111 protein-coding genes and 1 pseudogene (2 of these 112 cut by a window edge) are annotated in these 113948 nt (G+C 69.1%); 49 read left to right on the top strand and 63 right to left on the bottom strand.

Annotated elements, in window-relative coordinates:
- Together SD37_RS13760 and SD37_RS13755 are read right to left on the bottom strand one after the other, a co-directional pair.
- On the bottom strand, nt 1-82 hold the start of the coding sequence (locus SD37_RS13760) for a TIGR03364 family FAD-dependent oxidoreductase (protein ID WP_044854379.1). It extends 1031 nt beyond the left edge of the window; the window shows 82 of its 1113 coding nt (coding positions 1-82); its start codon is at nt 80-82; its stop codon lies off the left edge, out of view.
- A gap of 185 nt (nt 83-267) precedes the next feature.
- Nucleotides 268-1044, bottom strand: coding sequence for a GntR family transcriptional regulator (locus SD37_RS13755; RefSeq protein ID WP_044854378.1), 777 nt, complete (start codon nt 1042-1044; stop codon nt 268-270).
- A 72-nt stretch (nt 1045-1116) separates the two neighbouring features.
- On the opposite strand from SD37_RS13755, the gene SD37_RS13750 reads away from it, so the two are divergent.
- Both SD37_RS13750 and SD37_RS13745 read left to right on the top strand, forming a co-directional pair.
- Entirely contained in the window at nt 1117-2370 is a 1254-nt protein-coding gene (locus tag SD37_RS13750) for an APC family permease (protein WP_044854377.1), read from the top strand.
- Nucleotides 2371-2494: 124 nt separating this feature from the next.
- Nucleotides 2495-3301: a S1 family peptidase gene (locus SD37_RS13745; protein WP_044854376.1), complete on the top strand. Its 807-nt coding sequence runs from the start codon at nt 2495-2497 to the stop codon at nt 3299-3301.
- A gap of 87 nt (nt 3302-3388) precedes the next feature.
- On the opposite strand, the gene SD37_RS13740 is transcribed toward SD37_RS13745, so the two are convergent.
- Together SD37_RS13740 and SD37_RS13735 are read right to left on the bottom strand one after the other, a co-directional pair.
- The gene (locus tag SD37_RS13740) at nt 3389-4495 is read right to left on the bottom strand and encodes an NAD(P)H-dependent flavin oxidoreductase (RefSeq protein ID WP_044854375.1); all 1107 of its coding nucleotides are present in this window, start codon (nt 4493-4495) and stop codon (nt 3389-3391) included.
- Between the two features lie 9 nt (nt 4496-4504).
- Complete coding sequence (locus tag SD37_RS13735) at nt 4505-6121, bottom strand: acyl-CoA synthetase (protein WP_177342621.1); 1617 nt, start codon at nt 6119-6121, stop codon at nt 4505-4507.
- Nucleotides 6122-6200: 79 nt separating this feature from the next.
- Here SD37_RS13735 and SD37_RS13730 point away from each other — a divergent pair, with 79 nt between their 5' ends.
- Nucleotides 6201-6989: a crotonase/enoyl-CoA hydratase family protein gene (locus SD37_RS13730; RefSeq protein WP_044854447.1), complete on the top strand. Its 789-nt coding sequence runs from the start codon at nt 6201-6203 to the stop codon at nt 6987-6989.
- 90 nt (nt 6990-7079) lie between these two features.
- On the opposite strand, the gene SD37_RS13725 is transcribed toward SD37_RS13730, so the two are convergent.
- The gene (locus SD37_RS13725) at nt 7080-8639 is read right to left on the bottom strand and encodes an acyl-CoA synthetase (protein WP_044854374.1); all 1560 of its coding nucleotides are present in this window, start codon (nt 8637-8639) and stop codon (nt 7080-7082) included.
- 53 nt (nt 8640-8692) lie between these two features.
- Here SD37_RS13725 and SD37_RS13720 point away from each other — a divergent pair, with 53 nt between their 5' ends.
- From SD37_RS13720 to SD37_RS13710, 3 genes are read left to right on the top strand one after another with little or no spacing between them, the layout of a single operon-like run.
- A complete protein-coding gene (locus tag SD37_RS13720) occupies nt 8693-9721 on the top strand; it encodes a Zn-ribbon domain-containing OB-fold protein (protein ID WP_044854373.1) in 1029 nt (342 codons plus the stop codon).
- Nucleotides 9722-9729: 8 nt separating this feature from the next.
- Nucleotides 9730-10785, top strand: a complete 1056-nt coding sequence (locus SD37_RS13715) for a thiolase domain-containing protein (RefSeq protein WP_044854372.1) — start codon at nt 9730-9732, stop codon at nt 10783-10785.
- On the top strand, nt 10782-11945 hold the full coding sequence (locus SD37_RS13710) for a thiolase domain-containing protein (protein WP_044854371.1): 1164 nt from the start codon (nt 10782-10784) through the stop codon (nt 11943-11945). Before SD37_RS13715 ends, SD37_RS13710 begins: the two co-directional genes overlap by 4 nt.
- Before the next feature lie 17 nt (nt 11946-11962).
- On the opposite strand, the gene SD37_RS13705 is transcribed toward SD37_RS13710, so the two are convergent.
- From SD37_RS13705 to SD37_RS13695, 3 genes are all read right to left on the bottom strand, one after another.
- A complete protein-coding gene (locus SD37_RS13705) occupies nt 11963-12985 on the bottom strand; it encodes a YhjD/YihY/BrkB family envelope integrity protein (RefSeq protein WP_044854370.1) in 1023 nt (340 codons plus the stop codon).
- Between the two features lie 47 nt (nt 12986-13032).
- Entirely contained in the window at nt 13033-13821 is a 789-nt protein-coding gene (locus SD37_RS13700; protein ID WP_044854369.1) for a transglutaminase-like domain-containing protein, read from the bottom strand.
- 63 nt (nt 13822-13884) lie between these two features.
- Nucleotides 13885-15111, bottom strand: a complete 1227-nt coding sequence (locus SD37_RS13695; RefSeq protein ID WP_044854368.1) for a cytochrome P450 — start codon at nt 15109-15111, stop codon at nt 13885-13887.
- A gap of 242 nt (nt 15112-15353) precedes the next feature.
- On the opposite strand from SD37_RS13695, the gene SD37_RS13690 reads away from it, so the two are divergent.
- Nucleotides 15354-16517: a steroid 3-ketoacyl-CoA thiolase gene (locus SD37_RS13690; protein ID WP_044854446.1), complete on the top strand. Its 1164-nt coding sequence runs from the start codon at nt 15354-15356 to the stop codon at nt 16515-16517.
- Between the two features lie 96 nt (nt 16518-16613).
- Here SD37_RS13690 and SD37_RS13685 read toward each other — a convergent pair whose 3' ends face one another.
- Nucleotides 16614-17099 (bottom strand): pyridoxamine 5'-phosphate oxidase family protein, encoded by a 486-nt coding sequence (locus SD37_RS13685; RefSeq protein WP_044854445.1) that lies wholly within the window; start codon nt 17097-17099, stop codon nt 16614-16616.
- 40 nt (nt 17100-17139) lie between these two features.
- Complete coding sequence (locus tag SD37_RS13680; protein ID WP_044854367.1) at nt 17140-17985, bottom strand: SCO6745 family protein; 846 nt, start codon at nt 17983-17985, stop codon at nt 17140-17142.
- Between the two features lie 65 nt (nt 17986-18050).
- Here SD37_RS13680 and SD37_RS13675 point away from each other — a divergent pair, with 65 nt between their 5' ends.
- Nucleotides 18051-18926, top strand: coding sequence for a GNAT family N-acetyltransferase (locus tag SD37_RS13675; protein ID WP_236725359.1), 876 nt, complete (start codon nt 18051-18053; stop codon nt 18924-18926).
- Nucleotides 18927-18974: 48 nt separating this feature from the next.
- On the opposite strand, the gene SD37_RS13670 is transcribed toward SD37_RS13675, so the two are convergent.
- Both SD37_RS13670 and SD37_RS13665 read right to left on the bottom strand, forming a co-directional pair.
- Nucleotides 18975-19880: an SDR family oxidoreductase gene (locus SD37_RS13670; RefSeq protein WP_044854365.1), complete on the bottom strand. Its 906-nt coding sequence runs from the start codon at nt 19878-19880 to the stop codon at nt 18975-18977.
- Nucleotides 19877-20671: an SDR family oxidoreductase gene (locus tag SD37_RS13665; protein ID WP_044854364.1), complete on the bottom strand. Its 795-nt coding sequence runs from the start codon at nt 20669-20671 to the stop codon at nt 19877-19879. The genes SD37_RS13670 and SD37_RS13665 overlap by 4 nt, the downstream gene beginning before the upstream one ends.
- 92 nt (nt 20672-20763) lie before the next feature.
- Here SD37_RS13665 and SD37_RS13660 point away from each other — a divergent pair, with 92 nt between their 5' ends.
- Genes SD37_RS13660 through SD37_RS13640 form a run of 5 tightly spaced genes read left to right on the top strand, consistent with a single transcriptional unit; the run spans nt 20764 to nt 24960 of the window.
- Nucleotides 20764-21513: an enoyl-CoA hydratase family protein gene (locus SD37_RS13660; RefSeq protein WP_044854363.1), complete on the top strand. Its 750-nt coding sequence runs from the start codon at nt 20764-20766 to the stop codon at nt 21511-21513.
- On the top strand, nt 21513-22373 hold the full coding sequence (locus SD37_RS13655; protein ID WP_044854362.1) for a CoA transferase subunit A: 861 nt from the start codon (nt 21513-21515) through the stop codon (nt 22371-22373). Before SD37_RS13660 ends, SD37_RS13655 begins: the two co-directional genes overlap by 1 nt.
- Nucleotides 22370-23095, top strand: a complete 726-nt coding sequence (locus tag SD37_RS13650) for a CoA-transferase subunit beta (RefSeq protein ID WP_044854361.1) — start codon at nt 22370-22372, stop codon at nt 23093-23095. Before SD37_RS13655 ends, SD37_RS13650 begins: the two co-directional genes overlap by 4 nt.
- Nucleotides 23092-24138, top strand: a complete 1047-nt coding sequence (locus SD37_RS13645) for an NAD(P)H-dependent flavin oxidoreductase (RefSeq protein ID WP_044854360.1) — start codon at nt 23092-23094, stop codon at nt 24136-24138. Before SD37_RS13650 ends, SD37_RS13645 begins: the two co-directional genes overlap by 4 nt.
- Before the next feature lie 30 nt (nt 24139-24168).
- Complete coding sequence (locus SD37_RS13640) at nt 24169-24960, top strand: alpha/beta fold hydrolase (RefSeq protein ID WP_044854359.1); 792 nt, start codon at nt 24169-24171, stop codon at nt 24958-24960.
- Nucleotides 24961-24975: 15 nt separating this feature from the next.
- On the opposite strand, the gene SD37_RS13635 is transcribed toward SD37_RS13640, so the two are convergent.
- The gene (locus SD37_RS13635; protein WP_044854358.1) at nt 24976-25452 is read right to left on the bottom strand and encodes a DUF2000 domain-containing protein; all 477 of its coding nucleotides are present in this window, start codon (nt 25450-25452) and stop codon (nt 24976-24978) included.
- A 103-nt stretch (nt 25453-25555) separates the two neighbouring features.
- Here SD37_RS13635 and SD37_RS13630 point away from each other — a divergent pair, with 103 nt between their 5' ends.
- Nucleotides 25556-26023 carry an Lrp/AsnC family transcriptional regulator gene (locus SD37_RS13630; RefSeq protein WP_044854357.1) on the top strand — a complete coding sequence of 156 codons (468 nt, stop codon included), beginning with the start codon at nt 25556-25558 and terminating at the stop codon, nt 26021-26023.
- A gap of 3 nt (nt 26024-26026) precedes the next feature.
- Here the strand turns inward: SD37_RS13630 and SD37_RS13625 are convergent, their stop codons facing one another.
- The 4 genes from SD37_RS13625 to SD37_RS13610 form a co-directional block, all read right to left on the bottom strand.
- Nucleotides 26027-26584, bottom strand: a complete 558-nt coding sequence (locus SD37_RS13625) for a sugar O-acetyltransferase (protein WP_037303962.1) — start codon at nt 26582-26584, stop codon at nt 26027-26029.
- Between the two features lie 491 nt (nt 26585-27075).
- A complete protein-coding gene (locus SD37_RS13620) occupies nt 27076-28353 on the bottom strand; it encodes a DUF1996 domain-containing protein (RefSeq protein ID WP_044854356.1) in 1278 nt (425 codons plus the stop codon).
- A 201-nt stretch (nt 28354-28554) separates the two neighbouring features.
- Nucleotides 28555-29301, bottom strand: a complete 747-nt coding sequence (locus SD37_RS13615) for an anti-sigma factor family protein (RefSeq protein WP_044854355.1) — start codon at nt 29299-29301, stop codon at nt 28555-28557.
- Nucleotides 29298-29849, bottom strand: a complete 552-nt coding sequence (locus SD37_RS13610; protein ID WP_034317190.1) for a sigma-70 family RNA polymerase sigma factor — start codon at nt 29847-29849, stop codon at nt 29298-29300. The genes SD37_RS13615 and SD37_RS13610 overlap by 4 nt, the downstream gene beginning before the upstream one ends.
- Nucleotides 29850-30251: 402 nt before the next feature.
- Here SD37_RS13610 and SD37_RS13605 point away from each other — a divergent pair, with 402 nt between their 5' ends.
- The 5 genes from SD37_RS13605 to SD37_RS13585 are packed head-to-tail and all read left to right on the top strand — an operon-like array spanning nt 30252 to nt 33657.
- Nucleotides 30252-30668, top strand: a complete 417-nt coding sequence (locus SD37_RS13605) for a hypothetical protein (RefSeq protein ID WP_236725358.1) — start codon at nt 30252-30254, stop codon at nt 30666-30668.
- Entirely contained in the window at nt 30652-31446 is a 795-nt protein-coding gene (locus SD37_RS13600; RefSeq protein WP_044854353.1) for a DUF4142 domain-containing protein, read from the top strand. Before SD37_RS13605 ends, SD37_RS13600 begins: the two co-directional genes overlap by 17 nt.
- Nucleotides 31439-32044 carry a ferric reductase-like transmembrane domain-containing protein gene (locus SD37_RS13595; RefSeq protein WP_037303968.1) on the top strand — a complete coding sequence of 202 codons (606 nt, stop codon included), beginning with the start codon at nt 31439-31441 and terminating at the stop codon, nt 32042-32044. Before SD37_RS13600 ends, SD37_RS13595 begins: the two co-directional genes overlap by 8 nt.
- Before the next feature lie 31 nt (nt 32045-32075).
- Nucleotides 32076-32312, top strand: a complete 237-nt coding sequence (locus tag SD37_RS13590; RefSeq protein WP_005164337.1) for a ferredoxin — start codon at nt 32076-32078, stop codon at nt 32310-32312.
- Nucleotides 32305-33657: an NAD(P)/FAD-dependent oxidoreductase gene (locus tag SD37_RS13585; protein WP_044854352.1), complete on the top strand. Its 1353-nt coding sequence runs from the start codon at nt 32305-32307 to the stop codon at nt 33655-33657. Before SD37_RS13590 ends, SD37_RS13585 begins: the two co-directional genes overlap by 8 nt.
- Nucleotides 33658-34352: 695 nt before the next feature.
- Here SD37_RS13585 and SD37_RS13580 read toward each other — a convergent pair.
- Nucleotides 34353-34805 carry a winged helix-turn-helix transcriptional regulator gene (locus tag SD37_RS13580; RefSeq protein WP_044854351.1) on the bottom strand — a complete coding sequence of 151 codons (453 nt, stop codon included), beginning with the start codon at nt 34803-34805 and terminating at the stop codon, nt 34353-34355.
- 70 nt (nt 34806-34875) lie between these two features.
- On the opposite strand from SD37_RS13580, the gene SD37_RS13575 reads away from it, so the two are divergent.
- The gene (locus tag SD37_RS13575; protein WP_052675069.1) at nt 34876-36030 is read left to right on the top strand and encodes an MFS transporter; all 1155 of its coding nucleotides are present in this window, start codon (nt 34876-34878) and stop codon (nt 36028-36030) included.
- Here the strand turns inward: SD37_RS13575 and SD37_RS13570 are convergent.
- The 4 genes from SD37_RS13570 to SD37_RS13555 all read right to left on the bottom strand — a co-directional run bounded on the left by SD37_RS13570 (nt 36014) and on the right by SD37_RS13555 (nt 39830).
- On the bottom strand, nt 36014-37165 hold the full coding sequence (locus SD37_RS13570; RefSeq protein WP_044854349.1) for an acetyl-CoA C-acetyltransferase: 1152 nt from the start codon (nt 37163-37165) through the stop codon (nt 36014-36016). The genes SD37_RS13575 and SD37_RS13570 overlap by 17 nt on opposite strands.
- A complete protein-coding gene (locus SD37_RS13565) occupies nt 37158-37763 on the bottom strand; it encodes a TetR/AcrR family transcriptional regulator (protein ID WP_044854348.1) in 606 nt (201 codons plus the stop codon). Before SD37_RS13565 ends, SD37_RS13570 begins: the two co-directional genes overlap by 8 nt.
- 184 nt (nt 37764-37947) lie before the next feature.
- On the bottom strand, nt 37948-38715 hold the full coding sequence (locus SD37_RS13560) for an SDR family oxidoreductase (protein WP_044854347.1): 768 nt from the start codon (nt 38713-38715) through the stop codon (nt 37948-37950).
- Nucleotides 38712-39830 carry an acyl-CoA dehydrogenase family protein gene (locus SD37_RS13555; RefSeq protein WP_044854346.1) on the bottom strand — a complete coding sequence of 373 codons (1119 nt, stop codon included), beginning with the start codon at nt 39828-39830 and terminating at the stop codon, nt 38712-38714. Before SD37_RS13555 ends, SD37_RS13560 begins: the two co-directional genes overlap by 4 nt.
- Before the next feature lie 71 nt (nt 39831-39901).
- Between SD37_RS13555 and SD37_RS13550 the strand changes: the two genes are divergently transcribed.
- From SD37_RS13550 to SD37_RS13530, 5 genes are read left to right on the top strand one after another with little or no spacing between them, the layout of a single operon-like run.
- Complete coding sequence (locus SD37_RS13550) at nt 39902-41392, top strand: FadD3 family acyl-CoA ligase (RefSeq protein WP_044854345.1); 1491 nt, start codon at nt 39902-39904, stop codon at nt 41390-41392.
- Nucleotides 41389-42228 carry an enoyl-CoA hydratase gene (locus SD37_RS13545; RefSeq protein ID WP_044854344.1) on the top strand — a complete coding sequence of 280 codons (840 nt, stop codon included), beginning with the start codon at nt 41389-41391 and terminating at the stop codon, nt 42226-42228. Before SD37_RS13550 ends, SD37_RS13545 begins: the two co-directional genes overlap by 4 nt.
- Entirely contained in the window at nt 42228-43361 is a 1134-nt protein-coding gene (locus SD37_RS13540) for an acyl-CoA dehydrogenase family protein (protein ID WP_044854343.1), read from the top strand. Before SD37_RS13545 ends, SD37_RS13540 begins: the two co-directional genes overlap by 1 nt.
- Nucleotides 43358-44287: an acyl-CoA dehydrogenase family protein gene (locus tag SD37_RS13535; RefSeq protein WP_044854342.1), complete on the top strand. Its 930-nt coding sequence runs from the start codon at nt 43358-43360 to the stop codon at nt 44285-44287. Before SD37_RS13540 ends, SD37_RS13535 begins: the two co-directional genes overlap by 4 nt.
- Nucleotides 44284-45255 carry an acyl-CoA dehydrogenase family protein gene (locus SD37_RS13530; protein ID WP_065912826.1) on the top strand — a complete coding sequence of 324 codons (972 nt, stop codon included), beginning with the start codon at nt 44284-44286 and terminating at the stop codon, nt 45253-45255. Before SD37_RS13535 ends, SD37_RS13530 begins: the two co-directional genes overlap by 4 nt.
- Nucleotides 45256-45270: 15 nt before the next feature.
- Here the strand turns inward: SD37_RS13530 and SD37_RS13525 are convergent, their stop codons facing one another.
- The gene (locus tag SD37_RS13525) at nt 45271-46215 is read right to left on the bottom strand and encodes an RNA polymerase subunit sigma-70 (RefSeq protein WP_044854340.1); all 945 of its coding nucleotides are present in this window, start codon (nt 46213-46215) and stop codon (nt 45271-45273) included.
- Between the two features lie 94 nt (nt 46216-46309).
- Between SD37_RS13525 and SD37_RS13520 the strand changes: the two genes are divergently transcribed.
- A complete protein-coding gene (locus SD37_RS13520; RefSeq protein ID WP_044854339.1) occupies nt 46310-46678 on the top strand; it encodes a nuclear transport factor 2 family protein in 369 nt (122 codons plus the stop codon).
- 314 nt (nt 46679-46992) lie between these two features.
- On the opposite strand, the gene SD37_RS13515 is transcribed toward SD37_RS13520, so the two are convergent.
- Nucleotides 46993-48174 carry an HNH endonuclease signature motif containing protein gene (locus tag SD37_RS13515; protein ID WP_083255278.1) on the bottom strand — a complete coding sequence of 394 codons (1182 nt, stop codon included), beginning with the start codon at nt 48172-48174 and terminating at the stop codon, nt 46993-46995.
- 152 nt (nt 48175-48326) lie between these two features.
- Nucleotides 48327-48689 (bottom strand): DUF6881 domain-containing protein, encoded by a 363-nt coding sequence (locus SD37_RS13510; RefSeq protein WP_236725357.1) that lies wholly within the window; start codon nt 48687-48689, stop codon nt 48327-48329.
- 40 nt (nt 48690-48729) lie between these two features.
- On the opposite strand from SD37_RS13510, the gene SD37_RS13505 reads away from it, so the two are divergent.
- Entirely contained in the window at nt 48730-49761 is a 1032-nt protein-coding gene (locus SD37_RS13505; protein ID WP_065912825.1) for a fatty acid desaturase family protein, read from the top strand.
- Here the strand turns inward: SD37_RS13505 and hsaB are convergent.
- Genes hsaB through SD37_RS13480 form a run of 5 tightly spaced genes read right to left on the bottom strand, consistent with a single transcriptional unit; the run spans nt 49727 to nt 54860 of the window.
- A complete protein-coding gene (gene hsaB / locus SD37_RS13500; RefSeq protein ID WP_044854336.1) occupies nt 49727-50281 on the bottom strand; it encodes a 3-hydroxy-9,10-secoandrosta-1,3,5(10)-triene-9,17-dione monooxygenase reductase subunit in 555 nt (184 codons plus the stop codon). The genes SD37_RS13505 and hsaB overlap by 35 nt on opposite strands.
- Nucleotides 50278-51195 (bottom strand): iron-dependent extradiol dioxygenase HsaC, encoded by a 918-nt coding sequence (gene hsaC / locus SD37_RS13495; protein ID WP_044854335.1) that lies wholly within the window; start codon nt 51193-51195, stop codon nt 50278-50280. The genes hsaB and hsaC overlap by 4 nt, the downstream gene beginning before the upstream one ends.
- Entirely contained in the window at nt 51195-52043 is an 849-nt protein-coding gene (gene hsaD, locus SD37_RS13490) for a 4,5:9,10-diseco-3-hydroxy-5,9,17-trioxoandrosta-1(10),2-diene-4-oate hydrolase (RefSeq protein WP_044854334.1), read from the bottom strand. The genes hsaC and hsaD overlap by 1 nt, the downstream gene beginning before the upstream one ends.
- A complete protein-coding gene (hsaA, locus tag SD37_RS13485) occupies nt 52043-53218 on the bottom strand; it encodes a 3-hydroxy-9,10-secoandrosta-1,3,5(10)-triene-9,17-dione monooxygenase oxygenase subunit (RefSeq protein ID WP_044854333.1) in 1176 nt (391 codons plus the stop codon). Before hsaA ends, hsaD begins: the two co-directional genes overlap by 1 nt.
- A 43-nt stretch (nt 53219-53261) precedes the next feature.
- A complete protein-coding gene (locus SD37_RS13480; protein ID WP_044854332.1) occupies nt 53262-54860 on the bottom strand; it encodes an FAD-binding protein in 1599 nt (532 codons plus the stop codon).
- Between the two features lie 99 nt (nt 54861-54959).
- Here SD37_RS13480 and kstD point away from each other — a divergent pair, with 99 nt between their 5' ends.
- The 7 genes from kstD (at nt 54960) to SD37_RS13445 (ending at nt 61275) form a co-directional block, all read left to right on the top strand.
- Nucleotides 54960-56630, top strand: a complete 1671-nt coding sequence (gene kstD / locus SD37_RS13475; protein ID WP_044854331.1) for a 3-oxosteroid 1-dehydrogenase — start codon at nt 54960-54962, stop codon at nt 56628-56630.
- Entirely contained in the window at nt 56627-57766 is a 1140-nt protein-coding gene (locus SD37_RS13470) for a Rieske 2Fe-2S domain-containing protein (RefSeq protein WP_044854330.1), read from the top strand. Before kstD ends, SD37_RS13470 begins: the two co-directional genes overlap by 4 nt.
- Nucleotides 57763-58023 carry a hypothetical protein gene (locus SD37_RS13465; RefSeq protein WP_037304005.1) on the top strand — a complete coding sequence of 87 codons (261 nt, stop codon included), beginning with the start codon at nt 57763-57765 and terminating at the stop codon, nt 58021-58023. The genes SD37_RS13470 and SD37_RS13465 overlap by 4 nt, the downstream gene beginning before the upstream one ends.
- Nucleotides 58020-59045 carry a ferredoxin--NADP reductase gene (locus SD37_RS13460; RefSeq protein WP_044854329.1) on the top strand — a complete coding sequence of 342 codons (1026 nt, stop codon included), beginning with the start codon at nt 58020-58022 and terminating at the stop codon, nt 59043-59045. Before SD37_RS13465 ends, SD37_RS13460 begins: the two co-directional genes overlap by 4 nt.
- A gap of 8 nt (nt 59046-59053) precedes the next feature.
- On the top strand, nt 59054-59917 hold the full coding sequence (locus tag SD37_RS13455; RefSeq protein WP_044854328.1) for a MaoC/PaaZ C-terminal domain-containing protein: 864 nt from the start codon (nt 59054-59056) through the stop codon (nt 59915-59917).
- Between the two features lie 52 nt (nt 59918-59969).
- Nucleotides 59970-60719: a class I SAM-dependent methyltransferase gene (locus tag SD37_RS13450; RefSeq protein ID WP_044854327.1), complete on the top strand. Its 750-nt coding sequence runs from the start codon at nt 59970-59972 to the stop codon at nt 60717-60719.
- A 100-nt stretch (nt 60720-60819) separates the two neighbouring features.
- Nucleotides 60820-61275 (top strand): riboflavin kinase, encoded by a 456-nt coding sequence (locus SD37_RS13445; protein WP_044854326.1) that lies wholly within the window; start codon nt 60820-60822, stop codon nt 61273-61275.
- A 25-nt stretch (nt 61276-61300) separates the two neighbouring features.
- Here the strand turns inward: SD37_RS13445 and SD37_RS13440 are convergent, their stop codons facing one another.
- From SD37_RS13440 to SD37_RS41955, 6 genes and pseudogenes are all read right to left on the bottom strand, one after another.
- On the bottom strand, nt 61301-61870 hold the full coding sequence (locus SD37_RS13440; protein WP_044854325.1) for a DUF5134 domain-containing protein: 570 nt from the start codon (nt 61868-61870) through the stop codon (nt 61301-61303).
- A 77-nt stretch (nt 61871-61947) separates the two neighbouring features.
- On the bottom strand, nt 61948-63117 hold the full coding sequence (locus SD37_RS13435) for a lipid-transfer protein (protein WP_044854324.1): 1170 nt from the start codon (nt 63115-63117) through the stop codon (nt 61948-61950).
- The gene (locus SD37_RS13430) at nt 63117-63512 is read right to left on the bottom strand and encodes a MaoC family dehydratase (RefSeq protein WP_044854323.1); all 396 of its coding nucleotides are present in this window, start codon (nt 63510-63512) and stop codon (nt 63117-63119) included. The genes SD37_RS13435 and SD37_RS13430 overlap by 1 nt, the downstream gene beginning before the upstream one ends.
- The gene (locus tag SD37_RS13425) at nt 63509-64423 is read right to left on the bottom strand and encodes a bifunctional MaoC family dehydratase N-terminal/OB-fold nucleic acid binding domain-containing protein (protein ID WP_044854322.1); all 915 of its coding nucleotides are present in this window, start codon (nt 64421-64423) and stop codon (nt 63509-63511) included. Before SD37_RS13425 ends, SD37_RS13430 begins: the two co-directional genes overlap by 4 nt.
- Nucleotides 64420-65592, bottom strand: a complete 1173-nt coding sequence (locus SD37_RS13420; RefSeq protein WP_044854321.1) for an acyl-CoA dehydrogenase family protein — start codon at nt 65590-65592, stop codon at nt 64420-64422. Before SD37_RS13420 ends, SD37_RS13425 begins: the two co-directional genes overlap by 4 nt.
- 7 nt (nt 65593-65599) lie before the next feature.
- Nucleotides 65600-66661: pseudogene (locus tag SD37_RS41955) on the bottom strand (acyl-CoA dehydrogenase family protein); the annotation flags it as partial.
- Nucleotides 66662-66791: 130 nt separating this feature from the next.
- On the opposite strand from SD37_RS41955, the gene SD37_RS13405 reads away from it, so the two are divergent.
- Complete coding sequence (locus tag SD37_RS13405) at nt 66792-67061, top strand: hypothetical protein (protein WP_044854319.1); 270 nt, start codon at nt 66792-66794, stop codon at nt 67059-67061.
- A gap of 26 nt (nt 67062-67087) precedes the next feature.
- Here the strand turns inward: SD37_RS13405 and SD37_RS13400 are convergent, their stop codons facing one another.
- Complete coding sequence (locus SD37_RS13400; protein WP_044854318.1) at nt 67088-68479, bottom strand: WS/DGAT/MGAT family O-acyltransferase; 1392 nt, start codon at nt 68477-68479, stop codon at nt 67088-67090.
- Nucleotides 68480-68545: 66 nt separating this feature from the next.
- Here SD37_RS13400 and SD37_RS13395 point away from each other — a divergent pair, with 66 nt between their 5' ends.
- The gene (locus tag SD37_RS13395; RefSeq protein WP_044854317.1) at nt 68546-69793 is read left to right on the top strand and encodes an alpha/beta hydrolase; all 1248 of its coding nucleotides are present in this window, start codon (nt 68546-68548) and stop codon (nt 69791-69793) included.
- Nucleotides 69794-69839: 46 nt separating this feature from the next.
- Here the strand turns inward: SD37_RS13395 and SD37_RS13390 are convergent, their stop codons facing one another.
- From SD37_RS13390 to SD37_RS13380, 3 genes are all read right to left on the bottom strand, one after another.
- Nucleotides 69840-71021, bottom strand: coding sequence for an SWIM zinc finger family protein (locus SD37_RS13390; RefSeq protein ID WP_065912822.1), 1182 nt, complete (start codon nt 71019-71021; stop codon nt 69840-69842).
- The gene (locus tag SD37_RS13385; protein ID WP_083254959.1) at nt 71021-73795 is read right to left on the bottom strand and encodes a DEAD/DEAH box helicase; all 2775 of its coding nucleotides are present in this window, start codon (nt 73793-73795) and stop codon (nt 71021-71023) included. The genes SD37_RS13390 and SD37_RS13385 overlap by 1 nt, the downstream gene beginning before the upstream one ends.
- A gap of 115 nt (nt 73796-73910) precedes the next feature.
- The gene (locus SD37_RS13380) at nt 73911-75986 is read right to left on the bottom strand and encodes an acyl-CoA dehydrogenase (RefSeq protein ID WP_044854314.1); all 2076 of its coding nucleotides are present in this window, start codon (nt 75984-75986) and stop codon (nt 73911-73913) included.
- 169 nt (nt 75987-76155) lie between these two features.
- On the opposite strand from SD37_RS13380, the gene kstR reads away from it, so the two are divergent.
- Entirely contained in the window at nt 76156-76803 is a 648-nt protein-coding gene (kstR, locus tag SD37_RS13375; protein WP_044854443.1) for a cholesterol catabolism transcriptional regulator KstR, read from the top strand.
- A gap of 83 nt (nt 76804-76886) precedes the next feature.
- Here kstR and SD37_RS13370 read toward each other — a convergent pair whose 3' ends face one another.
- The 3 genes from SD37_RS13370 to icmF are packed head-to-tail and all read right to left on the bottom strand — an operon-like array spanning nt 76887 to nt 81997.
- Nucleotides 76887-77876: a TIGR03557 family F420-dependent LLM class oxidoreductase gene (locus SD37_RS13370; protein ID WP_037304029.1), complete on the bottom strand. Its 990-nt coding sequence runs from the start codon at nt 77874-77876 to the stop codon at nt 76887-76889.
- A gap of 2 nt (nt 77877-77878) precedes the next feature.
- Entirely contained in the window at nt 77879-78718 is an 840-nt protein-coding gene (locus tag SD37_RS13365; protein ID WP_044854313.1) for an LLM class F420-dependent oxidoreductase, read from the bottom strand.
- 42 nt (nt 78719-78760) lie between these two features.
- Nucleotides 78761-81997 (bottom strand): fused isobutyryl-CoA mutase/GTPase IcmF, encoded by a 3237-nt coding sequence (gene icmF / locus SD37_RS13360; protein WP_044854312.1) that lies wholly within the window; start codon nt 81995-81997, stop codon nt 78761-78763.
- Between the two features lie 135 nt (nt 81998-82132).
- Between icmF and SD37_RS13355 the strand changes: the two genes are divergently transcribed.
- The 3 genes from SD37_RS13355 to SD37_RS13345 all read left to right on the top strand — a co-directional run bounded on the left by SD37_RS13355 (nt 82133) and on the right by SD37_RS13345 (nt 83791).
- Nucleotides 82133-82471, top strand: a complete 339-nt coding sequence (locus SD37_RS13355; RefSeq protein ID WP_044854311.1) for an ArsR/SmtB family transcription factor — start codon at nt 82133-82135, stop codon at nt 82469-82471.
- Nucleotides 82464-83117, top strand: a complete 654-nt coding sequence (locus SD37_RS13350) for a DUF899 domain-containing protein (RefSeq protein ID WP_044854310.1) — start codon at nt 82464-82466, stop codon at nt 83115-83117. The genes SD37_RS13355 and SD37_RS13350 overlap by 8 nt, the downstream gene beginning before the upstream one ends.
- 116 nt (nt 83118-83233) lie before the next feature.
- Nucleotides 83234-83791: a dihydrofolate reductase family protein gene (locus SD37_RS13345; protein WP_044854309.1), complete on the top strand. Its 558-nt coding sequence runs from the start codon at nt 83234-83236 to the stop codon at nt 83789-83791.
- A gap of 37 nt (nt 83792-83828) precedes the next feature.
- Here SD37_RS13345 and SD37_RS13340 read toward each other — a convergent pair whose 3' ends face one another.
- The 4 genes from SD37_RS13340 to SD37_RS13325 are packed head-to-tail and all read right to left on the bottom strand — an operon-like array spanning nt 83829 to nt 89061.
- Nucleotides 83829-84392: a GTP-binding protein gene (locus SD37_RS13340; RefSeq protein ID WP_007033694.1), complete on the bottom strand. Its 564-nt coding sequence runs from the start codon at nt 84390-84392 to the stop codon at nt 83829-83831.
- A 28-nt stretch (nt 84393-84420) separates the two neighbouring features.
- Entirely contained in the window at nt 84421-85164 is a 744-nt protein-coding gene (locus SD37_RS43740) for a DUF742 domain-containing protein (RefSeq protein ID WP_236725356.1), read from the bottom strand.
- Nucleotides 85165-85171: 7 nt separating this feature from the next.
- Entirely contained in the window at nt 85172-85624 is a 453-nt protein-coding gene (locus tag SD37_RS13330; RefSeq protein ID WP_037304041.1) for a roadblock/LC7 domain-containing protein, read from the bottom strand.
- Nucleotides 85621-89061 (bottom strand): sensor histidine kinase, encoded by a 3441-nt coding sequence (locus SD37_RS13325; protein WP_065912821.1) that lies wholly within the window; start codon nt 89059-89061, stop codon nt 85621-85623. Before SD37_RS13325 ends, SD37_RS13330 begins: the two co-directional genes overlap by 4 nt.
- A gap of 969 nt (nt 89062-90030) precedes the next feature.
- Between SD37_RS13325 and SD37_RS13320 the strand changes: the two genes are divergently transcribed.
- Nucleotides 90031-90453 (top strand): DUF485 domain-containing protein, encoded by a 423-nt coding sequence (locus SD37_RS13320; RefSeq protein ID WP_044854307.1) that lies wholly within the window; start codon nt 90031-90033, stop codon nt 90451-90453.
- The gene (locus tag SD37_RS13315) at nt 90450-92024 is read left to right on the top strand and encodes a solute symporter family protein (RefSeq protein ID WP_044854306.1); all 1575 of its coding nucleotides are present in this window, start codon (nt 90450-90452) and stop codon (nt 92022-92024) included. The genes SD37_RS13320 and SD37_RS13315 overlap by 4 nt, the downstream gene beginning before the upstream one ends.
- 60 nt (nt 92025-92084) lie before the next feature.
- Here SD37_RS13315 and SD37_RS13310 read toward each other — a convergent pair whose 3' ends face one another.
- Entirely contained in the window at nt 92085-92654 is a 570-nt protein-coding gene (locus tag SD37_RS13310) for a TetR/AcrR family transcriptional regulator (RefSeq protein ID WP_044854305.1), read from the bottom strand.
- A gap of 138 nt (nt 92655-92792) precedes the next feature.
- Between SD37_RS13310 and SD37_RS13305 the strand changes: the two genes are divergently transcribed.
- Nucleotides 92793-94226: an MFS transporter gene (locus SD37_RS13305; RefSeq protein WP_236725355.1), complete on the top strand. Its 1434-nt coding sequence runs from the start codon at nt 92793-92795 to the stop codon at nt 94224-94226.
- Here SD37_RS13305 and SD37_RS13300 read toward each other — a convergent pair.
- From SD37_RS13300 to SD37_RS43095, 5 genes are all read right to left on the bottom strand, one after another.
- The gene (locus SD37_RS13300; protein ID WP_044854304.1) at nt 94223-94576 is read right to left on the bottom strand and encodes a DUF3817 domain-containing protein; all 354 of its coding nucleotides are present in this window, start codon (nt 94574-94576) and stop codon (nt 94223-94225) included. The two genes, SD37_RS13305 and SD37_RS13300, sit on opposite strands and share 4 nt — an antisense overlap.
- A 24-nt stretch (nt 94577-94600) precedes the next feature.
- Complete coding sequence (locus tag SD37_RS13295) at nt 94601-94978, bottom strand: hypothetical protein (RefSeq protein ID WP_044854303.1); 378 nt, start codon at nt 94976-94978, stop codon at nt 94601-94603.
- Between the two features lie 113 nt (nt 94979-95091).
- On the bottom strand, nt 95092-95976 hold the full coding sequence (locus SD37_RS13290; protein ID WP_044854302.1) for a lytic transglycosylase domain-containing protein: 885 nt from the start codon (nt 95974-95976) through the stop codon (nt 95092-95094).
- Between the two features lie 131 nt (nt 95977-96107).
- Nucleotides 96108-96590: a hypothetical protein gene (locus tag SD37_RS13285; RefSeq protein ID WP_037304053.1), complete on the bottom strand. Its 483-nt coding sequence runs from the start codon at nt 96588-96590 to the stop codon at nt 96108-96110.
- A gap of 353 nt (nt 96591-96943) precedes the next feature.
- Complete coding sequence (locus SD37_RS43095) at nt 96944-97099, bottom strand: hypothetical protein (RefSeq protein ID WP_162182762.1); 156 nt, start codon at nt 97097-97099, stop codon at nt 96944-96946.
- A 132-nt stretch (nt 97100-97231) separates the two neighbouring features.
- On the opposite strand from SD37_RS43095, the gene SD37_RS13280 reads away from it, so the two are divergent.
- Together SD37_RS13280 and SD37_RS13275 are read left to right on the top strand one after the other, a co-directional pair.
- Nucleotides 97232-98017 (top strand): crotonase/enoyl-CoA hydratase family protein, encoded by a 786-nt coding sequence (locus SD37_RS13280; RefSeq protein WP_044854301.1) that lies wholly within the window; start codon nt 97232-97234, stop codon nt 98015-98017.
- 10 nt (nt 98018-98027) lie between these two features.
- Nucleotides 98028-98564 (top strand): GNAT family N-acetyltransferase, encoded by a 537-nt coding sequence (locus SD37_RS13275; RefSeq protein WP_044854300.1) that lies wholly within the window; start codon nt 98028-98030, stop codon nt 98562-98564.
- Nucleotides 98565-98592: 28 nt separating this feature from the next.
- On the opposite strand, the gene SD37_RS13270 is transcribed toward SD37_RS13275, so the two are convergent.
- Together SD37_RS13270 and SD37_RS13265 are read right to left on the bottom strand one after the other, a co-directional pair.
- Nucleotides 98593-99741 (bottom strand): CaiB/BaiF CoA transferase family protein, encoded by a 1149-nt coding sequence (locus SD37_RS13270; protein ID WP_044854299.1) that lies wholly within the window; start codon nt 99739-99741, stop codon nt 98593-98595.
- 28 nt (nt 99742-99769) lie between these two features.
- Complete coding sequence (locus SD37_RS13265; protein WP_044854441.1) at nt 99770-100921, bottom strand: acyl-CoA dehydrogenase family protein; 1152 nt, start codon at nt 100919-100921, stop codon at nt 99770-99772.
- A gap of 105 nt (nt 100922-101026) precedes the next feature.
- Between SD37_RS13265 and SD37_RS13260 the strand changes: the two genes are divergently transcribed.
- From SD37_RS13260 to SD37_RS13245, 4 genes are all read left to right on the top strand, one after another.
- Nucleotides 101027-101641, top strand: a complete 615-nt coding sequence (locus tag SD37_RS13260) for a TetR/AcrR family transcriptional regulator (protein ID WP_037304058.1) — start codon at nt 101027-101029, stop codon at nt 101639-101641.
- An 11-nt stretch (nt 101642-101652) separates the two neighbouring features.
- Complete coding sequence (locus SD37_RS13255; RefSeq protein ID WP_044854298.1) at nt 101653-102612, top strand: hypothetical protein; 960 nt, start codon at nt 101653-101655, stop codon at nt 102610-102612.
- Between the two features lie 103 nt (nt 102613-102715).
- Nucleotides 102716-103534: a hypothetical protein gene (locus tag SD37_RS13250; protein WP_044854297.1), complete on the top strand. Its 819-nt coding sequence runs from the start codon at nt 102716-102718 to the stop codon at nt 103532-103534.
- A gap of 117 nt (nt 103535-103651) precedes the next feature.
- Entirely contained in the window at nt 103652-105265 is a 1614-nt protein-coding gene (locus tag SD37_RS13245; RefSeq protein WP_044854296.1) for a succinic semialdehyde dehydrogenase, read from the top strand.
- A 73-nt stretch (nt 105266-105338) separates the two neighbouring features.
- Here SD37_RS13245 and SD37_RS13240 read toward each other — a convergent pair whose 3' ends face one another.
- The 8 genes from SD37_RS13240 to SD37_RS13205 all read right to left on the bottom strand — a co-directional run.
- Entirely contained in the window at nt 105339-108362 is a 3024-nt protein-coding gene (locus SD37_RS13240; protein ID WP_044854295.1) for a helix-turn-helix transcriptional regulator, read from the bottom strand.
- A 63-nt stretch (nt 108363-108425) separates the two neighbouring features.
- A complete protein-coding gene (locus SD37_RS13235; protein WP_044854294.1) occupies nt 108426-108638 on the bottom strand; it encodes a hypothetical protein in 213 nt (70 codons plus the stop codon).
- 164 nt (nt 108639-108802) lie between these two features.
- Nucleotides 108803-109012 (bottom strand): DUF397 domain-containing protein, encoded by a 210-nt coding sequence (locus SD37_RS13230; RefSeq protein ID WP_044854293.1) that lies wholly within the window; start codon nt 109010-109012, stop codon nt 108803-108805.
- Nucleotides 109013-109024: 12 nt separating this feature from the next.
- Complete coding sequence (locus SD37_RS13225) at nt 109025-109942, bottom strand: helix-turn-helix domain-containing protein (RefSeq protein WP_044854292.1); 918 nt, start codon at nt 109940-109942, stop codon at nt 109025-109027.
- 463 nt (nt 109943-110405) lie between these two features.
- Nucleotides 110406-111305 (bottom strand): acyl-CoA thioesterase, encoded by a 900-nt coding sequence (locus SD37_RS13220; protein ID WP_044854291.1) that lies wholly within the window; start codon nt 111303-111305, stop codon nt 110406-110408.
- Between the two features lie 396 nt (nt 111306-111701).
- Nucleotides 111702-113126, bottom strand: a complete 1425-nt coding sequence (gene pyk / locus SD37_RS13215) for a pyruvate kinase (RefSeq protein WP_037304072.1) — start codon at nt 113124-113126, stop codon at nt 111702-111704.
- A gap of 110 nt (nt 113127-113236) precedes the next feature.
- Entirely contained in the window at nt 113237-113902 is a 666-nt protein-coding gene (locus SD37_RS13210) for a DUF2461 domain-containing protein (RefSeq protein ID WP_044854290.1), read from the bottom strand.
- Nucleotides 113903-113944: 42 nt separating this feature from the next.
- Nucleotides 113945-113948, bottom strand: partial view of a glycoside hydrolase family 18 protein gene (locus SD37_RS13205; protein ID WP_044854289.1) — the end only. It continues 1217 nt past the right edge of the window; 4 of the gene's 1221 nt are visible here — the last part of the coding sequence; its start codon lies beyond the right edge, outside the window — the gene reads right to left on this strand; it ends in the stop codon at nt 113945-113947.

Raw genomic sequence — 113948 nt, 5'->3', positions numbered from 1 at the left:
GGACGACGTCGTGGCCGCGTTCGACGGCCTGCCAGGCGTGCTGAGTGCCGAGCACTCCGCCGCCGATGATGAGGATTCGCACCCCGCAGACGCTCGCTGGCCCGCACCAACGCCTCGTGACCCTGGCCCTAACCCCAGGTGAAGTACCCCCGAAATGTGGACCAGACCTGTTATCTTCGCGTTACATTACTTCGCGTTTCGTCCTCTGAATGCGGTCGTTGAATGCGCAAATACCGCATCGAGAGGACTGAACGCGTGGACGTCGAGCTACTCCACGCGGCCGAGGCGGGTCTCGAAGGACAGCCGGTCACCGCGGAAGAGCGACCGGACGCGTTCGAAGGGGATCCCGTCGGGCCCCCACGAGGTCCGGTGCATCAACAACATCGGCAGTGCCGGATTCGTCCCGATCAACAGCGCCTCGCGAGGCGTGGCGAGCACGGTCTCGACTCGCTCCTCGGCGCCGTCGAAGACCACACCGAGCCTTTCCCGCAAACACGCGTAGAGCGACTGTGTGGGATCGAACACATCCATCAGTGTCGGAAATAGCGCGGCGGTGAGATAGGTCGATTCCAGGCCGACCCGCTCATCGTCGGCCAGGAGCACCCGCTCGATGTGGATGACGTCGTCGTCGGGATCGATTTCCAGTTCCGAACCCAGCGACGGGCCGGCCTCCCGGCGTTCCAAGGAGATCAAATTCCGGCCGGGCTCGATGCCCTGCCTCCTGAGTCCTTCGGTGTAACTCACCAAGGCGAGCGGCTGGACGAGTTTGGGGCCCGCGACATAGGTACCGCTCCCCTGCCGCCTGCTGAGACGGCCTTCGAGCACGAGTTCACCGACGGCCTGGCGGACCGTCGCGCGAGACACCTCGAAACGTTCGGAAAGTTCCCTCTCGGTGGGAAGTACGGCACCTTCACCCAATTCCGAGATCACATCGAGCAGTTCGACTTTGACCGCGTAATAGCGGGGAACGCGGCCGTGTTCGGGAATACCGTCCCGAACCGGGCCGTCTGCGGACGGATGGACTCTCGGTGAACGTGTACGCACTGTCCAGATCCTAGGCCGAATTCACCTGGCCTGTACTGACCCGAACGAAGTGTTCATGCCACGCTCACACTCGTGGACGAACAGAACTCGCTCGCCCGGCGGCTCGGCACCCGCGACGCCGTCTTCATCGGCCTCGGCTCCATGATCGGGGCTGGGGTTTTCGTCGCCTTCGCACCCGCCGCGCGCGCCGCGGGAGCCTGGCTCCCGGCCGGACTGGCCCTCGCCGCCGTCGTCGCCTACTGCAACGCGACCTCCTCCGCGCGGTTGGCCGCGCTCTATCCGTCGTCCGGCGGAACCTACGTCTACGGACGCGAACGGCTCGGCGAATTCTGGGGGCATCTGGCCGGCTGGGGGTTCGTGGTCGGCAAGACCGCCAGTTGCGCGGCGATGGCGCTGACCGTCGTCACCTACGCCGCCCCCGGACTCGGCCGGCCGTGGCGGGGCCTGTTCGCGGTCGGCGTCGTCGCGGCCCTGACCGGGCTCAACTACCGCGGCGTCCAGCGCTCGGCGTTCGCGACCCGGCTGATCGTGTCCATCACGCTGACGATCCTGACGCTGGCGGCGGTGGCGATGCTCTTCGGCGGCGGTCTCGCGGCGGGCGCTTGGAGCCCGACGGTCACCCCCGGCGTCGGCGGTGTCCTCGAAGCCGCCGGTCTCCTGTTCTTCGCGTTCGCCGGGTATGCCCGGATCGCGACACTCGGCGAGGAGGTCCGTGATCCCGCCCGCACCATCCCCCGCGCCGTGCCGATCGCGCTCGGGCTGGCGCTCGCCGTCTACGCCGTCCTGGCCTTCGTCCTGCTGTACCGGCTCGGACCGGATCTGCTCGGCCGTAGCCCGGACCCGATCGCGGAAGGCGTCGCGAGGTCGTCCTGGGCGTGGCTCACCCCCGCCGTCCGGGTGGGTGCCGTGCTCGCCGCGCTGGGTTCGCTGCTCGCGCTCGTGCTGGGGGTCTCGCGGACCACGCTGGCGATGGCGCGCGACGGGCATCTCCCCCGCTACCTGACCGCGGTGCATCCTCGCTTCGGCGTCCCGCACCGGGCCGAGCTCACCGTCGGCGTCGTCGTCGCCCTGCTCGCGAGCACCGTCGACCTGCGCGGCGCGATCGGCTTCTCGTCGTTCGCGGTGCTGGCGTACTACGCCATCGCGAACGCCAGCGCGCTGACCCTGCGACCGGGGTCACGGGTGATCGCCGTCGTGGGCCTGCTCGGCTGCCTGGTGCTCGCGTTCAGCCTTCCGGCGGTTTCGGTGCTCACCGGTTCCGGAGTACTGGCGTTGGGCGCTCTGGGCTACGCCATTCGTCGGCGCTTCGCGGCGAACGTCCGTTAATCACCATCATCGGCCCAAAGATCCGAAGAAAGTTGGTTGTCCCGGTGTCCGTCCACCTGCTGTAGTCAGATGGCCGCAGTCAGTCTCCCTGCCTCCACTGTGGACAGCCGGAAGGAATGAACCCTTGGACATCAAGCGTCGGTTCAGCCTGCTCAAAAAGACCCTGATCGCCGTCGCGGCGGCCGGAACCCTGGCGGCCCTCGCCACGGCCCCGCCCGCCGCGGCCGCGCAGCCGCCGTCCACCGACGTGGTCGGTGGAACCCGAGCCGCCCAGGGTGAATTCCCTTGGATGGTAAGGCTTTCCATGGGCTGCGGTGGTGCGCTCTACACCTCGCAGATCGTGCTCACCGCCGCGCACTGTGTGTCGCGCACCGGCGCCAACACGACCATCACCGCCACCCTCGGTGTCGTCGACCTGCAGAGCACCGCGGCCAAGAAGGTCAAGTCGACCTACGTGTACCGGTCGCCGACCTACCCCACCTCCACCGGTGGTGACTGGGCCCTGATCAAGCTCGCGAGCCCGGTCAGCGGGATCCCGACGCTGCCGATCGCCGGCACGACGGCCTACAACAGCGGCACGTTCACCGTCGCCGGTTGGGGTGCCGCGACCGAGGGCGGCGCGCAGCAGCGCTACCTGCTCAAGGCCACGGTCCCGTTCGTCTCCGACGCGACCTGCAAGGCGCAGGGCGGCAGCTACGCCGACCTGATCGACAGCGCCGAGATCTGCGCGGGCAACATCAACTCCGGCGGCGTCGACACCTGCCAGGGTGACTCGGGCGGCCCGATGTTCCGTCGCGACAGCGCCGGGGCCTGGATCCAGGTCGGCATCGTCAGCTGGGGCGAAGGCTGCGCGCGGGCGCACGCTCCCGGCGTCTACACCGAGGTGAGCACCTTCGCGACCGCCATCAAGAACGCGGCCGCCGGTCTCTAGCTTCCTCGCACGGCATGCCATGAAAGGTCCTTTCCTTGCAAATTTCGCAAGGAAAGGACCTTTCATGGCGTTCGGGGGGGGGCGACTTCAGCGGGTTTTGTCCAAACGCGACAGTGTTTCCTCATACCCCGAGACGAGTTCCGCGATCACGTCGGCGACCGGCCGCACCCGGTCCATCCGCCCGACGATCTGCCCCACCGGCATCGACACCACGGTCGGATCCGCCGCGTGATGGATCCGGTTGTGCGCGTGGGAAACCAGCAGATTCTGCAGTGGCATCGGCAGCGGTTCGGGCGCGTCGGGCGAGGCCCACGCCTCGGTCCACCGCGTCTTGAGCAGCCGCGCCGGTTTGCCGGTGTAGATCCGCGTCCGGACGGTGTCGGACGAACCCGCCGCGACCAGTGCGCGTTGCATCGCCTCGGATTCCCCCATGGTCTGGAGGTATTCCTCGGTGGCGAGCCAGAACGAGCCCATCCACACCCCGGACGCGCCCAGCGCGAGCGCGGCCGCGACCTGGCGCCCCGAGCCGATCCCGCCCGCGGCGAGCACCGGCACCCGGTCACCGACGGCGTCGACGACCTCGGGCAGCAGGACCATCGACGCGATCTCGCCGGTGTGCCCGCCCGCCTCATAGCCTTGCGCCACAACGATGTCCACGCCGTTGTCGACGTGCCGGACGGCGTGCTCCGCCTTGCCCGCCAGCGCGGCGACCGGCACGCCCTTCGCGTGGCACTGCTCGATGACGTCCACCGGCGGTGAACCCAACGCGTTGGCGATCAAGCGGATCGGGTGCTTCAGCGCGACCTCGACATGCGACCGCGCGACCGAATGCAGCCAGCCCAGCACCCCGGCGCGTTCGTCGGTGTCGTCCGGCAACGGCGGCACGGCGAGGTCACGCAGGGTTCGCTCCACGAAGTCGCGATGCTCCTGCGGGATGAGCTTCGCGAGGTCGACCGACGTCCCCTCGGCCGGGATCTTGGCAGGCATCACGATGTCGACGCCGTACGGTTTGCCGCCGGTGTTCTCGTCCATCCAGGACAGGACGGCGTCGAGTTCGGCGGCGTCGTTGAACCGCACACAGCCCAGCACGCCCAGCCCGCCCGCCCGGCTGATCGCCGCGGCGACGTGTTCGGACGGGGTGAACCCGACGATCGGCAGGTCGATCCCGAGCCGGTCACACAGAGACGTGCGCATGAAACTCCTTTACGCCGGTTGGATGCTGATGGGCTCGTGTTCGGAGGCGTAGCGCTGAGCCCAGGGATAGTCCGGTTTCCCGCTGGGGGACCGCCCGATCTCTTCGGCGAGCCAGAGGGTGCGCGGCACCTTGTATCCGGCGATCTCGGTCCGCACATGGGCTTCGAGCGCGGCGAAGTCCAGTTCCCGGCCGGACCTCGGCTGGATCACCGCGGCCACCCGCTGGCCGAGCCGGTCGTCGGGGATGCCGATGACGAGCGCGTCGAAGACGTCCGGATGTGACTTCAGGGCACCCTCGACCTCCTCCGGGTACACCTTCTCGCCGCCGGTGTTCACACACTGCGAGCCCCGGCCGAGCAGGGTCACCGTGCCGTCTTCCTCGTAGCGCGCGTAGTCCCCCGGAACGACGTACCGCTTGCCGTCGACCTCGATGAAGATCTTCTCGGTCTTCGCGGGATCCTTGTAATAGCCGAGAGGGACGTGGCCGCGGCGCGCGATCAGCCCGATCGCGCCGGGCTTCGGGTCGACGAGCCCGCCGTCGTCGTCCACCAGGATCGCGTCCTTGCCGAAGCTGACCCGGGGGCCGGCGGAATGATCGGAATCCTTGCTGACCATGCCGATACCGGTGAACCCGCTTTCGGAGGAGCCGATCGCGTCGGTGATCACCACATTCGGGAGCATCGCCAGGAATTCCTGCTTCACCGACTGGGAGAACAGGGCGGCGTGGCTCGACACCGCGACGATCGACGACGCGTCGTAGTCGCCCTCGCGGTAGGCGTCGATCAGCGGCCGCGCCATCGCGTCGCCGACGATGGTGAGCACCTGGACCTTGTTGTCCTGCACGGCTTTCCAGATCTCGTGCGCGTCGAACCGCGGCACGAACACGACCGGGCTGCCGGTGAACAGGGCGCCGAACGCGGCCCACTGCGCGGCGCCGTGGATCAGCGGCGCGGCGGGCAACCGGACCAGACTGCCCGACTTGCCCTGTTCGGCGAGCGTCCATTCGTCGGGGACGTACTCGCCGGTGACGAAGTTGATGCCGCCGCCGAGTGCGCGCCAGATGTCCTCGTGGCGCCACAGGACGCCCTTCGGATACCCGGTGGTCCCGCCGGTGTAGAGGATGTAGATGTCGTCGGCGCTGCGCTCGGCGAAGTCGCGCTCGGGTGAGCCTTCGGCGAGCGCGGCTTCGTAGTCCACTCCGCCGTAGGACGAATAGTCGCCGTCGCTTCCGTCGTCGACAACGACAACGTGTTTCAGTTTCGGCGTTTCCGGCAGGACGGCCGCGACCTTGTCCGAGTAGCCGCGCTCGTGGATCAGCGCCACGAGGTCGGCGTTGTCGAACAGGTACCGCAGCTCGCCGTGGACGTAGCGGTAGTTGACGTTGATCGCGATCGCGCGCAGCTTGTACGCCGCGATCATCGATTCCAGGGCTTCGATCGAATTCCGGGAATAGACACCGATGTGGGCTCCAGCTCCCACGCCGTGTGCGGCGAGATGGTGCGCCAGCCGGTTGGCGCGCTCTTCCAGTTCGGCGAAGGTGACCCGCCGATCGCCGCAGACGACCGCGATGCGCTCCGGCACGGCGTCGACGGCGTGCTCGAGTAGATCCGCGATGTTGAGTGCCACTCCCTCAAAGTAGAACATGTTATCGTTCTGGGCAATGGTGGCTGTTACAGGGAAATCGATGGGGTCAGTGGAGGCTCTGGTGGGCGAACCGCACGCGCTGGTCGAGAAGATCGGCCACACCCTCGTGGTCACGATGAACCGGCCGGAGGCCCGCAACGCGCTCAGCGGCGAGATGCTCGGGATCATGGTCGAGGCGTGGAACCGCGTCGACTCCGACGACGACATCCGGTGCTGCGTGCTCACCGGCGCGGGCGGCGCGTTCTGTGCGGGCGCGGACCTGAAGTCGATGTCGAAGAACTCACCGAGCGACTCGTTCGAGAAGGGCACGTTCGACCCCAGCCGGATCGAAGGCCTGCTCAAGGGACGGCGGCTGACGAAGCCGTTGATCGCGGCCGTCGAAGGCCCGGCGATCGCGGGCGGGACGGAGATCCTGCAGGGGACGGATCTGCGCGTCGCGGGCGAGAGCGCGAGGTTCGGCGTGTCGGAGGCGCGATGGAGCCTGTTCCCGATGGGCGGTTCGGCCGTCCGGCTCCCCCGCCAGATCCCGTACACCGTCGCGGCCGACCTGCTGCTGACCGGACGGCATATCACCGCGGCCGAGGCGCTGGAGATCGGCCTGATCGGCCACGTCGTCCCGGACGGGAAGGCGCTGGACAAGGCCATGGAGCTGGCGGGGCTGATCGCCGCGAACGGACCGCTCGCGGTCCGCGCGATCCTCAAGACGATGCGCGACACCGAAGGCATGCACGAGGAAGAGGCCTTCAAGCTCGACGCCCAGTACGGCATCGAGGTCTTCGCGAGCGAAGACGCGAAGGAAGGCCCCCGCGCCTTCGCCGAGAAGCGCAAGCCCGTCTTCCGGGGCCGCTGACCCCCGCCGCCCTTGCCCCCTCATGCGTTTAGTCCTCTGGATGCGGTAGTTGCGCACGCAACTATCGCATCCAGAGGACGAAACGCGGGGTCAGGGGACGCGGTGACCGGCCCAGTACGGGTCACGCAGCTTGCGCTTGTAGAGCTTCCCGTTGGGGTCACGCGGCAGTTCGGGCAAGTAGTCGACCGAACGCGGGAGCTTGAACTTCGCCAGCCTGGACGCCGCGTACTCGAGGATCTCCGCGGTCAGCTCGTCGGAAGGCTCGACACCGTCGGCGGGCTGCACGACGGCCTTGATCGCCTCGCCCCAGTCCTCGTGCGGGACGCCGAACACGGCGACGTCGGCGATCTTCGGGTGCATCACCAGTTCGCCTTCGATCTCCGCCGGATAGATGTTGACCCCGCCGGAAATGATCAGATCCGCCTTGCGGTCGTGCAGGAAGAGGTAGCCGTCCTCGTCGAGATGGCCGACGTCGCCGAGGGTGAACAGGTCCCCCACCCGCGCCTTGTCGGTTTTCGCCCGGTCCTTGTGATACTCGAACTTCGAGTCGCCCATCTTCATGTAGACGGTCCCGGTCTCGCCGGCGGGCAGTTCCTTGCCCTCGTCGTCGAGGATCTTGATCGTCGACCCCGGCCACGGCAGCCCCACCGAACCCGGTTTCTTGAGCCATTCCTCGCCCGAGATCGCGGTGCCGCCGCCCTCGGTGGCCGCGTAGTACTCGGTGACGACCGGCCCCCACCAGTCGAGCATCCGGCGTTTGACCTCCAGCGGACAGGGCGCGGCACCGTGGATCATCACGCGCAGCGAGCTCAGGTCGTAGGCCGCGCGGACGTCGTCCGGCAGCGCGAGCAGGCGCCGGAACTGCGTCGGGACCATATGACTGTGCGTGACGCGATGCCGTTCGATCAGCCGCAGCATCTCCTCGGCGTCCCAGCGGTCCATCAGCACCGCGGTATGCCCCAGCTGCAGGGAGATCGCGACGAAGTTGAGCACGGCCGTGTGATAAAGCGGCGATCCGCACAGGTGCACGTGATCGTCGTGCGGCGCCAGTCCGAAGATCCCGAAGAACCACGTCGACGCGCCGGGGACCTCGTCGGGGTCGGCGCCGCTCAGGGGACGGCGGACGCCCTTGGGCCGCCCGGTGGTCCCGGACGTGTAGAGCATCGGCGAGCCGGCCGTGCGCCGCTCCGGACGGCCGTCGCCTTCGCCAGAGCCGAGTTCCTCGATCCGGCGGAAGCCCTCGACGTCGCCGACGGCGAACCGTCCCCGCTCCGGGATCCCCGCCTCGTCGGCGGCCGCGATCGCGACGTCGGCGAACCGTTCGTGCGCGAGGAACGCCTTGGCGCCGCTGTCGGAGAGGATGTAGGCGACCTCCGGCCCGACCAGATGCCAGTTGACCACGACGATGTACAGACCGGACTGGATGGCGGCGAAGTAGGCGGCCACGAGTTCGTCACCGTTGGGCTGCAGGACGACGACCACGTCCCCGGCCTCGAGCCCGAGCGCCTGCAGGCCCCGGGCGTACGCGTTCGCCTTCGCGGCGAGTTCTCCGTAGCCGATCGAGCGCCCGTCCGGATCGACGAGCGCGACCCGCTCCGGCTCCTGCGCGGCGATATTCCAGACCCCAAGTGTCCCCGTGGCTGTCGACATACGCGCAAATCTAGAACGCGTTTCACTCAAGAGCAACCGTCAGGGAGGCCCAGATGGCCGATCTTGCCGAGAAATCGAGAACGTGTTTCACTCAAGTTGTGAGTGCACCAGAACTCCCGCTGTCGGCCCCGCTCAACGTGGGCTTCGACTACACGCGTTCAGTCGGCCCGGTACTCGGCCGGTTCGTCAACGCCCTGCGCGAGCGCCGCGTCGAAGGCGTCCGGGGCAGCGACGGCCGCGTCCACGTGCCGCCACTGGAATACGACCCCGTGACCGCCGAGGCGCTGTCCGAGTTCGTGCCGGTCGCCGCCGAGGGCGAGATCGTGTCCTGGTCCTGGATCGCCGAACCGCTCGACGGCCAGCCCCTGTCGCGGCCGTTCGCGTGGGCGCTGATCCGGCTCGACGGCGCCGAAACCGCGATCCTGCACGCTGTCGACGCCGGTTCCCCCGAAGGAGTCCACACCGGGCAACGGGTGCGGATCCGCTGGGCGGACGAGCCGGTCGGGCACATCCGCGACATCGCCTACTTCGTCCCCGCCGACGGTCCCGACACCGAACTCACCGAGACGCCTCCCCCGATCGCGAAACGCGAGGAGGGCGCGCCGGTCAGCGTGGTCATCACGCCGATCCACCTGCTGTACGAGCATTCCGCGTCACCGGAGGAGAGCCGGTACCTGCGCGGACTCGCCGAAGGCAAGCTGATCGGCCAGCGCTGCCCATCGTGCGACAAGGTCTACATCCCGCCGCGCGGCGCCTGCCCGACCGACGGCGTGCCGACCACCGACGAGGTCGAACTCCCCGACACCGGCATCGTCACCACGTTCTGCATCGTGAACGTGCCGTTCCTCGGCCAGCGGATCAAACCGCCGTACGTGGCGGCGTACATCCTGCTCGACGGCGCGGACATCGCGTTCCTGCACCTGGTCCTCGGCTGCGACGCCGCCGACGTCCGGATGGGCATGCGCGTGCGCGCCGCCTGGAAACCGCAGGACGAATGGTGGACGTCGCTGGAGAACATCGGCCACTTCGAGCCGACCGGCGAGCCGGACGCGCCCTACGAATCCTTCGCCCACCATCTGTGAGGACTACCGTGCCAGATGTCGCCGTAGTGGGTTTCGCCCAGGCCCCCAACGTCCGCCGCACCCAGGGCACCACCAATGGCGTGGAAATGCTGGTGCCGATCTTCGCCGAGGTACTCACCAGGACCGGTCTGTCCAAAGAGGACATAGGATTCTGGTGCTCGGGCTCCTCGGACTACCTCGCCGGCCGCGCGTTCTCCTTCATCGCCGCTGTCGACGCCATCGGCGCCTTCCCGCCCATCCACGAGTCGCACGTCGAGATGGACGCCGCCTGGGCGCTCTACGAGGCGTGGCTGAAGATCCGGATGGGCGAGGTCGAAACGGCGCTCGTCTACGGTTTCGGCAAGTCTTCGGCCGGGCAGCTCCGGCGCGTGCTGGCGCTGCAGATGGACCCCTACGTCGTCGCGCCGCTGTGGCCGGACTCGGTGAGTGTCGCCGGGATCCAGGCCAGGCTCGGCCTCGAAGCCGGGCTGTGGTCCGAAAAGGACCTCGCCGAGGTCGCCGCGCGCAGCCGCGCCGACGCCGCCGCGAATCCCGCCGCGCAGTTCTCCGGGACGACCGAGGTCGCCGAACTCCTCAACACCCCCTACTTCGCGGATCCCTTGCGGGCACACGATATCGCGCCGGTCACCGACGGCGCGGCCGTCATCGTGCTCGCTTCGGCCGAGCGGGCGGCGGACCTCGCCGACAGCCCGGCGGTGATCACCGGGATCGAGCACCGGGTCGACTCCCCCGCGCTCGGCGTACGGGACCTCACCCGGTCACCGTCCACAGTGGCCGCTGGCCGGGCGCTCGACCTCGACGGCGTCGAACTGGCCGAACTGCACGCGCCGTTCACCCACCAGGAACTGATCCTGCGCGACGCGCTGGGCCTGGACGAGCGGGTGCGGATCAACCCCTCTGGCGGCGTGCTGACCGGCAATCCGATGTTCTCCGCCGGGCTGGCCCGCATCGGCGAGGCGGCGAACCGCATCCTCGACGGCAGCGCGCGCAAGACGCTCGCCCACGCGACCAGCGGCCCCGTCCTGCAGCAGAACCTGGTCGCGACCTTGGAGGTCCTCTCGTGAAGCACCTCGCGGCCGTACTGGGAACCGGCCAGACGCACCACAAGGCCAAGCGCACCGACGTGTCGATGCCCGGGCTGCTCCGGGAAGCGATCGACCGGGCGATGCTCGACGCCGGGACCGGCTGGGACGACATCGACGCCGTCGTCCTCGGCAAGGCGCCGGATCTGTTCGAGGGCGTGATGATGCCCGAACTGTTCCTCGCCGACGCGCTCGGCGCGACCGGGAAACCCTTGCTGCGCGTGCACACCGCGGGTTCGGTCGGCGGGTCGACCGCGCTCGTGGCGACGTCGCTGGTGCAGGCCGGGGTGCACAAGCGGGTACTGACGGTCGCCTTCGAGAAGCAGTCCGAATCGAACGCGATGTGGGGACTGTCGATCCTTCCGCCGTTCCAGATGCCGGTGGGCGCCGGGGCGGGCGGGTACTTCGCGCCGCACGTGCGCTCGTACATCCGGCGGTCCGGCGCGCCCGACCATGTCGGCGCGATCGTCGCGGCCAAGGACCGGCGTAACGGGGCCCTGAATCCCCATGCCCACCTGCGGCAGTCCGACATCACGGTGGAATCGGTGCGGGCTTCGCAGATGCTGTGGGATCCGATCCGCTACGACGAGACCTGCCCGTCGTCGGACGGCGCCTGCGCGATGGTGATCGGCGACGAGGCCGCCGGCGACGCGGTTCCCGGTGGCGCGGCGTGGATCCACGCGACCGCGATGCGCACCGAGCCGACGACGTTCGCCGGTCGCGACCAGGTCAACCCGCGGGCGGGCCGCGACGCCGCCGCCGCGTTGTGGCGGGCGGCGGGGATCACCGATCCACTGTCCGAAGTGGACACCGCCGAGATCTACGTGCCGTTCTCGTGGTTCGAGCCGATGTGGCTGGAGAACCTGGGGTTCACCGACGAGGGCCAGGGCTGGAAGCTCACCGAGGCGGGCGAGACCGCGCTCGGCGGGCGGCTGCCGGTCAACCCGTCGGGCGGTGTGCTGTCGTCCAACCCGATCGGCGCGTCCGGGATGCTCCGCTTCTCCGAGGCGGCCAAGCAGGTGATGGGGCGGGCCGGGGACTACCAGGTCGACGGCGCGCGCGTCGCGCTCGGACACGCGTACGGCGGCGGTTCGCAGTTCTTCTCGATGTGGGTGGTGGGGTCGGCGAAGCCGGGCTCCTAGCCCCGCCGCGCGCGGGGCTAGGAGCGGCGGCGCGGCCGGAGGCGTTGCGCGGCGAGAGTGGCGACCACCCCGGTCACCGCACCGACGAGCATCGGTTTGAGCCCGTGCCGATCGGGCGGCGCCACCACGGGCCGGACCACCACGGGAGGCGGCGGCCGGACCGGCTCCGGGGGCGCGTCGCGCGCGGTCGCCGTCCACGCCGTGACGAACACCAGCATCCTGGCCACCAGCGAGATGAAGAAGATGAGACCGATGATGGAGCCGAAGGCGACCCCGGTCGGCGAATTGCCGATCAAGCGCAGGTAGATCCCACCGGCCTGTTTCAGCAGTTCGAAGCCCAGTGCCAGGGCGACCGCGCCGCGCATCGCGCTGCGGACCCCGACCGGTTTCCGCGGCAGCCGGGTGAGCACCCAGAGGAACACCAGCCAGTTGGCCAGCAACGCCAGCGGGATCGAGATCGCCGAAAGGACGTTGTGGCCCCAGGCGGTGTCGTCGACCCCGGCCAGTCCCAGCAGGTAGCGGCCGAGCGCGGAGCCGGAAATGGTGATGGCGAAGGACACCAAGAGCGCTGACGCGAGGCCGAGCAGCGCGAGGAGGTCCGCGGCGATGGTGCGCAGCAGCGGGAGATCCGACCGGTTCTGGCCCCACAGCGCGGTGAGGGCGTCCCGCAGCGCGTTCATCCAGTTCCAGCCGGAGTAGAGCCCGATCACCAGACCGATGACCCCGACGCTGGTGCGCTGTTCCACGAATCCGGTGAGCAGGTCCCCCGCCTTGTCGCCGAGGCCGCCTGGCAGCGTGCCGGTGATCGCGTTCAGCATCGACTCGATCACCTGCGGCTGGCTCGCCAGCACGAAGCCGGCCACCGACGCCGCGACCATGAGGATGGGTACCAGCGAGAACAGGCTGAAATACGTGATCGACGCGACGTAGTGGTAACCGCCGTACTCGATGTAGCGGTTCACCGCCCGCGCCACGTGGTCGAGCCAGCGGTAGCGGGCGCGCAGCCGCTTCCATTTCGTCGGTGCCTGCTTCTCCCTCACACGGACTGTCTACCTCAGTGAGGTCACAGCTCGTGGGCAACACGCGATCAGGCGAGCGCGATCAGCTCCGAACCGTCATCCTCGGGCAGCGAAGGACCCGCGGTCGCCAGGACGGTGTTGCCGAGAAAGTCCAGCTCACAGCCGAGGGTGGAGAGGAACGCGGTGTCGGCGGCGTCCCGTCCGGTCGCGATCCGGCTCAGGCTCTGCCTCGGCGCGAGTCCGGTGGCGTCGAACACGTACCAGTGGCCGTCGATCGCGGCCTCGAACACGGCGTGGAAGTCCATTGGGGACAGTCCCGGCGCGTAGACCGCGGTGAACCTGGCGGGGATGTCGAGCACGCGGCACAGTGAGATGCAGACGTGCGCGTAGTCGCGGCAAACCCCTTCACCGGCGAGGTAGGTGTCGACGGCGTCGTCGGTCGGCGAACCGGAACCGACCACATAGGACAAGTGCTCGCCCACGTGCGCGACGATCGCCTCGACCTTGGCGCGCGCGTCGGGCAGGTCGCCGAAGCGCGACAGGGCGAGCCCGCCCATCCGGTCCGAGGGGCAGTACCGGCTCGGCCGGGTGTAGCGGATGAGGTCCTCCATGCCGACGGGCTCGGCCGCGGCGGGGCCGAAGGCGCGTGCGGCCCGGTACCGCACGACGTGTTCCCCGGGCGGCAGATCGACGACCTGCGCCCGGGTCCCGTGTTCGAACGCCACCTGGCGCGGCGGCGCGGGATAGGCGAACTCCTCCTGATCGGCCCCGCCGGCGAGGGCGACCACGAACGCGGCGGGACCGGGTTTCGTGACCCGGAAGGACATTTCGACGTCGACCTGCACGTGGGGACCCATGACCCCATGGTGCCCCACCGCGCCGGTCCGGGCCGGATCAGGCCGTCTTGTCAGGCCGTCTTGTCAGGCATAGCGCACCTGGTAGTGCTTGATCCCGTTGAGCCAGCTCGACCGGAGACGGTCGGGCGGGGCGGCTTCGCTGATGTCCGGCATGACGTCGGCGATGGCGTTGAAGATCAGGTCGATCTCCAGCCTGGCGAGGTTCGCGCCGATGCAGTAGTGCGAGCCCGTGCCGCCGAAACCGACGTGCGGGTTGTCTTCGCGGAGGATGTCGAACTTCTCCGGCTCGTCGAAGTGGTCCGGATCGAAGTTCGCGGAGCTGTAGAACATGCCGACCCTGTCACCCTTGCGGATGTGCTGCCCGCCGAGTTCGGTGTCGCGGGTCGCGGTGCGCTGGAAGGCGACCACGGGGGTGGCCCAGCGGACGATCTCGTCCGGCGCGGTCTTCGGCCGTTCCTTCTTGTACAGCTCCCACTGGTCGGGATGATCGAGGAACGCCTTCATGCCGTGGGTGATCGCGTTGCGCGTCGTCTCGTTGCCCGCGACGGCCAGCAGGATGACGAAGAAACCGAATTCGTCCGACGCCAGCGATTCGCCGTCGACGTCGGCCTGGATCAGCTTCGTGACGATGTCGTCCATCGGGCATTTGCGCCGTTCTTCGGCCATGTTCCAGGCGTAGCCGACGATCTCCGCGGACGCGGCGAGTGGTTCGACCTCGTACTCGGGATCGTCGTAGGCGACCATCTGGTTGGACCAGTCGAAGACCTTGAGGCGGTCTTCCTGCGGGATGCCGATCAGTTCGGCGATGGCCTGCAACGGAAGTTCGCAGGCGACGTCGGTGACGAAGTCCCCGGAGCCCTTTTTCTTGGCCTCGCTGACGATCCGCTCCGCGCGGTCGCGGAGGGTGTCCTCGAGTTTCGCGATCGACCTCGGCGTGAAGCCCTTCGAGACGATCCGGCGTAGTTTCGTGTGCTGCGGGGCGTCCATGTTGAGGAGGACGAGCCGGTTGGCTTCGAGACTGTCGTCGGTCATGTTCTCGTCGAAGCGGATGATCGCGGTCTTCTCCCGGGAGGAGAACAGCTCGCTGTCCCTCGACACCGCCTTGACGTCGTCGAGCCGGCTGACCACCCAGTAGCCGTCGTCGCGGAAGCCCGCGGTGTTGTGCGGCTGGGGGTTCCACCAGACCGGCGCCGTGCGGCGGAGTTCGGCGAACTCCGCCAGAGGCAGTCTGGTGGCGTACAGATCCGGATCGGTGAAATCGAAACCGGCGGGGATCAGGGGAGCGGCCACGGGCTACCTCCTACGCGGTTCGCCAATGAAACACGTTCTAACCCCGATTGAAGCATACGGCGTTTACCAAGTGAAGAGTTTTCAGTGAAACCCGTTAACTCACCCGAGCGGGATCATGGAATCCCAGCCAGGGGCGGTAACCGCGACCAGTGATCAAAAACGAGTCGACCCTGGGCTCACTTGCTCAAATCAAGAACGTGTTCTACTTTTTCGGTAGTGAACACTGTTTCCGGGAGGCGAACGTGGGAAGTCCGGTGATCGTCGAGGCGGTCCGCACCCCCATCGGCAAACGCGGGGGTCACCTCGCGGGGCTGCACGCCGCCGAGATCCTCGGCGCGGCGCAGCGTGCCCTGCTCGACCGCGCGGGCCTGGATCCCGCGCTAATCGACCAGGCGATCGGCGGTGCCGTCACCCAGGCCGGCGAGCAGGCGGGCAACATCACCCGGACGGCTTGGCTGCACGCCGGGCTGCCCGAGACCACCGGCGCGACCACGATCGACGCCCAATGCGGCTCGGCGCAGCAGGCGACGCATCTGATCGCCGGGCTGATCGCGGCCGGGGCGATCGACGCCGGCGTCTCCTGCGGCGTCGAAGCGATGAGCCGGGTGCCGCTGGGCGCAAACCGCGGTGAGGGCATCGGCACGCCACGGCCCGCGTCGTGGTCGATCGACATGCCGAACCAGTACGGCGCGGCCGAACGGATCGCGCTACGGCGCGGGATCACCCGCCTCGACGTCGACCGGTTCGGGACGGCCTCGCAGGCCAAGGCCGCCGCCGCGTGGGCGGCCGGGCACTTCGACCGCGAGGTCGTCGCGGTGAAGGCGCCCGTGCTCGGCGAAGACGGCTCGCCGACCGGCGAGACCCGGTTGGTGACCCGCGATCAAGGCCTGCGCGAGACGACCGTCGAAGGGCTCGCCAAACTCAAGCCCGTCCTCGAAGACGGCGTCCACACGGCCGGGACGTCGTCGCAGATCTCCGACGGCGCGGCCGCGCTCCTCCTGATGGACTCGGACCGGGCCAAGGCACTGGGCCTCAAGCCACGGGCGCGGATCGTCTCGCAGGCGTTGGTCGGCGCCGAACCGTACTACCACCTCGACGGTCCCGTGCAGTCGACCGAACGGGTCCTGGCCAAGGCGGGGATGACGATCGGCGACCTCGACCTCTTCGAAGTCAACGAGGCCTTCGCTTCGGTTGTGTTGTCTTGGCAGCGGGTGCACCAGCCAGACGAGGACAAGGTCAACGTGAACGGTGGCGCGATCGCACTCGGGCATCCGGTCGGCAGTACCGGCGCGCGGCTGCTGACCACGGCACTGCACGAACTCGAACGCCGCGACGAGAGCACCGCCCTGGTGGCGATGTGCGCCGGTGGCGCGCTTTCCACCGGCACCATCATCGAGCGGATCTAGCGCGGGCGGACGCGACCGCCGCCTGCCCCACGAAGGACACGGCAGGTGACCCGTCACCGAGTGTCCCTTGTGGACACTCGGTGCGCCGGTCCGCGCCTACTCCGAGGCGACCTCGACCACCGGACCGTTGTCCGGCCTCGCGAGCCGTTTGCTCCCCTGGCCCTCCTTCCAGAAGTCGAAATAGATGGTGTTGCCCTCGACCCAGGTGAGCACCGCCTCGGTGAGGTCGAGCCGGAAGACGTGCGCCTCCCCGTCGTCACCCTGCAGGCGGGCGACCTCCGCCGGATCGGTGATCTCGACGGCCTTTCCCGACACCTTCGCGTCCGCGCCGCCCTCGTCGATCGCCGAGGCGGCGTGGATCGCGAACCTGCCGTCACGTTGCAGGTCTTTCGCCTTCATCGCGTTGATCATCGAACCGATCAGCAGATCCTGCTCACGGAAATCGACCTCACTGCCACTGACCCTGGGCGAGCCGTCCCGCCGGACCGTCGCCAGCACATGGGATTTGGCCGCGGTGAACCGCTCCTTGATCTTCGCCGCCAGCTCGGGCGCCTCTTCACTGAACTGCTGCCACGTCGCCATGCCCCAGAGCATCCCACCGGGGTCCGACAGTTTCGAGCGGTCAGGGCCGCGGCGCCCCCATCGGGTTCGGCAGCGGGATCGCGCCGGTGTCGAAGATCCGGCGGCTCAACGGGACGGCCATCCGCACGACCTCGACCGCGCCGTCCTCGCCGAGCGCTTCGAGAGGCCCGGTGGCCAGCCGGTCTGTCTCGTCTTCGATCCGTTGGCGCAGCGCGATTCCCGAGTCGGTGAGGGCCAGATCGCCGTCGAGGACGCCCTTGGCCTGGAGCCGTGCGACGCTCTCGTCCCACTCGTCGTCGGACCAGCCCCGGTTGACCTGGATGACCTCGCGGGTCACCGCCCCGCTGCCGATGTGGGTCAGTGTCGTGTCGAGCCCGCGCAGCCCGGCGGCGACGGCGGAGAGCACGTGACCGTCCCCGCGATGCTCGCGCAGCACCGTCGCCGCGAGCCAGACCCGCCCGGCCGGTCCGGCGGGACGGGCGACCGAGGACCACGCGGCGGCGAGCGGCCTCGCCGCGTGATCGCAGCCGGCGACGGCCTGTTCGAGCAGTCCGGCGAGTTCTTCCAGCGGCGCGTCGGCGGGCAGGATCCGGTTCAAGGCCGCCTCGACGGCGTCCATCCGGCTCCGGAGCACGGCGGCCGGTTCGGCGTATTTCCAGGCGTCGGGCAAAGATCGCGCGACCATCCGCGGCGCGAAGCCGAAGAGCATCGCGGTGACAGGTGGTTCCGCCAGCGGGCCGAGCGGCGCTACGCGTCCGGCGAAATAGCCCATCCACCAGCTCGGCAGGCCCACCGCCTTGGCCGCGGCCGCCGTTTCCGGGGCGAAGTAGACGACGGCGTGCAGCGGCTCGACCGCCTCCCAGAGGCGGCGCTGAAGTGACGTCACTCCCCCATCTTGGCCGGACCGAAAACCGGATGCGAGCCCGTCCGCGGTGGTGTCTGATCACGACTGTGGCGATCATCGTGGAGAAACCGGGAACCGACGGGCTGGACGAGGCCGTGGCCGTGCTGCGGGAGTGGCAGCGGGAGGGCACAGCGTGGCAGCTGCATGCGGGTGACCTGGGCTGGTTCCGGCGGTTCGGGGCCGAGGCGACGGCCGCGGCGCTCCGGATCTGGCGCCGGGACGGCCGGATCCTCGCCGTCGGCCTGCTGGACGGGGCGGATCTGCTGCGCCTGACGACCGATCCCGACGTGCGCCGGGACGAAGAGCTGGCGCAGCGGCTGGCCGAGGACGTGATCGAGCCGGAGCGCGGCGTGCTGCCTCCGGGGAAGGTGTTCATCGAGGCCCCGAAGGACGCGCTGATCCAGGACCTGCTGCCCGAACGGGGCTGGTATCCCGACGAGCCGTGGACGCCGTTGCGTCTCGACCTCGCCGAGCCGGTGAAGGATCCGGGCATGCGGATCGAGGTGATCGGACCGGACCAGGGGCAGGTGTGGGCCGCCGTGATCCGGGCGTCGTTCGACGGATCGACGTTCTCGATGGAACGGTGGACCGCGATGGCGTCCGGATCGGCGTTCGCCGGCGCCCGCTGCCTGGTCGCGTACGACGACCAGGGTGACGCAGCCGCGGCGGTCGCGGTGTGGTCGGCCGGCCAGGGGAAGCCCGGGATCCTCGAGCCGATGGGTGTGCACCGGGACCATCGCGGGCACGGGTACGGCAAGGCGATCAGTGTCGCCGCGGCGGCCGCGCTCCGGGAACTCGGTTCGTCGAGCGCGGGCGTGTACACGCCGAGTTCCAACGTCGCCGCCGTCGCGACCTACAAGTCAGCGGGTTTCGAGCCGCTTCCCGAGGTCCGGGACCTCACCCGGGACGCGGTGGGCTCGTGAGTGGTAATGACGGTTAGAACCGTCATTACCACTCACGAGGCACGCGGGTCAGGCGCCGTAGACGGGTTCGGGAACGGGGGCATCGGCCACCAGCTCGGCCACCACCGGGCCGAGTTCGGCCGGCGACCACCGGGATCCCTTGTCCCGCACCGTCCCGTGCCGCCAGCCTTGCGCGATCGAGACGCGTCCGCCGTCGACCTCGAACACCCGGCCGGTCACCCCGGACGACTCCTCGCTGCCGAGCCAGACCACCAGCGGCGAAACGTTTTCCGGGGCCATGGCGTCGAATCCGTCCGCCGGGGCGGCCATGTCTTCGGCGAAGGCCTCCTCGGTCATCCTGGTCCTGGCGGCCGGGGCGATCGCGTTCACGGTGACGCCGTAGCGCGCGAATTCCGTGGCGGCGACGAGGGTGAGTCCCAGGATCCCCGACTTCGCGGCCGCGTAGTTGCCCTGCCCGACGCTGCCGAGCAAACCGGCGCCGGAACTGGTGTTGATCACCCGCGCCGCCCGCGTCCGGCCTGCCTTCGCCTCCGCGCGCCAGTACCCGGCGGCGTGCCGCGTCGGCGCGAAATGGCCTTTGAGGTGGACACGGATGACCGCGTCCCATTCGTCCTCGCCGAGGTTGACCAGCATCCGGTCGCGCAGGAAACCGGCGTTGTTGACCAGGACGTCAAGTCCGCCGAACGTTTCGACGGCGGTTCGCACCAGCGCTTCGGCGCCCTCCCAGGAAGCGACGTCGTCGGTGTTCGCGACCGCTTTGCCGCCGAGCGCCTCGATCTCGTCGACGACGTCCTGCGCGGGCCCGGCCGAACCGCCGCTGCCGTCGACCCCGGCGCCGAGGTCGTTCACCACCACCCGCGCGCCCTCGGCGGCGAACGCGAGCGCATGCGCCCGCCCGATGCCACGACCGGCCCCGGTCACCACCACGATCCGGCCGTCGGCGATCCCGCTCACACCGGCTCCTTTCGTTCGGTTTGGGAATTCGAAGCGGCCAGGAAGGCGGGTGCCTCTCCCCCGCCGTGCACGGCCAGGCAGGCGCCGCTGACATAAGAGGCCAGCGGCGAGGCCAGGAACACCGCGCAGGAACCGATCTCGTCCGGTTCCGCCAACCGTCCTAACGGGACAGTCGCGCCCACCGCCGCGATCCCGGCCTCGTCGCCGTAATGCAGATGCGTGTGCTCCGTCCGGACCATGCCGACGTCGAGCGCGTTGACCCGTACCTTCGGCGCCCATTCCACGGCCAGCGTCGCGGTCAGGTTGTCCAGACCCGCTTTCGCCGCACCGTAGGAAGCCGTCCCCGGCGACGGTCTCGTCCCGCTGACACTGCTGATGTTCACGATGGCGCCGCCGGTTTCCTGCCGCTGCATGATCGCGTTCGCCGCCCGCGCGACGGTCAGGGGCGCCACCAGGTTCAGCCCGATCACCTTTTCGTGAAACCGCGGCGACGCGTTCGCCACCTCGGCGTACGGGGCGCCGCCCGCGTTGTTGACGACGACGTCGAGCCTGCCGTGGCGGCGGAGGATCTCCTCGAAGAGCGCGTCGACCTCACCCGCGTCGCGGACGTCGCAGGAGATGAACGTCGACGCCCGGCCGCCGTCGCGGACCGGCCGCTCGGGTTCGGTGCGGGCGCAGGTGACGACTTCGGCGCCGGCACGCAGAAAACTCCTGGTGACACCGGCGCCGACGCCGCGTACCCCACCGGTCACCAGCACCACGGCGCCGTCGAGCCGGAGTTCGAGTGCCATGCCGGGCCTCCTTCACGGTCGCTGTACCCGGGCCGGGCGTCCTGCTAACGTACCAAGCAAGTGCTAGGTTTGGTAGCTGCGGAGGGTGCACGATGACCGTTTCCACCCACTCCCCGGAGCCCGGCATCGCCGTGGTCACGGTCGACGCGCCCCCGGTGAACGCGCTGAGCGTGAAGGGATGGTTCGCCCTCGCCTCCGCCGTCACCGACGCCGGGCGCGATCCCTCGACGCATGTCGTGGTGCTGCGCGCGGAAGGCCGCGGGTTCAACGCCGGGGTCGACATCAAGGAGATCCAGCGAGATCCGGGGTACGGCGCGCTGATCGGCGCGAACGAGGGCTGCGCGGCGGCGTTCTCCGCCGTCTACGACTGCGCCGTGCCGGTGATCGCCGCGGTGCGGGGCTTCTGTCTCGGCGGCGGGGTCGGCCTGGTCGGCAACGCGGACGTCGTGGTCGCCAGCGATGACGCGACCTTTGGCCTGCCCGAGGTCGATCGCGGCGCGCTGGGCGCGGCCACCCATCTCGCGCGGCTGGTCCCCCAGCATCTGATGCGGGCCCTGTACTACACGGCGTCGACGATCACCGCGGCCCAGTTGCACCACCACGGTTCGGTCTACGCGGTGGTGCCGAAGGAAGAACTCGACGAGACCGCGCTCGGCGTGGCGCGGCAGATCGCGGCGAAGGACACCCGCGTGATCCGCGCGGCGAAACAGGCCATCAACGGCATCGACGTCCAGCCCGTGCACCGCAGCTATCGCTTCGAGCAGGGATTCACCTTCGAACTCAACCTGGCCGGCGTCTCCGACGGGGCGCGCCAGGAGTTCTTGGACGGCAAGGGGAAGTGATGACCGACAAGCGGATGACGCCGGACGAGATCGCCGCCGAACTCACCGACGGGATGACGATCGGGATCGGCGGCTGGGGGTCCCGGCGCAAGCCCATGGCGCTGGTGCGCGCGATCCTGCGTTCGCCGGTCAAGGACCTCACCGTGGTCTCCTACGGCGGTCCGGACGTGGGACTGCTGGCGTCGGCGGGCAAGATCCGGCATCTGGTCTTCGGCTTCGTCACGCTGGACACGATCCCGTACGACCCGTGGTTCTCCCGCGCCAGGGAATCCGGGACGATCACCGTCACCGAGTACGACGAGGGCGTCTTCGGGACCGGGCTTTCCGCCGCGGCGCAACGACTTCCGTTTCTGCCGACGCGGGCGGGACTCGGCTCCGGTGTGGTGGACCTGAACCCGTCGTTGCGCACGGTCCGCTCTCCTTACGACGACGGCGAAGAACTGCTGGCCGTGCCCGCGCTCAAGCTCGACGCGGCCTTCGTCCACCTCAACCGAGCCGACGCCCGGGGCAACGCGCAGTACCTCGGCCCGGATCCGTACTTCGACGAACTGTTCGCGCTGGCCGCCGACAAGTGTTACGTGTCCACGGAAAAGATCGTGGAGACCGCCGAACTCACCGAAGCGGGGCCGGTACAGAGCCTGCTGCTGAGCCGGATGCTCGTCACCGGGGTCGCCGAGACGCCGAACGGCGCGCATTTCACCACCGCGGTCCCGGACTACGGACGGGACGAACGGTTCCAGCGCCATTACGCCGAGGCGGCCAAGGATCCCGACGCGTGGCCGGACTTCGTCGACAGGTTCCTGTCCGGGGACGAAGCGCGCTACCAGAAGGCCGTCGCCGAATTCGGGGAGTCCGCATGAGTGACGTCACCCGCGCCGAAGTGGCCGTCGTGGCCTGCGCCGAACTGTTCCGCGGTGACGGCGAGATCGTGGTGAGCCCCATGGGTTTCATCCCGTCGCTGGGCGCCCGGCTCGCGAGGCTGACCTTCGAGCCGGACATCCTCCTGTCCGACGGCGAGGCGTACCTGATGACGCCCGAAGCCGTCGTCGAAGGCTGGCAGCCGTTCCGCAAGGTCCTCGACACCGTGGTGCCACGCGGAAAACGTCATGTGGTGATGGGCGCCAACCAGATCGACCGCGAGGGCAACCAGAACATCTCGGCGATCGGCGAGCACGCGCGGCCGAAGAAGCAGCTCCTCGGCGTCCGCGGCGGACCGGGCAACACCGCCAACCACCGCACCAGCTACTGGGTTCCACGGCATGGCAAGCGTGTCTTCGTCGACCAGGTCGACGTCGTGTCCGGCGTCGGTTACGCCAGGGCACGCGAGGCCGGGCTGCGGCATCACGACGTCCACCGCGTCGTCACCAACCTCGGTGTCCTGGACTTCGGCGGCGAGGACCACGCGCCGCGGCTGCTTTCCGTGCACCCGGGCGTTTCCGTGGACGAGGTCGTCGCGGCGACGACGTTCCCGCTGATCACCGACGGCGTCACGGAATCCCGGCTGCCGACCGAATCCGAACTGCTGCTGATCCGGACCAGCCTGGATCCGAAGTCGTCGCGGGACAAGGAAGTGCCTTCGTGAAGACCGCGCTGACCGAACTGGCCGGGATCCGGCATCCGATCGTGCAGACCGGAATGGGCTGGGTCGCCGGACCACGGCTGGTGTCCGCGACGGCGGAAGCGGGCGGTCTGGGCATCCTCGCGTCCGCGACGATGACCTACGACGAACTGGCGGCGGCGATCAAGGAGGTCAAGAGCCGCACCTCCCGGCCGTTCGGCGTCAATCTCCGCGCGGACGCCGAAGACGCCGGACGCCGGGTCGAACTGCTCATCACCGAGGAAGTCCGCGTCGCGTCCTTCGCGTTGGCGCCGAAGAAGGACATGATCGCGCGGCTGAAGGACAACGGTGTCCTCGTCGTCCCGTCGGTCGGCGCGGCACGGCACGCGGAGAAGGTCGCGGGCTGGGGCGCGGACGCCGTCATCGTTCAGGGCGGCGAAGGTGGCGGGCACACCGGCGGGGTGGCGACGACGCTGCTGCTGCCCTCGGTGCTGGACGCCGTCGACATCCCGGTGGTCGCGGCGGGCGGGTTCTTCGACGGCCGGGGCCTGGCCGCCGCGCTCGCCTACGGGGCCGCCGGGGTCGCCATGGGCACCCGGTTCCTCCTGACGAGGGAAAGCACCGTCCCCGACGAGATCAAGCAGGCATACCTCGCCCGCGACCTCAACGGCACCGTCGTCACCCGCAAGGTGGACGGGATGCCGCACCGGGTCCTCCGGACGGAACTGGTCGACGCGCTCGAGTCCGCCGGTCCGGTGAGCGGCCTGGCCAGGGCCGTCCGCAACGCCGCGAAGTTCCGGAAGCTGAGCGGGCTGTCGTGGCGCTCGCTGGCCACCGAGGGACTGCGGATGAAACGCGGTGGTGACCGGACGTGGTCGCAGGTGCTGATGGCCGCCAACACCCCGATGCTGCTGCGCGCGGGGCTGGTCGAGGGCGACCGGAGCGCCGGGGTGCTGGCGTCCGGGCAGGTCGTCGGCCTGCTTGGCGATCTGCCCGCGGTCGGCGAGCTGATCGAGACCATGGTGGCCGACGCCACCGGCATCCTGCGGCGGCTGGCCTCCGAGTGACGGGCGAGCGCGCTGTGCTTGACTTCGACCATGATCTCGGAGAGTCGTTGTCCGGTCGAGGACGGTGAGCTGTACGTCCGCAGCACCGGCGAAGGGCCGCTTCTGCTCCTGATCGCCGGCGGGCTGGGCTCGGCGGACACCTTCCGGGCGATGACGAAGCTGCTCGCCGAGGACTACACGGTCGTCACCTACGACCGGCGCGGTCACTTCCGCAGCACCGACACCAGCACCGGCCCGGTCAGCGTGCCGAAGCAGGCCGACGACGCCTACGCCGTCCTCCAGCATGTCGGCGGCGGGCCCGCGAGCGTGTTCGGGACCAGCGCGGGCGCGCTCATCGGTCTCGACCTCGTCGCGCGGCACCCCGGCGCGGTGAGCGTGCTGGTCGCCCACGAACCCCCCGCCGTCCAGCTGCTCCCGGACGCGCTCGGCTGGCTCGACGAGGCCAACGCGCAGGTCCGGCTCGCGCAGGCGGGTGACCTGATGGGGGCGTTCAAACGGTTCACCGACGGGATCGCCGGCGCCGCGCTACCCGAACTGCGCGCGATCCGGCTGCCGAACGAGGAGGACTGGAAGCGGCTCTTCGGCCGCGAGCTGGCCGAGATCCTCGACTACCTCCCGGATCTGCGGGCACTGCGGAAGGCCAGTACCGAGATCTTCCCGGTCGCCGGCGTCGGCAGCCGAGGGCATTACCACTACCAGCCCGCGAAGATCCTCGCGCTGGAACTGGGGCTGCCCTTCACCGAGATGCCCGGGGCCCATCTGGCGCCGCAGCGGAATCCGGCCCAGTTCACCGAGGCGCTGCGGGACCTCCTCGAAGCCTGAGCGCGCCCTGGCCGGTCATGGCATCAAGGGCAGCTTCCCGACCAGTTTGTCGATCCGGTTGCGCGGACCGACGATGCCGATGGCGCAGTAGTCCATCTCGCCGGTGGGGATCTCCTTCATGGTGGCGAGGAAATCGGCGTAGACCCTGATCCGCTGAGCGACCGCGGGCATGTCGGCGACATGGCATCCGGGCGAGGCCGCGGCCTTGGCGCGGAGGGCCCGCAGCTTCTCGCCGTCGGCCGACAGCACCGTGCAGCCCACCCACGGCAGGCCGGAATAACGCTCGCCACCGGCGTCGACCGCTTCGTCGCCCAGCAGACCGGTCACGGCCGACGTGGTGGCGACGGCGGTGCAGACCGCCGCGTTGACCGCGCGCCCGGGCGGCAGTTCGCTGTTGACCACGATGACCCACTTCAACCTGGCCGCGCGGGTGGACAGGGTGGGGTCGAACTCGTCGGGGGCGAATCCGATGGCCGTATCGTACTCGGACATTCAGCTGATCTCCTGCTCACATCAACGGATGAACAGGGCAAAGCTAAGTGGGCATACGAGTACAGTCCACCGTGTTCGTACTTAATACGGCGGAGGGAGCGCTATGGCGGAGCTGGACGAACTTGATAAGGCGATCTTGGCGCAACTGCAGTCGGACGCACGGAAGACGAACCGCGACGTGGCCGCCGCGGTCGGTGTTTCCCCGACCACCGCCCTGGACCGCACCCGCGGCCTGCGCGAGCGCGGCGTGATCCGCGGCGCACTGCTGGACGTGGATCTGCCGTCGATCGGCCGCGGGGTGCAGGCGCTCATCGCGGTCCGGGTGCGACCGCCCTCGCGAAGGAACATCGAAGCCTTCCGGAACTGGGTCAACGCCCTCCCCGACATCGTCGGGCTCTACGTGACCACCGGGACCGAGGACTTCATCCTGCATGTGGCCGTCCCCGACAACGAAAGCCTCTACGCCTTCGTGATCGACAAGCTCACCGAGCGCCCCGAAGTGGCGGACGTGCGCACCTCCATGGTCTTCGAGCACATCCGGCGCGCCCGGATCACGCCGGCGGACCGGTGAGCCTCACAATTCCCGGATGACCCGCGCCGGATTGCCCGCGGCGAACACCTTCGACGGCAGATCGCGGGTGACGACGCTGCCCGCGCCCACCACGGTGTCGTCCCCGATGGTGACCCCGGCGCAGACGATGACGCCGCCGCCGAACCAGACGTTGTCCCCGATGGTGATCGGGGCGGCCGATTCCCAGCGGGCTCGCCGCAGTTCGTGGTCTTCCATGGGATGCAGCGCTGTCAGCAGCTGGCAGCGCGGGCCGATCGAGCAGTCCGAGCCGATCTTGATCGGGGCGCAGTCGAGCAGGATGGCGTCGTAGTTGAGGAAGCTGTTGGCGCCGATCTCGATCAGATAGCCGTAGTCGCACTGGAACCGCGGCATGATCCAGGATCCCTCACCGAGTTTTCCCAGCAGCTCGCGAAGAATCGTGTCCCGCTCACCGGTCTCCTCGGCGCCTGTGCCGTTGAACCGGTCGACGAGCGCCTGCGCGCGCCTGCGGTCCGCGACCAGTTCGGGGTCGTTGTCCCGGTACAGTTCGCCGCGCAGCATGCGGTCCTTCTGATCACCCATGCCGCCAACCTACCGAAAAACCCCGCCGGCGAGCTTCCCTCGGGAAGCCGCCGGCAGGGCGGATGAACGCTTGCGGAGCGTTTTCAGTTGTGTCGATCGTTTCCGAGTAGGGCCGGCCCGGCGGGTGGGTGAGGTGTAGGGGGGACCCGCCGGGCCGGAGTATCTTCCTCCTGTTCGCCGGTTCTCGCTTCCGTTGAACCGCCCCGGCCGTCGGAGTGAACCGGGGACGACTACGACCCGATCATTTCGGGGAATCTCTCCTGGAGTTGTGAACTTCGTGCGTTGTTCCGAATTGAACGATAAACCCGATCGGCCACGATTGTCACCTGTTTCAGCGAAGAAAAACTCACGTGACTCCGATCACTTTGAAGAAAAAGAGGAGACTTTCCCTTGGCGCGCAACAGCATCATCACGCACACAGGTACACTATGGACAGTGAGCAGCGCACCAAGGGAAGTCTCCCCCGATTTCCCCGCAAGGATTTCAGCGCGTTATTCGCGGCACTTACGACCCTCGTTGACGCAATCGACGAGGCGATCCATGATCTGATCCGACATCACGTTCGCGAAATCGTCGTGATCGGAGAAGGGGTTGTGATCCTCTTCGGGGAACGAGTCCACTTTGTACTGCCCGGCGACCTGGATCTCCCTGGGGATCTTGTAGGTCAGCGAGATCGTCAGCTCGGGAACGGCGGTCAGGCCGTTCGCGCATTCGCCGTTCTCGTTCGGGTACTTGATGTGGTCACGATGGTTCTCGCTGTCGATGTTGTCGCCGTCGAGACAGCTCGGGAAGGTGTGCACCCGCTTGACGTCACTGCCCGCGGGACAGATCGGGTACTGCTTGATGACCCTGTCCTCGAAACCGGTGCAGGTCCAGCTTTCCCGCGCGTTGGCGGGGCCGTTCGCGGTGACCTTCGCGTCACCGTAAAGGATCCGAAGGAACTTCGGCATCTCCTTCACCTTCTCCTGGGCGTTGCCCTTGAAGGTGATGTCGACGACGGCGGGGCGCTGGATCTCACCGTCGTTGCCCGCCAGTTCGTTGTCCGCGTTCGGCTCTTCCAGCTGAGCCTGGCCCTGGTTGTCGTCGCCTTGGTTCTGGTTGTTGTTCTGCTGACCGTTGTCCTGCTGGTTTTGCTGATCCTGCCGGCCATTCCGGTCCTGCTGCCGGTTCCGGTCACCGTCACGGTTCTGGTCACGGTCACCCTGAGGCTGCTGCCCACCACCGCCGGAGTCGCGGTCGGCCTGTCGCTGCTGATCGCGACCACCCTGCTGCTGGTTTTGATTCTGCTGCTTCTGGCCGCCCTGGCTCTGTTCACCCTCCTCTTCGGTGTCGATCCGCACCACCGGCCAGAAGTACGCCGACTCGTCACCGTTCGCGCAGGTGGTACCGGCGCCCAGCAGACTGTTGTTGTTCGAATCCGCGTTCGTGGAAAGGTTTCCCACGTAGTCGTGCAGATGCTGGGCACCGTTGCGGATACCCGGCTGCGCGATGAAGTTGTCGGGGTTGAAGTGCCCGTTCTCGTTCTTGCCGCAGTCGACGGTGAACGAGCCCGTTGACGCGTTCCGGCCCGGCTCCGGCTTGTCGACGTTCGGCCGCACCTTGGTGATGTCCACGAACTGCGACTTGTCCACCTCGTCCGCGGAGGCGCTGCCGGGGTCGCCGGTCGTGGTGGAGACCACCAGTCCACCGACCGCGATCGACAGGCCCAGCACCGCGGTCGCGATCTTGGTCCTGCGGGCGATACGATGGCGCCCTTGATTTCGTGCCATTGACTTGCTCACCTCATTCGTTTCCGGGCACGGAAAACACTCGCGCCCAGTCATGAGCCACGCATTTGTCGAATACGTCGATTACCGAATTCGCGGCGAACCTTCTGTTCGCCCGCCGAGGGAGATCCGGCTACTGAGAGATACGGGTCCACGAGGGGGCCGGTTCAAAACGCGACCGCGCCGTTATCTTTCCGTTATAAACTACCGGCGCACGATGGCCAGGACGGTGCCGTCCTGCTTGTGCACCTCGAAGCGCTCGATATCGGCCTTCTGCAACGCCGTCGAGCCGGTGACGACAAGGGGATCCGGGGAACCGGGGACGCCGTATCCCTTGGACGGCACGCTCCAGTTGTTGACCACATAGGCCTCTCCGCCGTGGGAGTAGGCGAAAAGCTGGCAGGTCATCGGCCCGGTGAGACCGCGCAGTTCGAGTTCGACCGCGCTGCCCCACTCCTTCTCCTGGACCGTGACCTCGGCGGCGACCGCGTTGCCCGCCTCGGACCAGCCGAACGGGGCGGCGCCACCGTCCGGGCCGGTGGTCCTCGGCGGCGGCGAGGACGGCACCGACGTGACGACGGTGGGCGCGGCCTGCGTTATGCCGGGTTCACGGTCGGTGAGCGAAAGCACGGTGAGCGGCCCGCCGACGACGAGCACGAGCACGGCGGCGGCCGTCGCGAGCCGGATGACCTTGCGACGGCGGCCCGCCTTGGCGGCGTCCGCGAGCAGCATCCGCAGCACCCGCGGCCCCGGCCCCTTCACGGGCGGGTCCGGCCAGCTCTTCTTGACCATGTCCAGGATGTCGGGCAGGTGGTACATCTCCACCAGCTCGACCTGGCACTCGGGGCACTCCAGCAGATGCGCCTCGAACCTGGCGTGATCCTCCTCGCCGAGGACGCCCAGCACGTAGGCGGCGATATCCGTGTGCGGCACTCCGGACACCTCGCTCACCCCCGCTCCTGCAGCGCCCTGCGCAACGCGCGCACGGCATGGTGGATCCGCGATTTCACCGTACCCGGCGGGACCCCGAGCGTCGCCGCGACCTCGTTCACGGTCCGGTCACGCAGGTAGGTCTGCTGAACGGCTTCTCGTTGTTCCGGAGAAAGATTGCGCAGGGCCTCATAAACGATCATGGCCGCGAGCGTCTTCTCCGACTCGTCCGGCACGCCGATCGAATCCGACTCCAGTTCCTCCACCTCTTGAGGGCGGGCACTCCGGCTCCGCCAGCCGTCGATGACGATGCGCCTGGCCACGGTGAAAAGCCACGCGCGCAGCATTTCGGGCTGCCGGTCGAGCTTGCCGGCGTTGCGCCACGCCTTGATGAGCGTTTCCTGGACCACGTCCTCGGCCCACTGGCGATCGTGGCCGGTCAGCTTCAGCACGAACGCCATCAGGCTCGATCCGAACTCCTGGTACAACGCCCTGATGAGGTCGTCATGCCCGTTCGAAGCGGGTTCATGATCGACTATTGGCTGCAGTATCCGAGAGTGGCGTCCCACGCGGCACATCTTTGTGTGCGCAGGGGCGATAAGTCCAGTACCAAAACCGATCAGCCCCGGTTCTGGCACGCGGGAAAGTTTTTTGAACCGTTCCCGACTCGTGACCGTATCCCCTACCGAAGACCCCCGACCCGGCGCTGTCCCCCGCACCGCCGAATCCACCGTGGACCATGACTGTCCACTGTGGAGTTAAACGCGCCTGCACACCATCGCCCCGCGGCGATGGCGTTCTCCTCTGGCCCCGACAGGAGGATTTCCGTGAACCCCGTGTCACGCTCGGTCATACCTCTGACCCTCACGTTAGCCGCGATCGCGTTGACCGCGGCCTGCACCACCGGTACCGCGGGACCGAACGGCTCTCCGGGCGCGGCCCCCGCCGCCGGCGCGGCGGAAATCCCCGGAATGCCCGACCCCTCGGCCGAACCGGCCCCCGGCGTGACGGCGGCGAATCTGTTCGATCTCGGACCGATGGTCACCGACACCAATGGCTTCACGCTTTACCGCTACGACAAGGACACGGTCAATCCGCCCAAGTCGAATTGCACCGAAACCTGCGCGCGGACCTGGATTCCCGCCAAGGCCGGCGGGAATCTCGTGGTGACCGGGATCGATCGCGCCCTGGTCGGCACCGTGACCAGGGACGACGGCACCGAGCAGGTCACGCTCGCCGGCTGGCCGCTCTACCGCAACGCGAAGGACGCGATGCCCGGCGACACCGGCGGGCAGGGCGTCGACGACGCGTGGTTCCCGGTCAAGCCCGACGGCACGAAAGTGCTGCTCACCGCGGACACCTGGCAGGCCGATGACCTCGGCATCTGACCTCCCCGGTGAAACCACCGGCCCGGTCCTCTCGCGGTTCTCCCGCCTGCTGCTCGTCCTGCTGACGATGGCCGCGGTGACGCTGCTCGGCCCGGTCGACGACGCGCACGCCCAGGAACTTTCCGCCGCGGACAAGAACCTGATCGTCAACGTCAAACTGGCCGGACTGTGGGAAATGCCCGCCGGGATGTGGGCGCAGGAACGCGGGAAGAGCCAGCGGACCCGCGAAGTCGGCCGGAAACTGATGATCGACCACGGCAGGCTCGACACCGCGACGCACGCCATCGCCGACCGGTTCGGCATCACCCTGCCGCGCGAACCGTCGGATCAGCAGTCGGCCTGGCTCGGCGAGATGAAGGCCGCCCGCGACGACAGCGAGTTCGACCGGATCTTCGCCAACCGCCTCCGGTACGCGCACGGGGTGCTCTTCCCCATCATCGCGCAGGTCAGGGCCGGCACCCGCAACGACGTCGTGCGCGACTACGCCACCACGGCCAACCAGGCGGTGCTGCGGCATATGACCCTGCTGGAGAGCACCGGCGTCGTCGACCAGTCGCTGATGCCGGAAGCCCCGGTCCCGCAGTCGAACGCGGCCAACGCCGCGATGGACGTCGGTTTCGGCGACTTCGCCCTCGGCCTGCTGCTCGCGGTGGTGCTCGGCGGCGGGTTGTTCTTCGCCATCCGGACCCTGCGCAGCAAGAACACCCGGACCCGCAAACGCGCGGCCGCAGCCGAACCAGAACTGGTTCCCAGTGCCCCAGGAGAGATCAATGTTTGACCAGTGGTCCGAGGTGGTGATCGTCCTGACCCAGAAAACCGACACCGACCCCGGCATCAAGGGCATGGCGCAGACCTCCGCCCGGATCTCGTACGGCTTCATGTGCCTCACCCTGTGCTGGGGCGTGTTCACCGCGACCGGCTGGATCAAGTCGCTGACCGGGCGCAAGGCACTGCGCAACTCGCATATGGTGCTCGGCATCCTGACGCTGTCGTTCGGTGTCGTGCACGCGATGTCGTTCCTGTTCCTGCCCGACGGTTTCACCCTGGCGCAGGTCACGATCCCGCTCCTGCCGGGCACGCTGGCACGGCACGAACTCGGTGTCGTCGGCCTCGAGGTCATGATCGCCATCGCCCTGACCGGCGGGATCAGCCGGTTCAGCTCCTATCGGCGCTTCCTGTGGATCCACCGGCTCGCCTACCCGGCGGTCGCGATCACGGCGCTGCATTCGTTCTTCGGCGCCATGGCCAACGGCCATCTCGGCCTGCTGTGGTTCGGCGGGATCACGCTGCTGGTCCCCGCGGTACTGCTGACCGCGCTGCGGTTCACGCCCACCCGGTACCTCGAACGGCTGGGCCTGGTCGAGGAACTGGTCTGACGAGCCGCGAAACGACTTGGAGAAACGAAAAATGATCTTCGGAAGCGTACGGCGCGGCACCCGCGTCAGCGTCGACAACGAGCGGTGCGAGATCTTCGGCTTCTGCGAGATGGAGGCGCCTGCCACCTTCAAGATCGGGCCGGACGGCAAACTCCGCATCCGCCGGATGGTCGACCGCGATGGTCTGGACCAGGCCATCTCCGCCGCCCGGCTCTGCCCGAAGCAGGCCATCAGAGTCAAGGGAGAAGGGGCGTACGACGATGAGTGACGGAGATCGGATCGTCATCGTCGGAGCAGGCGTCGCCGGGCTCCGCTCCGCGGAACGCCTGCGAGAACTCGGTTTCGACGGCGAGATCGTCCTGGTCGGCGACGAGCCGCGGAAGCCGTATCACCGGCCGATAGTGTCCAAGGAGCTCATCACCGGCGGGGTGAAGCCGGTGGCCGCGACCCTGGAGCCCTACCTCGACCTGGACGTCCACTGGCGACTCGGCACGCGCGCGACCTGGCTCGACACCAAGGAACGCACGGTGCATCTGCCGGGCGGGGAATCCCTCTGGTACGACGGCCTGATCGTCGCCACCGGTGTCCACCCCCGGCATCTTCCCGGTTCACCGCGGCACGACCCCCGGGTCCGGGTCCTGCGGACCGTGGAGGATTCACTCGCCGTCCGGCGCGCCCTGGGGAACAGCAACAAATCCGTCGTGGTGATCGGCAGCGGGCTGATCGGGAACGAGTTCGCCGCGTCGATGCGGTACATGGGCCGCGACGTCACCCTGATCGGCCACGCGAAGGCGCCGTTGCACCGCTTCGGGGAGCGGATCTCGGCGGCGCTGACGAAGGAACACCAGCACCATCGGGCCAAGCTGGCGATGAACACCGAGGTGCGGAACTGGATCAGCACCAAGGAGACGGTCGGGTTGCACCTGACCAACAACCAGTTCCTGGTGGCCAGCTGCGTGGTGCTCTCGATCGGCAGCGTGCCCGCCGTCGACTGGATGCGCGGCTCGGGCCTGACCATCGACGACGGTGTCCTGTGCGAATCGACCCTGTACGCCGTCGGGGCGGAGGACGTCGTGGTCGCCGGAGACATCGCGAAGTGGCCGAACCTGCGGATCGACGAGACGCCGCGGCGGGTCGAGCACTGGATGAACGGCGTCGAATCCGGGCGCGCGGCCGCGGAGAGCCTGATGCTCGGCCGGGCCAACGCACGGCCGTACACCCCGCTCCCCCGCGCCTGGTCGTCGCTGTACGACACGCGGCTGCAGACCGTCGGGATGCCGTCGCTGGGCAAGGACACGATCGAACTTTCCGACGGGGTCACCGGTTTCGTCCGCGACGGCAGGCTCATCGGCGCGGCGGGCTGGGACCGGCCGAAGGCGATGATCCACTGGACCGCCGAACTCGACCGGCGGCTGCCGGTGCCCGAGCCGGTGTTCCCCGCGCCCGCCCCCGCCGAGCCGTCGTTCGCTGCCGCCGTCGCTTCGGGCGGGGACGGGACGCCGATCGGGGAGGACATCCTGGCCCCCTTCGAGCGGGACTTCCTGTCCGACACCCCGACCGCGGCCGTACCCGCGCAGGAGGAGATGCCCTGGGCTCGCGTTCCCGCCGGGTGACCCGGGTTCGCGACGAGGACCGGGGCCGCGCGCGGCGGCCGCGGTCCCACCAGGTGGCGGTGGGTCGCTGGGCCTCCGCGCCCACCGCCACCCTTGGGGAAGCCGGGAGTACTGGGACCGACGGTGATTCGGGCACCGCCGGGCCCCGTTCTCCGGGCTTCCCGCGGCAGGCGGGGCCCTTCCGGGCTTGACTCACCTGGAAGGGCCCCTCTGGTCTCGTGAGTGGTGATGCCATGAGAGAAAACTGTTCACGATGTCTTGAAACAGGACAGACGGTTCTATTGAGGGGTAAGCCAAATGTGGCGCGTCCCGGTGCGGGTCCGGACTGGCTGACGGAAGCCGGGCCTTGACCACGGATATCCACAAGGGACACTTTCCCGGCGATCAATGTCCGACTTGAGCAGTTTGCCCGGCCTCGCGAGGTGGTCGTGAGTGGCAAATAGGGTTCTAACCCTCATTGCCACTCACGACCCCGCACAGGACCGCACAGATCGACATCAATCGGACACCGAGTCGCCGGAAACTGTCCTTTATAGACAGTCAAGAGGCGCACCCCGCCTCCTCCGGGGGCCCCTCGCCGGGCACACGGTAGTGAAGGCCTCCTTCGCTACCGTGAGGGCAGACAAGGGGGACCTTCACGGCGGCGAGCCGATCACGCCACGTTTGCCTTACCCCGCTATAACCGTCATTACCACTCACGAATCTTTTGCTTTCAGGACCACCGTGTCCTCCGGGCCGACGACGCGCCCGTCCGAGGCGTGGACTTCGAGTGCTCGCAGCGGACGCCGGCCGTCACGGTCCACCAGCTCCGACCGCGGTTCCCCCGCGGCGAAGAAATGCGCCTCGCCCCACTGTCGCAACGCGACGATCACCGGGAACAGGTCGCGGCCCTTGGCCGTCAGGACGTATTCGCTGTACGTGCTCCCGTCCGAAGCCGGGACCACGTCGAGTACGCCGTGTCCCACCAGCGCCCGCAGCCTGGCGGACAGGATGTTCTTCGCGACGCCCAGGCTGCGCTGGAACTCACCGAAGCGCCGGACGCCGTCGAAGGCGTCGCGCACGATCAGGAGCGACCACCAGTCGCCGATCGTGTCGACCGAACGCGCCACCGGGCACGAAGCGTCGTCGAACGTCGTCCGTTTCACCATGGTTGCATCTTACAACCGGCATGCTCTACCGTCCGAGTGGTATCAAGTTGAAACCACTATGGGAGGGTCTGTGCGCCGCGGAGTCGTCCTGCTGTTCGCCGTGGCCGCCGGGACGGCCGTCGCCACGATCTACTTCGCCCAGCCCCTGCTGGTCACCATGGGCACCGATCTCGGGATCGCCGCGTCGACCGTGGGCGCCATCGTCACGCTCACGCAGCTCGGCTACGGCCTGGGCCTGTTCCTCCTGGTCCCGCTCGGTGACCTGCTCGACCGGCGGCGGCTCGTCACCGGGCTGCTGACGCTGCTGGCCCTCGCCGAACTGGTCGCCGCGACCGCCGCGAACGGCGGGGTGCTGCTCGCCGGGATGGCGGCGATCGGTGTGCTCGCGGTGGTCACGCAGATCATCGTCGCGTTCGCCGCCTCGCTGGCCTCCCCCGGCGAACGCGGGCGCGTGGTCGGCCTCGTGACCACCGGCGTCGTCCTCGGGATCCTGCTCGCACGCACGGTGTCGGGCGCGCTGGCCGACGTCGCCGGCTGGCGCGCGGTGTACCTCGCGTCCGCGGGGGCGACGGTGCTGATCGCGATCGTGCTGTATCGCGTGCTGCCCGCCTCGCCTTCCGCCGGACCGGGTGTGAACTACGGGCGGTTGCTGCGTTCCACCCTGTCCCTCTTCGCCGAGGAACGGGTCTTCCGGGTGCGCGGGACGCTCGCGCTGCTGATCTTCGCCGCCTTCGGCACCCTGTGGAGTTCCGTCGCCTTGCCGCTCAGCGAGGACGGTCTCTCGCACACCGCCATCGGCGCGTTCGGGCTGGCCGGGGCGGCGGGTGCGCTGGCGGCGGCGCCCGCCGGACGGCTCGCGGACCGCGGCCGGGCACGGTGGGCGACCGGGACGGCGCTGGGCCTGCTCCTGTTTTCCTGGCTACCGCTGGGTTTCACACGCGCGTCACTGTGGGCCCTGGTCGCGGGCGCCATCCTGCTCGACCTCGCCGTCCAGGCCGTGCACGTCACGAGCCAGACCCTGATCTACCCGCTCCGCCCGGACGCGGGCAGCAGGCTGATCGGCGGGTACATGATCTTCTACTCGGTCGGCAGCGGTGTGGGAGCCATCGGTTCGACGGCCGTCTACGCCTTCGCGGGCTGGGCCGGTGTTTGCCTGCTGGGCGCGGGTTTCAGCGCCCTGGCGCTCGCCGTATGGGGTGGGCTGGAGCTCAGAGCCGCTCGATGATCGTCACGTTCGCCGTGCCGCCGCCCTCGCACATCGTCTGCAGCCCGTATCGCCCGCCCCGTCGTTCGAGTTCGTGCAGCAGGGTCGCGAACAGTTTCGTCCCGGTCGCCCCGATGGGATGACCGAGGGCGATACCGCCGCCGTTGACGTTGACGCGCTCCGGATCGGCACCCGTCTCCTCGATCCACGCCAGGACGACGCTCGCGAACGCCTCGTTGACCTCGAACAGGTCGATGTCGTCGATGCTCAGCCCGGTCTTCCGCAGCGCGTGCGCGGTCGCGGGGATCGGCCCGGTCAGCATCCACACCGGATCGGCCGCCCGCACCGAAAGATGGTGGATCCGCGCGCGCGGCGTGAGGCCGTGTTCCCCGACGAACTTCTCCGACGCGATGAGCGTCGCGCTGGCACCGTCCGAGATCTGGCTGGCCACGGCCGCGGTGATGCGCGAACCCTCGCTCAGCGGGTTCAGCCCGGCCATCCGCTCCAGACTGGTGTCACGCCTGGGCCCCTCGTCCAGGCCGGCACCGGCGAACGGGGTGATCTCGGCGGCGAACCGGCCTTCGTCGATGGCCGCGATCGCCCGCCGATGACTGCGGAAGGCGTACTCCTCCATCGCCTCGCGGGTCAGATCCCAGTGCTCGGCGATCATGTCGGCACTGCGGAACTGCGAGACCTCGACGCTGCCGTAGCGCTCCTGCCAGCCCTTCGAGCCGGAGAACGGGTCTTCGAAGCCGTACTCGCGCCCGGCCAGCATCGCCGCGCTGATCGGGATGGCGCTCATGTTCTGCATACCGCCCGCGAGGACGAGGTCCATCGTCCCGGACAGCACCGCCTGCGCGGCGAAATGCACGGCCTGCTGGCTCGAACCGCACTGCCGGTCGATCGTCACGCCCGGCACGTGGTGCCCGAAACCCGCCGCGAGCCACGCCGTCCGCGCGATGTTCCCGGACTGCGGCCCGAGTGTGTCGCAACAGCCGAGGATGACGTCGTCGACCAGGTCGGCCTCGACACCCGCTCGCTCGACGACGGCCTGGATGACGTGGGCGCCGAGGTCGGCGGGATGGACGGCACTGAGCGATCCCCCGCGTTTGCCGACCGGGGTCCGGACCGCGTCCAGCACATATGCCTCAGCCACGGCGTCTCCTTGTCTTCGTCGCGATTCCGTCCAGCAGGATCCCGAGGTACTGCTGCGCGACGTCGTCCGCGCTGAGCGTGCCGCCGGGGTTGTACCAGCGCACCGCCACCCAGACGGTGTCGCGGATGAACCGGTAGGTGAGTTCGACGTCGAGGTCCTCGCGGAACACGCCCGCCGCGATCCCGTCGGTGAGGATCCCGTTCCACAGTTTGCGGAACTCGGTGTTGCGGTCGTTGAGGTAGCCGAACCGCGGCAACTGCATCAGGTGCTTCGCCTCGGATTGGTAGATCGCCACCTCGGCGGGCCGCCGGTGAATGGATTCGAACGAGGCCACGACGACGGCTTCGAGGGTTTCCCGCGGGCCCTTGCCTTCCGCGACGATCTCGGCGTAGGCGCCGAAGAGTTCGTCGAGGAAACCGGTGAGGATCTCGTCGGCCATCGACTCCTTCGAGTCGAAATGGTGGTAGAGGCTGCCCGAAAGGATTCCGGCCGCGTCCGCGATGTCCCGCACGGTGGTCGAGACATAACCGCGCTCGGCGAACAGCTTCGCCGCCAGGGCGAGCAGTTCGGCGCGGCGGGACCCTGGACTGGCTTTCATTACTACCTCATTGTCTGGTGGTGAACTCGCGGCCGCGATCGACGTCGGCAGGGCGCCGACCGGTAAGTCACGTCACGTCCGAACGAAAGGCGCCCTGCCACCGCGATCGCGGGGCCTCCGGCCGGGGCGAGTTCACGCGTACGGTCATTTTCACCAGGTTAACCCTCTGCTTCGCCAACAGGTCTCACGCATGCTGGGAACTCACGGACACGACCTCGCCGGTGAGGTACGACGAGTACTCACTGGCGAGGAACACCATCACATTCGCCACTTCCCAGGGTTCCGCCGCCCTCCCCGACACCTCGCGCGCGGTGAGTTCGGTGAGCAGTTCCTCGCTGGTCACCTTGGCGAGGAACGGATGCATCGCCAGGCTCGGCGCGACGGCGTTGACGCGGATGCCGTGCCCGGCGACGTCGACGGCCGCGCACCGGGTGAGCGCCATGACACCCGCCTTCGCCGCCGCGTAGTGCGCCTGCCCGGCCTGCGCGCGCCAGCCGATCACCGAAGCGTTGTTGACGATCACCCCGCCGCCGCCCTGGGCGATGAACCGGTTCACGGCGGCCCGCGTCGCGCGAAAGGTGCCGTTGAGGGTCACGTCGATGACCCGGGCCCACTCGTCGTCGGTCATGTCCACTATGGACTTGGTGCCGCCGAGTCCGGCGTTGTTGATCAGTACGTCGATCCGGCCGTAGCGCTCGGCGGCGCCGTTGACGAGCGCCTGGATCTGATCCTCCTGCGTGACATCACACGCGATCGCGTGGACGTCGCCGAGTTCGGCGGCCTTTTCCGCGAGCCGCCGTTCGTGCCAGTCGCTGATCACGACCCGGGCGCCTTCCTCCAGCGCGCGTTTCGCCACCGCGGAACCGATCCCGGTCCCGGCCGCCGCCGTCACCACGACCACCTTGTCCCGCAGGAGGTTCGCCCCCTCGGGGTACTTCGGCACCGGGATCACTGTCGCACCTCCCTGGGCAGGCCGAGCACGCGCTCGGCGATGACGTTGCGCTGGATTTCGTTGGAGCCGCCGTAGATCGTGTCGGCGCGGGTGAAGAGGAAGAGGCGTTGCCAGGCGTCGAGGCCGTCTTCGGCGAGCATGCCCCGGGCACCGCGGACGAGCATCGCGAGTTCCCCCAGGCCCCGGTGCCAGTTCGCCCAGACCAGTTTGGACACTTCGGCGACGCCGGGTGACGAGTCGCCGAGGGTGCGGATCGCGTGCGCCCGCATGACCTCCAGGCCGACCCAGGCGCGGTCGATCCGTTCGGCGATCACCGGATCGTCCGGGGCGATCCTGGTGAGTTCTTCGAGTTCCCGGCGGAAGCCGACCTGCTGCCCGAGCGTCGCGACGCCGCGCTCGAAGGCGAGCGTGCCCATCGCCACGCGCCAGCCGTCGCCCGGTTCGCCGACGACGAGGTCCTCGGCGGTGCGGGCGCCGTCGAAGAAGACCTCGTTGAACTCCGACGTCCCGGTGAGCTGCCGGATCGGGCGGACCTCGACCCCGGGCTGCCGCATCGGGACGAGCAAATAGGACAGTCCTTTGTGGCGTTTCGAGCCGGGTTCGGTGCGGGCGAGGACGAAACACCAGTCCGCCACGTGCGCGAGTGACGTCCACACCTTCTGGCCGCGCACTACCCACTCGCCGCCTTCGAGGGTCGCCGTGGTCGACACGGCGGCGAGGTCGGATCCGGCGCCGGGTTCGGAATAGCCCTGGCACCACAGTTCTTCGACGGCCACGATCGGGGGCAGGAAACGTTTCCGTTGTTCCGCCGTGCCGAACGCGATCAGGGTGGGGCCGAGGAGTTCCTGGGCCAGATGACTCACTCTCGCCGGCGCGTCCGCTCGCGCGTACTCCTCGTGGAAGACGACCTGCTGTTCGAGGGTCGCGCCCTGGCCGCCGTGTTCGACCGGCCAGCCGACGCAGGTCCAGCCCGCCTTGGCGAGCCGCCGCTCCCATTCCACGCGTTCGTCGAAGGCCTCGTGCTCCCGGCCGGGACCGCCCAGGCCACGCAGTTCCGGCGGCAGGTTCTCCGCCAGCCAGGTGCGCACGCGGTCACGGAAACCGTCCTGAGCCACGCCTGCCTCCTCTAGCCAAACCAGGGCCTGCTGCGTAGGCTACCCTACCAAGCACTTGCTAGGGAGGGACGATGTCCGAAGGGACCATCCCGGCGGCGCTCGACACGGCCGCGGAGCGCTTCGCCGGGCGGGAAGCCCTCGTCGACGGCGAAGTCCGGCTCACCTATGCCGAACTCGCGCGCCGGGTGCGGCAGGCGGCGTGGTTCTTCGAGGGCCACGAGCGGGTCGCGCTCTGCTCCCCCAACACCTGGCACTGGGTCGTCGCCGGCCTCGGCGCGCTGTACGCCGGTGCGACACTGATCCCGGTCAACACCCGCTTCACGGCCCGCGAAACCGTCGACATCCTCGAACGCGCGCGGGTGTCCGCGCTGGCGATCACCGGCACGTTCCTCGGCACGGACCGGCTGGCGGACCTCGGCGCCGCCCGCCCCGGCACCGTGCTGCGCATCCCCGTCGAAGGCACCGAAGACCCGGTCGACGGCGTCACGGAATGGGACGCGCTGGCCGGATACGACGACGCTTTCACCAGTCCCGCCAAGGCGGACGACGTCAGCGACATCCTGTTCACCTCCGGGACCACCGGCCGCAGCAAGGGCGCGATGAGCACTCACCGGCAGGCGATGGGCGTCGCCGAGGCCTGGGCCGAATGCGGTGGCCTGACCGGAGAAGACCGGTATCTCGTGATCAACCCGTTCTTCCACAGCTTCGGGTACAAGGCGGGCATCCTCGCCGCGATTTCGCGGGGTGCGGCCATCCTGCCGCAGCGAACCTTCGACGTCCGGGAAACCCTGCGGCTCATCGAAACCGAACGCGTCACCGTGCTCCCCGGCGCGCCCACGATCTACCAGGTGCTGCTGGACGCGCCCGAACGCGCGGACCACGACCTGTCCAGCCTCCGCCTCGCCGTCACCGGCGCCGCCCCGGTGCCGGTCCCGCTCGTCGAGCGAATGCGGGCGGAACTGGGTTTCGACGCCGTGCTCACCGCCTACGGGCTGACGGAAGCCGTCGTCGCGACCATGTCGCGACCCGAGGACGACGCGGAAATCGTGTCGAACTACTCCGGCCGCGCGACGGCGGGGTTCGAGGTGAAGCTCGGCGAACACGACGAAGTCCTGCTGCGCGGGCCGAACGTGATGCTCGGGTACCTCGACGATCCGGAGGCCACCGCCGAGGCCATCGATCCGGAGGGCTGGCTGCACACCGGTGACGTCGGCGTGCTGAACGAAGACGGCTACCTGAAGATCGTCGACCGGATCAAGGACATGTACGTGTGCGGCGGCTTCAACGTCTACCCGGCCGAAGTCGAGCAGGTGATCAGCCGGCTGGACGGGGTCGCCGAGGTGGCCGTCGTCGGAGTTCCCGACGAACGGCTCGGCGAGGTCGGCAAGGCGTTCGTCCGGCCGCGTCCCGGGTCCGGACTGTCCACAGAGGACGTCTTGGCGTATTGCGAGGGCGAATTGGCCAACTACAAGCGTCCTCGCTTTGTCGACTTCGTCGTGGAGATCCCGCGGAATCCCTCGGGGAAAGTACTGAAACGCGTGTTGCGGGAGGAGAACGGATGACCGTCGAGTACGAGCGGCGCGGGCCGGTGGCCGTCGTCACGATGAACCGGCCGGAGTACCGGAACGCGCAGAACTCGGCGATGACCTACGCGCTCGACGCGGCATTCACCCGCGCCGTCGACGATCCCGAGGTCAAGGTGATCGTGCTGGCCGGGGCGGGCAAGCATTTCTCCGCCGGGCACGACATCGGGACGCCGGAGCGCGACATGGACGTCTCCTTCGACCGCAAGGCTGTCCTGTGGTGGGACCACGTCGGCGCCGAGGGCGGCGACCAGCGGTTCGCCCGCGAGTCGGAGGTCTACCTCGGCATGTGCCGCCGGTGGCGGGAGATCCCGAAGCCGACCATCGCCAGTGTGCAGGGCGCGTGCATCGCGGGCGCGCTGATGCTGGCGTGGGTCTGCGACATGATCGTCGCCTCCGACGACGCCTTCTTCGCCGATCCCGTGGTGCGCATGGGGATCCCCGGCGTCGAGTACTTCGCGCATCCCTGGGTCCTCGGTCCGCGTGCGGCCAAGGAGGTGCTGTTCACCGGTGAGCGCTTCACGGCACAGCAGGCCAAGGAATGGGGCATGCTGAACCGCGTCGTCCCGCGTGCCGACCTCGAAACCGAGACGATGGCGCTGGCGGAGAAGATCGCCGTGATGCCGCGGATGGGGCTCGCGCTCGCCAAGAAGGCGGTCAACCAGGCCGAAGACCTGATGGGGCTCCGGTCCGGAATGGACTCGGTGTTCGGGCTGCACCACTTCGCGCACGCGCACAACGCCGAGGTGTCCGGGGGTGACTCCTTGGGCGGGCAGGACGCGCGCTCGATGCGGGACGCGAACAGGACCTCGTGATGGATCTCGATCTCGACGAGCGCACGCTCGCCTTCCGCGACGAAGCCCGCACCTGGCTCGCCGCGAACGTTCCCGCCGAGCCGCTGAAGTCGTTCGACACGGCCGAGGGATTCGCACAGCACCGGGACTGGGAAGCGAAACTGGCCGATGCCCGGTGGTCGGCGGTCTCGTGGCCGCGGGAACTCGGCGGACGGGACGCGAGCCTCCTCGAATGGGTGTTGTTCGAAGAGGAGTACTACGCGGCGGGCGCGCCGCCCCGGGTCAACCAGAACGGCATCTTCATGCTGGCGCCCACCCTGTTCTCCCACGGCACGGAAGAGCAGCGACGGCGGATCCTGCCGAAGATGGCTCGCTCGGCGGAAGTCTGGGCTCAGGCATGGTCGGAACCCGAGGCGGGCAGCGACATCGCCGCGCTCCGGAGCACCGCGACCCACTGCGACGGCGGCTGGCGAGTCAGCGGGCAGAAGACGTGGAGTTCACGGGCGACGTTCGCCGACCGGGCCTTCGGCCTGTTCCGCAGTGATCCGGATTCGGTGCGGCACAAGGGTCTCACCTATCTGATGGTGGATCTGCGGGCCGAAGGTGTCACCGTCCGGCCGATCCCCCAGCTGGACGGCGAACCGGGGTTCGCGGAGATCTTCTTCGACGACGTCTTCGTGCCCGACGAGGACGTGATCGGCGCTCCGGGGGAGGGCTGGCGGGTCGCCATGACGACGGCTAACAACGAACGGGGGCTGTCCCTGCGCAGTCCCGGCCGGTTCCTCGCCGCGGCCGATCGGCTGGTCTCACTGTGGCACGAGACCGGACGTCCCGCGCACACCGCCGACCGGGTCGCCGACGCCTGGATCGGCGCGCGGGCCTATCAGCTGTACACGCTCGGCACCGTCACCCGGCTCTCCGAAGGCGCCGCGCTCGGGCCGGAGTCGAGTGTCAACAAGCTCTTCTGGTCGCATCTCGACGTCGCCCTGCACGAGACCGCGCTCGACATCCTCGGCCCGGACGCCGAACTCCGCGGCCGGTGGAGCGAGGGATGGCTGTTCTCCCTGGCGGGCCCGATCTACGGCGGGACCGACCAGATCCAGCGGTCCATCGTCGCCGAACGGCTGCTCGGCCTGCCGAAGGGGGCCCGATGAGATTCGCGCTCTCCGGTGAGCAGGAACAGTTCTCCCGCAGCCTGCACGATCTCCTGTCCGGTTTGGACACCGACACGGCCAACCGGTCCTGGGCGGCCGGTGATCCGGGTCCGGGGCTCAAGATCTGGCGACGGCTGGCGGAACTCGGCGTGACCGCGCTGGCGGTCCCGGAACGGTACGACGGGCTCGGCGCCACCCCGGTCGATCTGGCCGTGGGCTTCGAACGGCTGGGGTACCACTGCGTTCCCGGTCCGTGGACCGACACCGTGGCAGTGTTGCCGTCCTTGCTGGACGACGAACTGCTGACCTCGGTCGCGTCCGGGGAGACCCTGGCGTCGGTGGCGTTCGCGCCGCATGTGCCCTACGCCTTGGATTCCGACGTCGCCGACGCGCGTATCGTGGTCGAGAACGGCAGGCTGCGCGCGTTCACTCCCGGCGCTTCTCTGTCCTCTGTAGACGGATCGCGCCGCTTGTTCCCGCCAGTCTTGGGCGACGACCTCGGCACGGCGCTCGACGCGGATCACGCGTTCGAACTGGGCTGCCTGGCCACGGCGGCGCACCTACTCGGCGCGGGGCGGTGGCTGCTCGACACGTCCGTCGCGTATGCCGCGCAACGCAAGCAGTACGGGCGGGAGATCGGCGGGTATCAGGCGATCAAGCATCTGCTCGCCGATGTGGCGACCGCCCTCACGCTGGCCGAGCCGCTGCTGTTCGGCGCGGCCGTCACCCTGGACCGCCGCGACGTCTCCGCCGCCAAGGTGGCCTGCGGCGACGCGGCGCACCTCGCCGCCCGCACCGGCCTGCAGGTGCACGGCGCGATCGGCTACACCGCCGAACACGCGCTCGGCCTGCGGCTGACCCGGGTCCGCGCGCTGACCGGCGCCTGGGGCACGCCGCGATTCCATCGGGAGCGGGTGCTGTCATGACGTTCACCGCCGAGCAGGAGGCGCTGCGGGACAGCGTCCGGAAGCTACTGGAACGGGAAGCGGATCCCTGGCCGGACCTGTGCGAACAGATCGGCGTGGCGGCGCTGGCCGTTCCCGAACGCTTCGGCGGGCTCGGGGCCGGAACGGCCGAACTGCAAGTGGTGGCCGAGGAACTGGGCCGGGTCCTCGCCGACGTCCCGTTCCTCGGTTCGGCCGTGCTCGCCGTGCACGCGGTGCTGGCCACCGGGGACGACGAGACCTGCGCACGCCTGCTCCCCCGGCTCGCCGAAGGAACCGTCGGCGCGGTGGCCTGGGCCGATGCCGAAGGCCAGTGGGGAGACCCAGCCTGCAGGGCCTCAGGGTCCACTGTGGATGGTGAGGCGCATTATGTGCTCAATGGCGACGAAGCCGAGATCCTGCTGGTCGTGGCCGGCGGTTCGCTGTACGAGGTCTCGGGTCATCGTGCCGTGCGGACCCCGGCGATGGACGAGATCCGGCGACTGGCCCGCGTGACCTTCGACCACGCTCCCGCCCGGCTGCTCGGCCCGGTCGATCTCGCCGCTCTGCGGGATGTCGCGTGCGCCGTCCTCGCCGCCGAGCAGGCCGGAGCGGCGGCGCGGGCGTTGGAGCTGACGGTGGAGTACAGCAAGCAGCGGCATCAGTTCGGCAGGCCGATCGGCGGGGTCCAGGCGCTGAAGCATCGAATGGCGGATCTCCACGTTCTGGTGGAGACCGCCCGTTCGGCGGCCTACGCGGCGCCGGAGTCGAGCAGGCTGGCGGCGGTGGCGAAGGTGTACTGCTCAGAAGCGCTGGCGACGGTGGCGGGCGAGATGATCCAGCTGCACGGCGGGATCGCGATCACCTGGGAGCATCCGGCGCACCGCTACTTCAAGCGGGCGCACGGCGCGGCACAGCTGTTCGGCGCGCCCGGCGAGCACCTCGAGCGGGTACGACCGACGGTCTCGTGAGTGGTAATGAGGGTTCTAACCCTCATTACCACTCACGAGAGCCTGCACCTCCAGGAAGCGGGTGATGGCGCGGATCCGGTCCCCGTCGAAAGTGAGGACCATCAGCCCGGCCGGGCTTTCGCCGTGGTGGCACCGGAACGCGGGCTGGTTGTTCGCCCGGGTCGGCGTCATGCCGAAGCCCTCCGGAACCGGGACGGCCATGGTGACGCGGAGGAAACCGGCGATCGCCTCGGGACCGTGGTACTCGTGCGGCGCTGGCGGCATGGCGAGCCAGGCGTCGTCGGTGAGCAGGCGGAGGACGCCGTCGAGGTCACCCTCGGTGAAGGCATCGGCGAATCGCCTGGTCAGCTCGCGTTCCTGGGGCGACGGCCGGTGCCCGGCGCCGTCGCGATGTTTGTCGAGGGAGGCGCGGGCGCGCTGGAGGATGCCTTTGACCGCCGTCTCGGTGGTGCCGAGCATGCTCGCGACCTCGCCGACGGGGAAGCACAGGACGTCGCGCAGGACGAGCGCGGCGGCTTGTCTCGGCGGAAGGAGCTGCAGGCCGGTGATGAAGGCGAGTTCGACGGCCTCTCTGGTGCTGTAGCGCGCTTCGGGGCCGGGCTCGCTGTCGGCGACGCGCTCGAGGAGTTCGTCCGGGTACGGCTGCAACCAGGTCACCTCGCCGCGGCGGCTCGGCTCCGGTGGGGTGAAGGGCGGCACCGGTCCGGGCGGGCGACGGCGGCCCGCATCCCTCAGGACGTTGAGGCAGCGGTTGGTGGCGATGCGGTACAGCCACGTGCGGAGCGACGAGCGTCCCTCGAAGCCGTCGAGGCCCCGCCATGCGGCCAGGAGCGTCTCCTGGACGGCGTCCTCGGCATCGGTGAGGGAACCGAGGATCCGGTAACAGTGCAGGTGCAACTCGTGCCGGTACGTGTCGGTGAGCTCGCGAAACGCCTGCTCGTCCGTGATCCTCGTGCTCACGGGCCGATCCTGCCACGACCTTTTTCGCGGCGCACCGTTCCGTTTCGGACGGAGGCGGGGTCTGACGGGGTGAAGACCGACGAAAGGAACCATCATGACCAGTCCCGCCTTGGATGTCGCGCTCTCCTACCACCACGCGTGGACGGGCAAGGACTTCGAGAAGGCGATGACCTACGTCGCTGACGACATCGTCTGCCACTCCCCCGGCGGGCGCCTCGACGGGGCGGAGGCGTTTCGCGGGTTCATGGAGCCGTTCACCCGGATCCTGACCGGGTCGTCCCTGCTTTCGGCGTTCGGGGACGACGCGACCGCGTTGCTGATGTACGACACGGCGACCATCCCGGTGGCCAGCGCTCCGGGGGCGGAGCTGCTGACGGTGAGGGAGGGGAAGATCGTGGAGCTGCGGATCGTGTTCGACCGGGCTCCGTTCGACGCGGCGCGGGCGGCTGCCGCTGGCTCGTAGGTGCAGGGATCGTAGGTGCTGGGTCGGAGGTGCAGGGGTCGTAGGGGCACGTGGGGCCGGGGTTGCCGGAGACTCCCCGCGATCGCGGGAGCGGCTGGGGCTGCCCCCTTCAATGCACGCCGCCTGGGCAGCAGTCGTCACGACCGACGCTCCGTTCAATGCGCACGGGCGGCTGCCCCTGGGGCGTACGTGCACATGGAGGACTGGTCGTCGCCAGAGACTCCGGGAGAGCGGCGCAGGCCGAGCCCGCACCAGGGCGCGCCGGCACCACCACCCGGCGCACGTCCGGACAGCCCGTGCTACGTCCGCACCGATCAGCAAGACGGCGCTTCGTCCTCCGATTCCGGTCGCGGGTCATGGAGTGGTTCGGGTGTCGCGGTGTAGGTGCGGCCGGTGGGAGTGGTGATGGTCATGCCACCGTCGCCGTTGGGTACCGCGGACCAGCCGGGTTCCTCTTTGAGGAGGTTGTGGATCTTGCAGGAGGCGTGGCAGTTGTGCTGATCGGTCTTGCCGTTCCGCGCCCAGGTGGTGATGTGGTCGATCTCGGAGAACTCGGCGGGACGGTGGCAGCCGGGGTGGGTGCATACCCGGTCCCGCGCCTTGATCAACCTGGCCAGTGACGCCGGGGAGCGGTACTGGTCGGCACCGGCTTCCAGGAGCTGCCCGGTCGCGGGGTCGGTGATCAACCGCGACCACGTCGATTCGGGGTCGGAGGCGATCTCTCGCACGAGCCAGTCCGGAACGGGCCCGTAACCCGCCAGGGACGCGGGATCCTCGCGCGCACCTGTCAGGGTCAGCAGATCGACGTAGACGTGGATGTGCGCGCGAGGTTTGCCGTGGCCGTCTTCGGCGAGGAGACGTTCGGCGAAGACGTCGGCGCGGTGCTGGTCGAGGGTGCGGGACTTGTCTTCGGCGCGACGGGCGCGGGCGGCGCGGCTCAGGGACGCGTAGATCGAGCTTGCCACCTCGACGGGCAGATAACCCGACAGCTTGGACATGGTCTCGTCTTCGTGTTCCAGCGAGATATGCCGCAGCGCGCGCTTCTTCGCGGCGCGTTCCTCATAACCGGCGGGGTCGAACTTCTGCACCGCGTACTCCACCGATTTCCGGATCGCGCCGGGATCACGTTCGGCGAGACGTTTGGCCATGAACGCGTCCACCTGGGCGGCGACCTCGTCGGAGACCTCGCGGGTCAGCTGACTGACCTTCGACGCCTTGAACAGATCGATGTCGCCCTTCTCCAGTGCCGCCAACGTGTTCGGCAACCGGGCCACCAGGGCACAGGAGGTTTCGACCAGCAGATGCGCCTGATTGCGGGTGACCGAGAAGGCGAGCGCCACCTCCTCGGTCACCGATCTTCGGGAACCACCCACCGCGGCGAACCCGGCTATGGAACGTACCTGCCGCCCCTGCGCCCGTCGAAGCACGACTTCTTCGTCGTAAGCGCGATCGAGAAGGCGAGCGGCTTTCCGGTTATGAACAAGAGTGTGGGTCATGACCAAGATCATAGTCGAACATGAGTTCGAGTGGTGCGCTGTCAGCGTGGTTCCAACTAGTGAGTGAACCTCGTCCAACAACGCCTTCCTGGACGCTTCGGCCGGTTTAAGCCCCGAGTGTCAACGAGCGACCGATAGCCGAGGCCGGACGTTCATTTCCCGCCGAGTGCCGGCCCCCATGCCTGTTCGAACTCGTCACCGTCGATTTCGGACGCCACGAACTCCTGCTGCGCGTTGATCTCGTCGAGGGGCGGGACGGGAACCACTCCCAAGCCTGTGCCGCCCACCTCGTGCTTCTCGTCAGCCCAACCCAGCCGGCCGCCTCGGAACCGCTCCACCTTCCGACGCTCGTAGCCATCGGCCCCGACCTCGCTGAAGATCTCCACTGGCTCCTCGGCGAACTCGTGCGACCATGCGACCCGCAGGTACCACACGCATACCACCACCTTTCCCCGGAGACCGAACGCCCAAGTCCCCAGGGTAGGGCCAGCCCCCGCCCCCACCCACCTGCTCACCGCATTCACCCCACCCCCGATCCGCACCAGACTCACAACGGTGACCGCAAACCTCCGCACGGGCAGCGATTTCGCCCGCCTGTCCCGCCGCATCAGCGAGGCGGGCCTCCTCGACCGCCGACCGGGCTATTACGTCTTCCGCATCGCCCTGGTCGCCACCCTCTTCGTCGCCGGCTGGATCGCCTTCTTCGCGCTCGGCGATTCCTGGTGGCAGCTGGGGATCGCCGTGTTCCTGGCGGTGATGTTCGGCCAGATCGCCCTGCTGTCGCACGATCTCGCGCACCGTCAGGTGTTCCGGACCCGCCGTCCGAGCGAGATCGCCGGCCGGATCGCGGGCAACCTCGGGATCGGCATGAGTTACGGCTGGGGGATGGACAAGCACACCCGTCACCACGCCAACCCGAACCACGAGGATCTCGACCCCGACGTCGATCCGGACATCCTGGTGTGGTCGAAGGATCAGGCGAGGGCCAGCAAGGGAATCCCCCGGTTCATCGGCCGCTACCAGGCGTTCCTGTTCTTCCCGCTACTCACGCTCGAAGGCCTGAACCTGCACTTCTCCGGGCTGCGCGCGGTCTCGAAGCCGGGACTCCGGGCACGCGGACTCGAAGCGGCGTTGCTGCTGGCCCATTTCGCGCTCTACTTCAGCGCGCTGCTCGTCGTGCTCTCCCCCGGCAAGGCGCTGGTCTTCTTCATCGTCCACAAAGCACTGTGGGGCGTCTACATGGGATCGATCTTCGCGCCGAACCACAAGGGGATGCCGATCCTGTCCGGTGACACCGAACTCGACTTCCTCCGCAAGCAGGTTCTCACCTCACGCAACGTCCGCGGCGGCCGTGTCGTCGACGTCGCGCTCGGCGGGCTCAACTACCAGATCGAGCACCATCTTTTCCCGAGTATGCCGTCGCCGCACCTGCGCCGTGCCCGGCCGATCGTCCAGGAGTACTGCGCCGAGATCGGCGTGCCGTACCACGAGACGGGGCTCACGGAGTCCTACCGGCTCGCGTTGCGCAGCCTGCACGACGCGGGCGAGCCGATCAGAGCCAATCGTCGGGACGCGGCCAGGGCATGAGCGCCGCGAGCGCGTCGGTCACCGGTTCGGTCACCGTGTACCGGCCGCGGTGAAACAGCAGCGGACGATCGTCGGACGGGTCCCCGAGCGCGGTGACCCGTCCGACGACGACGTAGTGGTCACCCGCCTCGTGCACGGCTTCGAGCGCGCAGTCGATCCACGTCAGGGCTCCGGTGAGCAACGGGGATCCGGACGGAGCGGGTGTCCAGTCGACCGAGGCGAACTTGTCCACACCCCGCGCGCCGAACGCCGCGCTGACCTCCTGCTGATCTTCGGCGAGCACGTTGACGGCGAACCGGCCGGACTCGGCGAGCACCGCCCAGGTCCGGGAAGTCTTGGCAGGGCAAAAGAGTACCAGCGGCGGATCGAGCGACAGCGCCGCGAACGACTGGCAGGCGAACCCCACCGGGGCCGTGCCGTCGTGCCCGGTCACCACCGCGACGCCCGTGCAGAAATGCCCGAGCACGGTGCGGAACCGCGCCGGATCGATGTCCGCGCCGAGGTCCGTCACCGGCGTCACGACTGACCTGATACTCGAGGTGCGCCGACTGAAAAGTCGTGTCCCCACAGGGATACCGCCGTACTCTCTCGGGCGATCCAGCTTTCGTCGTCCACTTGCCTGCCCTCGCAGCCGTATTCGACGTCGAATCCGCCGGGGGTCTTCATGTAGAACGAGAGCATCAGATCGTTGACGTGCCGCCCGAGGGTGGCCGACATCGGCACCTTCCGGCGGATGGCCCGGTCGAGGCAGAGTCCGACGTCGTCGGTGTTCTCCACTTCGACCATCAGGTGCACGATGCCGCTCGGGGTCGGCATCGGGAGGAACGCGAGACTGTGGTGGCGCGGGTTGCAGCCGAAGAACCGCAGCCACGCGGGTGCGCCGTCGGCCGGCCTGCCGACCATCTGCGGCGGCAGCTTCATGGAGTCCCGCAAGCGGAAACCGAGAACATCCCGGTAGAACCGCAGTGACGCTTCATCGTCGCTTGTGGACAGTACGACGTGCCCGAGTCCTTGCTCACCGGTGACGAACTTGTGGCCGTACGGGCTCACCACGCGCCGATGCTGCAACGCGACCCCGTGGAAGACTTCGAGCGTGTTGCCCGATGGGTCCTCAAAGGACACCAGGCCGTCCACCCGGCGATCGGCGAGCTGATCCGGCGTGCCTTCCTTGTACGGCACCGAATGCGCGTCGAGCGAAGCCCGGATCTCGTCGAGTTCGCCGGCGTTGGCGACCTCCCAGCCCGCCTGCGCGAGCCTGTCCCGTTCCCCGGGGAAGATCACCAGCCGCGCCGGGAAATCGTCCATGCGCAGGTATAGCGCGTCCGGATTCGTACCGGAACCCTCCACCATACCGAGGACCTTCAAGCCGTACTCGCGCCACGCGGCCATGTCGGTGGCTTCGATGCGAAGGTAGGCGAGCGAGCGGATACCCATCAGGAGGCTCCCAGGAAGTCGAGTGCCAGCCGGTTGAATTCGTCGAACTTCTCCAGTTGCGCCCAGTGCCCGCAGCCGCCGAACACGTGCAGCTGGGCGCGCGGGATCGTCTTCAGCGCGAGCAGGGCGCCGTCGAGCGGGTTGACCCGGTCCTCCCGGCCCCAGATGAGCAGCACCCGCTGGCGCAGGCGATGCGCCTCACGCCACAGCATGCCTTCTTCGTAGGTGTCGGGCTGGGCGAACGACTTCCCCATCGCCTTCATCGCGGCCAGCGATTCGGGCGCGCTCGCGGCGGCGAACCGCTCGTCGACGAGTTCGTCGGTGATCAGCGACTGGTCGTGCACCATGATCCGCAGGAAGGCTTCGAGCTTCTCGCGGCTCGGACCCGGCGGGGCGCTGAACCGGCCCAGGTTCTTGATGCCCTCGGTGGGATCGGGGGCGAACAGGTTCAGGCTGAGCCCGCCAGGGCCCATCAAGACCAGACGCCCGGCGCGTTTCGGGTGGTTGAGCGCGAGCCGGACGGAGGTCCCGCCACCGAGCGAGTTGCCGACGAAATGGGCCCGTTCGACGCCGAGTTCGTCCATCAGCCCGACGACGGCGTCCGCGCTGTGGCGGAAGTATTGCGGATGCTCCGTCGGTTTGTCCGAGCGGCCGAATCCGGGCTGGTCGATCGCCAGTGTCCGGTAGTTCTTGGCGAACACCGGCAGATTCCGCCCGAAGTTGCTCCACGCCGACGCGCCGGGACCACCACCGTGCAGGAGGATCACCGTCTCCGGATGTTCCCCGCCCGCCTCGTGGTAATGCAGCTTCAGTCCACCTTGGACGGTGACGTACTTTCCTTCGGCCATCAGACCATCGCATTCTCGACGGGCAGCCCGAAGGCGCCGGTTCCGAACATGACGTAGGCGCGCTCGGCGTCGTTCGCCGCGTGCACCCGGCCGGCGTGGGCGTCGCGCCAGAACCGCTGGATCGGGGTTCCGGCCCGCAAGGCACGGCCGCCGGAGTTTTCGAAGAGCCTGTCGATCGCGAAGATCGCGCGTTCCGTCCCGCGGACCTGGTCGCGGCGTACCCGAAGCCGCGTGGGGAACGGCAGTTTCTCCCCCTTGCACGCCAGCTGGTACAGCTCGTCGATGTTGTGCGTCAGCTGAAGCCAGGCCGCGTCGATCTCACTCGCCGCTTCGGCGATGCGCACCTTCGCGAACGGGTCCTCTTTGGACTGCTCGCCCGCGTAGGCGGCGCGGACCCGCTTGCCCTGGTGCTCGACGTGCGCGTCGTAGGCACCCTGCGCCATCCCGATGATCGGCGCGGTGATCGTGCTCGGATGCACCGAACCGTAGGGAAGTTTGTACAGCGGCCCGGGGTTGATCTCCTGCCCCGGTGTCTTGCACTTCGACGTCGCGATGAAGCTGAGCGCGCGGTGCTTCGGCACGAAGACGTCGTTCACGATGATGTCGTTGGACCCGGTGCCGCGCAGGCCCACGGTGTCCCAGACGTCTTCGATCGTGTAGTCGGAGATCGGGACCAGGTAAGTACAGAAGTCGACCGGCTTGCCGTCCTTGAAGACCGGGCCGCCGAGCAGCACCCAGGTCGCGTGGTCGCAGCCGGAGGAGAAACTCCAGCGCCCGCTGAGCCGGTAGCCGCCGTCGACGACGTCCGCCTTGCCCATCGGCGCGTACGACGAGGAGATCCGGACGTCCGGGTCGTCGCCCCAGACGTCCTGCTGTGCCTGCGCTTCGAACAGCCCGAGGTGCCACGGGTGGACGCCGAGGATGGAGGCGACCCAGCCGGTGGACCCGCAGGCGCTCGCGACGAGTTTGACGGCGGTGTAGAAGCTCACCGGGTCGGCTTCGAGGCCACCGAACGTCTTCGGCTGCAGGAGTTTGAAGAACCCGGTCTCCTGCAGGGATTTGACGGACTCCTCGGGAATGCGCCGGGCGTCCTCCGCCTCCTGCGCCCGCTCTCGCAGGACCGGCAGGAGCTCCCGGATCCCCGCGATCACGTCCTGCGCGGCGTGCTCGCTCATATGCGTTCCCTCTCTCGCCATCGACCGTGAACCGGATCCAAGACTAGAACACGTTCTCGTTTTTGTCGACCGACCCCCGGTCGAGGGCACTGTGCGCTCCGGCACGGCGGCCGGAAAACACGCAATCGGCCAACGACAGACCGCTCACATAGGACCTAGAACAGATTCCCACCGCGGTCCGCCCCGCCGCGTACAGCCCGCGGATGGGCGCCCCGGAAGCCGCCCGGACGGCGCCCGTCTCCTCGTCGACCACCAGGCCGCCCAGCGTCAGCATCGGGCACGGATAACCGATGTTGGGCCGGATCGAGACGTCGATCAGCGAATACGGCGGCCGGTCCAGCGGCCGCGCGAACTCCGCGGGTTTGCCCGTCGGATCAGCCCCGGAACGAGCGGCTTCGACACTGGCCACCAGCCCGCCGGGATCGACACCGGCCTTGCGCGCGACCTCGTCGAGCGAATCGGCGACCACGCGTTGCCGCAGCAGGTAGCGCACCTGAAGTCCTTGAAACCACTGGCTTTGCCCGCGCGCGTCACGCCGGACCTCCCGCACGATGGCGTCGTCGACCAGCAGCCAGCCGCGCCCCCCGTGTTCGGTGATCATGCGTTCGCCGACGGCCGCGCCGTACCGGGATTCGTCGATGATCCGGCCGCCGGTCTCGTCGACGAGCAGTCCGCCGAGGAACGCCGACGGCGGCGTGATGAACCGCCAGGCGGAGATCCGCCCGAGCTCCGCGGTGGCCCCGCCCGCCTCGACACCGAGCCGGATGCCGGACCCGTCGTCGGCCGACGTCCCGAGCGCCAGCCCGCCGCGATAGGCGGGCGCGTGCTCGCGCACCATCTCGCGGTTCGCGATGAACCCGCCCGCCGCGAGGACGACCCCTCGCGTGGCGGAAATCCGCAGCTCACGGCCGTACTGGCGCTCGATCCGCTCCACCCGCCGATGCAGGGACTTCCGCATCGAGGGCACGTAGATCCCCGGTTTCGCGGCATACGCGGCCAGCCTCCGGTGCGTGGCCCGCACCCGCGCGGGCGCGTCCCGCAAGGTGGACACCACGACGCCCGTGACGGTCCCATCGGCGTCCACGACGAGGTTCCGTGCGGCGGTCTGTGGCAACACCTGGACACCGCGGCGCCGGACGGCCTCCATAAGTCGTTTCATCAGCAGTTTTCCGGAGGTGCCGGGCCCTTTGACGCGATGTCCGCGCGGCGCCGGCTTGGCCGCGTCGCGGAAACCGCCCGCTGCCTCACTGCCCGAGTAATAGAGATAGTGCGCGTCGCTCGGATAGGACGTCTTGTACGGGCACAGACTGCCCTCGAAGGGGACGCCGTTGCCCTCCAGCCAGGTGATCATCTCCGGACTGCCCGCGCAGAACCGCCGCAGGGTCTCCTCGGAGACGACATCGCCGGTCTCGAGCCGCAAGTAGTCGTACATCGCGTCGACGGAATCGTCGACACCCGCGTCCCGCTGCTGCGCGGTCCCGCCGCCCGCGTAGACGACACCGCCGCTCACGGCGCTCGCGCCACCGCCGGAGAACCGGTCCAGCACGAGCACCCGGGCACCGGCGTCGGCCGCTTCGATCGCCGCACAGGCGCCCGCCGCACCGAAACCCACGATCACCACATCCGCGACGAGGGAGTCCATGACCCCACCCTAGAACTAGAACACGTTCTCGTCTATGGTGACTGGAGCAGCGCGGATGCTGCTCCCTGCTTCCTACAACGTGTTCCAGGTGAGGGGCGTATGGACTACGACGTGATCGTGGCGGGCAGTGGTGCCGCCGGGATGACCGCCGCACTGTCCGCAGCCCACCGGGGACTCAAGGTCCTGGTCGTGGAGAAGGCCGCCCACTTCGGCGGCTCGACGGCGCGCTCGGGTGGCGGCGTCTGGATCCCCGGCAACCACGCCCTGCGCGCGGCCGGGATCGACGAACCCCCGGAGCGGGCGCACGAGTACCTCCAGTCGATCGTCGGGGACGTCGTCCCGGCCGAACTCCGGTCGGCGTTCCTCGACCGCGGCCCCGAGGTCCTGTCCTTCGTCTGCGAGAAGACACCGTTGCGCTTCCGCTGGGTCCGCGGCTACTCGGACTACCACCCCGAAGCCCCGGGCGGGCGTGCCGGTGGGCGCTCGGTCGAACCGGCCGCCCTCGACGGCAACCTGCTCGGGCCGGAGCTGGCGAATCTGGAGCCGCCCTACAGCGCTCCCCCGCTGGGCGTCCCGATCACCCAGGCGGACTACCGGTGGCTGAGCCTGCTCGCCCGGCATCCGCGCGGGATCCTCCGCGTCCTCGGCCTCGGCGGCCGCTGGCTGATCGGCCGGATCCGCCGTCAGCGGCTCCTTTCCATGGGGCAAGCGCTTGCGGCCGGGCTGCGCGAGGGGCTGCGGCGGGCGGATGTCCCCGTCTGGCTGAACACGCCACTGGTGGACCTCGAGGTCGAAGGCGATCGCGTGACCGGCGTCGTGGTCCGCCGTCAGGATGAAGAGATCCTCATCCGCTCCCGGCTCGGCGTCGTCCTCGGCACGGGCGGGTTCGAGCGCAACGAGGAGATGCGGGTCAAGTACCAGCGCGCGCCCATCGGCACCGAGTGGACCGTCGGCGCCGAAGCCAACACCGGTGACGCCATCGGCGCCGGGCTCAAACTCGGCGCGGCCACCGACCTGATGGACGACGCCTGGTGGGGCCCGTCCATCCCACTGACCGGCGGCCCGTGGTTCGCGCTCGCCGAACGGTCGCGGCCGGGCTGCCTGATGGTCAACGCCCGCGGTGAGCGGTTCGTCAACGAATCGGCGCCGTACGTCGAGGCCGTGCACGCGATGTACGGCGAAGGCGACGGGCCCGGCGAGAACATCCCGACCTGGCTGGTGTTCGACCAGCGCAACCGCAACCGGTACATGTTCACCGGCCTCGGCCCGCGCCAGCCGCTGCCCGGCCGCTGGTTCAAAGCGGGCATCGCGGTCAAGGCGAGCACGATCGCGAACCTCGCCGAGCGGATGGAGGTCCCGGCCTACGCGCTGGAGGCCACCGTGCGGCGGTTCAACGGCTTCGCGAAGAGCGGCGTGGACGAGGACTTCCATCGCGGGCGGAGCGCGTACGACCACTATTACGGCGACCCGCGGAACAAGCCCAACCCGAGCCTCGGCCCGCTCGACGTCGCGCCGTACTACGCGGTGAAGATCGTGCCCGGCGACCTGGGCACCAAGGGCGGGTTGAGGATCGACCGGCACGCGCGGGTCCTGCGCGAAGACGGTTCGGTGATCGACGGACTTTACGCGGCGGGGAACACGAGCGCGGCGGTGATGGGCCGCACCTACGCCGGCCCCGGCGCGACGATCGGCCCGGCGATGGTGTTCGGCTACCTTGCGGCCGAGCATCTCGCGCTGCAAGATCACGGTCAAACGGGAGGCAGCCGATGACGACGGAATCCGTACGGCAGATCGACGCGGGCGCGCCCCCTTCGCGGTTCGCGCGCGGCTGGCACTGTCTCGGCCTCGCCGAGCCGTTCCGGGACGGGAAACCGCACGCCATCACGGCGTTCGGGACGAAACTGGTGGTCTTCGCCGACTCGTCCGGCAAGCTGAACGTGCTCGACGGGTACTGCCGCCATATGGGCGGCGACCTCACCCAGGGTGAGGTCAAGGGTGACGAGATCGCCTGCCCGTTCCACGACTGGCGCTGGAGCGGCAACGGTAAATGCGCCTCGATCCCTTACGCCAAAAGGGTTCCGCTACGGGCGCGGACGAAGTCCTGGCTGGTGCTGGAGGAGAACAAGCAGCTGTTCGTCTGGAACGACCCGGAGGGCAACCCGCCGCCCGAGGACGTCGTCATCCCGCGGATCGAGGGCGTGTTCAACGGCGAATGGAGCAACTGGACCTGGGACTCGGTCCTGATCGAGGGCTCCAACTGCCGCGAGATCATCGACAACATGGTCGACATGGCGCATTTCTTCTACATCCACTACGCCTTCCCGACCTATTTCAAGAACGTGTTCGAAGGGCATATCGCCACGCAGTACCTGAACACGAAGGGCCGTCCGGACAAGGGAATGGCGTCGAACTACGGCGGCGAGGAGAACCTGCTGCGGTCGGAGGCGTCCTATTTCGGGCCGTCGTACATGATCAACACGCTGCTCAACACCTACCAGGGTTTCGAGATCGAGAACGTGCTGATCAACTGCCACTACCCGGTCACCGAGAACTCGTTCGTGCTGCAGTGGGGCGTGATCGTGAAGAAGCTCCCCGGCATCTCGGACGAGCACGCGGACAAGATCGCCGGGAAGTTCGCCAAGGGCATCGGCGTCGGCTTCCTGCAGGACGTGGAGATCTGGCGCAACAAGACGCGGATCGACAACCCGTTGCTGTGCGAGGAGGACGGGCCGGTCTACCAGCTCCGCCGCTGGTACGACCAGTTCTACGTGGACGCCGCCGACGTCACCGAGGACATGACGCGGCGGTTCGAGTTCGAAGTGGACACCAGCCGCGCGAACGAGGTCTGGGCGGCGGAGGTGGCCGAGAACCTGGCACGGCAGCAGGCGGAAGAGGCCGAGGTGTGAAGCCCGAGACCGTCGAATTCCTCACCGCCGGGCTGCGCCCGCTGGCCTGCCGGACCTGCGGGACCTGCGTGCTGGTCAAGAAGAACAGCGTGCAGCACACCAGCATCCAGTGGACCACCGACGCGGCCGCGAGCTGCCCGGTGTTCGCGGAGCGCAAGGCGTCCGGGGCGCAGACGGCGTTGCTCGACACCTGCGCCAACCTCAGCGACAGCATCGACGCCGCGCTGAAGGACGGCTTGCTGGAGGTGCCCGAATGAGCGGTCCCGTCACCGTGACCGTGGCCGAGGTCATCAACGAAACCGCCGACGCGCGCTCGATAGTCTTCGACATCCCGGCGGAGCACGCCGCGGTTTTCGCCTACACCCCGGGACAGTTCCTCACCGTCCGCGTGCCGAGCGAGCGGACCGGGTCGGTGGCCCGCTGCTATTCGCTCTCCAGCGCGCCGCACGAGAACCGCGTCCAGGTCACCGTCAAGCGCACCGCCGACGGCTACGGGTCGAACTGGCTCTGCGACAACCTCCGCGCGGGCCAGGAGGTCCAGGTCCTGCCACCGTCCGGGGTGTTCAGTCCCGCGTCGCTCGACGAGGACTTCCTGTTGCTCGCGGGCGGCAGCGGGATCACGCCGGTGATGTCGATCCTGAAATCGGCCCTGGCACACGGAACCGGCAAGGTGGTGCTGCTCTACGCGAACCGCGACGAGGCTTCGGTGATCTTCGCGCGGGAACTCGCGGACCTCGCCGCGGAACACGAAGACCGGCTGATCGTACTGCACTGGCTGGAAAGCCTGCAGGGCTTGCCGACCGAGGCCCACCTGCGCGCCCTGGTGCGTCCGTACACCGCGCACGAGGCGTTCATCTGTGGCCCGGCCCCGTTCATGGACGCCGCGCGCACGGTCCTCAAGGAACTCGGCCTGCCGCGCAAGCGGATCCACCTGGAGCGGTTCCTGTCCCTCGGCGGGAATCCGTTCGAGGTGACCGAACCCGTCGCCGTCGAAGAGGCCGAAAGCCCGGCGGGACTGGAGGTCTCGCTGGACGGCGAGACCAGGAAACTGGCCTGGCCGCGCCGGACCAAACTGCTGGACCTGTTGCTGGAAAAGGGTTTCGACGCGCCGTACTCCTGTCGCGAGGGCCAGTGCAGCGCCTGCGCCTGCCGGATCACCTCCGGCGAGGTGAAGATGCTGAACAACGAGGTCCTCGACGGCGACGACATCGCCGAAGGCATCGTGCTGGCGTGCCAGTCCCTGCCGCTGACCGACGAGGTCACCGTCACCTACGAGTAGGAGGCCCTGTGCCCATCGACCCCGCAGTCGCGATCGGTGCCGACCTCGGCGAGGTGGGTTTCGCCTGGACCGCGTCGGACGTGCAGCTGTACCATCTGGCGCTCGGCGCGGGCGCGGATCCGGTGAGCCCGCGGGAACTGCGCTACACCTACGAGGACGGGCTCCAGGTCCTGCCGACGTTCGCGACCGTGGCGGCGAACCTGCGCGTGTTCGAACCGCCCGCCGTCTCGTTCCCCGGCGTCGAGGTCGATCTCGGAAAGGTGTTGCACGGCAAGCAGGAGGTGATCGCGCACCGGCCGATCCCGGTTTCCGGCAAAGCCGTGGCGCGGACCCGGATCGTCGACGTGTTCGACAAGGGCAAGGCGGCGGTGATCGTGAACGAGACGGTCGCCACGGATTCAGACGGTTCTCCACTGTGGACGTTGCGGTCGAGTATCTTCGCCCGGGGTGAAGGGGGTTTCGGTGGCGAACGCGGCCCGTCCGATCGCGTCGAACTCCCGTCGCGGGAACCGGACGCGGTCATCGACACGCCGACGCTGCCGCAACAGGCCCTGCTCTACCGGCTGTGCGGCGACCGCAATCCCCTGCACGCCGATCCCGCGTTCGCCGCGGCGGCCGGGTTCGACACGCCGATCCTGCACGGCCTGTGCACCTACGGTGTCGTCGCGAAGGCCGTCACCGACGAATTCCTCGACGGCGACGCCTCGCGCGTCGCGTCGTTCTCGGCCAAGTTCGCCGGTGTCGTCTTCCCCGGCGAGCGGCTGCGGACCCGCGTCTGGCGCGAGCCCGCCGGGCTGCTGATCACGACCACCGCCCCCGGCCGGGACGAGGCACCGGTCCTTTCGGACACTTTATTGACCACGACAGACTGAATCCTCGTCCATGCCGGTAAGGGTTCTGGCTAAACTCGGCCGGGTGCGCCCCTTGATCTCCGACCCGTATGCCGCACTCGGCCGGGATTACGCGCGATCGAGACGTCCGGATCCCCGGATCGCGGCCGCCGTGACCGCCGCGCTCGGTGACGCGCGATCGGTGGTCAACGTCGGCGCCGGCGCCGGTTCCTACGAGCCCGGGGATCGCGGCGTGATCGCCGTCGAACCGTCGCGGCGGATGATCGCCCAGCGTCCGGTCACCGCGGCCCCGGCCGTCCAGGCATGCGCGGAGAGTCTCCCGTTTCCCGACGGCGCCTTCGACGCCGGTCTCGCGGTGCTCACCGTGCACCACTGGACCGACGTGACCGCCGGGCTGGCCGAACTGCGGCGCGTGTCCCGGCGTCAGGTGATCGTGACCTGGGATCCGGCGGTGTTCTCGCGGTTCTGGCTGGTGCGCGAGTACCTGCCGGAGATCGCCGAGCACGAGACCCGGCTGGCCTGCCTCGACCGCGTCGTCGACGAGCTGACCGCGCTGGGCGGGACGCCGTCGGTGGCTCCGCTGCCGGTGCCCTCGGACTGCGTCGACGGCTTCCTCGGCGCGTATTGGCGCAGGCCGGAGGCGTACCTCTCCGAGCGCGTGCGCGCCGGGATGTCCGGTGTCGCGCTGCTGGATCAGAACGTCGTCGCCGAGGCGGTCGGCCGGTTGCGCGCCGACCTCGCCGACGGGCACTGGCACCGGCAGCACGTCGGCCTGCTGGGCCGGACCGAGCTGGATCTCGGGTACCGCCTCGTCACGACGTGACCGAGTACACAGTGGACTGTTCCCACGCCGCGGCCGGCGGTCGACCCCGGCCGCGGCTCGTGGTATTCATGGCTTTCGTGACGGCAGGGACGGGAGCGGTATGACGGCGGAGTACTTCGTGGTCCGTGGCCAGGTGGAGAAGGGCGATCAGCGGGGGCGGGAACTGGGCTTCCCGACCGCCAACATCGCACTGCGCGACCAAGACGGCCAGATCGGCGACGGAGTGTGGGCGGGCTGGGCCGAACGCGCCGACGGCACCCGGATCGCGGCCGCGGTCTCGGTCGGCAGGAGGCCGACGTACTACGGCGCGGACGGCTACCGGCTCGTCGAGGCACACCTGCTGGACTTCGCCGGGGACCTCTATGGCGAGACGCTGACCGTCTGGCTGGGCCACCACCTGCGGGAGCAGGAGGCGTACCCCTCGTCGGAGGCGCTGATCGTCGCGCTCACCAAGGACATCGCCGACGCCGCCGCCTGGGCCGCGGACAACCCGGCCGCCGCCCTGCCGAACCCGGGGGACGCCGGGGACGGGGTCGTCCGGCGCGTCGGCGCCTGAGCGCGGTTAGCCCGCTAAACGCGGGTCAGAGGGCGGCGGCCAGGAGCATGTAGCCCATCCCCAGTCCCATGACGGACCGGCACACCCGGCGCGACACCTCACCGGCACCCGGTTCGCCCCGCGCCGCCATGACCCCGGCTCGCACCGCGTCCACCGCGAAATACGCCGCCACGGCACCGGAAACCACGGACAACCACAGCGCCGGGGCGGCACCGGCGCCGGACATCACCAGCCAGGGCCCGTGGGAGACCTCGCTGTGCGGCATGAACGTCACCATGAACAGCATCGCCGCGGCGGAGACGGCGTGATGCCCGCAGGCGGCGTGCCCGGACCGCCGGCCCTTCCACCACGCGACGGCGAACCAGCCCGCGGTCAGCACCAATACCGCCTGCCAGCCCGCCGCGGGGATCGGGCCGCCCACCGGGGACAGCATCGCGACCATGGCCACGACGAGCAGCAGTTCGGCCAGATCACCGTTGCGCACCGCCGCGCCCTGGCCGCGGTAATCCAAACGGACGAGTCTCAGCACACAGGGCAGGGCGAGCGCGGCGAACACCGCGGTCAGCGTCCACGCTACGAAGACCGGACCCGACATGGCACCTCCGCCCCGACCGGTATCCCCTTCACCGTGGCAGGTGCTGCTCTAGTACACCATCGGGCAATGAGGTGATCTCACCCCGCGGTGAGGACCAGTCCGCTCGTGGGGACGCCGGTACCCGCGGTCACGAGCACGCGCTCGGCCCCCTCGACCTGGTTGACGGCGTCTCCCCGGACCTGCCTGACCCCTTCGGCGATCCCGTTCATCCCGTGGATATAGGCCTCCCCGAGCTGCCCGCCGTGCGGGTTGAGCGGCAGTTTCCCGTCGAGTTCCAGGGTGCCGCCACCGATGAAGTCCTTGGCCTCCCCCTTGCCGCAGAAGCCGAGTTCTTCCAGCTGCATCAGGACATAAGGGGTGAAGTGGTCGTACAGCACCGCCAGGTCCATATCGCCGGGGCCCAGGCCGGACTGCGCCCAGAGCTGCCGCCCCACGACACCCATCTCGGGCAGCGCCGGGAGGTCGTCACGGTAGTAACTGGTCATCACGTACTGGTCCGGACCACTGCCCTGCGCCGCGGCGGCGATCACTGCGGGCCGGTGCCTGAGGTCGCGCGCCCGCTCGGCGCTGGTGATCACCAGCGCGACGCCGCCGTCGCTCTCCTGACAGCAGTCGAGCAGATGCAACGGCTCCGCGACCCAGCGGGACGCCTGATGGTCTTCGAGGGTGATCGGCTTGCCGTAGAACCACGCCTTCGGGTTCGTCGCCGCGCGGGCGCGGTCGACGACGGCCACCCTGCCGAAGTCCTCGCTCGTCGCGCCGTACTCGTGCATGTAGCGCCGGGCGAGCATGGCGACGGTCGCCGCCGGCGTCGCGATCCCCATGGGGTAGTGGAACGCGTTGTCGACGCCGGAGGAGTTCACCTGGCCCGCCGCGGCCGACGACACCTGACCGAACCGCATCCCGGACCGTTCGTTGAAGGCCCGGTACGCGACGACGACGTCCGCCACCCCGGTGGCCACGGCCATCGCGGCCTGCTGCACGGTCGCGGCCGCCGCTCCGCCGCCGTAGTGGATCCGGCTGAAGAACTTCAGTCCGGGGATCCCGAGTTCCCGTGCCACGGCGATCTCGCTGTTGCCGTCCATGGTGAACGAGACCAGACCGTCCACATCGGACGGTGCGAGACCCGCGTCCTTCAACGCGGCTGAGACCGCTTCGGCCGCCAGACGCAGTTCGCTGCGGCCGGAGTCCTTCGAGAACTCCGTCGCGCCGATACCGGCGATCGCGGCCCGTCCGGACAGTGTCATCACTCGCCTCCCAGCGTGAGTTCCACGGTCCCGGTCACATGCTCGCCGAGACTGTCCACACCGGACACGGAGACCACCACGTCGTCGCCGTCGCGTTCCGTGACCCGTCCGGTGAAGGTCAGGGTGTCGTAGGCGTAGCAGGGCACGCCGAGCCGGATCTTGATCGACCGCACGAACGCCTCCGGGCCCGCCCAGTCGGTCACGAACCGCTGGACCAGCCCGGTGTCGGTGAGGATGTTGAGGAAGATGTCCTTCGAGCCCCGCTGGACGGCGGCGTCCCGATCGTGGTGGACGTCCTGGAAGTCCCGCGTCGCGAGCGCGGTGCTCACCACGAAGGTCGGGGTGGCCTCGATCGTCAAAGGCGGCAACTCGGTGCCGACCGCACAGTCCTTCATCGCGCGATCCTCCAAGCGGGCAAGGTCAGTTCCTCGTCGACCTTCACGAAGGCGGCTTCCACCGGCAGTCCGATGTGGACCGTTTCGGGGTCGGCGTCGAGCAGTTCACCCATCACCCGGACACCCTCTTCGAGTTCGACGAGCGCGACCACGAACGGCAAGTCCTTGCCGGGAACCGGCGGATGGTGGTGCACGACATAGCTGTAGACCGTTCCCCGGCCGCAGGCGACGACGTGGTCCGGCTTGGCGTCGAGGTCGCCGTCCGGCGGCATCGGACCGGGTGGATGCCGCAGGGTTTCGCCCCACCGCTGGATCCGCAGTTCTCCTTCGCGCAGCCCGGCCCAGAAGAACTCGGTGTCCTTGCTGATCACCGGCCGCAGCACCGGAGCGGCCGCCTTGGCGGGTCCGGCGCCCGGCGGGCGGAACTTCAGCACCCGGAACACCATGTCCGCGACGGCCTCGTCCCCCACGTACCAGGTGGTCTTCGTCGTCACGAACCAGCCTTCACCCAGCGCGGTGCGTTTCGGCCCGACGACGCTTTCCAGTTTCGAGGTCGCCGAGACGCGTTCGCCGTGCCGCAGGTAGCGATGGTAGGTCTGCTCGGAGTTGGTGGCGACGACCGAGGTGAACCCCGCTTCGTCGAGCACCTCCATCATCGCGCCGAGCGGATCGTCCGAGGCCCTCGTCCCGTGGAGCCCGCCCATCGTCCACACCTGCGCCATCGCGGGCGGCGCGACGAGTCCCTTGTGGACACTCTCGGCGGCGAACTCTTCGTCGACGTACACCGGATTGCGGTCACCGATGGCCTCGACCCAGTTGTTCACCATGGCCTGGTTGACCGCGTCGCGGGCGGCCCTCGGCGCGGATTCCCCTCGCGCGGCGATGCGTTCAGCCGCCTCCTGGATGCTCATCGCGGCACCCTCGGCAGTCCGAGGCCCGCGGTGGAGATCAGCTCACGCTGGATCTCGTTGACGCCGCCGCCGAAGGTCAGCACCAGATTGCGCTTGGCGACCACATCCAGCCACAGCGCCAGGTCGGCGGTTTCGGGGTCGGCCTGATCGCCGTGCCGGGCCACGATCTCCTCCAGTCTCCTGGCCAGCCGCTGGATCCGTTCGGAGCCGAAGATCTTGGTGGCCGAGGCGTCGGCGACGGCCACCGGCCCGGTGGCCGAGGAGGCGGCGACCTGCCAGTTCAGCAGTTCGTTGACCCGTGCGGTCGCCAGGGTTTCGGCGAGCACACCGCGAACGTCGGGCAGCTGCGTCAACGGCGTGCCGTCCGGCGACTTCCTCGACGCCGCCCAGTCGCGGACGCGGTCGTGAAGACCGCCGATGCGCCCGGCCGGGCCCAGCATGACGCGTTCGTGGTTCAGCTGGGTGGTGATCAACCGCCACCCCTCGTTCTCCTTGCCCACCAACATGTTCGCGGGCACCCGGACGTCCGAATAGTAGGTGGCGTTGACATGGTGCGCGCCGTCGCAGGTGATGATCGGCGTCCACGAGTAGCCGGGATCGCGCGTGCTCGTTATGAGGATCGAGATGCCCTTGTGCTTCGGCGCGTCCGGCGCGGTCCGCACGGCGAGCCAGATGTAGTCGGCGTCGTGCCCGCCGGTGGTGAAGATCTTCTGGCCGTTGACGACGTACTCGTCACCCTCGCGGACCGCCGTCGTCCTCAGCGCGGCAAGGTCGGTTCCCGCGTCCGGTTCGGTGTACCCGATCGCGAAATGCACCTCGCCCGCCAGGATTTTGGGCAGGAACAAGGACTTCTGCTCCTCGGTGCCGAACGCCTGCAGGGTGGGCCCGACGGTCTGCAACGTCACCGACGGCAGCTGGACGTCGGCCCGGGCGGCCTCGTCGACGAAGAGATGCTGCTCGATCTCGCCGAAACCGCGGCCACCGTACTGTTCCGGCCAGCCGACGCCGAGCCAGCCGTCGCGGCCCATCCGCCGCACGATCTCGCGGTACACCGGGCCATGCCGCTCGCGCAGCATCGCCCGCCGCTCGTCGGCGCTCACCAAACCGGCGAAGTACTTTCGCAGCTCGGTGCGCAGTTGTCGTTGCGCCGCGGTCAGTTCGATCAGCATCGGTTCCCCCCGCCACCAGTTCGCCCAGCTCGGCCAGCCGATGCGAGGCGCCGCCGAGGGTCCGTCCGAGATCCTTGACCGCCGACGAGAACCGGTGCAGTGGATAGGTTTCGTCCACCCCGATCCCGCCGTGCAGGTGATGGCAGACGGCGAGCGCCTCGGGGGCCTCCTCCGCCAGCCAGTACGCCGCGATGTCGAGTTCCGCCTGGGCGTCCAGTCCCGCGGCGAGCCGCCACACCGCCGAGCGCGCGGCGAGCTGAACTGTTCTCGACGCCACGTAGACGTCCGCGATCTGTTGCGCCACCGCCTGGAACGCCGCGAGCGGGCGCCCGAACTGTTCGCGTTCGCCGATATGCCTGGTGGTCAGCGCGAGCGCACCGGCGAGCAGCCCGTCGCCGAACGCCACCGTGCCCGCGAGCGCGAACCTGTGCAGGGTCGCGATCGCTTCGCCGGGGCCGTGCCCGTTGAGGAGATCGGCGTCCGTGAGGGTCACGGAATCCAGCGTCATCGTGTAGTCCGGGATACCCGAAGAAGTCCTGGTGGGGGTCAGCGTCACGCCGTCCGCGTGGGGATCGACCAGGAAGACGCCGGTGCCGCCGGGCAGCGAGGCCGGCGTGAGGATCCGCGTCGCCTCCGCCGCGAACGGCACGCCGACCTTGACCCCGCTCAGCCGCCAGTCCCCGGCCGACTCCGCCACGGTGGCGGGCCGGGTGGGGAACGGCGCGGAAGGTTCGTGCAGCGCGGCCGTGAGCACCGAGTCGCCCGCGGCGACCGGGGGCAGCAGGGCCGCGCGCTGATCCGGGCCGCCCAGCGCGCCGACCGGCAGGACACCGAAGGCCAGCGAAGCCAGCGCGGGGACCGGGGAGGCGACGCGGCCGAGTTCGGTCAGAACCAGGGCGACTTCGGCGACGCCGAGGCCGTCACCGCCGAGTTCGGCGGGCAGCGCCAGGGCGAGCAGGCCGGCATCGGCGAGCGCGCGCCAGGTCTCGGCGGGGGCGCGCTCCTTGCCGAGCACGCGCGCGGTGAGCGCGGTGACCTCGGTCTGCGTCTCGTCGAACTGGAAGTCCACTCTGGCTCCTCACCGGGCCGGACGGGCACAATACTGAAACCTGTTCTAGTCTTATCCGGAAGGCGCCCGGACGGCAACCCCCACGGAAAACACGGTCGCGGCGGGCGGTCGGGCGGGGCATGATGCCGTCATGAGCTGGGAGTACGACGGCCGCCATTACCTGATCAACCGATGGAACGACTCGTCCCGCTACGGTTTCGGCTGGGAACTGGAGGACGTCGCGCCGACGCCGGGCAAGGGCGTCGTCCTGAACGCCTACCTGGACGGCCCCACCGGCACGGCGTTGTTCCGGGCCGACACCGATGAGCCGCTGCCCCTCGCACTGGTCGAGCGCTTCATCGCCGAAGCGGGCCCCGACCTCGCCGAGGTCGTGGCCATGGTCGAAGCCGAAGACTCCTGACGCCGGTTCGCGGTGGCCGTGCGGCGCTAGGGTGCGGCCTTGATCAGTTCCTGAAGCGCGTCCTGGAAATGGTCGGCGAGCGGCCACAGATCGCCGGTGAGTTCACGGGCACCGAGCAGGCCGACGTCGACTCGTCCCGCGTTGGACAGCACGGTCACGTTGAGCCCGGCGCCGTGGAACACCGGCCCGAGCGGGTAGAGCCCGGTGACCCGGCAGCCCAGCAGGTACAGCGGCATCGGCGGTCCGGGCACATTGGACACCACCAGGTTGTGCACCACCGGATGCCGTTCGGCGAGGCGCAGCGCCGAATACGCGCGCACCGCGAGCCCGAACAAGGTCGCCGCCGAGAACTGCGCCCAGTCTCCGAGCATGTCGGCGTCGATGTCGTAGTGGTGGTCCTTCGACAGCCGGTTCGACTCCGCGAGCATGAACACCCGCGCGGCGGGATCCTCCAGATGGGTGGGCAGCGACGCGAAGAACGCCGACACCTTGTTGCTGCCGTGTTCGCGTCCGGTCCGTCCGTGCACCGACACCGGCACGGTCGCCACCAGCGGATCGTCCGGCAATTCGTCCCTGTCCCGCAGGAACCGCCGCAGGGCACCGGAAACGACGGCGAGGACGACGTCGTTGACGGTGACCCCGAACGCGTTCTTCACCTGCTTGACCTCATCGAGGCCGAGTGAGGCGTAGGCCACGCTGCGGTGCGCGGTGATCGTCCCGTTCAGCGAGGTACGCGGCGCCGTGAACGGCACCGGCATTCCCTTGCCCTGCAATGCCTTCGCGATCCATTTCGGCGCGAGCCCGAACAGATCCGGCAGGAGCTTCGCCAGCTCCAGTGGACTCTTCACGAACGACGTCAACCCCGCGCCGAACAACGCCCGCCTGCCCGGCACGTCCGCGTTGCGGCGTTCGTCCCGCGCGATCTCCGGCGGCGGGGCGTCCGGTTCGAGGCCGGCGAGCGCGGTGATCAGGCTCGCGCCGCCGACGCCGTCCACACTGGCGTGATGCATCTTGAGCAGGACGGCGATCCCGCCGTCCGCCAGGCCTTCGATGACGTGCAACTGCCACAGCGGCTTCGCGCGGTCCAGCCGTTGTCCCGCGATGTGGGCGCAGAGTTCGGCCAGCTCCCGCCGGTCCCCCGGCGCGGGTACGCCGATCCGGTGAACATGGGCTTCGAGGTCGAAATCCTCGTCCTCGACCCAGACGGGATGGGTCAGATTCCAGAGTGGATTGTGCAGCTTGCGCCGGAATGCCGGGATCAGCCCCACCCGTTCGGCCAGCTTCTCCTTGAAGCGCGCGAATTCGTAGCCGCCCGGCATGGTCGATCCGTCCAGGATGAGCAGTCCGCACACATGCAGGGCCTGGGCCGGTGTCTCCAGATAGAGGAAACTCGCGTCCAGACCACTCAATCTCTGCATGAGAATCACCCTAGGCGAACTCTGCAACCGGTTCTAGGCCGTCACCCGGCGGTAGGATCGGCTCCCATGCAGCCGAGTTTCGTCCTCCGCCAGGCACTCCAGCTCGCGCTCACCGCGAACGCGCTCAAGCCGCCGCGCAACGCCCGGACGGCGGTCCCGGCGTTCTTCGCGGGCTGGCTCACCGGGGAACTCGCACCGCATCTGCTCGCGCTCACCGCGGCCGACGCGGCGGCGCACGTCGCGCGGCACCGGGGTCGGTCGAGCAAGGCCGGGCTCGCGCTCGCGGCCGCGTCGGCGGCCGGGCTCGGCACGCTGATCGCCCAATCCCAGCGTGCCCGCGGCGAGATCGAGACCGCGCTCACCGAAGGCATCGGCGAGGCCTACACCGGCGAGCTGGTGCATCCGCCGAGCCCGACCGACCTCGCGACGCCGTGGGGCCAGCTGGCCCTGCCGTTCCGCATGCGCGACCCCGAGGTGCGGCGGAAACGGAACATCGCCTACGCGCCGGGCGGGAAGCGGTTCCTGCTCGACGTCTACTCCCCGCGTGAACCGGTCACCGGCGCGCCGATCCTGCTGCAGGTGCACGGTGGCGCGTGGATGATCGGCAACAAGGACCAGCAGGGCCTGCCGCTGATGCTGCACATGGCCAAACGCGGCTGGATCTGCGTCGCGATCAACTACCCGCTCTCCCCCGCCGTCCGCTGGCCCGCGCATATCGTCGCGGCCAAACGCGCGCTGGCGTGGATCAGGGACAACGCCGCGTCCTACGGCGGCGACCCGTCGTTCGTCGCCGTGACCGGGGGTTCGGCGGGCGGGCATCTCGCGGCGCTGCTGGCGCTGACCGCGAACGACCCGGCGATGCAGCCTGACTTCACCGAAGCCGACACGAGCATCCAGGCGTGCGTGCCGCACTACGGCGTGTACGACTTCGCCGCGACCAGCGGACGGCGCTCCAGCCAGGCACGGCTGAAGACGCTGATCGCCCGGCACGTCTTCGAGGCGGACAGGGATCCGGTGAACTTTCTCGACGACTACATCGCGGCCTCGCCGCTCGACCGGATCACCGAAGACGCACCGCCGTTCTTCGTCATCCACGGCGTCCATGACTCGCTGGTGCCGGTGGGCGAGGCCCGCGAATTCGTCCGGCGCCTGCGGGAGACGTCCAAACGCGAGGTCGCCTACGCGGAACTCTCCGGCGCGCAGCACGCCTTCGACGTCTTCCCCTCGATCCGCAGCGCCCATGTGGTCCGCGGGGTCGAACGGTTCCTGGAGTGGAGCTACCGCACCTGGCGACGACGGTCCACCGCCTCGTGAGTGGTGATGACGGTTAGAACCGTCATCACCACTCACGAGGCCAGGGTCAAGGTGGGTAGATCACGTCGGCCGGACGGGCGGACGACGGGCCGTCGACCCGCCAGCCCTCGCCGTCGCGCACGAAGCGGTACCAGCGTTCGTCGCGGCCGTAGCGGAGTTGCAGATCGCCTTGGGTGATCCGGTTCCGCCAGGTCTTCGGTTCCCCCGGCAGTCCCGATTCGGCCAGATCCGCCTTGGCCCGCACGAGCGGCGCCTGTCCCGGCCGCCAGACCTCCCGGGCGACCGCCATCCCGCCCCTGCCCGCCTCACCCCAGGCCTGCGCCCAGGCGGCCAGCTCCCGCGCCGGGACCTGGGCGGCCTCGGCGAGTTCGGCGATCGTGTCCGGGCGCCCGGCGGCGCGGCGGGCGAGGGCCTCCTCGAACGACAGCTCGGTTTCCTCTCCGGGCCCCATGACCAGCAGTTCCCAGGCCCTCGCGGCGGCGTCGGCGGCGAGTTCCGCGAAGGTGTCGCCGCTCCAGCCCGTGCGATGCGGCGGATCGAGGTCGAGGACGGCGGGCGGCCCGACCGTCCCCGGGACGGCGGGCCGCGGCGGCAGTGCGGCGATCCGCCGGGTGTAGGCGCGTTTCGGGTCCACGCCGGGCGCGGCGGGGGCCCGCACCCGCTTGCCCGGCGCGCTCGCGGGCGCCCGGCGGGACCGCAGTTCCGCGAGCACGGCCTCCCGTGGACGGCCACGGAGCAGGAACAACACGAACGGATCGGCGTCGACCTCGTCCGCGACCAGGTAGTACACCGCCGCCACGTGCTTGCACGGGTTCGCGCTGTCGGGGCAGGAACACTTCGGACGGAGATCGCCGGGGCCGGGCAGCAGATCCGCGCCGGCGGCCCGCGCGTCCTCGGCCAGCTCGCCGGGCAGTTCGCCGTCGAGGAGGGCGGCGACGTGCCCGAGCCGCGCACCGACCATGCCGAGCAGGCTCTCCCACTGTTCCCCGGTGAACGCCCGCATGTGGATCGTCACCCGGTAGGGCAAGGCACGGCTGCCCTGCACCCGGGCCGTCACCTCACCCGTGTCGACGGCCAGGTCGCTGACCGTGCCCTTGCGCGCGTACGTGCGCCCGCGCGGCAGCCGGTTCGGGTCGAGTTTGGCGCGGTCTTCCAGCGCCTCGACCCACGCCTTGCCCCACCAGGTGTTGCCGAAGGTGCGCCGCTTCCGCTTGGTCGCGCCGGGCATCAGGTCTCCCCGAGCCGGACGAGGTCGGCGAGTTCGTCGTCGGACAGTTCGGTGATCCAGTTCTCGCCCGCGCCGATGACCGCGTCGGCCAGTCCGCGTTTGGTCTCCAGGACGGTGGCGATGCGTTCCTCGAGCGTGCCTTCGGCGATCAGCCGGTGCACCTGGACTGGCCTGTCCTGCCCGATCCGGTACGCGCGGTCGGTGGCCTGGTCCTCGACCGCCGGGTTCCACCAGCGGTCGTAGTGGATCACGTGGGTGGCCTTGGTCAGGTTGAGCCCGACGCCCCCCGCCTTGAGCGAGAGCAGGAACACCGGGACCTCGCCCGCCTGGAACCGGGCGACCATCTCCTCGCGGACCTTGGGCGTGCTCGATCCGGACAGCAGCATCGTGGGCAGCCCGCGTTCGGCGAGACGTTTCTCCAGCAGGCGGCACAGCTGGACGTACTGGCTGAACACGAGCACGCTGTCGCCCTCGTCCAAGATGACGTCGAGCAGTTCCTCGAAGGCGGCGAGCTTCCCGGAGCGGCCGTGCAGCACCCCGGGTTCCTTGAGGTACTGCGCCGGATGGTTGCAGATCTGCTTGAGCTCGGTGAGCAGTTTGAGCACCTGGCCGCGCCGCGCCACCCCGTCCAGTTCGCGGATCATCGCGAGGTTCTCCCGGACCACAGCCTCGTACAACGTCGTCTGCTCGGCGGTGAGCGGGACGAACCGGTCGGTCTCGGTCTTGCGCGGCAGTTCGGGGGCGATGTCCGGGTCGGTCTTCTTGCGGCGCAACAGGAACGGCCGGACGGTCGCGGCAAGCCGTTCGGTCGCGACGGTGTCGCGGTTCCGCTCGATCGGACGGGCCACCTTGCGGCGGAACCCGTCGAGCGAACCGAGCAGCCCCGGGGTCGTCCAATCGATGATGGACCACAGTTCGGTGAGCCGGTTCTCCATCGGCGTCCCGGTCAGCGCGACCTTCGCGGCGGCCGGGATCTTCCGCAGTTCCTTGGCCGTCACCGAAAGCGGGTTCTTGACGTGCTGCGCCTCGTCGGCGGCGATCATCCCCCAGTCCACTTCGGACAGTGTCGCGCGATCCCGGCGGAGGACGCCGTACGTGGCGAGCACGACCTCGTCCGGCGCGACCTCGTCGAGATGCCGTCCCCCGCCGTGGAACCGGCGCACCGGGATCTCCGGGGCGAACCGGGCGAACTCCCGTTCCCAGTTGCCCAGCAACGACGTCGGGCACAGGACGAGGGTGGGCCCCTCCTTGAGCGGCCGCCGGTGCAGGTGCAGGGAGATGAGCTGGATCGTCTTGCCGAGCCCCATGTCGTCGGCGAGGCAGGCGCCGAGGCCGAGTCCGGTCATCGTGGCCAGCCACGCCAGGCCCGCCTTCTGGTACGGCCGCAGGGTGGCGCGCAGCTCCGCGGGCTGCTCGATCGGTTCCGCGGCCGAGTCGCGGATCCGCTGGAGCAGTCCGGTCAGCGCCGACGGGGCGGTGAACTCGACCTTCTCCCCGTCCAGCTCCAGTTCGCCGGTGAGCGCCGCGGCCAGGGCCTCCGCCCCGGACAGCTTCTTCGCGCGATGGGCCCGCACCTTCGCGAGCAGGCGGGCGTCGACCTTGATCCACTTGCCGCGCAACCGCACCAGCGGCCGTTTCGCCTCGGCGAGCGCGGTGACCTCCGCGTCGGTGAGTTCCTCGTCTCCGACGCTCAGCCGCCAGCGGAACTGCAGCAGGCTCTTGAGCGTGAACTCGGGCCCGGTGACACTGCCGGGCGCCTGCGTCGCGCTCGCCTTCGCCTTCAGTTCGCCCGCGAAGAGGTCCTTCGGCCATTGCACCTCGATGCCGGCGCCGCCCAGCGCCGCGTCACCGTGGGTCAGCAGGTCGACGACCTCGTCGTACTCCAGCGCCAGTTCGGCGGGCGCGGCCGACCGCAGCATCCGGCCCAGCGGCGCCCACGCCCGGGCGCCGCGCCGAAGCCCCAGCAGCAACTGCGTCTCGACCTGTTCGCCCATCCGCTCCAGTACCGCTTCGGGCGCGTCCCACAGCGTCGCCGCCTCGACGATCAGGCTCGGGTCGGCGGCGCTCCGCACGGCGAGGACGGCGGCGAACGTGGGCTCTTCTTCGGGGTTCTCGGGCTCGTGCACCTCCATGCGCAGGACGAGATGCGCGCCCTGGGCCTGCCGGGCGCTCAGTTCCGCGAGCCAGGCGGCGCCGTCCGGCCCCACCAGTGTCGGCTCGGCCGCCGCGAAGGCCGGGCCGCCCGCCGTGACCCGCGCGGCGGGCGTGCGCACCAGCACGTCCGCCGTCGCGTCCCAGAGCGCGCGGATCAACGACTCCGGCGAGTGCAGCCGGATCCGTTTCACCCCGGACAACGGCAACGCGTGCGCCTCGGGCGGCAGCGCGGCGGCGAGCCCGCGCAGCAGCTCCTCGTCGGCGACGTCGAGCGGGCCGACCCGCCACGAATCCACCCCGCCGGGTGAAGCCGCGGGCAGCAGCCTGCCCCGGGCGATGAGGTTCACCCCCGCCTCGGCGACGGCCGACCACGCGGCGATGGCCGGGCTCAGCTCGCCTTCCGCGGTCAGCAGCCGGGGAATCGCGCGTGACAGCGGGACGAGCGCCGCGTCGACCTTCGTGCGCCGGAAGACCTTGTTCTCCTTGCCCGCCGGAAGCACGAGTTCGATCGCGGTGTCACCCGCCACGTCGTCTCCCCAGAGCGCCAGAAGTCCGTCCCGCGGGGGATCCGAGGGGACGAAGGTGGCCTGGGTCGCTGTGCCGAACTCCACGCCCCGCACGCTAGAGCACGGGACCGACAACCGGCTCGCGGCGGTGTTATGAACGGGACTTTCATAACGAATTTCGCAATGAAAGTCCCGTTCATAACATCCCGCGAGGCCGTGACCGGGACTTTCAGGACCGCGGAAGTCCCAGCAGCCGTTCGGCCGTCAGCGACAGCAGCACCTGAGTCGTGCCGCCCGCGATACTGAGGCACCGGGTCAGCAGGAACTCGTGCTGCGCCGGATCGCCGGCCACGAGGGCGTCCGCACCGAGCGATTCCAGCGCGAACTCCGCCACCGCCTGCCGGTGCCGGACGCCCAGCAGTTTGCGCACACTCGACTCGGCGCCCGGGTCCTGGCCGTCGAGCCGCCGCAGCGTCGCCCGCAGGTCCAGCACCGAACAAGCGCTGCCTTCGGCGATCAGCGCACCGAGACTTTCCTGATCGGCATCCTCGCCGACGGTGGCGAGCAGCTTCTCCACGCCCTCCCCCACCGCGGACCCGCTGCCGAGGGCGACCCGTTCGTTCGCCAGCGTCGTCCGCGCGAGCCGCCAGCCGCCACCGACCTCGCCGACCACCTGGTCGTCCGGGACGAAGACGTCGTCGAGGAACACCTCGTTGAAGACGGCGTCCCCGGTGATCTCGCGCAGCGGGCGCGTGCTGATCCCGCCGGCGGTCATGTCGACGAGGAAGTAGGTGATGCCCTGGTGTTTCGGCGCGTCCGGATCGGTGCGCGCCAGGCAGATCGCCCAATCGGCTTCGCGCGCGAGCGAGGTCCACACCTTCTGGCCGTTCAGCAGCCAGCCGCCGTCGACGCGCCTGGCCGTCGTGCGGAGCGACGCGAGATCCGAGCCCGCCTCGGGCTCGCTGAACAGCTGGCACCAGGTGATCTCGCCGCGCAGAGTGGGCGCGGCGAACCGTTCGCGCTGCGCCGGGGAGCCGTGTTCCAGCAACGTCGGCACGGCCCAGGCGCCGATGACGAGATCGGGGCGGCGGACACCCGCGCGGTCGAGGGCGGCGTCGATCCGCAGTTGCTCGGCGGCCGTCGCGCCCCGCCCGTACGGCGAAGGCCAATGCGGCGCCAGCAATCCGTTGTCGGCCAGCGCGACGCGCCGGGCGGGCTCGGGCAGGGCGGCGATTTCCCCGACCAGGTCACGGAGTCCGGTGTCCTCCCCGACGTCGACGCCCAGCGTCCGGCGGACGCCGCGCACCGCGAGACCGGCCGCGCGACGGCGCCAGCGCGCGGAGCCGCCCAGCCACTGCCGCAGCGCGACCGCGCGGCGCAGGTAGAAATGCGCGTCATGTTCCCAGGTGAAGCCGATGCCGCCGAGGACCTGGATGCAGTCCTTCGCGTTGGCCACGGCCGCGTCGAGGGCGTAGGCCGCCGCCGTCGCGGCCGCGAGAGGATGCTGCGCCGGGTCGTCGGCGGCCCTCGCCGCGTCCCAGGCGAGCGCGTCGGTGGCTTCGGCCCGGCAGAGCATTTCCGCGCAAAGATGCTTGATGGCCTGGAACGACCCGATGGGACGACCGAACTGCTCCCGCACTTTCGCGTACTCGACGGCGGTCCGGAGACACCATCGAGTGATACCGGCGGCCTCGGCGGTGCCGAGCGTGGCCGCGTAGGCGTCCACGGGCAGCGACTCGAAAACCGCTTCGGCCCGCACGCCCGCGCACCGGATCCGGCCGACCGGCCGGGAGACGTCGAACGGGTCTTCCGACGTTATGTCCACTCCGGACGTCCCAGGTGGAATGAGCGCGGAAAGGTCCCCGTCGGAGACCAGCGACCATGCCGACGGGTGCACGTCCAGAGCCGGTCCTGACGCGCCGTCGACGACCGAATCCGAGATACGGAGGCCGGGGCCGAGCACCACCGCCAGCCGTTCGGTCCCGTCCGCGAGACCGGGCAGGATCTCCTTGGCGGCCTGGGGAACCGTCGCGAGCAACGCGCCGCCCAGTGCCGTCCCGAGCACAGGACCGGGTACGAGCGCTTCGGCCGCTTCGGCGAGTCCGGCGGCGAGATCGGCGAGCGTCCCGCCCGCGCCGCCGACGTCTTCGGGGATCGCGACGCCGAACAGGCCGAGTTCCGCCAGCCCCGGCGGCGGCCCGGCGATCCGTCCGCTTCGGATGGCGTCGACCGGCCGGGCGGCGGCCGCCCACGCCCGGATCGACGCGGCCAGCGCCGCCTGTTCTTCGGTGAGCGCGATCGACACGGGTGGGACCTCCTCGCGGTGACCTACCGGCGAGTGTAGAACGTGTTACAGTTTCTTGCCCAATGGGTCGCGACTTGAACCGTTCGTCCGCTTAGGTACGCTACGCGGGGAAAGTGGAACAAGTTCCGAAGCTCGGTTGGTAGAGCGGTTCGACGAAGGGGGCGTGGCGATGCCAGGGAAGGCCAAGGCACCCACGAGCGCGAAGGCGCGAAGCGGCAACGGTCTCTCCGCGCTGGGTGGCGAAGAACTCGGTTCCGCGGCACAACGCGACCGCCGCCGCCGCATCATCGACGCGACCCTGACCCTCGCCGCGAAGGGCGGGTACGACGCGGTCCAGATGCGGGCGGTCGCCGAGAAGGCGGACGTCGCGCTCGGCACGCTGTACCGCTACTTCCCCTCGAAGATCCACCTGCTCGTCTCCGGACTGGCGAGGGAATTCGAACGCGCGCAGGAGAAACTCGAACGCGCCGCCATCCCCGGCGACACCCCGAGCGAGCGGCTGATGTTCGTCCTCGGCCGCAACACCCGGCTGATGCAGCGCGACCCGCACCTGACCGAAGCCATGGTCCGCGCGTTCATGTTCGCCGACACCACCGCGGCCGCCGAGGTCGAGCAGGTCGGGCGGCTGATGGAGAACATGTTCGCCAAGGCCATGGGCATCGAGGACCCGACCGAGGCCGATCGCGACATCTTCCACGTCATCGCCGACGTCTGGATGGCGAACCTGGTCGCCTGGGTGACCCGGCGCGCCTCCGCGGCCGACGTCGCGAACCGGCTGGAACTGTCGGTGCACCTGCTGCTGGACAAGAACGGCTGACCTGCCTCGCTCTCGTGCCATGAAAGGTCCTTTCCTTGCGAAATTTGCAAGGAAAGGACCTTTCATGGCACGGGTGAAGCGGGTCAGGCGGTCAGCTTCGGCAGCACGTCCCGCCCGAAGGTCTCGATGAACTCGTCCTGGTTCCGCCCCACGTTGTGGATGTAGATCCGGTTGAAGCCGGCGTCGATGAACTTCTGCAGCGACGCGCGGTGCACGTCCGGGTCGGAGGAGACGACCATGCGGCCCTCGAAGTCCTCGCGCCGCACCAGTTTCGCCATCTGCGCGAAGTCGAACGGCGAGCGGATGTCGGCCTTCGGGAACTTCATGCCGCCGTTGGGCCACTGGTCCATCGCGTTGGCCCACGCCGTCTCGTCGTCCTCGGCCCACGACAGGTGCACCTGCAGCAGTTTCGGCATCGAGTCCGGATCCTTGCCCGCCTTGCGCGCGCCCGTGCCGAAGTTGTCCAGGATGCCGGCGAGTTTCTCGATCGACGCGCCCGGCGTGATCAGTCCGTCGGCGAGTTCCCCGGTCTTGCGCGAGGTGTACGGGCCTGCCGACGCGATGTAGATCGGCGGCGGCTCGTCCGGCAGGGTCCACAGCCGGGTGGTGTGCAGTTTGAAGAACTCGCCGCTGTGCTTGACGTCCTTGCCGGTGAACAGCTTCCGGATGACCTCCAGCGCCTCGAACATCCGCCGCACCCGCTCGGGCGCCTCGGGCCAGTAGCCGCCGATGACGTGTTCGTTGAGCGCCTCGCCGGAGCCGATGCCGAGCCAGGTCCGGCCGGGGTAGGTCGCCTCCAGCGTCGCCGCGGCCTGCGCGACCATCGACGGGTGCAGCCGGAACGACGGGCAGGTGACGCCCGGTCCGAGGTCGCCGGTGGTGTTCTCCGCCAACGAGGCGAGCACACTCCACACGAACGAGGCCTCACCCTGCTGCGGGACCCAGGGCTGGAAGTGGTCGGCGGCCATCTGGCCGGAGAACCCGTGCTGTTCGGCCAGCGCCGCCAGCCGGATCGACTCGCGCGGCGAGAACTGCTCCAGTGCCGCGGCCAAGCCGATTTGAACCTCAGTCACGCCTATTGCCCCTTTCGAAAGCTCTCGGCGACCTTCGCGAACTGGTCGAGTCGTTCCAGTGTGGCCGCTTCGGGCTCTGTCGGCAGGAAGAGCGTGGTCTCGTCGACGCCGCCCTCCACCAGCCTGCTCAGCGCCGCCTCTTCCGGGGGAGCACCGAAGGCGGAGAACTTGATGTCACTCCGGCCCTGGTCGGCCAGCCACTGGCGCGCCCGGCGGAGTTCCTCCGGCGGGGTCTGGGCGTGGGGCAGCCAGCCGTCACCGAACCCGGCGATCCGCCGCATCACCTTCTCCCCCGCGCCGCCGATGTAGATCGGCGGATGCGGCTTCTGTACCGGCTTCGGCCACGCGAAGATCGGGTCGAAGTCGACGAGCTTGCCGTGGAATTCGGCCTCGTCCTTCGTCCAGATCTCCTTCAGCGCGGCGAGCTGCTCGTCCACGAGCGCGCCCCGGGTGCGCGGATCCGTGCCGTGGTTGCGCATCTCCTCCCGGTTCCACCCGACGCCGACGCCGAACAGGAACCGGCCTTCCGAAACCAGGTCCAGCGAAGCGACCTCTTTCGCCGTGTGGATGACGTCGCGTTGCTGCAGCAGCGCGACGCCGGTGCCCAGTTTCAGGGTCGACGTGGCCACGGCCGCCGCCGTCAGCGCGACGAACGGGTCCAAGGTCCGGTAGTAGATCCGCGGCAGTTCGCCGCCGCCCGGATACGGCGACTCCCGGCTGACCGGGATGTGGGAATGCTCCGCGATCTGGAGCGAGCTGAACCCCCGCTCCTCGACCGCGGCCGCGAGGACGTCCGGCCTGATGCCTTCATCGGTGATGAAGGTGGCGATTCCGATCTCCATGTTCAGCAACTACCCGAACACACCCCGCGATATTCCCGCCCGCTAGACGTTGCGGCGGTACTGACCACCCACCTCGAAGAACGCCTCCGTGATCTGGCCGAGCGAGCACACCCGCGCCGCGTCCATCAGCACGCCGAACAGGTTGCCGCCGCGGGTCGCCGCCTCGCGCAGCGTCTTGAGCGCCACCTGCGCCTCGGCGTGGTGCCGTCGCTGGAAGTCCTCGAGCCGCTCCAGCTGCGACCGCTTCTCGTCCTCGGTCGCCCGCGCGAGTTCGACCTCGATGTCGTCTTCGCCAGCGTTCGGGTTGCGGAAGGTGTTGACGCCGATGATCGGCAGCGTCCCGTCGTGCTTCTGGCGTTCGTACAGGATCGACTCGTCCTGGATCTTGCCCCGCTGGTAGCCGGTCTCCATCGCGCCCAGTACGCCGCCGCGTTCGGAGATCCGGTCGAATTCCAGCAGGACGGCCTCTTCGACCAGGTCGGTCAGCTCGTCGATGATGAACGAGCCCTGCAACGGGTTCTCGTTCTTCGACAGGCCCCACTCCTTGTTGATGATCATCTGGATGGCCATCGCCCGCCGGACCGAACTCTCCGACGGCGTGGTGATCGCCTCGTCGAAAGCGTTGGTGTGCAAGGAGTTCGCGTTGTCGTACAACGCGCACAGCGCCTGCAGCGTGGTGCGGATGTCGTTGAAGCTCATCTCCTGCGCGTGCAGCGACCGGCCGGAGGTCTGCACGTGGTACTTGAGCTTCTGCGAGCGCTCGTTGGCACCGTAGCGCTCGCGCATCGCGACCGCCCAGATCCGCCGCGCGACCCGGCCCAGCACCGAGTACTCGGCGTCCATCCCGTTGGAGAAGAAGAACGACAGGTTCGGCGCGAAATCGTCGATGTCCATCCCGCGCGCGAGGTAGCTCTCGACGTAGGTGAACCCGTTCGACAGGGTGAACGCCAGCTGCGAGATCGGGTTCGCCCCCGCCTCGGCGATGTGATAGCCGGAGATCGACACCGAGTAGAAGTTCCGGACGCCGTGCTCGATGAACCATTCCTGGATGTCGGCCATCATGCGCAGGCTGAACTCGGTGGAGAAGATGCAGGTGTTCTGCCCCTGGTCCTCCTTCAGGATGTCCGCCTGCACGGTGCCGCGGACGTTGCGCAGCGCCCATTCACGCAGTTCGGCGGCCTCGGCTTCGGACGGCGCGCGGCCGTGCTCGGCCTTGAACGCCTCGACGCGCTGGTCGATCGCGGTGTTGAGGAAGAAGGCGAGGATCGTCGGCGCCGGGCCGTTGATCGTCATAGACACCGAAGTGCTCGGCGAGGTCAGGTCGAAGCCGTCATAGAGCACCTTCATGTCTTCGAGCGTCGCGATGGACACGCCGGAGGTGCCGACCTTGCCGTAGATGTCGGGGCGGGTGTGCGGGTCGTGGCCGTAGAGCGTCACGGAGTCGAACGCGGTCGAAAGGCGCTTCGCCTCCGAATCGGCCGACAAGAGCTTGAAGCGTTTGTTGGTACGGAAGGGATCGCCCTCACCGGCGAACATCCGCGCCGGGTCCTCGCCCTCGCGTTTGAAGGGGAAGACGCCCGCGGTGTACGGGAAGTATCCGGGCAGGTGCTCGCGGCGCAGGAAGGACAGCAGCTCGCCGGATTCGGTGTAGCGCGGCAGCGCCACGCGCGGGATCCGGTTGCCGGACAGCGTGTCGCGCCAGAGCTGGGTGTGCAGTTCCTTGTCGCGGATCTTCACGACCAGCTCGTCGGCACGGTAGGACTCGGCGAGTTCGCGGAAGCGCGAAAGCAGGTTCGTCGACTCACCGTCCACATCGGACTCGGCGGCGGCGAGCAGGCCGTCGAGCGCGTCGGTGCTCGCGTCGACGGTGGCCAGCGCCTCCTTGGCGGCGGCGAGGTGCTCGTACTTGCGCAGCGCGGCGACCTGCTGCTCGGTCTTGGCGTGGTAGCCGCGGAGGGTCTCGGCGATCTCCGCGAGGTAGCGCGAGCGGTTGGCCGGGATGATGGTGCTGGCGTCGGTGGAGACCTTGCCCTCGACCTTCGGCAGCACGCCGGGCGAGACGGTCAGGCCGCGTTCGGCGAGCGTGTCGCGCAAGTGCTGGTACAGCGCGGTGACGCCGTCGTCGTTGAACTTCGCGGCGCTGGTGCCGTAGACCGGCATGTCCTCGGGCGAGGAGCTGAACGCCTCACGGTTGCGGACGAGCTGACGCGCGACGTCGCGGCGGGCGTCCTCGGCGCCGCGGCGCTCGAACTTGTTGATCGCCACCGCGTCGGCGAAGTCGAGCATGTCGATCTTCTCCAGCTGCGAAGCCGCGCCGAACTCCGGCGTCATGACATACAGCGACTGGTCCACGTAGTCGACGATCCCGGCGTCGCCCTGGCCGATACCCGGCGTCTCGACGATCACGAGGTCGAAACCGGCGGCCTTGCAGGCGAGGATCGACTCGGAGAGCCCGGCGGGGATCTCGCCGCTGGTGGTCCGCGTGGCCAGCGAACGGAAGTAGACGGGGCTGCCGTCGAGGCAGTTCATCCGGATGCGGTCGCCGAGCAGCGCTCCCCCGCCCTTGCGGCGCGACGGGTCGACGGCCAGCACGGCGATGCGGAGCTTGTCCTCCTGGTCCAGCCGGAACCGGCGGATCAGCTCGTCGGTGAGCGACGACTTGCCGGAACCACCCGTTCCGGTGATGCCCAGGACCGGCACCTGGCGCGCCTTCGCGGCCTCGGTGATCGCGTCGAGCCACTCCTCCGGGAGCGATTCACGCTGAAGCTGGGTGATCACGCGGGACAACGCCGGGATGTCACCCGAAAGCAGTTTGTCCAGCGAGCCGGGCGACTGCGCGGACAAGTCCGTGTCGCAGGCCTTGATCATCAGGTTGATCATGCCCGGGAGGCCCATCTCGTAGCCGTCCTCCGGCGAGAAGATCCGCGCGACACCCCGCGAGTGCAGCAGCTCGATCTCCTCGCGGACGATGACCCCGCCCCCGCCGCCGAACACCTTGATGTGCCCGGCGCCGCGTTCGTTCAGCAGCTCGACCAGGTAGCTGAAGTACTCGACGTGCCCGCCCTGGTAAGCGCTGATGGCCACGCCCTGGACGTCCTCGGCGATGGCCGCGGTGGCGACCTCGTCGACCGAACGGTTGTGCCCCAGGTGCACGACCTCCGCACCCTGCGACTGCAGGATGCGCCGCATGATGTTGATGGACGCGTCATGCCCGTCGAAGAGGCTCGACGCCGTCACGAAGCGAACGGGGTTCACGGGCCGGTGCAGTTCGCTGCTCATCCCTCCAAAATACTTGGACTTCCTACTGTTTTAAACCCATCCACTCGCGTGATGGCGCTCTCACTCGTCCTTGACAGATCAACACACACCAGTATATTCAACCCAAAGGTTAAACAACCGATTGATTGAGCAGCGATGACCACTGATCAGCTCAGCGCCACGTTCGCCGCCTTGGCGGACCCCACCCGGCGGGCCATCCTCGCCCGGCTCGCCACCGGCGAGGCCAGCGTCAACGAGCTGGCCGAGCCCTTCCCGGTCAGCCTCCAGGCCATCTCCAAACACCTGAAGGTGCTCGAACGCGCGGGCTTGATCAGCCGGAGCCGGACCGCGCAGTGGCGGCCCTGCCGGCTGGAGGCCGCCCCGCTCGGCGACGTCGCCGGCTGGGTCGAGCGGTACCGGCGCTTCTGGGAAGGCGGCTTCGACCGCATGGAACAGCACCTGGCCGAACTTCAGAAAGGCGAACGAAATGACTGAGACCGCCACACTGCCGGAAGTCGTCCCGGCGAAGGACTGGCAGATCGCACGAGACGCGCTGCTGGTCAAGGAGAAAGAACTCAGCCGCGCCGCGGACGCGATCGCCGCCGAACGGCGAAGGCTCCCGATGGTCCGCTTCGACAACAAGTACGAATTCGAGGGGCCCCAGGGCCGGGTCACCCTCCTGGACTTGTTCGAGGGACGACGCCAGCTGATCGTCTACCACTTCATGCTCAACCCGGGCCAGAAGGCGGGTTGCCCCGGCTGCTCGATGGTCGTGGACAACATCGGCCACCTCGCGCACCTGCACGCCCGCGACACCACGCTGTACGTGGTCGCGCCCGCGACGCTGCCCGAAATCGAGAGCTATAAGGAGCGGATGGGCTGGACCGTCCCGTGGGTCTCGACCGACGGCGACTTCAATCCGGACTGCGGCGTCGACGGCGGGTTCGGCGTCAGTGTCTTCCTGCGTGACGGCGACGACGTGTTCCGGACGTACTTCACCTCCGGCCGCGGCGCCGACCAGCTGGTGGGGACGCTGCGGTACCTGGACCTGACGCCGCTCGGGCGCCAGGAGTCCTGGGAGGAGTCCGGCCGGGGGACCGATGGCCCCGGGCATTGGTGGAAGCGGCACGACGAATACTGAGATTTCCGCATTTAGTCCTCTGAATGCGGTCGAGGCGTGTCGAGAACCCCGCGACGGCTCCGACCCCTCGGTGTCCGGCGCCCGGAAGGCGGGCGCCACACCGAAGGGATCCAGCCATGCGCAAGCTCGTCTACGCAGTCCACACCTCGCTCGACGGCCACATCGAGGGCCCGGCCGGCGAGTTCGACTGGGCCGCGATGGGCCCGGAGCTGTCCGCGCACTCCCAGGAACTCACCGACCGCGCCGACACCCTCGTCTACGGACGCCGGGTCTGGGACATGATGTCGTCGTACTGGCCGCGGGCGGAGGAGATCTCGGATCACCCGCACGACCTCGCGTACGCGCCGATCTGGCGGAACACGCCCAAGATCGTCTTCTCGACCACGCTGGAAAAGGCGGATTGGCACACCGAGGTGATCGGTGGCGACCTCGCCGAACGCGTCACGGAACTCAAAAGCAGGCCCGGCAAGGACCTGCTGCTGATGGGCGGGGCCGAACTGGCCACCGCGCTCGCCGACCGCGGCCTGATCGACGAGTTCCACGTCGTCGTGCAGCCGGTGGTGCTCGGCGGCGGCAAGAAGGTGTTCGGGGGCGGCGTCCGGACGGACCTGCGGTTGACCGGCACCCGGACGATGGACGGGCGCGCGGTCCTGCTGACCTACGAAAAGAAGTGAAACCCGGGCGGCAGCCCCTACGCTGCCGCCGTCAGGATCACCTCGCGTTGCTCGCGCGCAACGCGATCCACTGCCGCATGGCGTACTCGACCAGCGTGATCAGCGTCTGCTTGGTCGACTCCCGCTCCCGGGCGTCGCAGCGGACGATCGGGATGTTGGGGTCGATCGACAGCGCCTCACGCACGTCGTTGATGTCGTGTTCGAGGATGCCGTCGAAGGTGTTCACCCCGACGATGTAGGGCAGGCCCCGGTCCTCGAAGAAGTCGATCGGCGCGAACGAGTCGGCCAGCCGCCGCGTGTCGGCGAGCACCACGGCGCCGATCGCGCCGCGGACGAGGTCGTCCCACATGAACCAGAACCGCTGCTGCCCGGGCGTGCCGAACAGGTAGAGGATCAGGTCCGCGTCGAGCGACACCCGGCCGAAGTCCATCGCGACCGTGGTGGTCGATTTGTTGGGCGTCTGGTCGAGGTTGTCGATCCCCCGACTGGCGTCCGTCATCATCGCCTCGGTGGTGAGCGGCACGATCTCCGACACCGAACCGACGAAGGTCGTCTTACCCGCACCGAAGCCACCCGCCACGACGATCTTCGCGGATGTCATGGTCGGGGGCGCGGTTTCCCGCGGTGCCTTAAAGCCGACGGAGTCCACTCAAAACCCTTTCCATCAACACCAGATGTGCCTCGGCGCCGTCATTGCCCGAAATCGTCTTGTGCACGCTGACCAGTCCCGCGTCCGCCGCGTCGCTGATCAGCACGCGTGCCACACCCAGCGGTACGCGCAGGGTCGCCGCGATCTCGGCGACCGAACGCGGGGTCCGGCACTCCTCGATGATCGAAACGCACTCGATCTGCTCCATGGCCACCGCGGGGAGGCTACCCGCGGCGACGTGGTCCTTGGTGGAGATGAGCGTCTCCAGCTCAAGAGCGTAGTTCGCCTTGGTCCGGCCGCCGGTGAGGGCATAGGGACGGACGATCGCCGTCTCTTCGAGCGGCGACGGCCCCTGCTCGAACACGGCGGGCATGATGAACTCGCCACTGGGCGGGCCCGGGTCGAAAAGACCACCTGGTCTCGGCCCGACGGCGCCTGCGCCGCTGTCGGGTGGAGAAGCAAGTGAGGTCACGCGGTCTCCTTGATCGGTCGGCTGCGGGACTGCCGATTCCCCGGCGTGCGCTCCGCCCGCCGGGAAATCCTGGGACTGCTTGCTCTTCTTGCGCTTCCGACGACCACGGCCCGAATCCAGGGTGAAGCCGTTCAGGACGTCGGCGAACGTACCGTCGTCCCGTGAACCGGCAGCATTGGCAGCCCCCGCGCGCGGAGGCTGGTGTTCACCCGACCCCGGCGATTCGCCGAGGGACCCGGACCCAGTGCTCATCGGGACATCATCCCACCGGTTCGCCGATCAGCGACCCACCGGCGCCCTGCAATTGTGCGCGGAGTTCCGGCGTGAGGATCTGCCCGACGCGGTCGACGAGCATCGTCATCTCGTAGGCGACCTGGCCGATGTCGCAGTTCGGGGCGGCGAGGATGGCCAGGCAGGAGCCGTCGCTGATGGACATCAGCACCATGATGCCGAGTTCCATCTCGACGACGGTCTCGTTGACCGCGCCCGCCTCGAAACACCGCGCGGCACCCTGGGTCAGGCTCACCAGACCGGACGCGACCGCGGCCAGCTGGTCGGCCCGGTCCAGCGGGAGCCTGCTGGACGCGGTGAGCAGGAGGCCGTCCGCCGACACGACCACCGCGTGCGCCACTCCTGGCACCCGCTCGGCGAAGTCATTCACCAGCCACCCGAACTGGTTCTGCTGGGGCTGGGCCGGGCTCGGCGAGGTCATTCACCCTCCAGGGTTTCGTGGTTGGCTTCGGTCGCCTGGGCCGTGCGGTGCCGTCCGCGCTGGATGCCCTGCTGGAAACTGCTCAGGCGACCGCGCACGTCGTGCGCGTCTCGCTGCGGTCGGGGGGTGACCGCCCCGGTGGGCGGTCCCGCGCTGCCCGGGAGCAGTTGCTCCCCGCGACGGCGCCTGGGTAATCCTGCCGAAGTCGTTTTCGAGGGCACGGACTGGGACACCGCTTGGGCGGCCTTCCAGCCCGCGTCGGAACCGAAGTTCCACGCGTCGGTCTGCTCGGCGGCGGCGACCGGCTCCGGTTCCGGCGCCGCTGCCTGCGGATTCTTCTCCGGACGCCGGGTCGGCAACACGGCGGGCGGCGAAACCGGGCGAGCGGCCGTCTCCGGCGCCTTCGGGGTCTCGGGCGCCTTGGTGGCTTCCGGCGTCGCCGCGGTCTTGGGGGTCTCGGCGGTCTCGGGTGCGGGAAGCCGGGTGGTGGCCGGCGCGGCCTTGCCCGCGGCCTCCTTGCGGCCCCGTTTGACGCCCTGCTGGAAACTGCTCAGCCTGCCGCGCACGTTCGCCGGGTCGCGGACCGGCAGCTCCGACTTCGCGGCGGGCTCGGCGGCCGGGACCGACGACGTCGCGCTGCCCGGCAGCAACTGCTCGCCCTTGCGGCGGCGCGGCAGCCCGGCCTCGGTGAACGTCGACGGAGTCGTCCGCGAGACCTCCTGGACCGTGCGGAAAGCCTTGTCGCTGGCGAAATCCCAGTTGCGGGCCTCTTGCTCGTCGGCGGAACCGGCTTCGGCGGCGGGCTCGGCGGCCTTCTTCTCCTCAGGTTCCTTCCCGCCCGGCTTCTCCTTCTTGCCCGCGGGTTTGGCCGCGGGCTTTTCCGGTGCGGGGGCGGGAGAACGGAACCACGCCGACAGCATCTCGTCGAAGATCGGCGTCGTCTCCGACGCGGTGGGCGGTGGCGCCACCGGAGGCGGTGTGGTCGCCTGGTTCCACCATTCGCTCAGCGTGGTGCTGTTCTTGGCCTCGAACAGTTCCTTGCCGCTGGGCAGCTCGCCTTCCGACGCGACGGGCGCCGCCTGCTCCGGTTCGGCGGCGGGCTTCTCCGCCTCCTTCGCGACCGGCTCGGGGTCCGGCTCCGGCATCCGGGGCTGCGGCGCCGACGGCGGCTGGGCGGGCGGGGGTGTCGTCTGGTCCTTCGGGATCGGGCTGAACAGCGCCGTTCCCGAGATCTCCACATCCGACGGCGGCCGCGGCTCCTGGGTATGGGTGTGCCCGTTCAGCCCGGATGTGGTGTGGCCGGCCAGATCGTTCGCCGACGGCCACCGGTCGCCACCCTGCGCGGGCACGTTCGGCATTCCCGGCCGCGACCCGTTGACGGGCCGCTGGCGGCGGGGCAGGCCGCCCGGCTGCTGCGGCGGCAGCGGCGCGAGGCGCTGGGTGATCGGACCGGTCGCGGGGCCGGGATCCCCGGGCGGCGCCATCACGAGGTCCGCCGGGACCGAGACGGTGGCGCGCACGCCGACGATGTCCTTGCCGCCGTGCAGCGAGACGCCGATCCGGTGCCTGCTGGCCAGCCGCCCGACCACGAACAGGCCCATCCGGCGCGAGGTGGCGAGGTCGACGTTGGGCGCCTCGGTGAGCCGGGCGTTGGCCTCGGCGACCTCGGCCTCGTTCATCCCGATGCCCTTGTCGAGGATGTCGATGCCGAACGAGCCGTCTTCGAGGAGCCGGGTCGCGACGGTCACCTGGGTCTCCGGCGCGGAGAACGCCGTGGCGTTGTCCAGGAGTTCGGCGATCAGGCGCATCAGGTCGTTGGCCGCGTACCCGACCAGCCGGACCGGCGGCGGGTTCTGCACGGTGACCCGCTGGTACTGCTCGATCTCGGACACCGCCGCGCGCACCACGTCGGTGGCGGAGACCGGCTGGCCGGACCGCCTGCCCGGTTCCGCGCCCGAGAGGACCATCAGGTTCTCGTTGTTGCGCCGCATGCGGGTGGCGAGGTGGTCCAGCTGGAACAGCGTGGCGAGCTGGTCGGCGTCCTCTTCGTCGCGCTCCAGCCGTTCGATCAGCTGGAGCTGCCGCTGCACGAGGCTCTGGCTGCGGCGGGAGAGGTTGACGAACACGTTGCTGTAGCCGGTCCGCATCGAGGCCTGCTCGGTGGCCAGGCGCAGCGCCTGGTGGTGCACCTTGTCGAAGGCCCTGGCGACCTCGCCGATCTCGTCGTCGCTGCCGACGGGGACCGGCTGGACGTCGGTGCCCTGTGAGCGGCCCTCCTGGATGTTGCGGACAGCGTCGGGCAGCTGCTTCTCGGCGACGTCGAGTGCGCTGGCGCGCAACAGTTTCAGCGAGCGCAGCAGCTGGCGGGTGATGAGGAAGACGACGGCGACGGCGAGCACCATCGCGCCGAACAGCAGGACCGCGAGCAGGCCGGCGCCGCTGCTGGCGTCGTCGACCAGTTCGGCCGACACCGAGGCCGCCTGCGCGCCGAACTTGTCCGCGACCTCGCCGAGTTTGGTGATCATCGCGTTCGACGCGTCGTTCCAGCCCTGCGCGGACAGCGTGCGGAACGCCTGGTCGGCGGGGGTGCCCTGGTCTCCGAGCGCGGTTTTCGCGAGCCTGTCGCGGGTTTCCATCGTGTCGTCGCTGACGGCCGCGCCGAACTCCTGGCGCTGCTGTTCCGAAGCGGCGGCGCGGAAGTCGGTGAAGCGGTCGGCCAGCCGCAGCTCGGCGGTGCGCACCTGGTTGAGCTCGCTCGGCGCGAGACCCGAGCGGGCGATCCCGAAGGAGATCAGGGCCTGGCTCAGCGACACCTGTTCCTTCATCACCGCGAGGTCGTGCAGCGCGGCGGGGGTGCCGCCGAGGACGTCTTCACTGGCGCCCGCGGTCAGCGCGGTGTCGAGGGCGAGCAGCGCGGTGGTGACTTCGGTGTACTCGCCGATGGCCTGGACGGGGTCGAGCTGCCCGGCGGAGGCGCGCTGGCGGATGTCGGCCAGCTTGTCCAGCTGGACGGCCGCGGCGTCCCGTGCCTGGCGGAGCGACGGCTCGTTCTCGACGGCCCTGATCGCGGCGGCCCGGTACAGCGGAACGGCCGTGTCGACGTCGGCACGGGCGGAACCGAGTTCGAGGGTGCCGCCGACCGTGCCGGCGGTCAGCCCGGCGGCGGACTGGGTGCGTTCGCGGCCGAGCCCGTCGGCGAGCGTGCGGATCTGCGCGCTCAGCGCGACGAGGCGGTCGAGCCGCTGATAGCCGTCGGAACGGCCGACCTGGCCGGCGATGGTGGCGATGCCCAGCGCGAGCGCGATGAGGATCGGCACCAGCGTCACGGCCGACAGTTTCACCGGCAGGCTCCAGTCCCGCCAGCGCACGAGCGCACGCCAGCCGGTGGCCCACCTCGATGGCCGGGGAGTGCGTCCCAGCAGCTCCCCGACAGGCACTTGGCCTTCTCCTGCAACGGTCACGTAAGTGACTCCCTGTCCGGCGTCTTGGCACGGTCTGAGGCGTCCGTTCCCGCGAGGAACCTTCCTGCGGAGAACTCGGCCCCGGCGTGACCGCGTGATCGATCGCGACGTGAGAGACCTGGTCCGGCGATCCGGGTGGCCGCTTCGCCACCGATCCGCTTCGGAAGGTCTTGCACCTGCACGTGCAGGTCGCAACCTGCGAAGTGCATGGTCATCGAGATCAACTTGTCTTTGCCAATCGATCACTGCGGGTCAGCCGGGCCAAAGAATCGTACACCAATCCGGGTACCGTCAATTCCGTTCAGCGCACGGGTGCTGACCTGGGAAAAGTGTATCCCTGAACGATGTACAAGGCACGAAATCCGTCTTCACGGCACAAACGAGGGAATTCCGGTTACGCGGTGCGCCGATACCCAGGGCGCCCGGGTCACCCGAATAGCCTACGCACGGTAGCCACGTCGCCCGGTCGAACTACTTTCCGTGCCACCAATGGGTGGGTCAAGCCCAAATGTGTGCCCAATGTTGTGGCCTTGCCGTTCCGGTCGGCTGGATGTCGCCCGACGCGGGTGATTTCTTTCGGGATACCCGGCGAGCCAGGGGATCTTCCCCGGTCCGCGATGGCGGGCACAGTATCGAAGCCCGCCGGGACCGGGAAGCGAAACTACGATCTGTCACCACAACGAGGGACGCAGCGTGGTCGACCTCCACCGTTTGCCGCAGTGGGCCGTTCGGGCGACGACCGCGCGTGACAATCGGGCTCACTATTACGAGTGATAAAGCCCGATCATTCCGGCCGAAACGAATTCCCGGAACGTTATTGCGGGAGGAAAACGAATACCCGCTCGTGCGTTCGCGGAAGCGGGGTCGCCTTTTCAGAGCACTCGAAGGCGTAGTTAGTATGCGCTCCGTACCGCGCCCGGATGCCAGCAAGCCCCGGAGGAACCCATGCCCGACGTCGCGCGTCCCTTCGCGGCGAGCAACGCCCTCGAGGACACGGGGCAGATGCCCGCGCTGTTCGTCCGCGAGCGCCGTACCGCGCCCGAGCCGCCCCGGGGCACCGGCCCGGACTTCGACCGGATCCAGCACGGCAAGGAGTTCGTCGCACTGCGCAGGTCGTTCCGGCGGTTCGTGTTCCCGATGAGCCTGCTGTTCTTCACCTGGTACATGACCTACGTGCTGCTGGCGGCCTACGCGCACGAGTTCATGAGCCGGAAGGTGTTCGGCGAGGTCAACGTCGGCATCCTGCTCGGGCTCGGCCAGTTCGCCAGCACGGTCCTGATCACGATCGCCTACCTGCGGTTCGCCAACAAGCGGCTCGACCCGCAGGTCGAACGGCTGCGGGCCGCGGTCGAGGCGGGTGAGCGATGAGCATCCCCGAGAACGACCCGGTCCTGAACATCGTGGTCTTCGCGCTGTTCGTCGCGATCACCCTCTACGTGGTGTACCGCGCCAGCACGCGCAATTCGTCCACTTCGGACTACTACGCCGCGGGCAGCGCCTTCACCGGACGGCAGAACGGGATCGCGCTGTCGGGCGACTTCCTCTCGGCGGCGTCGTTCCTCGGCATCGCCGGGGCGATCGCGATCCACGGCTACGACGGCTTCCTGTACTCGATCGGGTTCCTCGTCGCCTGGCTGGTCGATCTGCTCCTGATCGCGGAGCTGCTCCGCAACACCGGCCGGTTCACCATGGGCGACGTGCTGAGCTTCCGGATGAAGCAGCGCCCGGTCCGCGCCGCGGCCGCGACCTCGACCCTGGTGATCTCCTTCTTCTACATGCTCGCGCAGATGGCGGGCGCCGGCGGGCTGGTGGCGCTCCTGCTGGACATCCACGGTGGCTTCGGGCAGGCGCTGGTGATCGGCGGCGTCGGCGTCGTCATGGTGCTGTACGTGCTGGTCGGCGGGATGAAGGGCACCACGTGGGTGCAGATCATCAAGGCCACCATCCTGTTGCTGACCGGTGCGCTGATCACCGTGTTCCTGTTCGGCAAGTTCGGCTTCAGCTTCTCGAACCTGCTCTCGGCCGCCGCCGACAAGAGCCCGCTCGGCGGCGAACTGCTGGAGCCGGGCGGCTCGTACGGCAAGAGCGAGGTCACCAAACTCGACTTCGTGTCGCTGGCGCTGGCGCTGGTCCTCGGCGCCGCCGCGCTGCCGCACGTGCTGATGCGCTTCTACACGGTGCCGAACTCGCGCGAGGCGCGGCGCTCGGTGGTGTGGGCGACGGCGTGCATGCTGGTCTTCTATCTCTGCACGCTGGTCATCGGCTTCGGCGCGGCCGCGCTGGTCGGTCCCGAGGCGATCAAGAACGCGCCGGGCGGGGAGAACTCGGCGGCGCCGCTGCTCGCGCTGAACATCGGCGGCACCGTCCTGCTCGGCGTCGTCTCGGCGGTGGCCTTCGCGACCATCCTCGCCGTCGTCGCCGGGCTGACGATCACGGCCTCGGCCTCCTTCGCCCACGACGTCTACGCCAACATCTTCAAGCACGGCAAGGCGGAACCGGCGTCGGAGGTCCGCGTCGCCCGGCTGACCGCGGTCGCCGTCGGCGCGCTCGCGATCGTGGGCGGGATCCTCGCGAACGGGCAGAACATCGCGTTCCTGGTCGCGCTGGCGTTCGCCGTCGCGGCTTCGGCGAACCTCTCGACGCTGCTGTACTCGCTGTTCTGGAAGCGGTTCAACACCACCGGCACGCTGTGGGGCATCTACGGCGGGCTGATCGCGAGCCTGGTGCTCGTGTTCTTCTCGCCGGTGGTGTCCGGCGCCGCGGACTCGATCGTCAAGGGCATCGACTTCCACTGGTTCCCGCTGAAGAACCCCGGCCTGGTGTCGATCCCGTTCTCGTTCCTGTGCGGGTTCGTCGGCACGCTGATCGGCCGCACGAAGGCCGACCCGGTCAAGCACGCCGAGATGGAGGTGCGGTCCCTCACCGGGATCGGCTCCTGACGCGTACCGCGCGCGCCATGAAAGGTCCTTTCCTTGCGAAATTTGCAAGGAAAGGACCTTTCATGGCATCCGCAGACCGTCCAGCACAATCTTGAGGAGCCGTTCCGTGTCCTCCGGCGAGGCCTTGCTCGCGGCGGAACCGACCCCGTGCCCGAGCCGCAGGACGTCGATCCCGGTGACGTCGGCCCGGACGGCGCCCGCCTCCTGAGCCGCCTTCACGATCGCGTCGGAGGCGGACCGCAGCCGCGACTGGCACCAGGCGAAGACCTCGGACCCAGCGTCGACGGACGCCTTCAGCGTCATCGCGAGACCGTGCTTCTCGACCACGTAGGCGACGTGCGTGGCCAGCCACGCCTCCAGCGCTTCACCCGGCGGTAGCCGGTCGAGCAGGTCGAACGCCTGCTGGGCCATCCCGTCGATCTCGTCGCGGTAGACGGCCTCGATCAGTTTGTCGCGGGTCGGGAAGTGCCGGTACAGCGTGCCCGCGCCGACCCTGGCGCGTTTGGCGATGTCGTCGGCGGGTACGTCCACGCCGTCGGCGGTGAACGCCTTCTTCGCCACGGCCACGATGCGCTCGTAGTTGCGCCGCGCGTCCGCGCGCATGGGCCGGTCGGGATCGGCCGTGACCATCTGCACCTCCTCGTGCGACGAAAACGGAGACATTCTCCGAATCCACTTGCGTAAGCGGAGACAGTCTCCATATCATCGCTCACGACCTCAAGTGGAGAGTCTCTCCGCTTTCATCTCGTTACGTCTTTGGAGTATTCCTTGACCGCGCGAACCCTGCGTACCGAGCCTAGGCCGGAGACGGCCGAGGCCACACCACGTCCGCATCGGCTGGTCCTGCCGATCGTCCTGACCTGCCAGCTCATGCTCATCCTCGACGCGACGGTGATGAACGTCGCGCTCCCCCGTATCCAGGCCGACCTCGGCTTCACCGACACCGGCCTGTCCTGGGTGATGACCGCGTACAGCCTCGTCTTCGGCGGTCTGCTGCTGCTCGGTGGCCGGGCGGGCGACCTGTTCGGCCGCCGCCGGATGTTCGTCGTCGGCGCGGCCGTGTTCACCGCCGCCTCCCTGCTCGGCGGCCTGGCGGGCTCGGCCGAGATGCTGATCGCCGCCCGGATCGCACAGGGTATCGGCGCGGCATTGGCCGGTCCGAGCACGCTCGCCCTGATCACCACCACGTTCACCGAGGCCAAGGCCAGGGTGCGCGCGCTGGCGCTGTTCTCGGCGATGTCCAGCGGCGGTTTCGCGATCGGCCTGCTGCTCGGCGGGCTGCTCACCGAATGGATCTCCTGGCGGGCGGCGCTGTACATCAACGTCCCGTTCGGGCTCATGATCGTCCTGCTCACGTCGAGGTTCGTGGCGGAGGCCCCGCGACGGCGCGCCCGGCTGGACATCCCCGGCGCGTTCACCGGCACCTTCGGCGTCGGCTCGCTCGTGTTCGCCTTCACCCACGCCGCGTCGCACGGCTGGAGTGACCCGATCACCCTCGGCACGCTGGCCGCGGGACTCGCCCTGCTGGCCGCGTTCCTCGTGATCGAGACCAAGGTGAGCGAACCGCTGATTCCCTTGCGGCTCTTCGGCGAACGCAACCGTGCCGCTGCCTACGCCAACTTCTTCTTCGGGCCGATGGCGATGATGTCGATGTTCTTCTTCCTCACCCAGTTCCTGCAGGACATCCGGGGTTTCGCCGCGCTGGAGACCGGGCTCGCGTTCCTGCCGATGGCGCTGTGCATGTTCGGGCTCAGCAGGCTGATACCGCGGCTGCTCCCCCGGTTCGGCCCGAAACCGCTGGCGCTGACCGGGACCGCGTTGATGGTCGGCGGCGTCGTCTGGCTCACGCGGCTCACCCCCGAAAGCGAGTACTTCTCCCACCTGCTGGGTCCGATGGTGCTGATGGGCGTCGGGGTCGGGCTGGCGTTCTCGCCGCTGAGCGTGATCATCATGTCGACCGTGCCCACCGAGGAGGCGGGCGCGGCGGGCGGTGTGCTGCAGACGTTGCAGCAGGCGGGGGCGACGCTGGGGCTCGCGATCCTGATCACCGTGTTCGGCGCGGTGACCCGGACACCGTCCGGGAGCCCGGCCGAGACCACGGTCGACGGGATGACCGCCGCGTTCACCGCGGCGAGCGTGGTGACCGCGTTGACCTTCCTGGTGGCGCTGACCTTCCGGCGCCGGGCTCAGGCCGCGGCCTAGAGCTTCTGGCCCGCGTCGACCTTGTGCGTGACCTTGCGTTCCATCACGAACGAGAAGAACGGGATGCAGCCGGCGATCAGCACGAGGAGGGTGCCCTTCATCGACCAGCGGGCCTTGATCGCGAGGTCGACCGCGAGCAGCAGGTAGATCAGGTAGAGCCCGCCGTGGACCATGGGGATCAGCTTCACGAACTGGGGAAGGTCCACGCTGAAGACGTACTGCAGCAGCATTTCGACGACCAGCCCGAGCAGGGCGACACCGGTGGCGTACGCCGCGACGCGGAACCGGATCAGCGGCCCGCCCAGCGAGACCGATCGGGCCGGGGCGGCGTCGTCAGTTCGGGTGGTCATAACGTCTCGAACCTCTCTGGGGACTTACTTGTCGCGGGCGTTGAGTTCGCGCAGGTACTTGTTGTAAGCGGCGAGCTCGTCGTCTTCGGGGGCGGCCGGCCGGGGCGAGGGGGCACGCCTCTGCCGCGGGGCGGGCACTTCGGCGACCGCGGTCTCGGCCGTCTGCTCCGGCGTGCCTGCTTCCGCGGCCTGGCGGCGGAGCTTGCGGATCCGCCAGAACATGAACGCGGGAAACAGCCCGAACAGCGGCCACTGCAGGACATAGCCCAGGTTCTGGAAGGTCCCGTTGGCCGAGGAGAACCGCTCCCACTGCCACCAGGCGAGCCCGCAGCACAGCGCCAGGCTCACCAGGCAGACGCCGGCGATGCCGAGACGGCGCAGGGTGACGGACGGTGCGGGCACGCATCGACGCTAGCACTGGCGGCGCGGCGAAAGCTCGGCGACCGGGCCGCTCGGGACCTTGGTCCCGGCTCGGCCTCGTGAGTGGTGATGACGGTTCTGCCCCTCATTACCACTCACGAGCGGGACTGGACGGACTTCGCGTAGTCGTCCGCCAGCCCGAAGACCTTCTGCGCGTACTCCGTCGAGTTGTTGTAGGACAGGATCCCCTGCCACCAGCCCGAGGCGGCCGACATGTCCCGGTTGCCGACGCACAGGTAGCGCGCCGCCGCCAGCGTCGCGTCGTCGATCTGCTGGGGGTCGCCGACACCGTCGCGGTTGCCGTCGGCGGCGTAGCGGCGCCAGGTGCCGGGGATGAACTGCATCGGGCCGACCGCGCGGTCGACGGCCGCGTCGCCGTCGAACTGGCCGCCGTCGGTGTCCCCGATCGCCTTCACGCCGGGGGTGCCGTCGAGTGGGACGCCGATGATCGGTTTCGACGGGCGGCCGTCCTGGCCGAGGACGGCGCCGCCGTACTGGCCGTGGTTCGACTCGATCCGGCCGATGCCCGCCAGGGTGGCCCACGAGATCTTGCAGTTCGGCTGCATCTGGCGCATCGCCAGTTCGGCGTTGCCGTAGGCGAGCAGCGCCCTGGCCGGGATCCCGGTGGCCTGCGCCGCCCGCTCGGTCCAGGCGGCGAGGGGGTCCTTGCCCGGTTTGGGCTGCGCCTGCTGCGGCGCGGTCTGCTGGGTGGCGCCGCCCGCGAGGGTGGCGTTGACCGGGGCGACCGAACCGGGTTTGACGTCCGCCGCCTTGACCTGCAGGGCGGGGATCTCCATCGTCGTCGGACTCGCGACCGGGGCGGACGCCTTCGTCACCAGCCAGATGCCTCCCCCGGCCAGGCCGAGTACGGCCAGCACGATCACCAGTCTGCCGAGAACGGCGGCGCCCACCCCGCGACGTGACGGAGTGGGCGTGGCCGGGTCGGCGACGAGGTCGTCGTTTTCCGGGGTGGTGCGCACGAAGCGAGTCCTCCAGCGTGGGCGGCGATCACGACCGATGCTCGAACAACGAGCCCGCGCAGGTTAGCGTTACGCGGTCGCCATGATCGCCTCTGCCACGCCGGTTCACCCGCGTGTGCGAGAAGTTCTCATCAGGCGGACTTCTGCTGCCTCGCCAGCCGCGCCACGCACCAGGCCGGGGCGCTGCCGCGGCGAAGGTGCTGCAAGACGGTCATCGGGCCGAGACGGCGGCTCAGGTCGGACGGGGCGAGCCCGGCCGCGCGGTAGTCGAGCGCGCGCTGGTCGAGCGGGCTGATGCCGGCGTCCCACCACGCTTCGGCCTCCGCGACGCCGCCGACCATCTGCCACCAGCCGGCGGCGGCGACGAGCAGGTCCTGCGGGACACCGGGAAGACGGCTCTGCATGGCGTCGAGGTAGCCGGGGTCGGCGGCCTCGACCGGCGCCCAGCGCGCCTGGCCGGACTGCTGGCGCTGGCCGGGGATACCGGGAGCCTGACGGGGAGCGTCGGCGAGCCAAGCGGACGCGATCCTGTCGACCTCCTGCTCCTCGGGGGTCTGCTCGCGCTCGGCGGCCCACTGCCGGATCAACGCATCGACTCCGGGATCTCCGGTCATCCCTGCCTCCTCATGATTCCCCGACTGACAAGTCCTGACTTACTTGCCCGGCTGAATGTCCGCGTTCGCCCTGAGGCTTGCACCTGCGGAAACTCCTCGCCCAGGAGGCCGGCTCCGGCGCCTGGAAGACCAACCGATCACGCAATGTGAGCACCGTAGGGGCGCGGAGGTCTTTTCCGCCAGAGCTTCCAGGGCACGAATTCGTCGACCTGCAGGTTTTCGGGGTCAATCCACCCGGATGGTCGAGTCAGCCGACCGAAATCCGAGGCCGGTGACACTGCGTGATACCCGCAGGTGGCCGCGCACAGTACTCACCGGTGTCGCGAGGGACACCGGTGAGCAGGCAAGACGGGTCAGGAGAAGAGGCTCCGCACGAACGTCACGATGGCTTCGGCGCCGGACCGGAGCCAGCCGAGCGCGGTGTGGACGGCGTCGGCGGATTGGGTCGGCCTGCTGATCAGGAAGAAGAGCACGAGCGCGACGACAGCGATCACAACGAATTTCTTCAAGCCGGGCGACATGGCTCCATCCCATCACACCGTAGTGTCCAGACGATGACTCCGCGCGCACTGCGGACTTTGTCACCACTTTAAGGAGCTTCGGGCCTGTTGCCCACCCGGATTCGCCTGAGGGAGCGATCGATGAGCGAAAACGTCCTCGTCCACCGGGACGGCCCGGTGACGACCATCACGCTGAACCGGCCGGAGGCCCGCAACGCGGTCGACGGGCCGACCGCGGCCGCGCTGGCGGACGCCTTCCGCGCCTTCGACGGCGACGACGCGACCGCCGTCGCCGTCCTCACCGGATCGGGTGACACCTTCTGTGCCGGAGCCGATCTGAAGGCCGTCGGCACCGACCGCTCCAACTCACTCGGCCCGGCGGGTGACGGGCCGATGGGGCCGACGCGGATGGCGTTGTCGAAGCCGGTGATCGCCGCGGTCCGCGGGCACGCCGTCGCGGGCGGTCTCGAACTGGCCCTGTGGTGCGATCTGCGGGTCGCCGACAGCACGGCCGTCTTCGGGGTGTTCTGCCGCCGCTGGGGAGTGCCGCTGATCGACGGCGGCACCGTGCGCCTCCCCCGGCTGATCGGGCACTCGCGGGCGATGGACCTGATCCTCACCGGCCGCCCGGTCGACGCCGACGAGGCACTCGCGATCGGGCTGGCGAACCGGGTCGTCCCCGACGGCGAGGCGCTGAGTGCGGCACAGGCACTGGCGCGCGATCTGGCCGCGTTCCCGCAGGCGTGCCTGCGGGCCGACCGGCGGTCCGCGTACGGCCAGTACGGGCTCACCGAGGAAGAGGCGATGCGGGCGGAGTTCTCGAACGCGCTGATCGGCGGCGGGCTCGCCGAGGAGGCCGTCGCGGGCGCGAGCCGATTCAGCGGCGGCGCGGGGCGTCACGGCACCTTCGGGGACGATCGGTCCTAGGGTCTGTCGGATGACAGAAACCGGAGTCGCGCTCAGACCGGTGCACGAAGACGACCTGCCGATGCTCGAAGCGCTGACGAACGATCCACAGGCCGCGGGCGCGTTCGAATGGCACGGCTGGCACGACCCGCACTTCCTGCGCCGTCGCTGGAGCGAGTCCGGCATGCTGGCCGCCGACAACGGCATGCTGATGATCGACCTCGACGGGCAGCGGCTCGGCTTCGTGTCCTGGCACAAGACCAGGTCCGGGTCGACGTCGTACTGCTGGAACGCCGGACTGGTGCTGATCCCCGAGGCCCGCGGCCACGGGTACGGGACCGAGGCGCAGCGGCTGCTGGTCCGTTACCTCTTCGCGCATACGCAGATGAACCGGGTCGAAGCGTCGACGGAGGCGGGCAACGTCGCCGAGCAACGCTCCCTGACGAAGGCGGGCTTCACCCGCGAAGGCGTGCTGCGCGGCTACGCGTTCCGAGACGGGGCCTGGCGCGACCACGTCCTCTACTCGATGCTGCGGTCCGACCTGGACCCCGACCCGGAACGCGATTAGAGGACTGATCGCGAGGCCGACCAACCCGCTAGACGATGGTGCCCGCGGCCTTGAGGCGGTCGATCCCGTCGGCGTCCACCCCGAGTTCGGCGAGGACGTCGGCGGTGTCGGCGCCCTTGGGACGCGGCGGTTCCGGCGTCTGGGCAGGCGTGCGGTCGAACCTCGGCGCGGGTGCGGGCTGCACCACCCCGCCGATGTCGACGAACGTGCCGCGCGCGACGTTGTGCGGATGCGACGGCGCCTCGCCCGGCGCGAGCACCGGGGTCAGGCACGCGTCGGTGCCTTCGGCCTTCGCGACCAGTTCGTCGCGAGTGTGCTTCGCGACGGCTTCGGCGACGATCTCGCGCAGCTTCGGCCACTCGTTCTTGTCGACGTGGACCGGGGTCTCCTCGGGATCGAGCCCGAGCACCTTCACCAGGTCGCCCCAGAACCGCATCTCGATCGCGCCGATGGCGACGTACTTGCCGTCGGCGGTCTCGTAGGTGTCGTAGAACGGCGCGCCGCCGTCGAGCATGTTCTCGCCGCGTCCGCCGGGCCACAGCCCGGAGTTCAGCAGTCCGTGCAGGCTGGTGGTCAGCAGGGCCGCACCGTCCACCATGGACGCGTCGACGACCTGGCCCTTCCCGGACGACTGGCGTTCGAACAACGCCGCCAGCACGCCCATCGCCAGCAGCAGGCCGCCACCGCCGAAGTCGCCGACGAGGTTGAGCGGCACCACCGGCCGTCCTCCCGCTTGCCCGATCGGTTCGAGCGCGCCCGCGATGCCGATGTAGTTGATGTCGTGCCCGGCCACGGTGGCCAGCGGTCCGTCCTGGCCCCAGCCGGTCATCCGCCCGTAGACCAGCCGCGGGTTGCGGGCGTGGACCTGCTCCGGCCCGATGCCCATCCGCTCGGCCACGCCGGGGCGGAAGCCCTCGATGAGCACGTCGGCCTCGTCGGCGAGTTTCAGTACCAGCTCGACCCCCTCGGGGGTCTTGGTGTTGATCCCGATCGAGCGCCTGCCCCTGGCGAGCGGGTCGTTCGGGAAGCCGATCACGTCGTTGCCCGGCGTCGCGCGGTCGACCCGGATGACGTCCGCGCCGAGATCGGCGAGGATCGTGCAGGCGAACGGCGCCGGGGCGAGCCCGGCCAGTTCGACGACCTTGAGCCCGCTCAGCGGGCCGGCCTTCTTCGCCACGTTTTTCCTTCCTACGCCAGTGGACCGCTCAGAGCGTGCGGGAGATGATTTCCTTCATGATCTCGCTGGTGCCGCCGAAGATCCGGGAGATCCGGATGTCGGCCCACGCGCGCGCGATCGGGTATTCGGACATGTAGCCGTAGCCGCCGAAGAGCTGCAGGCAGTCGTCGACGACCTTGTTGACCCGCTCGGTGGTCCACAGCTTCGCCATCGCCGCGCCCTGCACGTCGAGTTCCTTGCGCAGATGGCGTTCGATGCACTGGTCGAGGAACGCGCGGGACACCGCGGCCTCGGTCGCGGCCTCGGCGAGCTTGAACTTCGTGTTCTGGAAGTTGTAGATCGGGCGGCCGAAGGCCTGGCGGTCCTTGGTGTAGGCGATCGTCTGGTCGATCGCGGCCTCCATCCCGGCGACCGCGGTGACGGCGATGATCAGCCGTTCCTGCGGAAGCTGCTGCATGAGCTGGATGAAGCCGAGGCCTTCCTGCCCACCGAGGAGGTTGGCGGCGGGCACGCGGACGTCGTCGAAGGACAGCTCCGCGGTGTCCTGGCCCTTGAGCCCGATCTTGTCGAGGACGCGGCCGCGGCTGAAGCCCGGGGTGTCCGTCTCGACGGCGATCAGCGAGACACCCTGCGCGCCCGCGTCCGGATCGGTCTTCACCGCGACGACCACGAGGTCGGCGTGGAAACCGTTGGTGATGAACGTCTTCGCGCCGTTGATCACGTAGTGGTCACCGTCGCGTACCGCGCGGGTCTTGATGCTCTGCAGATCCGAGCCCGTGCCGGGTTCGGTCATCGCGACCGCGCCGACCATCTCGCCGGAGGCGAACTTCGGCAGCCACGCCTTCTTCTGCTCTTCGCCCGCGTACTCCAGGATGTAGTGCGCGACGATTCCATTGTGGACGGTGACACCCCAGGCGCTGTCGCCGGAGCGGGCCTGCTCTTCGTAGAGCACGGCTTCGTGGGCGAACGTGCCACCGCCACCGCCGTATTCCTCCGGGATGGACAGTGCCAGCAGGCCGACTTCGCCCGCCTTGGTCCACAGCTCACGGTCGACCTTCTTCTCGGCCGCCCAGCGCTCCTGGTTCGGCACGAGTTCCTTCTGGCAGAAGGTCCGGGCGAGGTCCCGGAGGTCTTCGAGCTCCGTCGTGCTCCACGAACTCTTCTGGATCTGCAAGGGCACGGCCAACGCCTCCTGATCGGGCCTGGAAAACATGACGCTTAGGATGTAAGTTCCAACCGGAATGTACATCCGTACCGAGCTGCACGTAAAGGGGGTCGAGGTTCGATGGCCGTACTGGGCAAGACCCACCGGACACAGGCCGAGCGGCGCGAGCAGACCAGGACCGCGCTGCTCGACGCGACCATCGACTGCCTGGTCGACCTCGGGTACGCGCGCACCTCGGTCCAGGAGATCTGCGCCCGTGCCGGGGTCTCGAAGGGCGCCGTGCAGCACCACTTCTCAGCCAAGGCCGAACTGATGGCGGCCGCCGTCGAGCATCTGACCGGGAAACTGCGCGGACGGCTGGCCGCGTCGATCGCCGCGCTCCCCGGCGGCGCCTCGGGGGTCGCGGCGGCGATCGACCTGCTGTGGGAGGGCTATTCGGGCACGCTGTCGACGGCCGCCACGGAACTGTGGGTCGCGGCGCGGACCGACCCCGAACTGCGCGAGGCGATCCGCCCGGTCGACCGCGCGCTGGGCCGCTCGACTCTGGAGCACATCACCTCGATCGCCGGGGAGCTGCCGAAGGAACGCGCGGAGATCCTCTTCTGGCTGACCGTGAACCTCACCCGGGGGCTGGCGCTGGACGCCGAACTCGGCGGTGATCCGAAGCGGCGACGGCAACTGCTCGACGAATGGAAACGCGTCGCGGTGATGTTGTACGAGGACGCGTCCCCGTAGAGTCCCCGCCCATGGGGAGATCGACGGCGTTCGCCGCACTGACCACGGCCGTGCTCCTGCTCACCGGCTGCGCGGCGACGCCCGCACCGGACACCCCGCCGTCCACCTCGGCGGCCCCTCCCCCGACAGGGCCCCTGGCGCTGCGCGAAGCCCTCGGCGACCCCGCGACGGTGGACTTCTGCGGGCTGCTGGACTTCTCCGAGATCGAGAAGACGTCTCCGCCGCTGTCCGAACCGACGCTCAGCATGGGCGCGTGCTCGTTCCAGACCAGGATCGCGGGTTCCGCGGCCCTGATCAGTTTCGGCTTCCCGGACGACCGGGCGAAGGAACGCCTGGCGGCCGCCACCCCGGTCGGCGAACCGTCGCTCCCCCGAGGTCTGCGCGTGGTCCGTTCGGATCTTCAAGGCCAGCCTCTTCTCCACCTCGTCTTCGCCGACGATTCCTCCTTGCGGATCGGCACGTTCTTCGAGAACCGGGAAGCGGCCGGACCGGAAGTACTGGCCGTGGCCACGAAGATCCTGGACGGTGTCGCCCGGTCACTCGCTTCAGGGAAGCAGGCGAGGCATCTCGAATACCGCGACGGCTCGCTGGCCCGGCTGGACGCGTGCTCCGCGCTGTTGTCCGGCACCGAGGTCTCCGCGCGGCTGGGTGAGGCGGTCTCCGGGAAAGGCGATCTCTCCGGGCACCAATGCCTTTGGGGTGACCAAGGCGCGCCCCGGCTCGTCCGGATGGAATTCGGCCTCGGCCCGCATCCGAAGGCCGCCGGGGGCGTTCAAGAGGAGCGTTTGGGCGGGCGCCGGTCCTTCGTCCAGGAGGTCTCCGGTGGCTGCACCGTGCTCACGAGCCACATCGGCGGACCCGACCCGGAGCGGAACCAGGTCGAGCACGCCATTCTCGCCGTGCAGGCACCGGACGCGTGCCGCGTCGCGCGGGAACTGGCGGCCATCGCCTGGCCGAAACTCCCCGTGTAGCACGCGCGGAGAGCGTTCACCAGAGCACAGGTGACACTTATCTCCGCGGCCGATCCGTGGTGGAATTCCTTGCTGGACAACAAAACCGGCGGAGGAGCCGACCATGAACGCGCCGCAGCAGCAGCCGTACCACCCGACTGGTCCGTTCGGCGCAATGCAGTCCGTCCAGACCTCGGCGCCGAAGCCACCGTCCGACGCGCGGCTCCCCCGGTTGTTCGCCGCGATGATGGGGGTCTTCGCCGGACTCCTCGTGCTGGTGGCCACCTTTCTCCCGCAGTCGACCTACGAACAGCTCTCCGAGGGCAAAGCGGTGTCGAAATTCGCCGAGACCGGCTGGGCGCGGACGTTCGACATCGAACCGTCGGCGGAGGAAAAGGAGTTCTACGACAGGACCCATGTCGCCCGGTACGGCATCCCGCTGTCCGCCGCGGCGCTGACGCTGTTCGCCGGGGCGGCCGTGGGCTTCGCCTCGTACCGGCGTAGCTCGGTTTCGCCCGCGGCGACGACGTCGAGGACACTGCTGGTCGCCGGCGGCGCAGGGACCGCGATCGGTGTGTGGATGCTCGGCATGGACATCTCGGCGAGCCTGAGCTTCGGCCAGGACACCGGACGGTTCACCTCGCGCTACGGCACTGGGAGCGGATTCTGGATCCTGCTCGCCGGCGGGCTCGTGGCGTTGCTCACCCTCGTCCTGGCGATCCTGGCCAACCGCCGGGAACCCGAGCCGCCCGCCCAGGCCCCTTATCCGACCGGCTATCTCCCTTACGCGCCCGGCGTCCCCCAGCAGCAGTATCAGCAGCAACCGCAGCCTCAGGCCTACGAACCGCCGTCGCCCCCGACGCCGCCCGCGGGGTCGGCGTTGCAGCAGCAGGACATCCTACGCCCGTCCCCCGACAATCCGCCCCAGCCCGGCAATATGTGAAACTTATTCACATCAGCACTGGACAGTCTCCATACCGGCGGTATGCTGTACTCGTCGGTAACACCTGGGCTCTGCGTGGCGCCTTCCCGGCTCCACGCGGCATGGAACGGAGACGGCATGACGAGCACGACACCGCCGAGCGCGGGCCACCACACCGAAGGCCCGGCCACCATCGGCGGCGTCCCCGGCGCCCCGGCCATGGCCAGGGCGGAACGGCTCGTGCGGCGGGTCGTGGGCGGCGAGGACTCCGCACCGGTCCAGATGCGGGCCCCGTTCACCGGGCAGCCGATCGCGACGCTCCCCCAGGCCACCGACGCCGACGTCCGTGCCGTCTTCGACAAGGCGCGGGAAGCGCAGCGTTCGTGGGCCGAGCGCCCGGTCGAGGACCGCCAGCGCATCCTGATCCGGCTGCACGATCTGGTCCTGAAGCGGCAGGAAGAGGCGCTCGACCTCGTGCAGATCGAGGCGGGCAAGGCGCGGATGGACGCCTTCGACGAGGTCAGCGCCACCGCCCTCGTGGCCGCCTACTACGGCAAGCACAGCGCGAAGTTCCTGTCGCCGCGCCGCGCCGCCGGGCTCATCCCGGTACTGACGAAGGTCGGCGAGATCCGGCACCCCAAGGGCGTCGTCGGGATCATCTCGCCGTGGAACTACCCGCTCGCACTCACCGCGATGGACGTCCTGCCCGCACTCGCGGCGGGCAACGCCGTCGTGCAGAAGCCGGACAACCAGACCGCGCTCTCGGCGCTGTGGCTGCAGGAAATCGCCGAGGAGGCGGGGCTGCCCGCCGGGGTCTGGCAGATCGTGCTCGGCCGCGGTTCCCGGATCGGCGACGCGCTGGTCGAGGAGTCGGACTACCTGTGCTTCACCGGCTCCACGCCGACGGGTAAGGGTCTCGCCGCGAAGGTGGCGGAGCGGCTGACGAGCTACTCGCTGGAACTCGGCGGCAAGAACCCGATGATCGTGCTGCCCGACGCGGACATCGCCAAGACCGCCGCGGGCGCGGTGACCGCGTGCTTCTCCTCCGCGGGCCAGCTGTGCGTTTCGGTCGAACGGATCTACGTCCACGAGTCCATCCGCGAGGAGTTCACGCGCGCCTTCGTCGCCAAGACCGCCGCGCTGCGGCTCGGCGGCGCCCTGGACTACCAGGCGCAGATGGGTTCCCTGACTTCGGAAGACCAGCTGGCGACCGTGTCGGCACACGTCGAAGACGCTCGCTCCAAGGGCGCGAAGGTCCTCACCGGCGGCAAGGCCCGGCCCGACCTCGGTCCGCTGTTCTACGAGCCCACCGTCCTCACCGACGTCACCGAGGACGTCAAGCTGTTCGCCGAAGAGACGTTCGGTCCGGTCGTGTCGATCTACGGCTACACCGACGTCACCGAAGCGATCGAGCGCGCCAACGACACGAAGTTCGGGCTGAACGCGAGCGTGTGGTCACGCAACGGCCGCGCGGGCTGGGAGGTCGCGGCGCGGCTGAAGGCCGGGACCGTCAACGTCAACGAAGGCTTCGCGGCGACCTTCGGGACCGTGGGACTGCCGATGGGCGGGATGAAGGAGTCCGGTGTCGGACGGCGTAACGGCGCCGAAGGGCTGCTGAAGTACACCGAGGCCCAGGCGATCGCGCTGCAGCGCGGGATGCCGCTGCGCCCCGGCCGCGGCATCCCGCCGAAGCTGTGGACCCGGTCCCTCAGCGCCAGCCTGAAGGTCCTCCGCCGCCTCCCGCGCCGCTGATTTCCCCTGCATTCAGTCCTCTGGATGCGGTGGTTGCGTGCGCAAGGACCGCATCCAGAGGACGAAACGCGGGTCAGGAAGAAGTCGGGGCGGCCAGGAGGCCCCGGTCGTAGGCGATCGCGACGGCTTCGGCCCGGCGGCTCGCGCCGAGCTTCGCCATCACGCGCGAGAGGTGGACGCTCACCGTCTTCTCGCTGATGTACAGCTCCTCGCCGACCTGCCGGTTGGTCCGGCCGAGCGCGACGCGCTCCAGCACGTCCCGTTCGCGGTCGGTGAGCGGGTCGACCGTGTCGCGGCGCGGGGCCGCGGCGTCCCCGGGCAGCTCGACCCGCGCCCGGTGACTCAGGTCCCGGACGGCTCCGAGCAGCGGGCAGGCACCTAACCGATCGGCGACCGCGTACGCGGCCAGCAACTCGGACGCGGCCAGCTCGGTGTCGCCGTCGGAAGCCAGCAGGGATTTCGCGTGCTGCAGACGGCACATCGCCTGCTCGTACACCGCGCCGTACCCGAACGCCTCGACCGCCTTCGCCCACAACGCCGGCTCTCCCGCGCCGTGCAGACAAGCGCCCAGTGCCTCCAGCCGGGCGAGCCACGCCAATGCCTCCGGGCCAAGCTGCACCGAACGCGGGATGCCGTGTTCGGCGCACCGGCGCCCGTGGGCGAGCATCTTCTCGCCCGACGCCACCGCGGCCTCCACCGTCGCCAGATCGCCACGGACCCGCGCTTCGGCGGCTTGCGCGACGGCGGCCGCGAGGCCGTGCACGCTGATCCGGATCCCGCCGAGTACCGCCGGTTCGACCTCTTCGAGCCAGTCGATCAGCTCACGCGCCTGGCGCACCGCGCCCGCGTGGTCCCCTCGCCACGACGCGAGCTGGATCGACGCGTCGCCCGACGCGAGCGCGATCGAGTAGTCCGCGCTCCAGTGCTGGCGCAGGCTGGGCAGGATCTTGTCCGCGTCCTCGAACCGGCCCCGGCCGACGACGAACTGCGCCCAGATCCCCAGGAACCGTCCCGCGACGACGCTCGAAACCCCGCGGCCCGCGCGGCCGGCGTCGTCGTCGTCCGGCCAATCCCCGCTGACATACCGCAGCGTGAGGTGCTTGGTGCGCAGCTCGACGCCGAACGAACTCCAGGTCAGCCCGGTCTCCTTGGCCCGCTGGATGCCCTTGGCGTAGTACTTCAGCGCGGAATGGATCTCGGCCCTGTCGTCGTAGCTCAGCCCGAGGAAGTGCAGCGCCCGCAGTTCGCCGTTGAGCGCGCCGGAATCCCTGGCCTTCCGCTCGGCCTCGCGCAGCCGCTCCCGTGCCTCCTCGACGTCGCCCGCCGAATCGGCCAGCGTCCCGAGCGAGACCAGCGCCGCCGCCTCCGCCCCGCCCGCGCCGACGGCCCTGGCGTCGGCGACCGCGGCCAGCGCGCACTGCAGCGCTTCGTCGGGCCTGTCGATCAAGCGCAGGATCCCGGCGCGGGTGGCGAGCACCCAGGCCCGCGCGGAACTCGCCTCGGTGTGTTCGACCAGCTCCCATGCCTTGTCGATCGCCTCGAGGACCTCGTCCAGCGTGCCGTCGACCGACAGCAGTGCCTCCGCGTGCCGTCGCCAGACCTTGGCCGCCCGCTCGTTGCCGATGCCGGGGCCGAGGGCCTCGGTCGCGGAGCGCGAATAGGCGACCGCGCGTTCCGGCTCCCCCGACGTGCTCGCGAAGTACGACGCCTCGTGCAGGAGGCGGAGTTCGTCGACGTCCGACGGCCGGTCCGCGGCGGGTACGGCGTCCCAGATGGACAGTGCCTGCTCGACGTGCCGCAGTGCGGAACCGGGCGCGCCCAGTTTCTCCGCCTCGTCCATCGCGTGCAGCGACGCGGCCAGCGCCGTGACGAAGTCCTTGCTCTCCAGGCTGTGGTGCGCGAGCCGCGCGTACTGGCCCCGGCTCTGGGTCCGGTTCCGGATGCGTGCCGCGTACGCCGCGTGCATCCGCACCCGCTCACCGGGCAGCAGGTCGCCATAGACCGCTTCCTGCAGCAGCGCGTGGCGGAAGGTGTAGAAACCGTTCTCGATCACCAGGACGTGATGCTGCACCGCCTCGCGCAGCGCCTCGTCGAGTTCGAGTTCGTCCAGCCCGGAGATCTCGGCGAGCGCGGCGTGCGCCACCGAGTCCTTGGCCACCGAGACCACGCGCAGCACCCGGCGCGTGGTCTGGGAAAGCTGTTCCACCCTGGCGAGGAGCACTTCGGCCAGCCCGGCGGGGAGATCGCGGCAGTCCTTCGCGGACGCGAGCAGCTCCTCGACGAAGAACGGGTTGCCTTCCGACCGGGAGACGATGTCGGCGATCAGGTCCTGGCCGATCGGCTCGTCGGCCAGCGCCTCGACGAAGGCGCGCGCGTCCTCGGCGCCGAACGGCTTCACCTCGACGCGTTCGACCGCGCCCAGCCGCACCACCTCGGACAGCAGCGCCCGGAGCGGATGCCGCCGGTGGACGTCCTCCTCGCGATAGCTCGCCACCACCAGCAGCCGCTGGGTGCGCAGCCTCGTCAGCAGGAAGGACAGCAGGTTCCTGGTGGAGCCGTCGGCCCAGTGCAGATCCTCCAGCAGGATCACCACGGGCCGGCGCTGAGCGATGACGGTCAGCACCCCCAGTACCGCGTCGAACAGCTGGAGCTGGCCAAGGTCCTGTTCGGGCCCGAGCCGTTGCGTCGACATCCGTTCGCTCGCGGTGAGCTGACCGTCTTCGATGGCGGGATAGTCCTCCGCCTGCTGCATCTGCGGGAGCAGCCTGCCCAGCGCCGGCCGGGCCCGGACCGCGGCGGTGACCGCGGGATCCGATGTCGTCGCCAGGGGCGCCAGCGCCTCGGCGAACGGAAGATAAGGGAGTCCGCCTTCGCGGACGTCGATACAGCGCCCGGTGAGTACCAGGGCGCCCGTACCCGCGGCGTACTCGCCGAGGGCGGTCAGCAGGCGGGTCTTGCCGACGCCGGCGTCACCGGAGAGCAGCACCGCGCCGGCCTCGGCCCGTTCGGCACGGGCGAAGGCGGCACGGAGCTGCCGCATCTCCTGAGTGCGGGCGACGATCGGGATTCCGGAGCCAAGACGGGGCACAAGGTGCATTCTTGCCTACCGGACCGACAACTTCGCCTGTGTTTTCGCCGAGAGCTTCATCGCACTCGACCTCTACCGGGTGATCTCACCGCTGCGGGCGGGCAGCTGCCCGACCTCGCGGCGCTGCTGGGCCGGGAGCTGGACCTCGGCGCGCTGCGCGCGGATCCGCCTGCCCGCCCGGCGGGCCCTGTCGACCCATACGCTGCGGCCCGCTCGCTGCAGCGCTTCCCGCCGGTACTCGATCTCGGCCAGTACGCCGGTGAGGAGGGCGTCGTTGCTGTTCATCACTGTTTCCCCTTAGGACTTCACTACCTCGTTTGGTAATGACCAGATTCGTCCTGAGGGGTGCCTCGCGGCATCGGGTGATCACCTACACCCGGACGTAGTTCGACCCCTTACTCCCACCCATCCCCTGCTCGGGGGGCGTAAGGGGTCGACTTCCAGCGTCTCTAGTCGCGTGCCGGGCCACTCGGGCGGACGGCGCCGAGCAGCCCCTGCCAAGCGTGCGGCGAGAGGCGGATGGCACCTCCCTCGGGGTCCTTCGAGTCCCTCAGCGCGGCACCGGAACCGGTGAAGGCGACCTCGACGCAGTCGTTGCCGCCACCGCTATGGCTGCTCTTGCGCCACCGGGCCTGGGAAAGATCATCGTTGGGCGTCATGCTCCCCACTCCTTACTTGTTTCCAGGGACCTCGAGCACACCGAGGTCTCGATACTGCGGTGCATTCGGGAGGGCCGCCTGTTCGGCGAACCTCCCGGCGGCCTCGGCGATCACCTCGACCGAGTCGTCCGGTTTCAACGCGGCGGCACGGAGATGGTCGAACATCAACGCGTATCGCCGGACGTCCGGGGGTTCCTCCAGGTAGAGCCCGCTGGAGGTGCTGTCGACGTAGACCACGTCGGTGTCGGCCAGTTCGGGGAAGCCCATGATGAGGAACGGGCCCTCCATCCCGGGATGGGCGCCCGCGCCGAACGGCACGATCTGGACGGTCACGTTCGGCTGACCCGCCAGCGCGACCATCCGGTACAGCTGTTCCGCCATGACCTCGGGCCCGTCGACCGTGCGGTGCAGGACCGCCTCGTCGATCACGGCCCAGTACTCCGGTGGCGAAGGATCCGTCAGCAGTTCCTGTCGCGCCATCCGCGCCGCCACCCGGCGCCTGATCTCGGCGTCCTCGGCGTCGGGCCGCATCGCCCGGATCACCGCCTTGGCGTAACGCTCGGTCTGCAGCAGCCCCGGCACCAGCAGCGCCTGGAACGCCCGCAGTGAGCTCGCGTCCGCCTCCAGGCCGACGAAGGTGCCGGTGAACACCTCGTTGTACGCGTGCCACCAGCCGCGCTTGCGGGCTTCCCTGGCGAGCTGGACGAGCGCTTCCTGCTCGTCACCCGCGATGCCGTACAGCTCCAGCATGTCGCGCGCGTCGCGCGGGGTGACCCCGACGTGCCCGGTCTCGATACGGCTGACCTTCGACGCCGAGCATTCGAGCTTCTCGCTCACCTCGTCGATGGTGAGGTCGGCCGCCTCGCGCAGCCGCCTCAGTTCGCTCGCCAGTCTCCGGCGGCGCACGGTGGGTCCCTGACCCCTCGTCATCACGGCACCTCCACAAAGCTGTCCGAGCTACACCGATCGGGACGCGGCGAGGAGAACAGTGTTCGACGATCCTCGCACGATGCACATCTAACCAGCCCGAGACACATTCGGTGAGATGGTCACACCACCATTTTCCGGCCCGGCCCGTCTTTCATCCTGCAATTTGCAGATTGCCGTTGTAGGTTGAGCAATGTGCACCGCGGTTCGCCCGCCTCATCGGCGGTCGCGGATCCGCTCGCGGCACGGGCGCGGGGCCGCGAGCTGCACCGATGGGTTTCCCGGAAGGGTACCCGTCGAAGCCGGATTCACCCCCGGTGCAGGGCCGGAGCCGTCCCCCGATCGGTTCCGGCCCTCCCTTTATCTCCGCGGCCTTTGCTTAATACTCTGGCACCAGAGGTTAATTCATTTCGCCATTCCCTCTAAAGGGTGGACAACGCGCCTCTTCGATGCGGAACGTCACCGTTCACACCACTCGAAGAAGGCCCTCCTGCACGACGGTGGCGATATGCGTTCCATCCGCGGCGAAGAACCGTCCGGTGGCCAGACCACGAGCGCCCGACGCCGTCGGCGACGCGGAGTCGTAGAGGAACCACTCGTCGGCCCGGAACGGGCGATGGAACCACAGCGCGTGATCCAGGCTCGCGCCGATCACCTTGTCGAGATCCCAGTAGACGCCGTGCCGGGCGAGCACGGAGTCCAGGAGGGTCATGTCCGAGGCGTAGGTCAGGACGCAGACGTGCAGCAGCTGCTGGTCCGGGAGCTTGCCGTCGGCCCGCATCCAGACCTGGTTCCTGGCGGGGCGCTCCCCGGACTTCCGGGTCACCCACGGCGGGTCGTTGACGTACCGCAGGTCGATCGGGCGCGGCCGGTCGTGATGGCCGAGGAAGTACCCCTCGGCGCGCTCCTGCAGCGTCGGGAGCGACTCGGGGTCCGGGACGTCCGGCATGGCTTCGGAGTGCTCGATGCCGCCCTCGTCCTTCTGGAACGACGCGGACAGCGAGAAGATCGCCTTGCCGTGCTGGATGCCCACGACGCGGCGGGTGGTGAACGAACGGCCGTCGCGGATCCGGTCGACCTCGTAGACGATCGGGACACTCGGGTCACCGCCGCGGATGAAGTACGCGTGCAGCGAGTGGACCTTCCGCTCCTCGGGCACGGTGCGGCCGGCGGCGACCAGCGCCTGCCCCGCGACCTGCCCGCCGAACACCCGCACCGGCGAGTGGGCGGGTGAGACGCCGCGGAAGATGTTCTCTTCGATCTTCTCCAAGTCCAGCAGCGCGACCAGCCGGTCGAGTACGGGCTGACCGCCCACTCCGCCGGTGCTGTCGAATCCGGCCGCGGCCTCCCTGGCCATCTCAGTCATGTCATGGACTTTAGGCCGTAAGGGTGCCCTGGGCCTCCGTCAGGCGGGACGTTTGTCGCGAAGGCCACCTTCGGGACTTGTCGGGTGGGCTTCCGTGGTCCGGGTTGGGAGGGAGCGCGGGCTGTCGTGAGTGGTAATGACGGTTCTAACCGTCATTACCACTCACGAGACTTGGGCGGCACGATGCCGGTGTCTCGGCAAGGTGTGAAGGGCGAGTTTCCCCGGCTGAGCCGAGGGGAGGGGGAAGGACGCCATGAAAGGTCCTTTCCTTGCGAAATTTGCAAGGAAAGGACCTTTCATGGCACAGCCGAGGCTGCGGAACGTCATAAGGGGTCCCCATAGGACACTTTTCGTCCTATGGGGACCCCTCATGACACGCGCGTGAGGTGACCGACGTCAGGCGTGGTCGTCCTCGCCGAGCCGGTGCACCCGGATGAGGTTGGTCGAGCCGACCGTTCCCGGCGGGGAACCGGCGACGATGACCACGAGGTCACCCTTGGCGTACTTGCCCATTTCGAGCATCGCGTGGTCGACCTGCTGGATCATCTGGTCGGTGGAGCCGACCTTCGGCACGATCCGGGTCGTGGTGCCCCAGGTCATCGCGAGCTGGCTGCGGACGCTCTCCTCCGGCGTGAAGGCCAGCAGCGGCAGCCGCGTGTGCAACCGCGCGAGCCGCCGGACCGTGTCACCGGACTGGGTGAAGGCGACCAGCGCCTTGGCGTTCAGCCGCTCGCCGATGTCCCTAGCCGCGTACGAGATGACACCGCGCTTGGTGCGCGGGACGTGCGACAGCGGCGGCACGACGGGCGAGTCGGTCTCGACGGCCTCGATGATCCGGCCCATGGTCTGGACGACCTCGATGGCGTAGCGGCCGACGCTGGTCTCACCCGAGAGCATGAGGGCGTCCGCGCCGTCGAGCACCGCGTTGGCGACGTCCGAGGCCTCCGCGCGGGTCGGGCGGGAGCTGTTGATCATCGATTCGAGCATCTGCGTCGCGACGATGACCGGCTTCGCATTCTCGCGGGCGATCTGGATGGTGCGCTTCTGCACCAGCGGGACCTGCTCCAGCGGGAGTTCGACGCCGAGGTCGCCGCGGGCGATCATCACCGCGTCGAAGGCCAGCACGATGGCTTCGAGGTTGTAGACCGCTTCGGGCTTCTCGATCTTCGCGACCACCGGGAGGCGGCCCTTGCCCACGCGGTCCATCACCTGGTGGACCAGGTCGATGTCGGCGGGCGAGCGGACGAACGACAGCGCGATGAAGTCCACGCCGAGTTCGAGCGCGAACTCGAGGTCCTCGATGTCCTTTTCGGACAGCGCCGGCACGGAGACGTCCATACCCGGCAGGGAGACACCCTTGTTGTTGCTGACGGGGCCGCCTTCGGTGACCTCGCACACGACGTCCGGGCCGTCGACCTCCTTGACCACGAGGCCGACCTTGCCGTCGTCGACCAGCAGGCGGTCCCCGGGCTTCGCGTCGTCGGCGAGTCCCTTGTAGGTGGTCGAGACCCGGTCATGGGTGCCCGCGACGTCCTCGACGGTGATCCGCACGATGTCGCCGTTGTGCCATTCGACCGGCCCGCCCGCGAAGGTGCCGAGACGGATCTTCGGCCCCTGAAGGTCGGCGAGGATGCCCACCGCACGGCCCGATTCGGCGGCGGCGGACCGGATGAGGTCATAGACCTGCTTGTGGTCGCTGTGCGTCCCGTGGCTGAAGTTCATCCTCGCGACGTCCATCCCGGCGTCGACGAGTTGCCGCATCTTCTCCGGCGTAGCGGTCGCGGGGCCCAGGGTACAAACGATCTTCGCGCGTCGGCTCACGTTCGCACAGCGTAGTCCCTCACCGAGGATCCGTCTTTACCGATACCGAAAGTTCAAGAAAAGTGTCAGTTCACCTGGCCGAATGACAACCACCGAACAATGTTCACCGGTTATCGGCGCGGCTTTTCACTCGGCCCGACGCGGTCCCGCGCCCACTCGTTGAACGCCCGGACCTGCCGCCACGCCTTCCGCACCCGGTCGAGCGCGCCCCGCTCGTGCAGGACGTCGTCCGGCTCCCAGACCCGCACCGCATACACCGAGCGATACCTCAGCAGGTCGATGCGGGGGTGGTCCTCGGCGAACCCGCGCGGCTTCGACTTGAGGCGATCACCCCTGATCTCCCAGCCCGCCTTCTCCAGTTTCGCGAGGAGCTTGGCCAGCTCGGCGCCGTGGACCTCGGTGTCGACGGCCCTGCGGAAGCGGGCGAGCTGATCGGACTCGAAGTGGAAGCAGCCGCCGCCGACGCGCAGGCCCGCCGGGCCGACCTCGACGTAGTAGGCGCCGCCGCCGCGGCCCTGCTCGATCACCGCGCCGCAATGGGTCTTGTACGGCGTCTTGTCCTTGGCGAACCGGACGTCGCGGTACGGCCGGAAGACCTTCCCCTCGCCGAAGCCGTCGCCGAACTCCGGGACCAGTTCGGCCAGCAGCGCTTCCATCGGGCCGCGGACGTCGGCCTGATAGGTGGCGAGATTCGCGTCCCAGTAGGACTTGGAGTTGTCCGCCTCGAGTCCGTCGTAGAAGTCGATGGCGTACTCGCCGAAACCCTCGAAACCCATGCGGTGACCGTAATGCTCACCACCGACAGACTCGCGTGGGGCTTAC

The sequence above is a fragment of the Amycolatopsis orientalis genome, assembly GCF_000943515.2.
GTDB classification, from domain to species: Bacteria; Actinomycetota; Actinomycetes; order Mycobacteriales; family Pseudonocardiaceae; genus Amycolatopsis; species Amycolatopsis orientalis.
This window is presented reverse-complemented; position numbering and strand designations above follow the sequence as displayed.

Coding starts and splice junctions, on each gene's coding strand:
- SD37_RS13740 (WP_044854375.1), bottom strand. CDS start 4,495: ATGCGCACGTCTCTGTGTGACCGGCTCGGGATCGACCTGCCGATCGTC.
- SD37_RS13725 (WP_044854374.1), bottom strand. CDS start 8,639: ATGTCGACAGCCACGGGGACACTTGGGGTCTGGAATATCGCCGCGCAG.
- SD37_RS13720 (WP_044854373.1), top strand. CDS start 8,693: ATGGCCGATCTTGCCGAGAAATCGAGAACGTGTTTCACTCAAGTTGTG.
- SD37_RS13700 (WP_044854369.1), bottom strand. CDS start 13,821: ATGGGTCCCCACGTGCAGGTCGACGTCGAAATGTCCTTCCGGGTCACG.
- SD37_RS13685 (WP_044854445.1), bottom strand. CDS start 17,099: ATGGCGACGTGGCAGCAGTTCAGTGAAGAGGCGCCCGAGCTGGCGGCG.
- SD37_RS13665 (WP_044854364.1), bottom strand. CDS start 20,671: ATGGCACTCGAACTCCGGCTCGACGGCGCCGTGGTGCTGGTGACCGGT.
- SD37_RS13660 (WP_044854363.1), top strand. CDS start 20,764: ATGACCGTTTCCACCCACTCCCCGGAGCCCGGCATCGCCGTGGTCACG.
- SD37_RS13655 (WP_044854362.1), top strand. CDS start 21,513: ATGACCGACAAGCGGATGACGCCGGACGAGATCGCCGCCGAACTCACC.
- SD37_RS13650 (WP_044854361.1), top strand. CDS start 22,370: ATGAGTGACGTCACCCGCGCCGAAGTGGCCGTCGTGGCCTGCGCCGAA.
- SD37_RS13640 (WP_044854359.1), top strand. CDS start 24,169: ATGATCTCGGAGAGTCGTTGTCCGGTCGAGGACGGTGAGCTGTACGTC.
- SD37_RS13635 (WP_044854358.1), bottom strand. CDS start 25,452: ATGTCCGAGTACGATACGGCCATCGGATTCGCCCCCGACGAGTTCGAC.
- SD37_RS13630 (WP_044854357.1), top strand. CDS start 25,556: ATGGCGGAGCTGGACGAACTTGATAAGGCGATCTTGGCGCAACTGCAG.
- SD37_RS13625 (WP_037303962.1), bottom strand. CDS start 26,584: ATGGGTGATCAGAAGGACCGCATGCTGCGCGGCGAACTGTACCGGGAC.
- SD37_RS13620 (WP_044854356.1), bottom strand. CDS start 28,353: ATGGCACGAAATCAAGGGCGCCATCGTATCGCCCGCAGGACCAAGATC.
- SD37_RS13605 (WP_236725358.1), top strand. CDS start 30,252: ATGCCCGACCCCTCGGCCGAACCGGCCCCCGGCGTGACGGCGGCGAAT.
- SD37_RS13600 (WP_044854353.1), top strand. CDS start 30,652: ATGACCTCGGCATCTGACCTCCCCGGTGAAACCACCGGCCCGGTCCTC.
- SD37_RS13595 (WP_037303968.1), top strand. CDS start 31,439: ATGTTTGACCAGTGGTCCGAGGTGGTGATCGTCCTGACCCAGAAAACC.
- SD37_RS13590 (WP_005164337.1), top strand. CDS start 32,076: ATGATCTTCGGAAGCGTACGGCGCGGCACCCGCGTCAGCGTCGACAAC.
- SD37_RS13585 (WP_044854352.1), top strand. CDS start 32,305: ATGAGTGACGGAGATCGGATCGTCATCGTCGGAGCAGGCGTCGCCGGG.
- SD37_RS13580 (WP_044854351.1), bottom strand. CDS start 34,805: ATGGTGAAACGGACGACGTTCGACGACGCTTCGTGCCCGGTGGCGCGT.
- SD37_RS13565 (WP_044854348.1), bottom strand. CDS start 37,763: ATGAAAGCCAGTCCAGGGTCCCGCCGCGCCGAACTGCTCGCCCTGGCG.
- SD37_RS13550 (WP_044854345.1), top strand. CDS start 39,902: ATGTCCGAAGGGACCATCCCGGCGGCGCTCGACACGGCCGCGGAGCGC.
- SD37_RS13545 (WP_044854344.1), top strand. CDS start 41,389: ATGACCGTCGAGTACGAGCGGCGCGGGCCGGTGGCCGTCGTCACGATG.
- SD37_RS13540 (WP_044854343.1), top strand. CDS start 42,228: ATGGATCTCGATCTCGACGAGCGCACGCTCGCCTTCCGCGACGAAGCC.
- SD37_RS13535 (WP_044854342.1), top strand. CDS start 43,358: ATGAGATTCGCGCTCTCCGGTGAGCAGGAACAGTTCTCCCGCAGCCTG.
- SD37_RS13530 (WP_065912826.1), top strand. CDS start 44,284: ATGACGTTCACCGCCGAGCAGGAGGCGCTGCGGGACAGCGTCCGGAAG.
- SD37_RS13520 (WP_044854339.1), top strand. CDS start 46,310: ATGACCAGTCCCGCCTTGGATGTCGCGCTCTCCTACCACCACGCGTGG.
- SD37_RS13515 (WP_083255278.1), bottom strand. CDS start 48,174: ATGACCCACACTCTTGTTCATAACCGGAAAGCCGCTCGCCTTCTCGAT.
- hsaC (WP_044854335.1), bottom strand. CDS start 51,195: ATGGGTATCCGCTCGCTCGCCTACCTTCGCATCGAAGCCACCGACATG.
- hsaD (WP_044854334.1), bottom strand. CDS start 52,043: ATGGCCGAAGGAAAGTACGTCACCGTCCAAGGTGGACTGAAGCTGCAT.
- hsaA (WP_044854333.1), bottom strand. CDS start 53,218: ATGAGCGAGCACGCCGCGCAGGACGTGATCGCGGGGATCCGGGAGCTC.
- SD37_RS13480 (WP_044854332.1), bottom strand. CDS start 54,860: ATGGACTCCCTCGTCGCGGATGTGGTGATCGTGGGTTTCGGTGCGGCG.
- kstD (WP_044854331.1), top strand. CDS start 54,960: ATGGACTACGACGTGATCGTGGCGGGCAGTGGTGCCGCCGGGATGACC.
- SD37_RS13470 (WP_044854330.1), top strand. CDS start 56,627: ATGACGACGGAATCCGTACGGCAGATCGACGCGGGCGCGCCCCCTTCG.
- SD37_RS13460 (WP_044854329.1), top strand. CDS start 58,020: ATGAGCGGTCCCGTCACCGTGACCGTGGCCGAGGTCATCAACGAAACC.
- SD37_RS13445 (WP_044854326.1), top strand. CDS start 60,820: ATGACGGCGGAGTACTTCGTGGTCCGTGGCCAGGTGGAGAAGGGCGAT.
- SD37_RS13440 (WP_044854325.1), bottom strand. CDS start 61,870: ATGTCGGGTCCGGTCTTCGTAGCGTGGACGCTGACCGCGGTGTTCGCC.
- SD37_RS13435 (WP_044854324.1), bottom strand. CDS start 63,117: ATGACACTGTCCGGACGGGCCGCGATCGCCGGTATCGGCGCGACGGAG.
- SD37_RS13430 (WP_044854323.1), bottom strand. CDS start 63,512: ATGAAGGACTGTGCGGTCGGCACCGAGTTGCCGCCTTTGACGATCGAG.
- SD37_RS13425 (WP_044854322.1), bottom strand. CDS start 64,423: ATGAGCATCCAGGAGGCGGCTGAACGCATCGCCGCGCGAGGGGAATCC.
- SD37_RS13420 (WP_044854321.1), bottom strand. CDS start 65,592: ATGCTGATCGAACTGACCGCGGCGCAACGACAACTGCGCACCGAGCTG.
- SD37_RS13405 (WP_044854319.1), top strand. CDS start 66,792: ATGAGCTGGGAGTACGACGGCCGCCATTACCTGATCAACCGATGGAAC.
- SD37_RS13400 (WP_044854318.1), bottom strand. CDS start 68,479: ATGCAGAGATTGAGTGGTCTGGACGCGAGTTTCCTCTATCTGGAGACA.
- SD37_RS13395 (WP_044854317.1), top strand. CDS start 68,546: ATGCAGCCGAGTTTCGTCCTCCGCCAGGCACTCCAGCTCGCGCTCACC.
- SD37_RS13390 (WP_065912822.1), bottom strand. CDS start 71,021: ATGCCCGGCGCGACCAAGCGGAAGCGGCGCACCTTCGGCAACACCTGG.
- kstR (WP_044854443.1), top strand. CDS start 76,156: ATGCCAGGGAAGGCCAAGGCACCCACGAGCGCGAAGGCGCGAAGCGGC.
- SD37_RS13365 (WP_044854313.1), bottom strand. CDS start 78,718: ATGGAGATCGGAATCGCCACCTTCATCACCGATGAAGGCATCAGGCCG.
- icmF (WP_044854312.1), bottom strand. CDS start 81,997: ATGAGCAGCGAACTGCACCGGCCCGTGAACCCCGTTCGCTTCGTGACG.
- SD37_RS13355 (WP_044854311.1), top strand. CDS start 82,133: ATGACCACTGATCAGCTCAGCGCCACGTTCGCCGCCTTGGCGGACCCC.
- SD37_RS13350 (WP_044854310.1), top strand. CDS start 82,464: ATGACTGAGACCGCCACACTGCCGGAAGTCGTCCCGGCGAAGGACTGG.
- SD37_RS13345 (WP_044854309.1), top strand. CDS start 83,234: ATGCGCAAGCTCGTCTACGCAGTCCACACCTCGCTCGACGGCCACATC.
- SD37_RS13340 (WP_007033694.1), bottom strand. CDS start 84,392: ATGACATCCGCGAAGATCGTCGTGGCGGGTGGCTTCGGTGCGGGTAAG.
- SD37_RS43740 (WP_236725356.1), bottom strand. CDS start 85,164: ATGAGCACTGGGTCCGGGTCCCTCGGCGAATCGCCGGGGTCGGGTGAA.
- SD37_RS13330 (WP_037304041.1), bottom strand. CDS start 85,624: ATGACCTCGCCGAGCCCGGCCCAGCCCCAGCAGAACCAGTTCGGGTGG.
- SD37_RS13320 (WP_044854307.1), top strand. CDS start 90,031: ATGCCCGACGTCGCGCGTCCCTTCGCGGCGAGCAACGCCCTCGAGGAC.
- SD37_RS13315 (WP_044854306.1), top strand. CDS start 90,450: ATGAGCATCCCCGAGAACGACCCGGTCCTGAACATCGTGGTCTTCGCG.
- SD37_RS13310 (WP_044854305.1), bottom strand. CDS start 92,654: ATGGTCACGGCCGATCCCGACCGGCCCATGCGCGCGGACGCGCGGCGC.
- SD37_RS13300 (WP_044854304.1), bottom strand. CDS start 94,576: ATGACCACCCGAACTGACGACGCCGCCCCGGCCCGATCGGTCTCGCTG.
- SD37_RS13285 (WP_037304053.1), bottom strand. CDS start 96,590: ATGACCGGAGATCCCGGAGTCGATGCGTTGATCCGGCAGTGGGCCGCC.
- SD37_RS13280 (WP_044854301.1), top strand. CDS start 97,232: ATGAGCGAAAACGTCCTCGTCCACCGGGACGGCCCGGTGACGACCATC.
- SD37_RS13275 (WP_044854300.1), top strand. CDS start 98,028: ATGACAGAAACCGGAGTCGCGCTCAGACCGGTGCACGAAGACGACCTG.
- SD37_RS13260 (WP_037304058.1), top strand. CDS start 101,027: ATGGCCGTACTGGGCAAGACCCACCGGACACAGGCCGAGCGGCGCGAG.
- SD37_RS13255 (WP_044854298.1), top strand. CDS start 101,653: ATGGGGAGATCGACGGCGTTCGCCGCACTGACCACGGCCGTGCTCCTG.
- SD37_RS13250 (WP_044854297.1), top strand. CDS start 102,716: ATGAACGCGCCGCAGCAGCAGCCGTACCACCCGACTGGTCCGTTCGGC.
- SD37_RS13245 (WP_044854296.1), top strand. CDS start 103,652: ATGACGAGCACGACACCGCCGAGCGCGGGCCACCACACCGAAGGCCCG.
- SD37_RS13240 (WP_044854295.1), bottom strand. CDS start 108,362: ATGCACCTTGTGCCCCGTCTTGGCTCCGGAATCCCGATCGTCGCCCGC.
- SD37_RS13235 (WP_044854294.1), bottom strand. CDS start 108,638: ATGAACAGCAACGACGCCCTCCTCACCGGCGTACTGGCCGAGATCGAG.
- SD37_RS13230 (WP_044854293.1), bottom strand. CDS start 109,012: ATGACGCCCAACGATGATCTTTCCCAGGCCCGGTGGCGCAAGAGCAGC.
- SD37_RS13225 (WP_044854292.1), bottom strand. CDS start 109,942: ATGACGAGGGGTCAGGGACCCACCGTGCGCCGCCGGAGACTGGCGAGC.
- SD37_RS13220 (WP_044854291.1), bottom strand. CDS start 111,305: ATGACTGAGATGGCCAGGGAGGCCGCGGCCGGATTCGACAGCACCGGC.
- SD37_RS13210 (WP_044854290.1), bottom strand. CDS start 113,902: ATGGGTTTCGAGGGTTTCGGCGAGTACGCCATCGACTTCTACGACGGA.